The sequence below is a fragment of the Agathobaculum sp. genome, assembly GCF_034098985.1.
Lineage (GTDB): Bacteria > Bacillota > Clostridia > Oscillospirales > Butyricicoccaceae > Agathobaculum.
Genome location: NZ_JAXEOA010000011.1, coordinates 1 through 115,343, shown reverse-complemented (window position 1 = coordinate 115,343; position 115,343 = coordinate 1). Strand labels below are relative to the sequence as shown.

Annotated in this window: 105 protein-coding genes, 5 tRNA genes, 1 other RNA gene and 2 pseudogenes (1 of these 113 running past the window's edge); 35 read left to right on the top strand and 78 right to left on the bottom strand. The window is 56.7% G+C overall.

The annotated features are described in order from the left end of the window. The 31 genes from SO058_RS02710 to SO058_RS02560 all read right to left on the bottom strand — a co-directional run. A protein-coding gene (locus tag SO058_RS02710; protein WP_320841457.1) for an amidohydrolase crosses the window boundary here: on the bottom strand, positions 1–636 show its 5' portion. It extends 540 nt beyond the left edge of the window; 636 of the gene's 1,176 nt are visible here — the first part of the coding sequence; it begins with the start codon at positions 634–636; the stop codon falls past the left edge of the window. A 201-nt stretch (positions 637–837) separates the two neighbouring features. Then, a complete protein-coding gene (locus SO058_RS02705) occupies positions 838–1,281 on the bottom strand; it encodes a S1 RNA-binding domain-containing protein (protein ID WP_320841456.1) in 444 nt (147 codons plus the stop codon). A 32-nt stretch (positions 1,282–1,313) separates the two neighbouring features. Further along, complete coding sequence (locus SO058_RS02700; RefSeq protein ID WP_320841455.1) at positions 1,314–1,595, bottom strand: FtsB family cell division protein; 282 nt, start codon at positions 1,593–1,595, stop codon at positions 1,314–1,316. Positions 1,596–1,642: 47 nt separating this feature from the next. After that, positions 1,643–2,098: a spore cortex biosynthesis protein YabQ gene (gene yabQ, locus SO058_RS02695; RefSeq protein WP_320841454.1), complete on the bottom strand. Its 456-nt coding sequence runs from the start codon at positions 2,096–2,098 to the stop codon at positions 1,643–1,645. 7 nt (positions 2,099–2,105) lie between these two features. Then, complete coding sequence (gene yabP, locus SO058_RS02690) at positions 2,106–2,390, bottom strand: sporulation protein YabP (protein WP_320841453.1); 285 nt, start codon at positions 2,388–2,390, stop codon at positions 2,106–2,108. Between the two features lie 64 nt (positions 2,391–2,454). Further along, on the bottom strand, positions 2,455–2,700 hold the full coding sequence (locus SO058_RS02685; RefSeq protein ID WP_320841452.1) for an RNA-binding S4 domain-containing protein: 246 nt from the start codon (positions 2,698–2,700) through the stop codon (positions 2,455–2,457). Next, a complete protein-coding gene (locus tag SO058_RS02680) occupies positions 2,697–2,975 on the bottom strand; it encodes an HU family DNA-binding protein (protein WP_320841451.1) in 279 nt (92 codons plus the stop codon). The genes SO058_RS02685 and SO058_RS02680 overlap by 4 nt, the downstream gene beginning before the upstream one ends. A gap of 15 nt (positions 2,976–2,990) precedes the next feature. Continuing rightward, positions 2,991–3,779, bottom strand: coding sequence for a nucleoside triphosphate pyrophosphohydrolase (mazG, locus tag SO058_RS02675; RefSeq protein WP_320841450.1), 789 nt, complete (start codon positions 3,777–3,779; stop codon positions 2,991–2,993). A gap of 15 nt (positions 3,780–3,794) precedes the next feature. Continuing rightward, positions 3,795–5,381, bottom strand: coding sequence for a putative polysaccharide biosynthesis protein (locus SO058_RS02670; protein WP_320841449.1), 1,587 nt, complete (start codon positions 5,379–5,381; stop codon positions 3,795–3,797). 65 nt (positions 5,382–5,446) lie between these two features. Next, positions 5,447–5,839, bottom strand: a complete 393-nt coding sequence (locus tag SO058_RS02665; protein ID WP_320841448.1) for a zinc ribbon domain-containing protein — start codon at positions 5,837–5,839, stop codon at positions 5,447–5,449. Positions 5,840–5,938: 99 nt separating this feature from the next. Then, positions 5,939–6,862 (bottom strand): uridine kinase family protein, encoded by a 924-nt coding sequence (locus SO058_RS02660; RefSeq protein ID WP_320841447.1) that lies wholly within the window; start codon positions 6,860–6,862, stop codon positions 5,939–5,941. Between the two features lie 16 nt (positions 6,863–6,878). Then, entirely contained in the window at positions 6,879–8,345 is a 1,467-nt protein-coding gene (gene hemZ / locus SO058_RS02655) for a coproporphyrinogen dehydrogenase HemZ (RefSeq protein ID WP_320841446.1), read from the bottom strand. Beyond that, positions 8,342–8,974, bottom strand: a complete 633-nt coding sequence (locus SO058_RS02650; RefSeq protein ID WP_320841445.1) for an MBL fold metallo-hydrolase — start codon at positions 8,972–8,974, stop codon at positions 8,342–8,344. Before SO058_RS02650 ends, hemZ begins: the two co-directional genes overlap by 4 nt. Before the next feature lie 11 nt (positions 8,975–8,985). Then, positions 8,986–9,438 carry a D-aminoacyl-tRNA deacylase gene (gene dtd / locus SO058_RS02645; protein WP_320841444.1) on the bottom strand — a complete coding sequence of 151 codons (453 nt, stop codon included), beginning with the start codon at positions 9,436–9,438 and terminating at the stop codon, positions 8,986–8,988. A 12-nt stretch (positions 9,439–9,450) separates the two neighbouring features. After that, the gene (locus tag SO058_RS02640) at positions 9,451–11,631 is read right to left on the bottom strand and encodes a RelA/SpoT family protein (RefSeq protein WP_320841443.1); all 2,181 of its coding nucleotides are present in this window, start codon (positions 11,629–11,631) and stop codon (positions 9,451–9,453) included. 21 nt (positions 11,632–11,652) lie between these two features. Next, a complete protein-coding gene (gene recJ, locus SO058_RS02635) occupies positions 11,653–13,725 on the bottom strand; it encodes a single-stranded-DNA-specific exonuclease RecJ (protein WP_320841442.1) in 2,073 nt (690 codons plus the stop codon). A gap of 706 nt (positions 13,726–14,431) precedes the next feature. Further along, positions 14,432–15,466 carry a Gfo/Idh/MocA family protein gene (locus SO058_RS02630; RefSeq protein WP_320841441.1) on the bottom strand — a complete coding sequence of 345 codons (1,035 nt, stop codon included), beginning with the start codon at positions 15,464–15,466 and terminating at the stop codon, positions 14,432–14,434. Next, the gene (locus SO058_RS02625; RefSeq protein ID WP_320841440.1) at positions 15,459–16,481 is read right to left on the bottom strand and encodes a uroporphyrinogen decarboxylase family protein; all 1,023 of its coding nucleotides are present in this window, start codon (positions 16,479–16,481) and stop codon (positions 15,459–15,461) included. Before SO058_RS02625 ends, SO058_RS02630 begins: the two co-directional genes overlap by 8 nt. Positions 16,482–16,551: 70 nt before the next feature. Continuing rightward, on the bottom strand, positions 16,552–17,841 hold the full coding sequence (locus tag SO058_RS02620; RefSeq protein WP_320841439.1) for an L-cysteine desulfidase family protein: 1,290 nt from the start codon (positions 17,839–17,841) through the stop codon (positions 16,552–16,554). A 3-nt stretch (positions 17,842–17,844) separates the two neighbouring features. After that, a complete protein-coding gene (locus SO058_RS02615) occupies positions 17,845–18,552 on the bottom strand; it encodes an ABC transporter ATP-binding protein (RefSeq protein WP_320841438.1) in 708 nt (235 codons plus the stop codon). A 2-nt stretch (positions 18,553–18,554) separates the two neighbouring features. Next, positions 18,555–19,322 (bottom strand): ABC transporter ATP-binding protein, encoded by a 768-nt coding sequence (locus SO058_RS02610; protein ID WP_320841437.1) that lies wholly within the window; start codon positions 19,320–19,322, stop codon positions 18,555–18,557. Then, positions 19,319–20,332: a branched-chain amino acid ABC transporter permease gene (locus SO058_RS02605; protein WP_320841436.1), complete on the bottom strand. Its 1,014-nt coding sequence runs from the start codon at positions 20,330–20,332 to the stop codon at positions 19,319–19,321. Before SO058_RS02605 ends, SO058_RS02610 begins: the two co-directional genes overlap by 4 nt. A 14-nt stretch (positions 20,333–20,346) precedes the next feature. After that, on the bottom strand, positions 20,347–21,225 hold the full coding sequence (locus tag SO058_RS02600) for a branched-chain amino acid ABC transporter permease (RefSeq protein ID WP_320841435.1): 879 nt from the start codon (positions 21,223–21,225) through the stop codon (positions 20,347–20,349). 54 nt (positions 21,226–21,279) lie between these two features. Continuing rightward, entirely contained in the window at positions 21,280–22,470 is a 1,191-nt protein-coding gene (locus SO058_RS02595; protein WP_320841434.1) for an ABC transporter substrate-binding protein, read from the bottom strand. A 44-nt stretch (positions 22,471–22,514) separates the two neighbouring features. Next, positions 22,515–23,147, bottom strand: coding sequence for a helix-turn-helix transcriptional regulator (locus tag SO058_RS02590; protein WP_320841433.1), 633 nt, complete (start codon positions 23,145–23,147; stop codon positions 22,515–22,517). Positions 23,148–23,508: 361 nt separating this feature from the next. Next, positions 23,509–24,510 (bottom strand): LacI family DNA-binding transcriptional regulator, encoded by a 1,002-nt coding sequence (locus tag SO058_RS02585; RefSeq protein WP_320841432.1) that lies wholly within the window; start codon positions 24,508–24,510, stop codon positions 23,509–23,511. A gap of 649 nt (positions 24,511–25,159) precedes the next feature. Beyond that, positions 25,160–27,997: an excinuclease ABC subunit UvrA gene (gene uvrA, locus SO058_RS02580; RefSeq protein WP_320841431.1), complete on the bottom strand. Its 2,838-nt coding sequence runs from the start codon at positions 27,995–27,997 to the stop codon at positions 25,160–25,162. A 33-nt stretch (positions 27,998–28,030) separates the two neighbouring features. After that, positions 28,031–28,327, bottom strand: coding sequence for a DUF1330 domain-containing protein (locus SO058_RS02575; protein WP_320841430.1), 297 nt, complete (start codon positions 28,325–28,327; stop codon positions 28,031–28,033). Beyond that, the gene (gene uvrB / locus SO058_RS02570; protein ID WP_320841429.1) at positions 28,324–30,273 is read right to left on the bottom strand and encodes an excinuclease ABC subunit UvrB; all 1,950 of its coding nucleotides are present in this window, start codon (positions 30,271–30,273) and stop codon (positions 28,324–28,326) included. Before uvrB ends, SO058_RS02575 begins: the two co-directional genes overlap by 4 nt. A gap of 3 nt (positions 30,274–30,276) precedes the next feature. Next, positions 30,277–30,972 (bottom strand): JAB domain-containing protein, encoded by a 696-nt coding sequence (locus tag SO058_RS02565; protein ID WP_320841428.1) that lies wholly within the window; start codon positions 30,970–30,972, stop codon positions 30,277–30,279. A gap of 23 nt (positions 30,973–30,995) precedes the next feature. Then, positions 30,996–31,595 (bottom strand): GNAT family N-acetyltransferase, encoded by a 600-nt coding sequence (locus SO058_RS02560; RefSeq protein ID WP_320841427.1) that lies wholly within the window; start codon positions 31,593–31,595, stop codon positions 30,996–30,998. A 163-nt stretch (positions 31,596–31,758) separates the two neighbouring features. Between SO058_RS02560 and SO058_RS02555 the strand changes: the two genes are divergently transcribed. Genes SO058_RS02555 through SO058_RS02545 form a run of 3 tightly spaced genes read left to right on the top strand, consistent with a single transcriptional unit; the run spans position 31,759 to position 33,366 of the window. After that, positions 31,759–32,307, top strand: a complete 549-nt coding sequence (locus SO058_RS02555; RefSeq protein WP_320841426.1) for a DUF4364 family protein — start codon at positions 31,759–31,761, stop codon at positions 32,305–32,307. After that, positions 32,304–32,681 carry a CidA/LrgA family protein gene (locus SO058_RS02550; RefSeq protein ID WP_320841425.1) on the top strand — a complete coding sequence of 126 codons (378 nt, stop codon included), beginning with the start codon at positions 32,304–32,306 and terminating at the stop codon, positions 32,679–32,681. The genes SO058_RS02555 and SO058_RS02550 overlap by 4 nt, the downstream gene beginning before the upstream one ends. Continuing rightward, positions 32,674–33,366 carry an LrgB family protein gene (locus SO058_RS02545; RefSeq protein ID WP_320841424.1) on the top strand — a complete coding sequence of 231 codons (693 nt, stop codon included), beginning with the start codon at positions 32,674–32,676 and terminating at the stop codon, positions 33,364–33,366. The genes SO058_RS02550 and SO058_RS02545 overlap by 8 nt, the downstream gene beginning before the upstream one ends. A gap of 296 nt (positions 33,367–33,662) precedes the next feature. Here the strand turns inward: SO058_RS02545 and SO058_RS02540 are convergent, their stop codons facing one another. Next, positions 33,663–34,211 carry an NADH peroxidase gene (locus SO058_RS02540; protein ID WP_320841423.1) on the bottom strand — a complete coding sequence of 183 codons (549 nt, stop codon included), beginning with the start codon at positions 34,209–34,211 and terminating at the stop codon, positions 33,663–33,665. A gap of 32 nt (positions 34,212–34,243) precedes the next feature. Beyond that, positions 34,244–34,651: an RrF2 family transcriptional regulator gene (locus SO058_RS02535; protein ID WP_320841422.1), complete on the bottom strand. Its 408-nt coding sequence runs from the start codon at positions 34,649–34,651 to the stop codon at positions 34,244–34,246. A gap of 329 nt (positions 34,652–34,980) precedes the next feature. Between SO058_RS02535 and rd the strand changes: the two genes are divergently transcribed. Further along, on the top strand, positions 34,981–35,139 hold the full coding sequence (gene rd / locus SO058_RS02530) for a rubredoxin (RefSeq protein WP_320841421.1): 159 nt from the start codon (positions 34,981–34,983) through the stop codon (positions 35,137–35,139). 80 nt (positions 35,140–35,219) lie between these two features. Here rd and uppS read toward each other — a convergent pair whose 3' ends face one another. Further along, complete coding sequence (uppS, locus tag SO058_RS02525) at positions 35,220–35,861, bottom strand: polyprenyl diphosphate synthase (protein WP_320841491.1); 642 nt, start codon at positions 35,859–35,861, stop codon at positions 35,220–35,222. Between the two features lie 197 nt (positions 35,862–36,058). Between uppS and SO058_RS02520 the strand changes: the two genes are divergently transcribed. Next, the gene (locus tag SO058_RS02520) at positions 36,059–37,852 is read left to right on the top strand and encodes a glycerophosphodiester phosphodiesterase family protein (protein ID WP_320841420.1); all 1,794 of its coding nucleotides are present in this window, start codon (positions 36,059–36,061) and stop codon (positions 37,850–37,852) included. A 500-nt stretch (positions 37,853–38,352) separates the two neighbouring features. On the opposite strand, the gene SO058_RS02515 is transcribed toward SO058_RS02520, so the two are convergent. The 3 genes from SO058_RS02515 to SO058_RS02505 all read right to left on the bottom strand — a co-directional run bounded on the left by SO058_RS02515 (position 38,353) and on the right by SO058_RS02505 (position 38,984). Next, on the bottom strand, positions 38,353–38,511 hold the full coding sequence (locus SO058_RS02515) for a M23 family metallopeptidase (protein WP_320841490.1): 159 nt from the start codon (positions 38,509–38,511) through the stop codon (positions 38,353–38,355). Between the two features lie 276 nt (positions 38,512–38,787). Continuing rightward, positions 38,788–38,873, bottom strand: a tRNA-Leu gene (locus tag SO058_RS02510). Between the two features lie 26 nt (positions 38,874–38,899). Then, positions 38,900–38,984, bottom strand: a tRNA-Leu gene (locus SO058_RS02505). Positions 38,985–39,172: 188 nt separating this feature from the next. On the opposite strand from SO058_RS02505, the gene SO058_RS02500 reads away from it, so the two are divergent. Further along, complete coding sequence (locus SO058_RS02500) at positions 39,173–39,745, top strand: TetR/AcrR family transcriptional regulator (protein ID WP_320841419.1); 573 nt, start codon at positions 39,173–39,175, stop codon at positions 39,743–39,745. Between the two features lie 106 nt (positions 39,746–39,851). Then, the gene (locus tag SO058_RS02495; protein ID WP_320841418.1) at positions 39,852–41,162 is read left to right on the top strand and encodes an MATE family efflux transporter; all 1,311 of its coding nucleotides are present in this window, start codon (positions 39,852–39,854) and stop codon (positions 41,160–41,162) included. Positions 41,163–41,165: 3 nt separating this feature from the next. On the opposite strand, the gene SO058_RS02490 is transcribed toward SO058_RS02495, so the two are convergent. Together SO058_RS02490 and SO058_RS02485 are read right to left on the bottom strand one after the other, a co-directional pair. Further along, positions 41,166–43,256 carry an S-layer homology domain-containing protein gene (locus SO058_RS02490; protein WP_320841417.1) on the bottom strand — a complete coding sequence of 697 codons (2,091 nt, stop codon included), beginning with the start codon at positions 43,254–43,256 and terminating at the stop codon, positions 41,166–41,168. Between the two features lie 74 nt (positions 43,257–43,330). Next, entirely contained in the window at positions 43,331–44,128 is a 798-nt protein-coding gene (locus tag SO058_RS02485; RefSeq protein WP_320841416.1) for a YlmH family RNA-binding protein, read from the bottom strand. Positions 44,129–44,211: 83 nt separating this feature from the next. Between SO058_RS02485 and SO058_RS02480 the strand changes: the two genes are divergently transcribed. Continuing rightward, on the top strand, positions 44,212–45,186 hold the full coding sequence (locus SO058_RS02480; protein ID WP_320841415.1) for a biotin--[acetyl-CoA-carboxylase] ligase: 975 nt from the start codon (positions 44,212–44,214) through the stop codon (positions 45,184–45,186). A gap of 23 nt (positions 45,187–45,209) precedes the next feature. Next, a complete protein-coding gene (locus SO058_RS02475; RefSeq protein ID WP_320841414.1) occupies positions 45,210–45,752 on the top strand; it encodes a hypothetical protein in 543 nt (180 codons plus the stop codon). A gap of 37 nt (positions 45,753–45,789) precedes the next feature. Here the strand turns inward: SO058_RS02475 and SO058_RS02470 are convergent, their stop codons facing one another. Together SO058_RS02470 and SO058_RS02465 are read right to left on the bottom strand one after the other, a co-directional pair. Next, positions 45,790–46,605 carry a 4Fe-4S binding protein gene (locus tag SO058_RS02470; protein ID WP_320841413.1) on the bottom strand — a complete coding sequence of 272 codons (816 nt, stop codon included), beginning with the start codon at positions 46,603–46,605 and terminating at the stop codon, positions 45,790–45,792. An 81-nt stretch (positions 46,606–46,686) separates the two neighbouring features. Beyond that, entirely contained in the window at positions 46,687–48,345 is a 1,659-nt protein-coding gene (locus SO058_RS02465) for a ribonuclease J (RefSeq protein ID WP_320841412.1), read from the bottom strand. 623 nt (positions 48,346–48,968) lie between these two features. On the opposite strand from SO058_RS02465, the gene SO058_RS02460 reads away from it, so the two are divergent. Beyond that, positions 48,969–49,637 carry a 3D domain-containing protein gene (locus SO058_RS02460; protein WP_320841411.1) on the top strand — a complete coding sequence of 223 codons (669 nt, stop codon included), beginning with the start codon at positions 48,969–48,971 and terminating at the stop codon, positions 49,635–49,637. 78 nt (positions 49,638–49,715) lie between these two features. Further along, positions 49,716–50,252: a transcription repressor NadR gene (locus tag SO058_RS02455; protein WP_320841410.1), complete on the top strand. Its 537-nt coding sequence runs from the start codon at positions 49,716–49,718 to the stop codon at positions 50,250–50,252. 25 nt (positions 50,253–50,277) lie between these two features. Here SO058_RS02455 and SO058_RS02450 read toward each other — a convergent pair whose 3' ends face one another. After that, entirely contained in the window at positions 50,278–50,649 is a 372-nt protein-coding gene (locus SO058_RS02450) for a metallopeptidase family protein (RefSeq protein ID WP_320841409.1), read from the bottom strand. A gap of 148 nt (positions 50,650–50,797) precedes the next feature. Here SO058_RS02450 and SO058_RS02445 point away from each other — a divergent pair, with 148 nt between their 5' ends. Continuing rightward, the gene (locus SO058_RS02445) at positions 50,798–51,361 is read left to right on the top strand and encodes a hypothetical protein (protein WP_320841408.1); all 564 of its coding nucleotides are present in this window, start codon (positions 50,798–50,800) and stop codon (positions 51,359–51,361) included. A 99-nt stretch (positions 51,362–51,460) separates the two neighbouring features. On the opposite strand, the gene SO058_RS02440 is transcribed toward SO058_RS02445, so the two are convergent. The 3 genes from SO058_RS02440 to murC all read right to left on the bottom strand — a co-directional run bounded on the left by SO058_RS02440 (position 51,461) and on the right by murC (position 53,942). After that, positions 51,461–52,072, bottom strand: a complete 612-nt coding sequence (locus tag SO058_RS02440) for a cytidylate kinase-like family protein (protein WP_320841407.1) — start codon at positions 52,070–52,072, stop codon at positions 51,461–51,463. 103 nt (positions 52,073–52,175) lie between these two features. Further along, entirely contained in the window at positions 52,176–52,517 is a 342-nt protein-coding gene (locus tag SO058_RS02435) for a hypothetical protein (protein WP_320841406.1), read from the bottom strand. 51 nt (positions 52,518–52,568) lie between these two features. After that, on the bottom strand, positions 52,569–53,942 hold the full coding sequence (gene murC, locus SO058_RS02430) for a UDP-N-acetylmuramate--L-alanine ligase (protein WP_320841405.1): 1,374 nt from the start codon (positions 53,940–53,942) through the stop codon (positions 52,569–52,571). Positions 53,943–54,068: 126 nt separating this feature from the next. Between murC and spoVG the strand changes: the two genes are divergently transcribed. Both spoVG and SO058_RS02420 read left to right on the top strand, forming a co-directional pair. After that, positions 54,069–54,329, top strand: a complete 261-nt coding sequence (gene spoVG, locus SO058_RS02425; protein ID WP_320841404.1) for a septation regulator SpoVG — start codon at positions 54,069–54,071, stop codon at positions 54,327–54,329. A gap of 57 nt (positions 54,330–54,386) precedes the next feature. Continuing rightward, a complete protein-coding gene (locus SO058_RS02420) occupies positions 54,387–55,517 on the top strand; it encodes an MGDG synthase family glycosyltransferase (RefSeq protein ID WP_320841403.1) in 1,131 nt (376 codons plus the stop codon). 36 nt (positions 55,518–55,553) lie between these two features. Here SO058_RS02420 and SO058_RS02415 read toward each other — a convergent pair whose 3' ends face one another. Next, complete coding sequence (locus tag SO058_RS02415) at positions 55,554–56,114, bottom strand: TetR/AcrR family transcriptional regulator (protein ID WP_320841402.1); 561 nt, start codon at positions 56,112–56,114, stop codon at positions 55,554–55,556. 187 nt (positions 56,115–56,301) lie between these two features. Between SO058_RS02415 and SO058_RS02410 the strand changes: the two genes are divergently transcribed. Beyond that, positions 56,302–58,674 (top strand): efflux RND transporter permease subunit, encoded by a 2,373-nt coding sequence (locus SO058_RS02410; protein WP_320841401.1) that lies wholly within the window; start codon positions 56,302–56,304, stop codon positions 58,672–58,674. Next, a complete protein-coding gene (locus SO058_RS02405) occupies positions 58,661–60,766 on the top strand; it encodes a hypothetical protein (protein WP_320841400.1) in 2,106 nt (701 codons plus the stop codon). The genes SO058_RS02410 and SO058_RS02405 overlap by 14 nt, the downstream gene beginning before the upstream one ends. A 37-nt stretch (positions 60,767–60,803) precedes the next feature. Here SO058_RS02405 and SO058_RS02400 read toward each other — a convergent pair whose 3' ends face one another. Continuing rightward, the gene (locus tag SO058_RS02400; RefSeq protein WP_320841399.1) at positions 60,804–62,594 is read right to left on the bottom strand and encodes a Na/Pi cotransporter family protein; all 1,791 of its coding nucleotides are present in this window, start codon (positions 62,592–62,594) and stop codon (positions 60,804–60,806) included. A gap of 113 nt (positions 62,595–62,707) precedes the next feature. On the opposite strand from SO058_RS02400, the gene SO058_RS02395 reads away from it, so the two are divergent. Next, complete coding sequence (locus SO058_RS02395; RefSeq protein ID WP_320841398.1) at positions 62,708–63,373, top strand: gamma-glutamyl-gamma-aminobutyrate hydrolase family protein; 666 nt, start codon at positions 62,708–62,710, stop codon at positions 63,371–63,373. Positions 63,374–63,410: 37 nt separating this feature from the next. Here the strand turns inward: SO058_RS02395 and rpoD are convergent, their stop codons facing one another. The 3 genes from rpoD to SO058_RS02380 are packed head-to-tail and all read right to left on the bottom strand — an operon-like array spanning position 63,411 to position 67,358. Continuing rightward, positions 63,411–64,559: an RNA polymerase sigma factor RpoD gene (rpoD, locus tag SO058_RS02390; RefSeq protein WP_320841397.1), complete on the bottom strand. Its 1,149-nt coding sequence runs from the start codon at positions 64,557–64,559 to the stop codon at positions 63,411–63,413. Beyond that, positions 64,556–66,322 (bottom strand): DNA primase, encoded by a 1,767-nt coding sequence (gene dnaG / locus SO058_RS02385; protein WP_320841396.1) that lies wholly within the window; start codon positions 66,320–66,322, stop codon positions 64,556–64,558. The genes rpoD and dnaG overlap by 4 nt, the downstream gene beginning before the upstream one ends. A gap of 34 nt (positions 66,323–66,356) precedes the next feature. Beyond that, entirely contained in the window at positions 66,357–67,358 is a 1,002-nt protein-coding gene (locus SO058_RS02380) for a deoxyguanosinetriphosphate triphosphohydrolase (protein WP_320841395.1), read from the bottom strand. 192 nt (positions 67,359–67,550) lie between these two features. On the opposite strand from SO058_RS02380, the gene SO058_RS02375 reads away from it, so the two are divergent. Next, positions 67,551–68,201, top strand: a complete 651-nt coding sequence (locus SO058_RS02375) for a copper amine oxidase N-terminal domain-containing protein (protein WP_320841394.1) — start codon at positions 67,551–67,553, stop codon at positions 68,199–68,201. 44 nt (positions 68,202–68,245) lie between these two features. Here the strand turns inward: SO058_RS02375 and SO058_RS02370 are convergent, their stop codons facing one another. From SO058_RS02370 to SO058_RS02325, 10 genes are all read right to left on the bottom strand, one after another. Next, positions 68,246–68,881: an IMPACT family protein gene (locus SO058_RS02370; protein ID WP_320841393.1), complete on the bottom strand. Its 636-nt coding sequence runs from the start codon at positions 68,879–68,881 to the stop codon at positions 68,246–68,248. Between the two features lie 4 nt (positions 68,882–68,885). Beyond that, complete coding sequence (gene hflX, locus SO058_RS02365) at positions 68,886–70,160, bottom strand: GTPase HflX (RefSeq protein ID WP_320841392.1); 1,275 nt, start codon at positions 70,158–70,160, stop codon at positions 68,886–68,888. A gap of 68 nt (positions 70,161–70,228) precedes the next feature. Further along, positions 70,229–70,432 carry a 50S ribosomal protein L31 gene (gene rpmE, locus SO058_RS02360; protein WP_031475830.1) on the bottom strand — a complete coding sequence of 68 codons (204 nt, stop codon included), beginning with the start codon at positions 70,430–70,432 and terminating at the stop codon, positions 70,229–70,231. A gap of 78 nt (positions 70,433–70,510) precedes the next feature. Further along, positions 70,511–70,969 (bottom strand): S-ribosylhomocysteine lyase, encoded by a 459-nt coding sequence (locus SO058_RS02355; protein WP_320841391.1) that lies wholly within the window; start codon positions 70,967–70,969, stop codon positions 70,511–70,513. After that, positions 70,966–72,348, bottom strand: a complete 1,383-nt coding sequence (locus SO058_RS02350; protein ID WP_320841390.1) for an MATE family efflux transporter — start codon at positions 72,346–72,348, stop codon at positions 70,966–70,968. Before SO058_RS02350 ends, SO058_RS02355 begins: the two co-directional genes overlap by 4 nt. Before the next feature lie 141 nt (positions 72,349–72,489). Continuing rightward, positions 72,490–73,149: an HAD family hydrolase gene (locus SO058_RS02345; protein WP_320841389.1), complete on the bottom strand. Its 660-nt coding sequence runs from the start codon at positions 73,147–73,149 to the stop codon at positions 72,490–72,492. 13 nt (positions 73,150–73,162) lie between these two features. After that, positions 73,163–74,413 (bottom strand): chloride channel protein, encoded by a 1,251-nt coding sequence (locus tag SO058_RS02340; RefSeq protein WP_320841388.1) that lies wholly within the window; start codon positions 74,411–74,413, stop codon positions 73,163–73,165. 64 nt (positions 74,414–74,477) lie between these two features. Next, complete coding sequence (locus SO058_RS02335) at positions 74,478–75,983, bottom strand: IMP dehydrogenase (RefSeq protein ID WP_320841387.1); 1,506 nt, start codon at positions 75,981–75,983, stop codon at positions 74,478–74,480. Positions 75,984–76,398: 415 nt separating this feature from the next. Then, positions 76,399–79,959, bottom strand: a complete 3,561-nt coding sequence (addA, locus tag SO058_RS02330; protein WP_320841386.1) for a helicase-exonuclease AddAB subunit AddA — start codon at positions 79,957–79,959, stop codon at positions 76,399–76,401. Further along, positions 79,940–83,329 carry a PD-(D/E)XK nuclease family protein gene (locus SO058_RS02325; protein ID WP_320841385.1) on the bottom strand — a complete coding sequence of 1,130 codons (3,390 nt, stop codon included), beginning with the start codon at positions 83,327–83,329 and terminating at the stop codon, positions 79,940–79,942. Before SO058_RS02325 ends, addA begins: the two co-directional genes overlap by 20 nt. A 144-nt stretch (positions 83,330–83,473) precedes the next feature. On the opposite strand from SO058_RS02325, the gene SO058_RS02320 reads away from it, so the two are divergent. The 4 genes and pseudogenes from SO058_RS02320 to SO058_RS02305 all read left to right on the top strand — a co-directional run. After that, positions 83,474–83,550, top strand: a tRNA-Asp gene (locus SO058_RS02320). Between the two features lie 31 nt (positions 83,551–83,581). Beyond that, a tRNA-Phe gene (locus SO058_RS02315) sits at positions 83,582–83,657 on the top strand. A 158-nt stretch (positions 83,658–83,815) separates the two neighbouring features. Beyond that, positions 83,816–83,891, top strand: a tRNA-Gly gene (locus tag SO058_RS02310). A gap of 240 nt (positions 83,892–84,131) precedes the next feature. Next, positions 84,132–84,815 (top strand): annotated as a pseudogene (locus SO058_RS02305) (collagen-like protein); the annotation flags it as partial. Between the two features lie 39 nt (positions 84,816–84,854). Here the strand turns inward: SO058_RS02305 and SO058_RS02300 are convergent. Then, the gene (locus SO058_RS02300; protein WP_320841383.1) at positions 84,855–89,393 is read right to left on the bottom strand and encodes a SpaA isopeptide-forming pilin-related protein; all 4,539 of its coding nucleotides are present in this window, start codon (positions 89,391–89,393) and stop codon (positions 84,855–84,857) included. Positions 89,394–89,494: 101 nt separating this feature from the next. On the opposite strand from SO058_RS02300, the gene SO058_RS02295 reads away from it, so the two are divergent. Beyond that, a complete protein-coding gene (locus SO058_RS02295) occupies positions 89,495–90,142 on the top strand; it encodes a sortase (RefSeq protein WP_320841382.1) in 648 nt (215 codons plus the stop codon). Here SO058_RS02295 and SO058_RS02290 read toward each other — a convergent pair. From SO058_RS02290 to SO058_RS02250, 9 genes are all read right to left on the bottom strand, one after another. Continuing rightward, positions 90,122–90,589 carry a hypothetical protein gene (locus tag SO058_RS02290; protein WP_320841381.1) on the bottom strand — a complete coding sequence of 156 codons (468 nt, stop codon included), beginning with the start codon at positions 90,587–90,589 and terminating at the stop codon, positions 90,122–90,124. The genes SO058_RS02295 and SO058_RS02290 overlap by 21 nt on opposite strands. Before the next feature lie 273 nt (positions 90,590–90,862). Beyond that, positions 90,863–92,098, bottom strand: a complete 1,236-nt coding sequence (locus tag SO058_RS02285) for a BTAD domain-containing putative transcriptional regulator (RefSeq protein WP_320841380.1) — start codon at positions 92,096–92,098, stop codon at positions 90,863–90,865. Positions 92,099–92,160: 62 nt separating this feature from the next. Further along, complete coding sequence (locus SO058_RS02280) at positions 92,161–93,237, bottom strand: type IV pilus twitching motility protein PilT (RefSeq protein WP_320841379.1); 1,077 nt, start codon at positions 93,235–93,237, stop codon at positions 92,161–92,163. 18 nt (positions 93,238–93,255) lie between these two features. Further along, a complete protein-coding gene (locus tag SO058_RS02275) occupies positions 93,256–93,720 on the bottom strand; it encodes a hypothetical protein (protein WP_320841378.1) in 465 nt (154 codons plus the stop codon). Next, a complete protein-coding gene (locus tag SO058_RS02270; protein WP_320841377.1) occupies positions 93,717–94,118 on the bottom strand; it encodes a hypothetical protein in 402 nt (133 codons plus the stop codon). Before SO058_RS02270 ends, SO058_RS02275 begins: the two co-directional genes overlap by 4 nt. Next, positions 94,115–94,588: a DUF4860 domain-containing protein gene (locus tag SO058_RS02265; protein WP_320841376.1), complete on the bottom strand. Its 474-nt coding sequence runs from the start codon at positions 94,586–94,588 to the stop codon at positions 94,115–94,117. Before SO058_RS02265 ends, SO058_RS02270 begins: the two co-directional genes overlap by 4 nt. Further along, the gene (locus tag SO058_RS02260; RefSeq protein WP_320841375.1) at positions 94,585–94,896 is read right to left on the bottom strand and encodes a hypothetical protein; all 312 of its coding nucleotides are present in this window, start codon (positions 94,894–94,896) and stop codon (positions 94,585–94,587) included. The genes SO058_RS02265 and SO058_RS02260 overlap by 4 nt, the downstream gene beginning before the upstream one ends. A 12-nt stretch (positions 94,897–94,908) precedes the next feature. Then, positions 94,909–95,922, bottom strand: a complete 1,014-nt coding sequence (locus SO058_RS02255; protein WP_320841374.1) for a type II secretion system F family protein — start codon at positions 95,920–95,922, stop codon at positions 94,909–94,911. 91 nt (positions 95,923–96,013) lie between these two features. Next, the gene (locus SO058_RS02250; protein WP_320841373.1) at positions 96,014–97,048 is read right to left on the bottom strand and encodes a transglutaminase-like domain-containing protein; all 1,035 of its coding nucleotides are present in this window, start codon (positions 97,046–97,048) and stop codon (positions 96,014–96,016) included. Positions 97,049–97,207: 159 nt separating this feature from the next. Between SO058_RS02250 and SO058_RS02245 the strand changes: the two genes are divergently transcribed. Beyond that, positions 97,208–97,918 (top strand): tRNA threonylcarbamoyladenosine dehydratase, encoded by a 711-nt coding sequence (locus tag SO058_RS02245; protein WP_320841372.1) that lies wholly within the window; start codon positions 97,208–97,210, stop codon positions 97,916–97,918. 67 nt (positions 97,919–97,985) lie between these two features. On the opposite strand, the gene nifJ is transcribed toward SO058_RS02245, so the two are convergent. After that, complete coding sequence (gene nifJ / locus SO058_RS02240) at positions 97,986–101,669, bottom strand: pyruvate:ferredoxin (flavodoxin) oxidoreductase (protein ID WP_320841371.1); 3,684 nt, start codon at positions 101,667–101,669, stop codon at positions 97,986–97,988. A 309-nt stretch (positions 101,670–101,978) separates the two neighbouring features. Between nifJ and SO058_RS02235 the strand changes: the two genes are divergently transcribed. Continuing rightward, positions 101,979–103,502, top strand: a complete 1,524-nt coding sequence (locus SO058_RS02235; RefSeq protein WP_320841370.1) for a YifB family Mg chelatase-like AAA ATPase — start codon at positions 101,979–101,981, stop codon at positions 103,500–103,502. Between the two features lie 145 nt (positions 103,503–103,647). Then, a complete protein-coding gene (locus SO058_RS02230; RefSeq protein ID WP_320841369.1) occupies positions 103,648–104,877 on the top strand; it encodes a M15 family metallopeptidase in 1,230 nt (409 codons plus the stop codon). Here the strand turns inward: SO058_RS02230 and SO058_RS02225 are convergent. Further along, entirely contained in the window at positions 104,862–105,098 is a 237-nt protein-coding gene (locus SO058_RS02225) for a DUF6809 family protein (RefSeq protein WP_320841368.1), read from the bottom strand. The genes SO058_RS02230 and SO058_RS02225 overlap by 16 nt on opposite strands. Positions 105,099–105,227: 129 nt before the next feature. Here SO058_RS02225 and SO058_RS02220 point away from each other — a divergent pair, with 129 nt between their 5' ends. Next, positions 105,228–105,428 (top strand): helix-turn-helix domain-containing protein, encoded by a 201-nt coding sequence (locus SO058_RS02220; protein ID WP_320841367.1) that lies wholly within the window; start codon positions 105,228–105,230, stop codon positions 105,426–105,428. A 124-nt stretch (positions 105,429–105,552) separates the two neighbouring features. Next, on the top strand, positions 105,553–106,650 hold the full coding sequence (locus SO058_RS02215; protein ID WP_320841366.1) for a helix-turn-helix domain-containing protein: 1,098 nt from the start codon (positions 105,553–105,555) through the stop codon (positions 106,648–106,650). Between the two features lie 393 nt (positions 106,651–107,043). On the opposite strand, the gene ssrS is transcribed toward SO058_RS02215, so the two are convergent. Beyond that, positions 107,044–107,238, bottom strand: a non-coding RNA gene (gene ssrS / locus SO058_RS02210) — 6S RNA. Between the two features lie 5 nt (positions 107,239–107,243). Then, a complete protein-coding gene (locus tag SO058_RS02205) occupies positions 107,244–107,516 on the bottom strand; it encodes a DUF1292 domain-containing protein (protein WP_320841365.1) in 273 nt (90 codons plus the stop codon). 384 nt (positions 107,517–107,900) lie between these two features. Here SO058_RS02205 and infC point away from each other — a divergent pair, with 384 nt between their 5' ends. The 4 genes from infC to SO058_RS02185 all read left to right on the top strand — a co-directional run bounded on the left by infC (position 107,901) and on the right by SO058_RS02185 (position 109,838). Beyond that, the gene (infC, locus tag SO058_RS02200; protein WP_320841364.1) at positions 107,901–108,422 is read left to right on the top strand and encodes a translation initiation factor IF-3; all 522 of its coding nucleotides are present in this window, start codon (positions 107,901–107,903) and stop codon (positions 108,420–108,422) included. Between the two features lie 44 nt (positions 108,423–108,466). After that, the gene (rpmI, locus tag SO058_RS02195) at positions 108,467–108,670 is read left to right on the top strand and encodes a 50S ribosomal protein L35 (protein ID WP_320841363.1); all 204 of its coding nucleotides are present in this window, start codon (positions 108,467–108,469) and stop codon (positions 108,668–108,670) included. Positions 108,671–108,706: 36 nt separating this feature from the next. Beyond that, positions 108,707–109,060 carry a 50S ribosomal protein L20 gene (rplT, locus tag SO058_RS02190; protein ID WP_320841362.1) on the top strand — a complete coding sequence of 118 codons (354 nt, stop codon included), beginning with the start codon at positions 108,707–108,709 and terminating at the stop codon, positions 109,058–109,060. Positions 109,061–109,199: 139 nt separating this feature from the next. Continuing rightward, the gene (locus SO058_RS02185; RefSeq protein ID WP_320841361.1) at positions 109,200–109,838 is read left to right on the top strand and encodes an orotate phosphoribosyltransferase; all 639 of its coding nucleotides are present in this window, start codon (positions 109,200–109,202) and stop codon (positions 109,836–109,838) included. A 46-nt stretch (positions 109,839–109,884) separates the two neighbouring features. On the opposite strand, the gene SO058_RS02180 is transcribed toward SO058_RS02185, so the two are convergent. The 4 genes from SO058_RS02180 to trmB form a co-directional block, all read right to left on the bottom strand. Then, complete coding sequence (locus SO058_RS02180) at positions 109,885–110,232, bottom strand: DUF134 domain-containing protein (RefSeq protein ID WP_320841360.1); 348 nt, start codon at positions 110,230–110,232, stop codon at positions 109,885–109,887. A gap of 3 nt (positions 110,233–110,235) precedes the next feature. Continuing rightward, positions 110,236–110,637, bottom strand: coding sequence for a NifB/NifX family molybdenum-iron cluster-binding protein (locus SO058_RS02175; protein WP_442872232.1), 402 nt, complete (start codon positions 110,635–110,637; stop codon positions 110,236–110,238). A gap of 84 nt (positions 110,638–110,721) precedes the next feature. Further along, positions 110,722–111,225, bottom strand: coding sequence for a GNAT family N-acetyltransferase (locus SO058_RS02170; protein WP_320841359.1), 504 nt, complete (start codon positions 111,223–111,225; stop codon positions 110,722–110,724). 81 nt (positions 111,226–111,306) lie between these two features. Further along, positions 111,307–111,960, bottom strand: coding sequence for a tRNA (guanosine(46)-N7)-methyltransferase TrmB (gene trmB / locus SO058_RS02165; protein ID WP_320841489.1), 654 nt, complete (start codon positions 111,958–111,960; stop codon positions 111,307–111,309). Positions 111,961–112,136: 176 nt separating this feature from the next. Here trmB and malQ point away from each other — a divergent pair, with 176 nt between their 5' ends. From malQ to SO058_RS02150, 3 genes and pseudogenes are all read left to right on the top strand, one after another. Further along, positions 112,137–113,630: a 4-alpha-glucanotransferase gene (gene malQ, locus SO058_RS02160; protein ID WP_320841358.1), complete on the top strand. Its 1,494-nt coding sequence runs from the start codon at positions 112,137–112,139 to the stop codon at positions 113,628–113,630. A 19-nt stretch (positions 113,631–113,649) separates the two neighbouring features. Continuing rightward, entirely contained in the window at positions 113,650–114,885 is a 1,236-nt protein-coding gene (locus SO058_RS02155; protein ID WP_320841357.1) for an HAD-IA family hydrolase, read from the top strand. Between the two features lie 138 nt (positions 114,886–115,023). Next, a pseudogene (locus tag SO058_RS02150) lies at positions 115,024–115,146 on the top strand (helix-turn-helix transcriptional regulator); the annotation flags it as partial. Positions 115,147–115,343: the final 197 nt, after the last annotated feature.

Genomic DNA, 115,343 nt, shown 5'->3' with positions numbered 1-115,343 from the left:
CAGCTTCATGTCGTAATCAGGCTCGTCCTCATCGGGGTCAGCCTGTGCGCGCTCCTTTCGCCAGAGATATTCCTTAGCCTTATAGAGCTGCTCACGGATAAGCGCCGCCGTGGCCATCCGTGTCACAGGCGTCTCATCCTTATCATGATAGACCGACTTAGGGTTTTCGCCAAAAGCAAATTTCACCGCGAGCGGCGCTTTCAGCACCATGTCGTCGATCCGCCGGCCCGCCGTTTTGACCAGCGCGACCTGCCCGCCAATAGGATTTGCGCTGCCCGGGCTGACCGCCACCGTGGTCACGCCCGCATCGAGCGCCTCCCGGAAAGCCTGATCCATCGGGTTCACACCGTCAATCGCGCGCAGCTGCGGTGTAATCGGATCCGTGTCCTCATTGCCGTCCGCTCCCTCGAAGCCGAGGCCGTCCTCATATAGGCCGAGGTGGGAGTGCACATCGATCAAGCCGGGCAGCAGATACCCGCCCTGCCCATCCACGGTTTCATCAAACGCGTCCGCCGGGGGCAGCCCCGCGCCGAGCGCGCCAAACTTTCCACCCTCCAACACGATCCAACCGGGAAACCGCTCGTCTTTTTCATTCATGGTGACCACCGTCACGTTTTTTATCAGTGTACGCTTCATCCGATTCCTCTTTTTTAAAAAAGTAATTGACATTATTTGTAATTTATGGTATATTAACCATGGTAGCAGAAATGCTGCCATGCACCGTTCATATCTTTATCCCCACAATCCTATTTTTGGCGTCCGGCCGCGGCAAGCGGCAGGACGCCCTCTTTTTTCTATGGGATAAAAGGAAAACCGAGGCAAGCCTCGGTTTTTATCCTATTTACGGCGGCGTGAGCCGTTCTTGCGGTCAGTCGCATGGCGCACGTCAGCCTGCCGGGTCTCGCTGTCCGACATGAATGCCTTGAGCTTATCCTCAAACGTCATGCTCGCAGGATCCTTGGGCGGCTGCGCCGCGCGTCCCCGCGGCGCGGATGGACGCGAAAAACGCGGCTGGCGCGGGACAAAGTTCCCCGGCCCCTGCTGGGGCGCCTGCGCTTTTTTGATGGACAGGTTAATGCGTCCGGCCTGATCAATCCCAATGATCTTGACCTTCACTTCCTGGCCTTCCTGCAAAAAATCCTTGATGTCATTGACGAAACTCGACGCGACCTCCGAAATGTGCACCATACCCGATTTGCCCTCGGGCAATGCCACAAACGCGCCGAATTTGGTGATACCGGTCACCTTGCCGTCCACGATCGATCCCACTGCCAAATCCATATAAATTGTTTTGCCTCCGTTATTTGGTTTACCTATCTGCTCGACGTGTCGACAAAGACACGCTCGCCTGGCTCCGCATAGCCGAGCTCCGTGCGGGCAATCTCGCTGATATCCTCATCCGAAACGCCGCCTTTCAGCTCCTCGCGCACCGCGTCATTCGACGCCTGGTATTCCTCAACCCGCCTGTCCAGCGTGCCAAGCTGCGCTTTCTTTTCCGCAATCTGCGCGTGCAAGTTGACAATCGTGACAACTGCGTAAAGCAGAAACGCCAGCATGGCTATCTTGACCAGCCAAGGCATTTGCCTTTTCGTCATGCTGCGCTCACCTCGCTCCAGTCCACACTTTTCAACTGATACGGCTATTATTTTATACCCTTTTTGCGAAAAATGGAAGAGCTTTTTTCAAACTTTTTTACAAATCCCCGAATTTTTTTGCGTATCTCAAGCCGTACTGCCAGCGCGCGCACCCAGCGTGCAGCCTGCACGATCTTTTTACGGACAAACGACAGCGCGTCCAGAACGAGGCTGAGCAGGCCGAGCACCAACTCGCTTGGCAGGGCAAAATACAAAAGCCCGCCGACAGCCGCGCCCGCGAGCACATAATACCGGTTCTGCCCGGGCGCGAACACCAGGCTGAACTCAAACAGAGCGGCGAGCAGGCCGAGCCAGAACAGTGCGTCGCACAGCGCGGTCAGTGCCGCGCCCGCGCGCACATGCCGCCGGAATGCCCGTAGCACATCATAGTAAAATCCGATCCCCACACCTAGCAACACGCTTTGCAGCACTGTGAGCGCCTGCTCCTGAAGCGGCAAAAACATAGGCCGCTCACCTGCCGAACAGCCGCGACAGCCAGCCGCCCCTTGGCTGCACGCTGTCGTCATATTCTAAGCAGCCGACCTCCCCCTCTACGATCAGCTCGCCCGCTTCGAGCTGCAGCCGCTCGACATGCAGCCCTTGTCCCCGCACGACGAGCATACCGCGCACGGTTTCGAGCAGCACCTGCTCTTCATCAAAGCTCTGCACATCGATCACGCCGGAGACAGACAGCTTTTCCCGTCCCTCCAGAATGATCGTATGCGGCATATCTTTCATGCGTTCTTCGCCTGCCATGCACCATGACCTCCCTTAAAATAAAACGTCCCGCTCCATTCATCATACGATGGAGCGGGATATTTTATGACTGAAGCTCTCGGTACATAGCCGCCGCGTCCGCTTTGAGCGCGTGCTCGGATAGTCCGAGCACCTCCACCTTGACGGTGCGCTGGCCGAACGCGATCTCGATTACGTCGCCGACCTTGACCTGATAGGAGGCCTTGGCCGGCTTATCGTTCACCGTGATGCGCGCAGCGTCGCACGCGTCGTTCGCAACCGTGCGACGTTTGATAAGCCGGGATACCTTTAGGTATTTATCCAGTCTCACTTGGCGTTGACTCTGTCCTTCAGCGCCTTACCAGGCTTGAATGTCGGGATGGTGGCAGCAGCGATCTCGATAGATTCGCCAGTGCGCGGATTGTGACCGGTGCGGGCAGCGCGGGTTTTGGTCTCAAAAGTGCCGAAGCCGCTCATCTGCAGCTTGTCGCCCTCGGCCAGAACGTCGCTCATCGCCGCGAAAACAGCGTCGATCGTCTTCTCAGTGTCCTTCTTCGACATGCCTGTCTTCTCGGCTACCAGGGTCACAAAATCGCTCTTTTTCATGTTTTTTACCTCCGTTTATATCTTTTTCGATATATTCCAAAGCGAGTCCATCTCTGAAAGGCTCAGATCAGACAGCACCTTGCCTTGTTCGGCCGCCAGCTTTTCCATTTGCGCAAACCGGCGGATAAATTTATCGCTGGACTTTTCCAGCGCCCGTTCCGGGTCGACTTTCGCGAACCGCGCCACGTTAACGGCTGAAAACAGCAGATCGCCGAGTTCTTCCTCAACGTCCCCCTGTCCCGCCATTGCTTGGCGCACCTCGTCCAGTTCCTCAGTGACTTTATCCAAAGCGCCTTCGACGCCGTTCCAGTCGAAGCCGACCTTGGCGGCTTTCTTCTGAAGCTTTTCGGCGCGTATCAGGCCGGGCAGCGACCGCGCCACGCTTTGCAGCGCATCGGTATCCGTCTCCTGATGCTTTTCGCGGCGCTTGAGCTTGTCCCAGTTGCTGAGGATCTCGTCAGACGACGAAACCTCAGTATTTGCAAAAATATGCGGGTGGCGATAGATCAGCTTTTTGCAGATGCCGTCCGCCACGTCGCCAATGTCAAAAACGCCCTTTTCCCGCTCCATCTCCGTGTGAAACACGACTTGGAGTAGCACGTCGCCCAATTCCTCTTTGAGGTGCTCGGCGTCCTCTTCGTCAATCGCCTCGCAGACTTCGTAAGTCTCCTCAATAAAATTGCGGCGAATCGTGTGGTGATCCTGCTCGCGATCCCACATGCAGCCATCCGGCGCACGCAGGATCTCCATGATGCGGAGCAGGTCGTTAAAATCATATTTATCTTTCTGCTGAAAATCAACCATTTATATACTTCCCTGTCAACGCAGACGCAAAACGTCCGCAATTTTTTGGCCATATGGCAAAAGCAGCACATCGTCCCGGTCAACCGCGCGCAGCAACAGCAGCAACACCAGATAAACGGCAGCCGCGATGCAGATCGCGCCGATCGTAGCGAGTGTATCGCCGGCGACGCCCGCCAGCACTGTGTGCAGGATATAGGCGCACGCCCCCATACCGGCCGCAGCGGCCAGCGGACGCAGCACCGTGCCGGACAACGGCGGCAGCGCGCCGGACAGCCTGCCGATATTCACGATATTGACGATGACAACGGCAAAATAGCACAGCACCGTGCTAACCGGCGCGCCGAGGATCTGCACATCCGGGTTGCCCAGCAGCTGATATTCAGAAATCAGCTTGAGCATCGCGCCGACAAACATGCTGATAAGCGATAGATCGGCCCGTCCCAGCCCTTGTAGGATCGAATTGGTCAGCGCAACGACTGCGACAAACGGGACCGCGACGCTGAGAATCTGAAGCATGGGCGTGGCGGCGACCGTATCCTTTGAATACAGCAGGCGCAGGATCGGCCCGGCAAGGACGCCAAGCCCAACGCCGGCCGGCAGCGAGATCAGCATGCCCAGCCGAAGCGAAGTGCCGATGGTCTTGCTGGCTTTGGTGAAATTCTGTGCGGCGACCGCACCTGCTACCGCAGGCAGGATGCTGACAGAAAGCGCAGTGATAAGCGTCTGCGGCAAGCCGAACAGAGCGACCGGCATCGTGTTATAGATGCCATACAGTTCGGTGGCTGCCACCTGACTGAGTCCCACGTCCTGCAGCCGGTTCATGACGAGCGCGGTATCGATCAGGTTGGTCAGGCTCATGACCGAATTACTCACCGTTACCGGAATGGCCAGCATGAGCAGCGTTTTCACAAGCTCTTTCCACGAGCGCATGCTGTCGTTCAGGACGGGTGCGCGTTCTTTCGTCCGGGCGAACAGAGAACGGACGATCAGGTAAAGCGCGGAAAACGCTTCGCCGAGCGTAACGCCCAGAATCGCCATCGCGGCGACGACCGGCATAGCCATGCCCCGCCGGAGCGCCATCGAGGCTAATACCAGACCGATGCACAGCTTGCACAGCGCTTCAATGACCTGCGAAACCGCGGTCGGCACCATGTTGGAAAGGCCTTGGTAATACCCGCGAAATACCGAAATGACCGCGACCAGCAGCACGCTCGGCGCAATCGCGACCACGGCGAGCGCTGCATCCCCGTTGCCGAATGCAACAGCGAGCGGCTCCGCAAACGCGAACAGCAACACCGAGCAAACCACGCCGATCGGCACAAAGACCGCGGCGCCAACCTTGACGATGCGGCGCACCTCGCGCATCTTGCCCAGCGTGACCGCCTCGGCGACCATTTTGGACAGCGCAACGGGCAGCCCAACCGTTGCGACCACCAGCATCACATTGTATAACTGGTAAGCAACAGAAAACAGGCCCATACCCTCGCTGCCAACAATATTTTTAAGCGGGATCTTATAAAACGCGCCGATAATTTTAACAAGTGCGCTTGCAATCACCAAAATCATCGCGCCTTGGATAAAGTTCTGTTTTTTACGCTGCAAGCTATGCACGCCCTTCGTCTAATCTGTTACTAACCGTATGGCCGGGCGATGCAAAATATGCGCTTTTACAGCGCGCCGCCGCAGCTGGAGCAGAAAGAATCATCCTTGCTGCATTGCCTGCCGCAGCTCGGGCAGGTGACAAACGACTTCATGCCGGACAGCTCCTCGCGGAGAGAAGCAATCTTTGCCTGCTTTTCATCGACCTGCCCGATGCGGCCGTCGATCTCATCGTTTGCGATCTCAGCGCCTTGGTGCACCTCGTACACCATCCTGCCGATCTCCTTATAGAGCACCTCGCATTCGGTATTTAAATCAAAAATTTGCAGGTTGATGCGGGTCGCGCTTGCCAGCTCGGTGGCTTTTTTGCCTGCGGCGTCCGCCGCGCGGCCTGCCGCTTTGCTGGTTTTGTCCGCGACGACTCTGATCTTGTCCAGCAAGGTCTGTACGGTTGCGTCCATCGCGTGTCGCTCCTTTCGGCGTTCCTATCGCCTGACATTGGCCTTATTATAAATCAACACTTGCCAAAAAGCAAGCTATAATGCGGCTTTGCGGCCTTTTTAGCCGATGAACTCATGCAGAACCGAGTCTTCCGGGATGATGTTTTTGTACTCAATGGGCTCGATATTACCCAGAACCGCATAAACAGGGGCCAAATCGGCCTTTTGCAGTGCTTCCTGCTGGTTTTGAAGATCATCCGATAATTTCTGCATCAAAATACAGATTTCATAGGGCAAAAAGGTATCTACCGTCAGATTTGCCTGGCCGCGGAAAGGCCGGATATAGAGCCGTTCGCCCCGACGCACCGACTTCCATTGCCCCAGCGTCTCCGCAACCGGAGAGTTGCGGAACAGCCGGTCCCGCAGTGCGCGGCGCAGGAAGCGCAGCATATAAGGCTCTAGCCTTGCCCCCTCCTGCGGCACCACCGTGCTTGCGACCGACAGGTAAACGCTGGTCGCCGCGTGCGCGAGATCGCCCATGATGACCGGGTTAAACGCATGGATGCCTTCGATGAGCACGACCTCATCCGGGTCGAGGCGCAGCGCCCGCGTGTCCGGGATAAAGGTGCGCGTTTCAAAGTCAAACCGCGGCACCTCGATCTCCTCTCCCGCCGCCAGCCGCGCCAGATGCTGGCTCAGCAGCGGCAGATTCATGCACTCGGGGCTTTCCAGATCTGGCACGTCGTTTTCGGTATCGCGCGGCACCTCATAGGTGCCGACTGTACGGTAGTAATCATCCATCGAGATGGTCTCCGCGTGAATGCCGCGGCGTTCGAGCGCGCGGCATAGGCGGTCGTTGGTCGTTGTCTTACCGCTCGAAGATGGCCCGTTAAGCAGCACGATTGGCTTTTGGCTGCTGTTCGCAGCGATCTCATCCGCCACCATGGAAACCTGTTTCCGGTAATGGGTTTCGCAGTCCATGATAAACGCAGCCGCTTCATAGTGCGCGCGGTGGTTGATATATTTGAGCGTAAATTCTGCCATAATACTCCCTCCTTCTCTATGGTGCGGGCAACAGCAGCTTTCGTTTCCCCGCCGTCAGGCGGTCCCCCGCCCGGATATATTCCAGCGGGTACTTGGGATTGTTGAAACGTTCGATCCATCCGGTGCCCCGGTCGACGCGCTTGGATACGCCGCCCGCGCCGAGCGACAGGATGGTTTGCAGTTCTTCCATCATCGCGACATTGTAAAAGCACGCGGTATCCGCCTTGCACCAGCCGACATTCTCAAAGCCTCCGGCCGTGAATTTCTGCCGATACAAGTAGTATGGCCCATATCCAGCCATTTGAAGCGCGTTGTTAGCACTGTCCAGCATAGCGGATACCGTCTGCCGCTGCGCGGAGGCGGCGGCTTTGTCGGTCAGATCAGCGCCGCGCTTGATGGCAAGCGTGTGCACGGTGATATTTTCCGGCGAAAGCTCGATTAGCCGTTCGACCGTCCGGGCGAAGCTGTCCGCCGAATCGCCCGAAAGGCCGGCGATCACATCCATATTCACGATGCCAAATCCAGCCTCCCTCGCCTGCGCGAACGCGCGCAGCACATCGTCCGCCGAGTGTTTCCGCCCGATCTGTGCGAGCACCTGATCATCCATCGACTGCGGGTTGATGCTGACGCGGCCGACGCCTGCCGTTCGAAGCGTCCGCAGCTTACCGCGGGTGATCGTATCCGGCCGGCCCGCTTCCACAGTATATTCACAAAGCGCGGAAAAATCAAACGCGCGAGAAAGCACATCCAGCAGCCGCGCAAGCTGTGTCTCGGACAGCGTGGTGGGCGTACCGCCGCCGATATACACGCTCTGCACCCGTTTGCCCGCCTCGCGGAGAAGCGCGGCAGTCTCTTCAATCTCTTGGCACAGCGCGTCCAGATAAGGCTCGATCAAATGCCCCGACTGCGCTGTCGTCGATGAGACGAACGAACAGTAATAGCAGCGAGACGGGCAAAATGGGATACCCACATACAGCGAGACGTCCTGCGGCCCGATGCGCCGGTCCAGCTCAATGGCAGTCGTGGCGGCGCGAATGGCCAGCGCGGCGCGGGCGGGAGAAACGAAAAAATGCCCGCGCAGATGCTGGGCTGTCTCGCCACGGCTCATACCGCGTTCGATCAGCCCCCGCGCGAGCTTGGCCGGACGCACGCCGGTCAAAGCCCCCCAAACAGGCGCTTGCCGCAGTGCCGGAACCACAGATTCATAAATCGTCAGCTTTACCAGTTCGGTATCAGCGCGCTTCCGCGAAAGCGCATCGAGACCGTCAACCGGTGCCTGCTGTACGGAATAGCGCGTAACGCCGTCTAATCTCGTTTCCGCGCGAACGGTTACGGCGCCGTCCCGTTCGATGAGCGAAGAAAGGCAGTAATCCCCGTCTTCCGGAACCGACGGGCCGCGTGAAAGCGTCTGCGTGGGCAGCAGATGGAACAGCATTTCCTCGGCCGCGTGCTTAAGCTCGTGCCCTTGCAGAATATAGATCATCGTCCGGTCGCCTGCAGCATATACGGGTTGTGTGCACGCTCGTCGGCCAGCGTCGAAATGCCCTCATGCCCAGGCAGAACCTTATAATCGCCCTCAAGGTCGTGCAGGCGCTTAAGCGAGGCCAGCATTTGCCCAAAATCGCCGCCCTCAAGGTCGCAGCGCCCACATTCATGACGGAACAGTGTGTCGCCCGTAAACAGGCAATCCCCGATTCGGATGACCGACGAGCCGGGCGTGTGTCCCGGGGTATTCATATATTCGGCGATCAGACCGCCAAAGGATACCTTGGTACCCTCGCCTGCCAAAATATCTGGCGCGTCCTCGGTATAGCCATTTGCAAACGCGCGGAACTCGCCCATGTTTTCACGCTTCAGCAGCCACGTGTCGCCCTCGGGCACGACGTATTTTGCCCCCGTGGTCTCCAGCACCGCGTGCGCGGCAAGGATATGGTCAAAATGGGCGTGTGTCAAAAGCACATAGCGCACTTTGAGGTTTTCCTCCTCCACCGCTTTTAAAATAGAGGGGGCGTTGTCTCCCGGATCGATGACCGCGGCGTCGCGGCTCGCCTCATCGTAAACAATATAGCAATTGGTGCCGACCATGCCGACACGAAGCTGAATGATCTTCATGGGTCTTCTCCTTATCCTCTCATATCGGCCGTGTCCATCCAAAGGGTCACCGGGCCGTCGTTGAGCAGCTCGACCTGCATATCCGCTCCAAACTCGCCGGTCTCGACGTTGAGCCCGCTCTCCCGGCAGCGCGCGATATACGCCTCATACAGCGGGACCGCGGTCTCCGGCCGAGCCGCGCGGATAAAGCTCGGCCGGTTGCCCTTTTTGCAGTCGCCGTACAGCGTGAACTGCGATACGACCAGCATCGCGCCGTCCACATCGGCAAGCGCGCGGTTCATTTTATCGTTTTCATCGGTAAACACGCGCAGCTTGACGGCTTTATCCGCCAGATACTGTGCATCCTCCACGGTGTCGCCGTCCGTGATACCGAGCAGCACCAAAAAGCCCCGCCCGATCTGTCCGCGCACCACGCCGCCGATCGTGACCGACGCGCGCGACACACGCTGAATCAGTGCTCTCATTGCCTGTTCCCCTTAATTCGTATCCACTGTGCGCGTCACATCGAGCACACCCTTGATCGAGCGCAGGCGGCTGATGAGATTGTCTAGCTGGTGCACGCCCGCCACGTCGACCATCGCGTTGATCACGCCAAAGCCATCATTCAGGTCGCGCGCCGAAATCTCGTGCACATTGATCTTGCAGGCGGCGAGCACCGCCGTCACGTCGCTCAGTACGCCGATGCGGCTGCGGGTCGAGATCTGCAAGCCGGTAGAGAACCGGCTGCTGCGGTCACTGATCGCCAGCCCCTCGTCCCACCAGGCGTTGACCCAACGATCCGGGTCCTCCTCGATATGGACGTTGACGCAGTCGCGCCTGTGGATGGATACGCCGTATCCACGTGTGACAAAGCCGACGATCTCATCGCCCGGGATCGGCGTACAGCACCGCGCGAACTTGACTAAGCAGTTATCGATGCCCTCGACGATGACGCCCGAATGGCTTTTGGACGGGCGGCGCGGCTCGCTCTGCGGCGGCTGGTTGACCCGGTCGGTCAGCTCATGCTGGCGGCGGATGCGGCCCACATCGTCCTTGATCTTGTTAATGACCTTGGTCAGCGTGATGCCGCCGTAGCCGATCGCGGCGTAAAGCTCGTCGAGCGTGTTGAAAGAAAACTTGTTGAGCGCGTTTTTGCGCACGTCCTCGTTTTCATAAAAACCGTTATAAAGCAGATTGGCGCGCAGCTCGCGATCTAGGTCGTCGCGGCCGTTGACGATGTTCTCCTCGCGGCATTCCTTTTTGAACCACTGCTTGATCTTATTGCGCGCCTCGGTCGTCTTGACGATCTTGACCCAATCGCGCGACGGGCCGCGCGCTTCCTTGGAGGTCAAAATCTCGACGATGTCGCCGTTTTTGAGCTGGCTGTCGATCGGCGCGATGCGGCCGTTTACCTTGCAGCCGGTCATACGGTTGCCGACCGCCGAGTGGATCGCATACGCAAGGTCGATCGGCGTCGCTCCGGCCGGCATGTTGACCACGTCCCCTTTGGGCGTGAAGACGAACACCTCGTCGGCAAACAGGTCGACCTTGATGTTTTTAATGAAATCCTCTGCCTCGGTGTCCTGCTGCGCTTCGAGAAGCTGGCGAATCCACGCGAAAGCCTGCTCGTTGCCCGCCTTATCCAGCCCCTGCTTGTATTTCCAGTGCGCCGCGACGCCGTATTCCGCTGTTTTGTGCATTTCCGCCGTGCGGATCTGGATTTCAAACGGAATGCCCGCGCGGCCGATAACCGTCGTGTGCAGTGACTGGTAGCCATTGGGCTTGGGCGTTGAAATATAGTCCTTAAAGCGTCCGGGAATGGGCTTATACAGATCGTGCACATAGCCGAGCACGTTATAGCAGTCTGCCACAGTGTCTACGATCACGCGCACTGCGCAGATATCGTAAATCTCATTGATGGTCTTATGCTGGGCGTACATTTTGCGGTAGATCGAATAAATGTGCTTGACGCGCGCTGAAATATGGTTTTCGATGCCCGCTTCCCTAAGCTTGCCGCTGATGCGCGCGGTAATACCCTGTAAAAACTCTTCATGCTGGTCGCTCTGCGCGCGCAGACCCTCGACGATCTCGTTGTAGCCGATAGGATCCAGACATTTCAGGGACAGGTCCTCCAGCTCCCACTTGACGCGCTGCATACCGAGACGGTGCGCGATCGGTGCGTAAATTTCCATGGTTTCGAGCGCTTTGTCGCGCTGCTTACGCTCGGGAAGGTATTGGATGGTGCGCATGTTGTGCAGACGGTCGGCCAGCTTGATGAGGATGACGCGGATATCCTTTGCCATCGCCAAAAACATCTTGCGCAGATCCTCAAACTGCTCCTGCTCCTTGGAATAGCGCAGCATACCCAGGCGGGTCACGCCGTCGACCAACTCCGCCACCGGGGTGCCGAATTTATTCTCGATCTCTCGGTAGCCAAACTGGGTATCCTCAATGCAGTCGTGCAGCAGGCCGGCGCAGATGGAATCCGTGTCCAGCCCCATTTCGATAATGATTTCAGCCACCGAGACCGGATGGATGATATACGGCTCGCCGTTTTTCCGTTTCTGACCCTCGTGCGCGGCGGTCGCGCACTCATAGGCGGCGCGTATCTTCTTGATATTGGCCTGCGGGTTTTGTTTCTTTACGCGCTCCAGCAAAAAATCCAATTTATCTTGCATACTGTTCTCCCCCGTCCCCGGTCAGCCCGCCATGCTTTGCAGTGTGGCCAGCACGACCGAGCCCGATATATCGGCCTTGCCCTCATAGTGCTTGAGAATGATGTTGAGCATGCCTTCTTTGAAATGGTAGCTGATGAGCTGCGACTCAGAAAATACATCCAGGCAGACAAACAGCTTGCCAATGTTGATGCTTCTCCGGCTCTCCCACGCGATGCGGCGCGAAAGCGCGTTTGACGGCACGGTCAGCCGCCCGTCCTCCGCGCGGCACACGACATGCCGCCACACCGCGACCAGATCGGCCCGGTCGGGCAGCAACACGCGCGCCTCTGGCGCGGTCAGCGGGCCGTCGGCCATGTAAGTATTGTATAGGTTCAAAAGCTTCTGATCGGCCAGGTTTTCACATTCGCTCAGCCGAACATCACACAGCGTGAGCTGCACCGTGCGCCTGCTTCGAAACTCGTTGATCTCCAAATGAAACGCCGCGTCTACCGTGTTGCCCTCCACAAAGCCGCATCCGCCCACACCAGTGCCGAACAGCATCGCCGTCCATCTAGAGCCGCCCTTGGACAGCGTTAGCCGCACGTGGCGGTCGCTCGAGATGGGCGTGATCTCCTCGACTGTCATATCTTTCATACAGAAGACCGGCTCGGCGTTCTGCATGCCGTAGGGTTCGAGCACGCTGAGGCTCTCAATATTCTGCTCGGTGATCCACGCAGGCTCGATTGCGCAGTCGATATGCAGCTGCGGCTGGATGTCCGCCGCGTCCACCCGGTCTTCCGCATAGGCTTTGAGCCGTGCGCGCAGCGTTTCGACCTGCCCGCGCGAGACCGTCAGTCCGGCGGCAAGCTCATGCCCACCGTATTTTTCCAGCAGATCTTCACACGAAGCGAGCGCCTCAAACAGGTTAAAGCCCTTGACCGACCGTCCCGATCCCTTGCCCGTATGCTCGTCGAGCGCGATCAGCACGACCGGACAACCGTACCGGTCGCACAGGCGCGAACACACGATGCCGATCACGCCATGGTGCCAGTTTTCGCCCGCGAGCACGATGATGCGGTCCTCCATGGGATTATATTCGGCGCGCAGGCGCAAAAGCGCCTGCTCTAAAATCTGGTTTTCCTCGTTCTGCCGCAGCTTGTTCTGCTCGCAGAGCTCGGCGGCAAGCTCCTGCGCGCGCACGGCGGCGTCCGTCAGGAACAATTCGGCGGCGAGCTCGGCCTTGCCCATACGCCCGGCGGCGTTGATGCGCGGGGCGAGCACGAAGCTGATTGTCGAGCTGGTAAGCCGCCTGTTTTTCATACCGGCTTCCCGCAACAGCATTTCCAGGCCGAGGTTGCTCGTTTCCGCCATCCTGCGCAGGCCCGCGGCCACAATGACGCGGTTTTCGCCCACAATGGGCATCACGTCGGCCACCGTGCCGAGGGCAATCAGGTCGGCATATTGTTTCAGCATGCCCTCTGCGTCGCCCGACAGCGCGCACACCAGCTTGAATGCAACGCCCACGCCTGCCAGATGGCAGAACGGGTACGAACAGCCCGGCCTCTTATAGTCGACCACCGCGTCCGCGGCGGGCAGCGTATCGTGGCACTCGTGGTGATCGGTAACCACCACACGCATGCCAAGCGCCCGCGCTATGTCGATCTCCTCATTAGCTGTAATGCCCGAATCAACAGTGATCAGCAGGCGCGTACCCTTTTCATACAGCTCGGTCATGGATTCGCGTGTCAGGCCGTAGCCCTCGCTCAAACGGTTTGGAATATAATAATCGCACACGGCGCCCACCGAGCGCAGATAGCGCACCAAGATGCAGGTCGCCGTGATACCGTCCACATCGTAGTCGCCATACACGACGATCCGTTCTTCCCGCTGCAGCGCCCCCCGGATGACGGCGACCGCCCGGTCCATATCGGCGAGCAGCATCGGGTCGTGCAGACCAGACGTTTCACAGCTCAGATAGTCCGCGGCGGCCTCCGGCGTGTCGATGCCGCGGGCGGCAAGCACCGCCGCAGTCAGCGGTGCAAACCCGCCCTGTTGGGTCAACGCGCGCACGCGTTCCCGATCCGGAGCGGCGACTACCCATCGTTTTGTTTTCATGGATACTCCCTCATTTTTATTTTCAACTGCTATTATTATACCATAGCGCGAATAGATTCGCAATAAGTTTGAAATTTGAGGGTTTTAGAAACAAAACATCATGATAAACTCCAAAATTATTAAGTCATTATGTTTTTGACCAATATTTGACCACTATTGGATTGACGAGAGCGCAATCATATTTTCGAACTTTCTTACCGATTCTTCCTTCATGCTCGAGGTTGATTTTGCATATACATCCAGCGTAAGTTTAAAACAATTATCTTCCTTTCTTATGACGGCGATCGATGAAACGGCATGAAAATATGGCTGCCAAGATGGCAGCCATATTTTAAACGCATATATGATAAATATGAAAAGAGATGGGGAGGAATGGTAGATCAATGTCGAAGAATGTAGATCACTTAAAACATGTAAAATTTATTTAGGAGTGTACTTATTATGAAATCCACTGAAAACGTCGTCTTAAAAAATATATGCCGAATTGCATATTCTGCGGATGTCCGATGACCTTGTGAACTACAAGAGGAAGATCGTGTGCAAAAACTGCATTATAGAAATGCGCCATATTTAAGAAAAGAGTGAAAAGCACCGAAGCCAAAGACTTCGATGCTTTCCCTGTAACAGGATGCAGCCGTCCCGCATGGGATTTATACCGGCCGACGATGCAGAAGGAGATATATAGGGGATTGTCTGTCATCTTGCCTTACCCTATTTTCACAAACGACCCGCTGCGCGCGGCTTCATCAATCGCAAAAACGGTTTTCATTGCCTGAAAGGCCTGCGCGGCCGCTATCGGCGACGCTTTTTCTGTCACAATCGCTTCGGCAAAAGCATCTACGACGCCTGAACGTGGATTCGGAACGTCATAATAGCGGGTCGTTTGTCCCCCGTCCATGACGACCTCCAGCGCACAGTCCGGATGGTATTGTACGCGAAGCACGCCTTTTTCGCAGTAATATACGGTCGTATTCTCCATTCCACCGTAATTGGTATAGGACAGACTGAGTGTTCCCATGATACCCGAAGCCGTTTCCAGCACACATACCGCGTTATCATAAATTGCGGCGAGCTTTCCGCTTTCGTCCCGTTTATCGCGCGTGCCGGCAATCGCGCCAACCGATGTGATCGGCTCGCCAAGGATATGCATTAAAACATCGCATTTATGAATGCCCAGATCGGACACGCAGCCCAAACCGGAGGCCGCTTTGTTAAAATACCAAGTCGCATTTGAACGGTTTACGCTAAACCGCTCTGGACCCGGATGCGCCAAGGTGCAGCGAAAGGACAGCACCTTTCCCATTTCTCCGCTCGCCAGCAGCGCTTTGGCCGTTTTGTGTGCCAGCGTAAACCGCTGATTGTGCGCCGCCATAAAAAAGCCGGCGCTCTCTTTTTCCACCCGCAAAATCCGTTCGGCGTCCTCCCGCGTCGTAGCCATGGGTTTCTCGCACAATACATATTTCCCGGCTTGCAGCGCTTCAATGGACATGGCGGCATGCGCATTGTTTGCCGTGCAGACGACCACGCCGTCAACAGTGGGGTCGGCGAGCATATCATGATAATCCGCATATGCCCTGCCGCCATATTGGGCGGCGTATTCTTCCGCGCGTTCAGGATAAAAATCATAGAAACCCGCGGGCTCCGCCCACCGGCACGCGGCCAGCTCGGGCGCATGCCGGATCTTGACGATCTGCCCGCAGCCCAGAATGCCGATCCGCGCCTTTTTCGCCGTATCAGCCATTTGCACCCATCTCCTCAACGACTTCCTTCAGCACGGTAAGGCGGTATTCCGGCACATCCGTCGGCACAACGCAGCCCGGCCCGATCACCAGCTTTTCCTTGCCGGCGGCTGCGATCGCCGTTTGGACGCGCGCGCGCAGCTTTTCCTTTAATACCGCGCGATCGGGTTCGTAAAAGTCATGTACATGCTCAATGCCCGCGCAAAGAATCTTATCCGTATGCGCACGCGCGTACGCAAGCGAAATATTGCTATTGATATCCTCCCAGTTAAAGGCCTGCACCGGATAATCCTCGATTTCCGTGAAGAACAGCTGCTCCGCGCCATGGATATGCACCATATTCAGCCAAGTTTTATCCTGAATCGCGTCGAGCAGCTTAAGATCGTACTTGCGGCCGAATTCGTCATACTGCTCCTTCGTCGCGCGGTTATAGCACGCAAGCTGCGTGGCGAAAAACACACCGTCGACGCCGACCTTGACCAGTTCCTCCATAAACCGCGCCGTCGTCTCCGCAATGATTTCCAAGCCCTGATGCAGTTCGCTCGGGCTGTATTGCATATCGGCCATCAGCGGCCAAGGGTTCAGCCAGCCGCACGACATTTCCTGCGCTGCGGTTAACGGGCTGAAAATCGTCGGCAGAATCGGAACCTCTCCCTTAAAATGCTCAACCATGCGCGCCGTTGCGTCGATTTCACGCCGCAGCGCACCCTCGGTAACGCTGGCCGGTTTGAGCTCCGCCCACTCCGCCGGATGATTGACGTTATGTTTTAGCATCGTTGGAAACGTATTGGAATCCGGACTCCATGCGATATCAGCGCCGAATGCTTCGGGCATCAAATATCCGTTGTAGCTTACTTTGACGAAATCCCAATCATTATCCTGCTGGAAGGAGCAGGTACGCTTTACAAAATCAACCGGATGCCGGTCCTCCAAATAAATATGCTTCCACGCCGACACACCGACACGGTCGACCGGCTGTCCGTTTACCATGGCTTTCATCCGCTGAGTTGCTGTCATTTCATACTTCCTTTCCGTTTATAATGCGATTGCGGCGGCGTTCTTCAACGGGCGCCCGCCGCCTTCGTTCTTATTCCTTGCTGATGATTATATCCAAAAGCGTTTTATCAAGTTCCGGTACGCCTTCCGACAAAATGCGGCAGTAATTTGCCACGGTTTCATCCGCCGTATTGCCGACAATGCCGTCGGTTCCCTTGATATAATGCGTGTTCATCGCTAGAATCGCCGCCTGCACCGCCGCGTTGGCGCAGGTGGATACCTTCAGCGCGCAGCTTGCCTTCGCGCCGTCGCAAAACATTCCCGCCACGTTTCCCAGCATGTTTTTGACCGCGCTGACCGTTTCCGGCAATTTTCCGCCCATCAAATAGACGATTCCGCAGGCGGCTCCTGTCGCCGCGACAATCGCGCCGCATACCGAGGAAAGCTTTCCCAGCTTATGCTTAATGAAAATAGCCGTCAAATTGCTGATCGCGCAGGCGCGGACGGTCTGCTCTTCCGTGGCGTTCAGCTTCTCCGCCGCGGCGGCGACGGGCATGGTCGCCGTGATTCCTTGATTGCCGGAACCCGAGTTGGAATAGGCCGGCAGCGAGCTTCCCGCCATTCTGGCGTCCGACCCTGCGGACGCCAGCATCATCGCATAGGTCGCCAAATCGTTCGACAGCATCAGCTTGTCCACCGATTCGGAAAGCGTTTTCCCAACCTGCAAGCCATACTCCCGCGCAAGGCCATCCTTTGCAATTGCCGTATTCGTTTTGATGGCGTTTTGCACAATGGACAAATCTTTCATGGGAACCGTATTGGAAAAATCCAAAATTGTCTTTAAATTCAGCGCCTGATAGAGCTCGTCCGTCTGCTCCGTCCGCTCCCCCTCGTTTAACGTATGCTCAAGTTTTCCGTCTACTTCAAGCAGCGTGGTGTTTACATGCGCATACTGCGTGATCGTCCTGACCTTGTGCAGCTCCGTCTCGATCTCGACTTCAATGTAGAGCGCGCACTTCACGTCAGCCATTTCCACCTCGACCAGCCCCTCCTCCACCAGAGAAACAGCCGTTTGAAGCTGTTCCTCCGTCAAGCCGTCGAGGATTTCCAGCTTGCGATCCACATCGGGCTTTGCAACGCCAAGCGCGCAGGCCAGTTTCATGCCGTTTCTGCCGTGCGTTCCGGGAATCGTGACCGAAGCCACGTTTTTAATAATATTGACGCTGGCGCGGCAGCGCACCTTTTTCACCTTGTCGGGCGCATGCTTCCGCGCGACAGCCGCCGTATAGCAAACGGCTATCGGTTCCGTGCAGCCAACCGCGGGAACCATTTCTTTTTCCATGATTTTGAGGAAACGCTCTTGATTCGTCAATGTTTCCACCGTTTAACCTCCCAAATACGCGGCGCGAACCTTTTCGCTTGTCAGCAAAGCATCCGCCCGATCGCTGAGCACGATTTTACCGGTTTCCAGTACGTACCCGCGGCTCGATATGCGCAGCGCCATTTTTGCGTTCTGTTCGACAAGTAAAATGGTGGTTCCCAATTTATTGATCCGCACGATCAGGTTGAAAATCTCCTGAATGATGATCGGCGCCAGACCGAGCGATGGCTCGTCCAGCATCAGCAGCTTGGGCTTGCCCATCAGCGCGCGGCCAACCGCAAGCATTTGCTGCTCCCCGCCCGACAGCGTGCCCGCCGCCTGATGCATGCGCTCCTTAATGCGCGGAAACAGCTCGTATACCACCTCCAGCGTTTCGTCCCGCTCGCGGGAGGTGCGTAAAAACGCGCCCAAATCCAAATTTTCCTTAACGGTGAGCTCAGGAAACACCTGTCTGCCCTCCGGAGACAGGCAAATTCCACGCTGGACAATATGCGGCGCGTCCAGCTTTGTGATATCTTCGTCCTCGAAAATGATTTTACCGGCGGACGGCTTGAGTATACCCGCAGCCGTGTACATCGTCGTCGTTTTACCCGCGCCGTTAGAGCCGATCAGCGTGACGATTTCACCCTGATTGACTTCCAAGCTGATTCCTTTCAGTGCGTGGATCGCGCCATAATGGACGTGCAGGTTTTCAATTTTGAGAAACGCCATGCTCAAGCCTCCTTTCCAAGATATGCTTCGATGACGCGCGCGTCGTTCTTGATTTGCTCGGGTTCGCCCTGCGCGATCAGCTCTCCGTGGTCGAGCACGTAAATATTTTCGCAAACGCTCATCACCAATTTCATATCGTGCTCGATCAGCAGGATCGTGTATCCCATGTCCCGAATTTGGCAGATGAACGAAAGAAGCTCCGCCGTCTCCTGCTCGTTCATACCGGCCGCCGGTTCGTCGAGCAGCAGCAATACCGGATCGCTGGCCAGTGCGCGGGCAATTTCCAAACGCCGCTGGTGTCCGTACGGCAGGCTGGTCGCCAAATCAAAGCGGTATTCATACAGACCGACCAGCCGCAGCAGCTCATCCGCCCGCGCCTCGCACTCCCTCGTCTCTTTTCTGTGGCGCGGGGTTCGAAAAATGCAGTCAAGCAGCGTTGATTTCGTTCTGGAATGCATGCCCGCGATGACGTTTTCCTGTGCGGTCATATTCTTAAACAGACGGATGTTTTGAAAGGTGCGCGCAATCCCATGCTCCACAATTTGATGGGCCGGAAGTCCCGTTATCATCCGCCCCTTAAACGCAACGCTTCCTTCCGTCGGCGTGTTGACGCCCGTGATCACGTTGAAAAAAGTCGTTTTCCCGGCGCCGTTGGGGCCGATCAAGCCGACGATCTGGTTTTTCTCGATCTTCATGCTAACCCGGTTGACTGCGGTCAGACCGCCGAAGCGCTGCACCACATCCTGTGTTTGCAATATCGTCTCGCTCATGCGGCATCCCCGTCCTTCCCAAGTTTTGCGGCGCCCAGCCGTCCGACCGAGGCCTGCTGCCGTATATGCTTAAAGTTTATCTTTCCCAGCAGACCTTCAGGCCGTACCAGCATCATAAATACCAGCACCACGCCGTAAATCAGCATGCGGTATTCCATCAGATCGCGCAACAGCTCGGGCACCAGCGTCAGCACGACCGCGCCAATGATGCTGCCGGGCAGCGAGCCGATGCCGCCGAAGATTATCATAATCAAAATCAGCGTCGATTGATCGGACGCAAAGCTGGTCGGGTCGATAAAGGTAACGTACTGTGCAAAGAACGCGCCCGCCAAACCGGCGAACGCAGCCGAAATGACAAAGGCCAAAATTTTATATCGAAATACATTAACCCCCATAAATTTCGCCGCGTTATCGTCCCCGCGGACGGTGCCCAGCGCATAGCCGATTCTGGAGTTGAGGATATTGCGGATAACCACCAACGTCAGCACCACCAAAAGCAGGCAAATAAAGTAATAGGCGGACGGCGAGGATAATTTCAGTCCAAACAGCGCCGGCTTCGGAATGCCGTTGATACCCAACGGCCCATTTGTCAATTCCATCCAGTTGATTTCCACCAAACGGACAATTTCCGAAAAACCGAGCGTGACAATGGCCAAATAGTAACCCCCCAGCTTCAAGGTAGGCAGACCCAGCAGAAAACCGAACAGCCCTGCGGTCACCATGGCCGCCAGCATGCACAGAATAAAATTCACGCCGAAATTTTTGGAAAGGATCGCAGCGGTGTACGCGCCAATCCCGTAGAATGCGATATGTCCCAGCGAAATTTGACCCGCGAAGCCGGTGAGCAGATTGAGGCTCAGGGACAGAATCACGAAGATACCCGACAAAATAGCCAAGCGGATTGCATATGGGTTTTTAACCGCCAGCGGAAACACGATTGCGGCGGCCAAAAGCACCAGCTGAATCAGCTTTTGCTTTTTCGCCATGAGCGCATAAATGGTATTCATCATATTCTCTCCCCTCCTTAAATCTTATCGGCAACTTTTTTGCCAAGGATGCCCTGCGGGCGAAGCACGAGCACCAAAATCAGAATTGCAAACGCAATCGCGTCCCGGTATCCCGAGCTGATGTAGCTCGCACCAACCGCTTCGACCACGCCGATCAGCAGCCCGCCCAGCATAGCGCCCGGCAGCACGCCGACGCCGCCCAGCACCACGCAGGCGAAGGTTTTCATGCTGATGACCGAGCCCATCAGCGGGTCGATCGCCTCGTAATACATGCCGTACATCGTGCCGGCGACCGAGGCCAGCAGCGAGCCCACAAAAAACGTGAACGCCACGACATAATTTACATTGATGCCCATTAGCTTCGCGGCGTCCGCATTCTGCGAGGTGGCGCGCATGGCGCGTCCCATTTTGGTGCGGTAAACGACAATGCTCATCGCTCCCATCAGCACCAGCGCCAAAAGCAGAATAATGATCTGCACCCAACTGACGACGGTGCCGCCGATCGTAAATTTACCCAGCTGCAGCACATTCGGAAACGCCTTAGTCTCCGAGCCGAACGCGATCATCACGCCATTGTCCAAAATTGTGGCGACGCCCAGCGTGGAAATCAGCGCGGTAATGCGATCCGCTTTCTTTTCGCGCAGACGGCGCAGCGCGCAGCGGTCAATCGCCACGCCAAGCACGCCGGTCAGCAGCAGGCTGAGCGCCGCCGCCAAAAAGAAGTGTCCGCCGAGCGCGATACTGAGCTGTAGGGTCAAGTATGCGCCCACCATAAACACGGAGCCATGTGAGAAATTGACCAGCTTTAAAACGCCGAATACCATTGTATAGCCAATCGCAACCAACGCATACATGCTGCCTATGGTCAAACCGTTGACGACCTGTTGAAAAAACATATTTTCCCTCCCTTACGGATTCACCGCGCATGACATTGGTATGCGCAGACCTGCTTATGAAGCAGGAACGACCTCGTCGATCACATATTTCCCGTCCTGAATGGTGTAGACCATCAGGTCGCGCTTTACTTCCTTTGTCTCCGGATCAATCGTGATGTTGCCGGAAACGCCCTCATACCGGCCAAGCTGGCGGAACTGCTCGGCCAGCGCATCCGTATCGTAGCCAACCTCCGCGATCATGTTGGTGAGCAGCGTAATGCAGTCATAGGCGTTTGCCGGGAAACCGTCCGGAATTACACCGTACTTGTCCTGATACTCGGAAACAAAGGCAGCTTTATTGGAGTCCTTGTTTTCGCGGTCGTCCTCGGAATAGATCGGCAGCGTTGAAAGCATCAGCAGCCCCTCCGCCGCGTCGCCGACAACGTCGATAAACTCATCCTTGATCAGCATGCCGGGGCCGATCAGATCGCATTTCAAATCCAGCTTCTGCGCCTGCTTGAAAATATTCGCACCGTCCGAGTAATCCGCAATGACAAAAAGCGAGCCGGGGTTGCTCTGCTTCACCTTGGTGATGAGCGGCGTAAAATCCTTGGTCTGGCCGGGAATGAATTCCTCATATGCTACGACCTTGCCGCCGTTCGCCTCGTACTGTTCCTTGAGCACGCTCGCATGGGACACGCCGTAATCGCTGTTTAAGTAAATGATGGCCATATCCTTGCCGCCGGTTTTCTGATAGGCATAATTCGCGTCCGCCGCCGCTTCAAATTTCATGGTCATAGCGATGGTAAAGGCCTTATCCCCCATGGTTACGAAATCCGGATGGGAGGCAGTCGGCCCCAAATGCAGGATACCGGCCTGTTCAAACACCGGCGCCGCCGCCATGGAACACGACGAGGAAAACGAACCGATCGCCACCTTGATATCCGGATCGGACGTAATTTTATTTGCAATGTTAACTGCTTCCTTGGGATCTCCCTTATCGTCAAACGGCACAATTTCAATCTTCCGGCCGTCAATACCGCCCTGTGCGTTGATGTCCTCCACCTTCATATCAATCGCATTTTGGAATGATACGCCGTACTGCATCATATTGCCTGTCAGCGGCGCGAAAAAGCCGATTTTTATATTGCCCTCCGCCGAACCGCCGGCGCCGCTTTCTCCCGCACCGCCGCCGCAACCGGATACCAGCGCCGTCATCAGGACTAAAACCGTCAATAACGCACCAATTCTTGTCTTTCTTTTCATTTTTTCATCCTCCTAGAAATTATTATGATGATCCGTTTTTCGGACTATCTCACTTTATTCAAATAGCGGTACACGGTTGGCTCCGACACGCCGAGCGCGTTGCTGATTTCCCCAGTAGCACCGCGTAACTGAAAGGCGCCGCGCTCGGATAATTCCTTCACCACCGCCATTTTTTCCTGCACGGACATACGCTCGCGCGGCACCCGCAGCTGGCCCGCCACTTGCTCGACCATCGCTTGTACGATTTCCTTCGTGTCTCCCAAAAGCTGCTCCACCGGTTCGTTTCTGCCGCTGCTCTGCTTCGGCAAAAACTGATTCAGCAGCTCAACGGCATTTTGAAACGGCATGCTGTCGATATTCACACATAAGGTTCCGACAATTTCGCCTTTGTCATCCTTAATGAAGTAACTGGACGATAAAAAGGTCTTATTGTAGGTTTTTGCGATGTAGCGGCTTTCAAAATCACGATTTTTGTAGCTTTCCGTATGCACGGTTTGCAGGATAAAATCCGTTGCCGCGCCGCCGACGGAACGGCCGCTTAAATAGCCGTTTTCAATCGCCAAAATTGAACTGTCTTTATTTTGCAGATCGTGCAGTACGATCTCGCAATGCTCTCCCAGAATATGTGCCAGAAACTTGACCATCGGAATATATTCGAGCACCTTTTTATGAGGCATGCCTTCACCCCTTTATATAATTCCGTTTTTTATTTTATGATTATTACTCTTTAATTGTATACAGTCTACCACACCAGTCTTATAAGTCAATAATTTTTATCGCAATAAAAAATTTTTTATTATTTGACCAAATATGAAGCGAAAATTTGTATGTTTTCGTCAGCTATCTCCGTCCTTTTTAAAGTTACGCGCGTATTTTATCAATTTTAATCCGTATTTATTTTCTATATTTTTCCTTTTCCTGTGCCGGGCCTGTTTTTACCGGACCGCAATCGCTATCCCTTGTTTCACAAATTGGCGCAAAAAAGCGGCTCAGCCCCTCCGGACTGAACCGCTTTCTTCTTGCCGCGCACAATTCCGCTTACCCCGCATTGGCGGACGCCACCGTCTGCCTTCTCACATAGCCGGACGGCATGCAGACTTTTTCACACGAGCCTCCGTTCAGCTGGCAATTCAGCATGCGTACGGCTCTTCTGCCCATCTCTGCCTTGGGCACATGGATAGTGGACAGCTTTGGTTCCGTATATTGTGAAAAAGCGATATCGTCGCATCCCACCACGGAGATATCCTGTGGGATGCGAAGCCCCGCTTCCCGAATGGCACGGCATGCTCCAATCGCCGCCAAATCGTTCACCGCAAATACCGCCGTCAGTTCTATGCCGCGCGCAAGCAATTCGCGCGTCGCGGCATATCCGGTTTCCAAATCCGCATGATACGGCGGGCAGCCATCAACAACCAGAGACGGATTTATCGGCAGGCCGCATGATTGCAGCGCGCGGCAATAGCATTTGTATTTGTCATGCTGTGTTTCGTGTATGGAGTAGCAGCTGATAAAACCAATGCTTCTATGCCCAAGCCCCGCCAAATCCGCAATCATCTCGTCGATTGCCGCTTGATAATCAATCTTCAGCACCGCTCCTAAATCGCTCGTCCCTGAAACCACACAGATGCCGCTTTGCATCGCCCGCTCAATATCCGCTCGCATTTCATCAATATAGGTGGCCACAAAAATGCCGTCTACGTTTCGTGCAATTAAATCAAAAACCTGCCCGTTTCCGATCCCAAAACGCGTGATATCGACGATAGAAACAATGTACCCGTGGGAAGCCGCCTCCTTTTGCATCGCTTCCGTCACCTCGGCATAGCGGGGATTGCAAATATCATTTACGATAATCGCTAAATGCCGGCTCTGTTTTGTCGCAAGGCAGCGCGCAGCCTGATTGGGATGATATTCGAGCGCTTCGATTGCATCATGCACGCGTTTTTGCAGCGGTGCGCTCACATATTTCTTCCCGCTTAAGACGTTTGATACGGTCGCCACTGAAACATGCGCCAGTTTTGCAACATCCTGTCTCGTATACATCTGCTCTCCCCCCAATTCCCGCTCAAGGCTTTTTGATTATATCTTTTATATTGTATACAATATATGATTTTATGCCAATAGTCAATGCCTGTTTTGCGAAACGTCTTTCTTGTCATGCCGTGCGGATGCCAGACAATCGCCGCTTTAGAGTGACCTTTTATCTTCTTTTTCTTATAATGACGATAAATCCCTATATGCAAAAAGCTCTGGCTGCTTAAATAGCAGCCAGAGCTTTTTCTGGAGTTATTAATGAATCTAGAATTTATCTGTTAGTGTCCCTTAGCGACGTTCTAAGCGATTCTAAGGCTATCTTGATAGTACCATACGCAGCTTCTATAGGCCTTTATCGCCATTACTGATTCAAGATGCATGTGTGTTTATAGTGCAATTTATCGTACTATTTTTGACCAACATTTTGACCACAATTACAACAACATTCAGTGTACTCAGTGGAAAATACGGATTTTAAAAGTTGTTAAACTGCTTTAATTTTAACACAAAAGACGTTATAAACACTATAAATGTTTATGGATGGCTCGTGTCTTTCAACTGCCACTATTATTCCAAAACAGAGGCAATACCTCAACAACTTTTATGAACTATGCAAAAAACGGGCATTTCCGGCGGAAATACCCGTTTTCTGTCTATTTTATTCTGTCTGTTTGCCACGTTCCAGATAAGGCTTCAGATACTGCCCGGTGTAAGAACCCTCATGCGCCGCGACTTCCTCCGGCGTGCCCGCGATCACCAGCCGGCCGCCAGCGTCGCCGCCCTCCGGGCCGAGATCGAGGATATAGTCCGCCGTCTTGATAACATCCAAATTGTGCTCAATGACGACCACGGTGTTCCCCGCCTCCACCAGCTGCTGCAAGACATTTACCAGCTTATGCACATCCGCAACGTGCAGACCCGTAGTCGGCTCGTCTAGGATATAGATGGTTTTACCTGTCGGCCGCTTGGACAGTTCGGTCGCCAGCTTGGCGCGCTGTGCCTCGCCGCCGGACAGTGTCGTCGACGACTGGCCGAGCTTAACGTAACCGAGGCCGACTTCGCGCATCGTTTCCATCCGCCGCGAAATCTTGGGAACATTTTCAAAGAACTCACACGCCTCGTCGACCGTCATATCGAGCACTTCGTAAATGTTTTTGCCCTTATAGCGAACCTCCAAAGTCTCCTTGTTATAGCGCCTGCCCTTGCACACGTCACAGGGCACATAAATATCCGGCAGAAAATGCATTTCGATCTTGAGCAAGCCGTCCCCCATGCAGGCCTCGCAGCGTCCGCCCTTGACATTGAACGAAAAGCGTCCCGGCCCGTAGCCGCGCGTTTTGGCGTCTGCCGTCTGCGCGAAAAGGTCGCGGATATCATTGAACACGCCGGTATAGGTCGCCGGGTTGGAGCGTGGTGTACGCCCGATCGGGGACTGGTTGATATTGATGACCTTATCCAGATACGACAGGCCGGTCATTTTCTCATACGCGCCCGCGCGGGTCTTGGCGCCGTTCAGCTCGGCCGCGAGCTTTTTGTACAAAATCTCGTTAACAAATGAGGATTTGCCCGAGCCGGATACGCCGGTCACGCAGGTCAGCGTGCCGAGCGGAATAGTGAAATCCGTATGCTTCAGATTATTGACCGCGCAGCCCTTGACTGTCAGCTTCTTGCCGTTACCCTTACGGCGCACGGCGGGAACCGGAATAAATTTGCGTCCGGAAAGGTATTGCCCGGTGATAGACCGCTCATCTTTCACGATCTCTTCCACCGTGCCTTCAAACACGACCTCGCCGCCGTTTCGCCCCGCGCCGGGGCCGATGTCGATGATATGGTCGGCCGCGTACATGGTATCCTCGTCATGCTCAACGACAATCAGCGTATTGCCCAAATCGCGAAGGCGTCCCAGCGTCGCGAGCAGCTTGTCGTTGTCGCGCTGGTGCAGACCGATAGAAGGTTCGTCCAAGATATACAAAACGCCCATCAGCGAAGACCCAATCTGCGTAGCCAGCCGGATGCGCTGGCTTTCGCCGCCTGACAGTGTGCCGGAAGCGCGCGACAGCGTCAGGTATTCCAGGCCGACGGACTGCAAGAAACCCAGACGATCCATGATTTCCTTGATGACCCGGTCGCCGATTTTATGCTGCATCTCGGTCAGCTCAAGCGTATGCAGAAACTCCATCGCCTTGACCACCGATTTTTCAGCAAATTCCGCGATATTTAGCCCGCCAATGGTAACGGCGAGCACCTCGGGCTTGAGTCGGCGGCCGCCGCAGTCCGGACAAGGGATCTCGCTCATGCAGTCCTCGATCTCCTGCCGCGAATAATCGCTCGAGGTCTCCTTATATCGCCGCTCCAGATTGTTGACTAAACCCTCGAACGGCTGTTTCATCACGCCGCCCGATACCCGGCTGACCGACAGCTCGAGCACGTCCTTCCCCGTTCCGTACAGCAGTTCGCGCACCGCATCTTCGCTCATCTCTTCGACTGGCGTGTCCAGCGTAAAACCATGACGCTTTGCAAGCGCGGTGTAATACATATATGCGATCGTGCCCGGTTCACAGCCCGCCCAGCCCGAGGCACGAACCGCGCCGCCCTTGAGCGACAGCTTGCGGTTCGGCAGGATACGATCCGGGTCGACGCGCATCTTCATGCCGAGGCCGGTGCAGGTCGGACATGCGCCGTAGGGATTATTAAAGGAAAAGCTGCGCGGCGTCAGTTCTTCGATCGAGATGCCGCAGTCCTCGCACGCATAGTTCTGAGAAAACAAAATGGGTTCGCCGCCGATAACGTCTGCGATCACCAGTCCGCCAGACAGCGCGGCCGCGGTCTCCACTGAATCGTTCAGGCGCGCACGCACATCAGGCTTTATCGAAATGCGGTCTACCACGATCTCGATATTGTGTTTATGCGTTTTAGCCAGCTTGATCTCCTCAGAAAGGTCGCGCGTCTCCCCGTCCACGCGAACGCGGACGTAGCCCGCCTTGCGCGCGTCCTCAAGCACCTTGGAATGCTCGCCCTTTTTGCCGCGGATCACCGGCGCGAGCACTTGTACGCGCGTCTTTTCAGGCAGCGTCATCAAACGGTCAATAATCTGGTCGATCGTCTGCTGGTGGATCTCCTTGCCGCACTTCGGGCAATGCGGCGTGCCGATGCGCGCCCACAACAGGCGCATATAATCGTAGATTTCCGTAACCGTTCCGACGGTCGATCGCGGGTTTTTCGAGGTCGTCTTCTGGTCAATCGAAATGGCCGGGGACAGCCCGTCGATATAATCGACGTCGGGCTTTTCCATCTGCCCCAGAAACATCCGCGCGTAGCTGGAAAGCGATTCGACATACCGCCTCTGCCCCTCGGCGTAGATCGTGTCGAACGCCAGCGACGATTTGCCCGAACCGGACAAGCCGGTCAGCACGGTCAGCTTATCGCGCGGGATCTTGATATCGATATTTTTCAGGTTGTGCTCGCGCGCACCTTTGACGTGTATAAATTCGTGCATGTTGATATCCTTATCTTTCCTTTGCTTGATTTTCTATTCGCCTTCCACAATGACCGCGCTGGCCTCAACCGACTGGATGCGCAGCCCGGCCACCGCCCGGTATTCCTCCGAAGCAAAGCAACGATCCAGTGAGGCTCTGTCAGGGAATTCGATCACGATCAGGCGGTCCGGCCTCCATGCGCCCGGGCTGTATTCCATGTTTTCCGTGCGCACCAGATAAACGCCGCCGTGGGACTCGACAATCGGCCGCACAAGCTGGATATATTCCTCGTACAGCGGCCGTTTATCCTGCTCGGAAATTTGAACCGACACAATAAAATAGGCCTTCATCCGCCTGCCTCCAGCGCCTTGATGCGGTCGCGTAGCTCGGCGGCGATCTCAAATTCGAGCATTTTGGCCGCCTCGCGCATCTGCTTGGACAGGCGCGCGATCTCTTCCTGTTTCTCCGCCTTATTTCTGCGCTTGTTGCTGCTCGGCACCGAAGAGATCTCCAGCACCTCGCTCACCTTTTTGTGCACCGAGCGCGGCGTGATGCCATGCGCCTGATTAAATGCGTCCTGCAGCGTGCGGCGGCGGGCGGTCTCGTCCATCGCGCGGCGCATTGAGGGCGTGACTTTATCGGCATACAAGATGACCAAACCCTTTTCATTTCGCGCGGCGCGGCCAATGGTCTGTACGAGCGACGTTTCGCTGCGCAAAAAGCCCTCCTTGTCCGCGTCCAAGATCGCGACGAGCGAAACCTCAGGCAGATCGAGCCCCTCGCGCAGCAGGTTGATGCCGACCAGCACGTCAAACACGCCGAGGCGCAGATCGCGCACCAGCTCCATACGCTCGATGGTCTTAACATCGTGATGCATATAGCGCACCTTGATGCCCACATTTTCCAGATAAGAGGTCAGGTCTTCCGCCATTTTTTTGGTCAGCGTGGTTACCAGCACGCGCTCACCTCTGCCCGCGCGCGTGTTGATCTCACCGATCAGGTCATCGATCTGACCGTCGACCGGGCGGATGACGACCTCGGGATCGAGCAGCCCGGTCGGCCGAATGACTTGCTCGACCACTTGTCCGGACCGCGACAGCTCATATTCTCCGGGCGTGGCCGACACATAGACGATCTGGTTAAGCCGTCCGTTGAACTCATCGAAATTCAGTGGGCGGTTGTCATAGGCGGACGGCAGGCGGAAGCCGTTTTCCACAAGGCTCTCCTTTCGCGCGCGGTCGCCATGGTACATGGCGCGCACCTGCGGCAGCGTGACGTGGCTCTCGTCCACGATCAGCAGGAAATCCTTAGGGAAATAGTCGATCAGCGTATAGGGAGCGCTTCCCGCTTCGCGGCCGGACAGCACGCGTGAATAGTTTTCAATGCCGCTGCAAAAGCCGATCTCCTGCAGCATCTCCAGATCATACCGCGTGCGCTGGCCGATGCGCTGTGCCTCGACCAGCTTGCCCTGCGATTCAAAATATTTGACACGCTCGTCCAGCTCCCGCTCGAGATCCTTGATTGCCACTTGCAGCTTGTCCTTGGGGGTGACATAATGGCTGGCCGGGAAGATCGCAGTGTGCCCCAGCTCTGCCAGCGCAGCGCCGGTCAGCGGGTTGATGCGGCTGATACGGTCGATCTCGTCCCCGAAAAACTCGATGCGCACAACGTCCTCGTCCGAGTAAACCGGCCAAATCTCAACCGTGTCCCCGCGCACGCGGAAACGGTTGCGCTCGAACGCGATATCGTTCCGCTCGTACTGGATGTCGATCAAGCGGCGCAGCAGATGATCCCGGCTCATTTCCATGCCCGGACGCAGCGAAATGACCATGCTTTTATAGTCGATCGGGTCGCCCAGCGAATAAATGCACGACACCGAGGACACGATGATGACATCCCGCCGCTCGGACAATGCCGAAGTCGCGGAGTGGCGCAGGCGGTCGATCTCGTCGTTGATGGACGAGTCCTTCTCTATATAAGTGTCCGTCGAGGCAATGTAGGCCTCGGGCTGGTAATAGTCATAATAGGAGACAAAATACTCGACTGCGTTATTCGGAAAAAACTCCCGCAACTCGGTACAGAGCTGGGCGGCAAGCGTTTTATTATGCGCGAGCACCAGCGTCGGCCGCTGGGTCTGCTCGATGATGTTGGCCATGGTAAAAGTCTTGCCCGAACCAGTCACGCCCAGCAGCGTCTGCTCGGTCAGCCCGTTTTCGATGCCCTGCACTAGTTTTTTTACCGCTTCAGGCTGATCTCCCGCCATTTTATATTCACTGACAATCTGAAATTCCGGCATCCGTTAGTAGTTCCTCCTTCCGCAACACAGCTTCCCGATTGGGTTAAACCGGTCTCCCGCGACGATCACATGCTCGACCAGCTGGATATCCGCCAGCCGAAGCCCATCAGCTACCCGCTTGGTCAATTCGATATCCTCGGCGGACGGCGAAACGTCGCCGCCCGGATGGTTATGCGCAAGCGCGACGCCCGCCGCCTTGAGCAGGCACGCGGATTCCAAAATGCCGCGCATGTTGAGCGAGACCCGGTTGACATTGCCCACGCCCACAGTTGTGCAGCGAAGCACACGTCCCGCATTGTCAAGATAAGCCGCGAGCAGGCGTTCTTCGGCCGCGCCCGTGAACTGCGGCACAAAATAGGCGCCGATTAGTTCAGGCGTGGTCAGCCGAATGCTGTTCTGCTGCACGCGCGCCCGGTCTTTTTCAACGCGCGCCGCAAGCTCCCTAAGCAGGCAGACCAGCGCCGCGGTGCGGCCGCCCACGCCTTCCACCTGCAAAAGCGCCTCGTAGGACGCATCAAACACGCCGGATAGCGAGCCGAACGTGTTTTTCAGCCGGTGCGCGGTCTCGTTGGTATCCTTGCGGGGGATTGAATAAAACAGCAGCAGCTCCAGCGCTTGGTAATCCTCAAACGCATCCAGCCCATACTCCTCGAATTTCTTGAACACACGTTCCCGATGGTTGTCATGCAGTCCTGCCATCTGCGGCCTCCTCTCCGTTCCAGTCAGCCGCGGATGTGTTGCCCAGCCTGCCGCAGCACCCGCGATACCACAGGGCTTTCCCGCAGCGCGGGGAACGGCACGGTCGGCTGCGGCTCGCCCTCGTGCGGACGCAGGCTTTTGGCCATCCAGAGCACATCGCGCCACTTGCCGAATTTATACATACTGTCCTGATAGGCGCCCGAGATGACAAAGCCCATTGCCTTGTGAAATTTCATCGAGGTTTCATTCGGCGAGGTGATGCCGACAAAGATATTATAGTATCCCTGCATCGCAAGCAATTCAAACAGCGCGTTATACAGCGCGCCCGCGATGCCGCGGCGGTGGAAATCCCGCGCGACATAGATCGACGTTTCGCACGACCACTGGTAGGCTGCGCGCCTCCGGTGCGGCGAGGCGTAGCCGTAGCCGACCACCTCGTCCCCATAGGTGCACACCAGCCACGGCAGCTTTTCGCCGTAGGTGCGCATCCGTCCGACAAACTCCGAAAGCGACGGCGGCTCGTATTCCGACGACACAGTGGTATCCGTCACATAAGGCGCATACAGCGCGAGCATCGCGGGCGCGTCGGCCTCTTCCGCGGTGCGCAGCGTGAAATCGGGCATAAAATACTCCTCTTTTAGATAAAATACGACTTCTTCATTATACTGCACCGGTATCATTTCTTCAAGGGCATTTGCAACAAAAATCGCACAAATGTTCGTCTTGTATTTTATGCTGAATTAAGATATACTGACTAGTGCAAAATGATGAAAAGGAGGCGTTAATATGGTGCGCTACGGCTTTATCCGTTCCAAAGAGGATATCAAGTTCCTGGTGCTGTTCGCAATGGATCTGCTTCCCTTCCCGGTCGATTTTTCGGCCATCGTCGATCTCATCACCTGGTGCGACGAGGGCTTCGGCTATTTCGAGCTGAGCGAGGCGTTTTACGAGATGGTGCCGACCGGGCACATCGAGGAGCACCAGGACGGCGAAGAACCCACTTACAGCATCACCGAAAAGGGCCGCGAGACCGTGCGCGTGTTTGAAAAGCAGATCCCGTTCCCGGTGCGCGAGGCCGCGCAGCGCTCAGCGATCCGCGTCGTCCGGCAGATCCGGCGGGATGCCGCGATCCACACCAGCGTCGAGCAGCGCGCCGAAAACGACCTGACCGTACGTATGGACATGGATCAGGTGTTCGCCATTGAAATGAACGTCGTCAGCCGCGCGCAGGCCTCCATGCTCGAACGCACCTTCAAATCGGGTGCCGAGCAGATCTATCAAACACTGCTTTCTGCGCTGACCGCGGATTATACAAAGGAAGAAGAATCACATTGAACTACCTAAAGCAACTCGGCGTTTTGCTCGCCTGCTGTATTGCGGGCGAGGCGCTGTCTATCCTGCTACAGCGCCGCCTGCCCGGCAATGTGCTGGGGATGGCGCTGCTTCTGCTCTGTCTGGTATGCGGCGTAATCCGCCTATCGCACGTCGAGCGCACGGCCGACTTCCTGCTGCAAAACATGGCGTTCTTATTTCTGCCCGCTTGTCTGGGCGTGCTTGAGATTTTTGCGGATATCCAAAGCGAAATCGCGGCGATCATTGCTGTTTGCGTGCTTACCACGCTGTGCACCGCCGCCGCGACCGCGCTGACCGTGCATGTGATTTTCAAACGCCAGCGCCGCGGCGGTAAGGAGGCGTCCAATCATGACTGAACTGCTCTCCATGCCCGCTCTCTGGCTGGGCGTTTCCATCGCGGCTTACGCCTTCGGCCAGTGGTGTCAGCAGAAAACCAATTCCCCGCTCCTAAATCCCCTGCTTATCGCTTCATTGATCGTAGGCGTGTTGCTGGTTGCAAGCGGGACCTCTTTCGAGACCTACGACCGGGCTGGTTCGCTTCTCTCGTTCTTCCTGACACCCGCTACCGTCGCGCTCGCCGTGCCGATCTACCGCAAGTTGGATGTGTTGAAAGCCAATTGGATCCCCATATTGGCCGGTGCGTTTGTCGGATCAGCGGTATCGATCGCCAGCGTCATCGGTTTTTCCCGCCTGTTTGGGCTTTCTGATATTACCATGCGTTCGCTTGTCCCCAAATCGGTGACCACGCCGATCGGGGTTGCGCTTAGTGAAATGTTGGGAGGCCTCGCGCCGGTCACCGCTATCGCCATCGTATTCACCGGCATCGTCGGCGCGATCCTGTTGCCGCCGTTCCTCAAGCTGATCGGAGTGCGCGACCCAGTGCAGATGGGTCTTTCCATCGGCACAGCGGCGCACGCGGTCGGCACCTCACGCGCAATTGAGCTGGGCGAGACCGAAGGCGCGATGAGCGGCCTTGCTATCGGGGTTTCAGGCCTGCTGACCGCGCTGCTTGTGTCAATAGGGTCGGTCATATTCTCATAAAACAAAAAACGCTCTCATATGGGAGCGTTTTTTTTGCTGTACCGCGTCTTTGTTCTGCTTCGCGCCAATCGTCTGATGATCAGACTAATCACGCCGCCGATGACGTACAAAATGCCGGTTGCTTTGAGTTTGGTTTTTGGGGTACTTCGTTTTCCATTTTGAGTTCCCTCTTTTTCTTCTCCCATCGCTTTTCATGGCTTATCTCTGCGAATAAAGTATAATCTACTCAAGGGAATCTGTCACCAAAACCAAAACCGGGAAGCTGTATCCAGCTTCCCGGCTGCAACCGATGGTCCTTACTTGTTGCCGAAATAACGAGCCAGCAGGCCCTCGAAGGCCTTGCCATGGCGGGCCTCATCGCGTGCCATCTCATGGACGGTATCGTGAATGGCGTCCAGATTAAGCGCCTTAGCGCGCTTAGCCAGATCAAACTTGCCCGCGGTCGCGCCGTTTTCCGCGTCAACGCGCATTTCGAGATTCTTTTTGGTGGAGTCGGTCACCACCTCGCCCAGCAGTTCGGCGAACTTGGCGGCGTGCTCGGCTTCCTCATAAGCGGCCTTCTCCCAGTATAGGCCGATTTCCGGATAGCCCTCGCGGTGCGCCACGCGGCTCATCGCCAGATACATGCCGACCTCGGAGCACTCGCCCTCAAAGTTCATGCGAAGATCCTTAATAATATCTTCAGGAGCGCCCTGCGCAACGCCAACTACGTGCTCGGCAGCCCAAGTCTTCTCGCCGGACTGCTCGGTGAACTTCGCGGCAGGCGCATGGCAGATGGGGCACTCAGCCGGGGCAGCTTCGCCCTCGTGGACATAACCGCAAACAGAACAAACAAACTTTTTCATGATTTTTTCCTCCTGATGTAAAATAGAATTTATTATGTTTTGGGAAGAAAGCGCTCCATGGTGATGGAGAACAGTTCATCCCGCAGGGACTTGTTGATTTCTCCAAAAACGCGGTGGAAGTCACATTCATTCCGATCGCCTACGCGGGTACATTGAAACTCATTGGATAAGCAATGGTTAATTGCAATCGGCCCGTCAATGCATTCAATGAGCTCGCCTAAGCTGATTTCGGAAGGAGCCCGGTTGAGCTCATAGCCTCCTGCCACGCCTTTATAGGATTTTGTAATGCCCGACTGGGTCAGCTTGCGCAGAATCTTAAGCGCAAAGCGAAGCGTCACGCCGGTCATCTCTGAAATATCCTTGGCACATTGCTTACCACCGGCAAGGCCGAGGCAATAGGCCACACGAATCGCATAATCCGCTTCATGTGTGATTCTCACGTTGTTCCTTCCTTTCTCTAATTGGAACATGTTTAGTATAGTATTAAACATGTTTAATGTCAAGTAGTTTTGAAAAAATAAATAATTATTTTTAATTAATATCGATTTCTATTAAAGCCCATTCATATTTACACCAAATAGACAAACAACCTTATTTCAGTGTATTTTTTACTCAATATCGAAAGTATAACACAATATCACACAAAAGTCTATTTTTTTCGCAGAAAACCGCATGATTGCGACACATACTTTTATCAATTGTAACATTGTTTCCAAGGATGCAATTTTCTTTTATGTTTATACTAAATATATCAGTGGAGGTGAATACGTTGAAAAAATATGTTTGTATCATATGCGGTTATATTTATGATGAGGAAGCAGGCGATCCGGATAATGGTGTGGCCCCTGGCACCAAATGGGAAAACGTTCCGGATGAATGGGTCTGCCCGCTTTGCTTTGTCGGAAAGGATCAGTTTGAGGAGGCTTAACGCGAAGGCAGCGCCGGATCCTGGCGGATCCGGCGCTGCCTTCCAAATGAGCCATCGGCCTGCTGTACAGCATGCAACTTTTAGCCACCCAAAGTCACGTCTTGCTTTTGGTACCAGCGTAACGCGTCATAAAAGTCGTTTGCCTGAAAGTCCGGCCATAAGTTATCTACTACAAAAAAATCTGCATAAACTGCCTGAACTGGCAAAAATCCCGATAACCGGCGCATTCCGCCCCAGCGTATTACCATATCGACCCGTGAAATATCATGCGAGCGAAGCTCTGCACAAATTTCGTTTCGGTTAGTGCCCGGCGTTTTTAGATCAGCAAGATCCCATTCCCAGCCGTAGTTCACCAGAAAATTAACCCGCATACCGCCGCCATGAAGGTCGCTTCGCGTTGTATATGGGCGCAGCGCATCCGGAAAGGCAGACGCCTTTGTGTTGCCGACTACCAGCAGCGAAACCGGTTCGGCCGCTATCATCTCTACCGCGTCGGCGCAGGCCTTAGAAAACGCGTCCACCTGTTCTTTCGGGCGGCCGCAGTTGTCGGTTGTAAAGCCGTAGTATGTGATCTCCCGGACGCCAGCCTCCCGAGCTAGCCGCAGCACTTCCAGCCCCGGTGCCAGCCCATGCCGATATCCATCCTTTTTCTCGAGGCCTGCATTCTGCGCCCAACGCCTGTTTCCATCCGGGATAATGCCAATGTGTTTGGGTACTCGGATACCATCACCTTCTTTTCCAATCAGTATTCCAAAAAAGCATTTGGTTATTCAAGGAATCCATCTTATCCATATCCCCCCACATCGCTAGCACTGTGTATAGTAGCTCTGTTGATATATTTCGGTTAAGAGGTTATAATTATGCAAGAGATAGTAAACAGCTCGACAAAACTGTGCGGAAGGATAAGAAGTGAACGCATATGATATCTGCTATAAAAACCGGGTTACGCATTACACTAAAGAACTGGATAACCCTGCTGTTTTTCGTAATTACTTATAAGTTAATTGGATTTGTTCTTGTTGTAGAGTTTATCGATCAGATCAAATCGTCTATTTTCCATATGCTTGGCGTTTCTTTCCTGGGGCAGCAAAACGTTGGACTGGTATTTCAAAATCCACTTGCGATCCTTTTGCTTATTTGCATTGTCTTAATCATTGTCTACTATGTTTATCTGGAGATCGTTGCGCTCATTTTATATTGCGAGGCCGGATGGCAAGGTAATATGATCTCTATATGGCAACTCTGGAAAAACGCTTTTTTACGCTCCATCTCTTTTTTTCGTATAAAAAATCTCTCCGTTATCTTAGCGCTTATTCCGTTGGTCGGCCTTTCCGTCTTGCCTTTGACCTACGGCTTTATGAACAAACTTAAAATACCTGAATTTATACTGGATTATATCAGCGGTTCACCCAAACTACACATCGTATTCGCAGGGTGTATCCTTGTTTTAAATGTTCTTGCATTTTTCTATTTGTTCTGTCTGCCAGATGTGATCGTACAGAAAAAAACTTATTACGGAACCCCTCGTTCAAGCGCAAAGCTGATGAAAGGAAAAATCATAAAAACAGCAGTAACTTTGCTGGGCAGCGTGCTTGCTTTTATCATACTTGCAATTATCATTACTATTGCATGCGTTCTGCTGCTATGGATGTGCAGTAAAGTATCAGCCCCAGCAGATGGTGGAAGAAGCTTTTTCCAGTTTTATTTTACCAGATGGAGCAGCACCGGCGGGATTTTTTTCAGCGCATTGTTTCCAGTTTCTTTGTATGCGTCAGTGATAGTCTTATACCACCAATATCGCGGAGATGAAATCCCCCCAATACAGAAACCCGCGCATACGCTACGGTATTTGCTGGCTCGTTCTGCTGCTGTCGTGGCGGCCATTGTTTTCTTGGTTTTCTTTAGTGAAACGGAATTGGGCGGGAATCTTTACTCCGTATATCGACCCAGCACAGAAGTGATCGCACACCGTGCAGGAGCCATATTCGCGCCTGAAAATACACTCGCCGCCTTAGAGAATTCCATTCAGGCAGGCGCTGATATGGCAGAAATCGATGTGCAGCAGACGCGGGATGGTATACTGATCATCATGCACGATTCTAATTTCCTGCGTACCACTAGCTTCGATCAAGAGGTATGGGAAACCGACTTTGCTACGGTTCAGACCTTGGATGCCGGCTCATCTTATTCCCGCGCTTTTGCTGGGGAACGCATTCCAACGCTGGAAGAAATGCTAGCTGCGGCAAAAGGGCGCATTCGGCTTATGATAGAGCTTAAAGCCTCCGGTCATGAGCATAACCTAGTTGAAGAAACTGTACGGCAAATCAATGCGGCTGGAATGGAACAAAAATGTATGATCGCCTCCATGAATCTTGAGCTTTTGCAACGCAGTAAGGCGCTCGCTCCCGCCATTGAGACTGTATATATTACCTCGCTCGCATTCTCTGAAAATTTTAACCTTGACTATGTAGACGGATATAGCGTAGAAACAAGTTTTTTAACTCTGGAAATGGTAACTGCAATTCAAAGTAATCAAAAGAAAATATATGCATGGACAGCCAATACCGACTCCAATATACAAAAAATCATTCGGTTAGGGACAGACGGACTTGTAACAGACAACCCAAGCCTAGCAAATTATTATTTAATGTTCTTCGATCAAAATCATCTTGTGGATGACCTATCTGCTCTGCTATATGGTTCAGATGAATAATGCGAAACTCACTCGGAGAAAATTTTTTATATACAATTTTACAGCCCATTGCACCGCCTCCCTGCACTTGCAGCAGAACATTAAACCGTTTTTATCAGGCGGTATGTTTAGAACCCTGCAAAGCGAAAGCCGCCCCTTTCAGGACGGCCCTCGCAATGAAGAATGAATCTACCTAGACTATATGCCTTTGAACGTGTTTACTTTGTCGAACCCTGTCGGTGGGTGCAAAATTTTAGCGGATTATAAACATTTGTCTGCCAGCTATGGATTCTTTTGCGAGGCATGAGGCAACCTATCCCCGGCGAGTGGAAAAAAATAATAAAAACGGAAGAGCTAGTAACCGGGTGACAACGCGGCTTTCGCCTGTTGCCCCAAACCCGTCCGCTGGAGCATCTTCCGCATTTTTATTATAACATCTTCAGGCTGAAAAACAATCTTGATGAAAGCACATACACCCCTCCAGCCGTCCGGCCAGAGGGGTGTTTCTATTCATCCAAGGCTTAAAATCCCGGAATCATCGTCGCCGGGTCAATCGGCTCCCCGTTTTTCCACGCGCTCAAATGCAGGTGCGGAGCCTCCACGTTTCCCGTGCCGCCGATCACGCCGATCTGTTGACCCGCTTTCACCACCGCCCCCTGCTGTACCGTCGCCTTTCGCAGATGACCGGCTGCACTTTATAATGTCGCTCGGCCGCACCAACCACAGAATTTTCAGTTCAGGCGCGAACCCGATCTTTGACAGCGCGTTCTTCATCAGCGCGAATCGGAAGTTGTCCAGCGCGATCTTGACGATATAATACGTTTGCGCCATCTTTTTCTAATCCCAAATGCGCTGTGAAGTAAATGTGCATTTGTCGTCAAATTGTCATCAGTTAAAATAGGGGAAATCTAAACATAAGAAAAAGTACCGATTTTTATCAAAATCGGTACTTCTCTTGGTGCGGATGGGGGGACTTGAACCCCCACGTCCTTGCGAACACTAGCACCTGAAGCTAGCGCGTCTGCCATTCCGCCACATCCGCATATGAAATTTTCGCACCCGAGAGAGTGGTGCGAGTGACGGGACTTGAACCCGTACGTCGATTGACACACGCCCCTCAAACGTGCCTGTCTACCAGTTCCAGCACACTCGCATTTGCTTTCTCATCGAGTCGCTTCACTGTCAGCGACAATATGTATTATATCGAAATCCGCTCTTGTTGTCAATAATATTTTTCATAAAACCCCCGATTTTTTTACAGCCCACGCCCCGCATCCAATTGACTTCCTGCGGCCGATAAGGTATAATTCCGTTATCGCTTCAGAGGGAGGGTTTCTCACCATGCCCAGGCAAAATCCCCGCGTACAGTATACGCGCGACGCGCTGCGCTGCGCGCTTCTGGAACTGCTGCTGGAAAAACCGGTCAAGCATATCACTGTGACCGATGTCTGCGCGCGCGCCGGCATCAACCGCAGTACGTTTTATCTGCATTACAAGGATGTCTACGATCTGCTCGAACAGATGGAAAACGACCTGATCGATGAGATGGGCCGTACGTTCAGCACACAGCCCAGCGCTTCTCTGCAGGGGCATATCGAGGCCATGCTTTGCGTAGTTCAGGCGCGCCGCCCGCTGTGCTTGGCCATTTTGAGCGAACACGGCAATCCGCAATTCGTCAAACAGCTGGGGCGGCTCACGCGCGAAGGCTTTCTTCAGCACTGGCGAAGCCTGTTCCCGCAGGCGCCAGAACGCCTGCTCGAGCTGGTCTACGCGTTCTCAACCAGCGGCGCGTCTGCCGTGATTGAGCAATGGTTGCTTGCTGATTGCAACGAACCGCCCGAGCAAATTGCTCATCTGCTCTCCTTGTTCGCGGCCAGCTGCCTGAACAGCTGCAAAACCATGTTGGATTCATAATAAAACGCCGCTTTGCCGCCGGGTAAAGTCATATCAGCGTTCGGACACAACACCGTCAGGCCATTGCAGGTGTTGCGCTGCCGGACGCTTTTTCTTGGAGGAAACCATGCAGACGACCACGCTGAAACAAGAATTTTCCAAATATGCAATGCTGAATATCTTGGGCATGCTCGGCGTGTCCTGTTATATTCTTGCGGATACGTTCTTCATTGCTCAAGGGACGGGCGCCGCCGGGTTGACCGCTCTCAACCTCGCGATCCCGGCTTACAGCCTGATGCACGGTGTCGGCCTGATGGCCGGAATCGGCGGTGCGACGCGCTATGCGGTCTGCCGCGCACAAAACGATCCCGAAGGCGTGCAACACGCATTCTTTCACGCGATGCTGCTTGCGCTTTGTGTCAGTGCAGTATGCATAGCGACCGGTGTGTTCGGCGTGACGCCACTCGCACGGCTGCTCGGCGCGGACACGGATATGCTGCCGATGACGGTCACCTATCTTCGCGTGCTGCTTTGCTTTGCGCCCGCGTTCCTGCTGAATGACGTATTGACCGCGTTCGTTCGAAACGATGGAGCGCCGCGCACCGCTATGCTCGGTATGTTACTCGGCAGTCTGACCAACATCATTTTGGACTACGTGCTGGTTTTCCCTTGCGGCCTTGGAATCTTTGGCGCCGCGCTCGCGACTGGGCTTTCCCCGCTCATCGGCATTGCGGTCCTCTCCCGCCATTTGCGCAGCGGCGCATGCGGCTTCCGGTTGCGCAAAACGCGCGTTCAACCGCGCCTCATCAGTGCGGTGTGCGCACCCGGGCTGTCCGCTTTAATCGGTGAACTGGCCACGGGTTTTGTACTGCTGCTGTATAATCTGGTTATCCTGCGCATTACCGGCAATACCGGCGTTGCCGCTTACGGCGTGGTCGCCAATTTGGCAATCGTCGGCGCGTCAATCTTCACTGGCGCGGCGCAAGGCGCACAGCCGCTGGTCAGCCGCTGCTTCGGACATAGCGATACAAACGCGCTGCGGCGCCTGTTCCGATACGCCATCGTGCTCGCGCTCAGCATCGCGGCGGCACTGTACGCAGCCGTACTGCTGTTCGCGCAGCCGCTTGCCGCCGCCTTTAACAGTCAGCACGACCCCGTTCTTGGCGCGCTCGCAGTGCGCGGCTTGCACATCTATTTCACCGGCTTTTTCTGCGCCGGCGTCAATGTGGTAGCCGCAGGCTTTTTCAGCGCGGCCGGGCAGGCGCGGCAAGGTTTCACTATTTCCATCCTGCGCGGATTGGTCGCTGTTATTCCGCTGCTACTCGTGCTTTCGTCGCTTTTCGGGATGGACGGCGTATGGGCGACGTTTCCGGTTGTAGAAGCGGCCACGCTCTGCGTGACGCTCGTATACGCCGCGCGGCATTTCCGTTCGCTATAAGGTTTATGAAATGTAATCGACCAGCAGCGTTATTGTCGAATTATCCGACAGCGTTACTGTAAATTCAACAATCCCCTTTGCCGCGCGGTACTTTTCCAGCGCGGCCTTTTTAAGCGTCAGCGTCCGCGTGCCTACGGTATAATCGGTATTTGCAGCCAGCGTTTGCACCGAACCGCTTTTGACCGTGGTCACACTGCGCACGGACAGGCGGCTGAGTTCATCCACCGTGAAGCCCGGCTCGACCGGATTATAGGTGTCATACTCGCCGACCAGCGTCGTAACGTCCGCGGGCGTAGAATCTGTGACGGTCAGGCTGAGCATCTGGGAATTGCCGTCCGCCAGGTCAACTGTGACCGTGTAGCTGCCCTCGCGAAGCTGCGCGAGTACGCCGCGGCGCAGGACAAGGTTGCGGGTCGAACTGTTAAAGCCAAAATCCAGATTGCTGAGGCCAAGCACCACGCGGCGGATGTCGCTTTCCGCGCTTACTCCGCTTACGCGCACGTTCAGATCTTTAAAGCCGCTCGATTTATAGTACCGGTCGAACGACAGGTCGATCGCGTCCGCGCTCGCGCTGGAATTGGCCACGCTGACAGCCACGCTCGCTTTTTTGCCATCCGACATGGTGATGACCAGCGTATGATTGCCCTTGGATAGCGTTGCCAGATACGAGGTCAGCACACGCAGCCCACTCGAAGTCTTTGTATAGCCTACGGAGGGCGAAAGGATAATGCCGTCGCCGGTGACTGAGGATGCGGTCACACCGGTAGGCAGCGAAATATCTACGCCTGTCCCCAGTTTGGTCAGGTCATTCAGATCGACCTCAATCTTAGTCGGCGAAACGCCCGCCGAGCTTGAAGTTGTTACCGTGCCGCCGTTGATCACAGCGGAAACGCCCTTTGCCAGCGTATAGCCCGCCACCGTGATATCCTTGGCGATCGAAATACCGCTCTTTTTAACGTCGGCCTGGTAAACCGTGCCGTAGCCGGTCAGTGTGGCCGCCTCGTTAAAAGTCAAATGGTAGACCGAAGCATTCGCGGTCATACTGACCGCGGCCTTGCTGTCGATCTGCATATTGGCGACCGCGGCGTCCAGCGTTAGCGATACGCTCGCATCCCCATCGACAATGACATCAGAAAAGCCCTCATACCCCGCCGTTGTGAGGCCGCGCTCGTACAGCGTCGCCGCGGACTGGATCTCAGTGGTCTTTATGTGGCTGGCGCCCGTTGCAGTTACCTGCAGCAGGCGCCCCATCGGAGACGAAACCAGAATATGGTCGCTCGTCGTATTCATCATAGTCACTGTGCCGCCGGACACGATGATCGAGCCCTCGACCGTAACGTTGGTCAGCGTGACCGCGTCCGAAGCCAAGCCCTCGGAAATGTACAAGTCGCCTGTGATCGTCGCGTCGGACAGCGTACAGTTTTCAGAAATCGTCACGTTGGCCGTATCGCTTTTGAGATCGCCGCCTGTGTATGCCTTGCCGGCGGTGGACAAAGAAGTGCCCAAATAAAAATACAAAATTTTAGCGACTTCCGCGCGGGTAACAACCTTTTGCGGCTTGAACGAACCATCCGAATAGCCCGCGAGGAAGCCCTTGTCCGCCGCAGCCTTGATATAGCCCGCGCTCCATTTGGAGACCTGCTCCTTATCGGTGAAGCTCAGCGAAGCGGGCGAAACATTGCCCGGGTCGGCTTTATACAAGCGGCCGATAATGGTGGCCGCCTGTTCGCGCGTGACCTTGCCGTCCGGGTCCATTTTGTTGTTGCCCACACCGTTGATGTAGCCGTACTTTTCCGCGATCTGCACGGTCTCATAATACCAAGCGTTTGTTTTGACGTCAGTATACGAAATCGGCGCGGTCTGCGTGAAATGGAACGCGCGGTTGACATAGCGCATAAACTCGGCGCGCGTCATTTCGCGGTCGGGTTCGTATTTCCCCGTGGTCGCGCTGGCTTTATAGATGCCTTCGTCGTTCAAGTATGAAATAAACTTATTTGCCCAGTGTCCGTCAATATCGGACGCGGCAAACGCGCCGGGTACAAGCCCCGCGAGCAGCGTTGCCGAGAGCAGTAAAGACAGGAATCGCTTTTTCATAAGATTCTCCACCCCTTATTGTTCCTGCGTTTAGTATACCATAGCCGAGCAAAAGAGACAATCCCCAATCTTCCTCAGCAGCTTTTGACAAATTTGATAAAAATACGCCCTTTCCTGCTCACCCCGCCGAACGACAGGATCCGCACGCGCCCCATACCGCGCAGAGTCAGGCGGTCACCCTCGGCCACCGTGCGTTCCCCTTTCAGGCACTGCGCATGGTTTAAAAACACTGCGCCCCGCGCAATCTGTTCCTGCGCCTCGCCGCGGGACAGGCGGAACACCAACGCGAGCACCGCGTCCAGCCGCGGCGACGCGACCGAGCCTTCGCCTTCCGTTTCCCCGGCCTGCGCCTGCCGAAGCGATGCGAGCGGCTCGCGGGACAGCGTCAGCCGTTTCCGGCCGGCCTTATCGAAATGCAGCAGAATAAACTCTGCCATATCCTCAAGCACCAGCACGTCGGCGCCCCCGTCGTGCACCAGGATGTCCCCAATCACCGCGCGGTCGATCTGCAGCCCCATCAGCGCGCCCAGATAATCCCGGTGGGAAAGCGTGTCTCCCGGATGCTTATGCGCGCGCAGCAGCGCAAGCGGCGTTTGCTCACGCGCGCTCGGCTCCTCCAGATACTCGGGGTAAAACACCGCGAGCACCCGCTCAGCGTCGTCATACCCGCCCCAGAACACCGTATGCCCCGCCGATCCCATCAGCCGCACGGCTTCGGCCGCGAGCGCGCGTTCGCGCAGATCGAGAAAGCGGCTATGGGTCAGGTATCCGCGCGATACGCACGTCTGTTCCTTGTCCATCAATCCGGCCAGCAGCACCCTATCGTCTTCCGTTTGTGCGAGCGCGGACAGAATTTCCTGTTTGGATTTCAAAGCATTCTCCCCTTTCCCCCATTGTACTATCCGCGCGCATGGTTTACAATAGACATATCGTTTACAAGGAGGCAACAAACGCCATGGCAGTGAAAGACGCGGTTTTGCAGGCGCTCGAAAACGCACGGGGCGCACGGATATCAGGCGGGGCACTTGCCGCTTCGCTCGGTGTATCGCGCGCCGCTGTTTGGAAAGCGATCGACGCGCTGCGCGCGGAGGGGCTTTCTATCGACGCGGTACCAGGAGAGGGCTACCGTCTGGCATCCGACGACGACAGCCTGACCGCTGCCGGTATCAGCGCGCTGCTGACGACCCGCGCGTTTGGACGCGAGCTGCTTGTCGTCCCCTCGCTCAGCTCGACCAATACCGTGCTCAAGCAGGACTATCTGGACAAGCCGCACGGCTTCGCGCTTCTCGCCGAGGCGCAGACCGGCGGGCGCGGCCGTCTCGGGCGCTCGTTCGCTTCGCCCGCGGGGACCGGCTTGTACATTAGCCTGCTACTGCATCCCTCGTTTGCACTTTCCCAGCTCCAATTCGTCACTATCGCGGCGGCAGTCGCGGTGTGCGAAGCGATCGAGCAAACCGCCGGCTTTTCCCCGCAAATCAAATGGGTCAACGACGTGCTGCGGGACGGCAAAAAGCTCTGCGGCATTCTGACTGAAGCTATCATCGAGGGAGAAACCGGCGCGGTCGGCGCGGCCGTTGTCGGTATCGGCATCAACCTGCGCGGAAATCCTGAATGGCCGGACGAAGTGCGGAAAGTCGCAGGCGCTTTGAGCGACTTCGGCACGCCGCCGCGCCGCGCCGCGCTCGCGGCGGCGCTGCTCAAAACGTTTGAGGACGCCTATGCCCTGCTAGAACAGGGGCGCGCTGACATGCTGCTCGAAGCCTACCGTTCCCGCCTATGCTGCATCGGCCGTCCGGTTACGGTCACCGGCCCCACCGGAAGCTATCAGGCGCAATGCACCGGGCTGGATAAGAGCGGTCACCTGCTTGTCCAAACAGGAGATGGACAAACGCGAACACTGTCCTCCGGAGAGATCAGCATCCGATTTTAATGTATGCAAAGGAGATTTTAAATATGTTCCAAACCGCCGCCGGCGTGACCATTCCATTTCCCGAGCAGATCGAGGAGGGCTATCAGATTCTTGACGACACGCTGACCGTCAACCTCAGCTATGAAAAGCTCGCCGCCTTTGTGGAAGCGTTTTACAGTCTGTTGCCCGAGCCGCTGTTCCTCGCTGTCCACCCTGACGCAGAGGACGAGGAGACCGTTTACTATCTGGACGGTATGACCCGCCGCCAGCTCTCCATGATTTTGGACGGCTACGGCGAATTGCTCTATCAGGACGGGCTTTCCTCGTTTGCGATCGCTTCGCACGAGAGCGAGGAAGAGCTATTTGTGCAGAAATACAAGGTGCTTTCGCTGTATTCCCCCGATCTGCCGCGTTTTTTCCCCTTGCTCAAGCAGTTTGACGTGCCGCGCGTGGAGCAGCTTCAAACAGTATGGGATACGTTTTCCGAGGAACATCCGGGCGAGGCGCGCCGGCTAGAGATCGCCGGACAGACCGTGCCCGACATGATAGGCGAACTGAAAAAAATTGGCATGTATCAGGCACAGTAAAAGAAAAGAACCGGACTGGATAACAGTCCGGTTTTTTTTATAAAAACAGCGAAGGCTCGGCTCGGCGCTTGTACATCTCCTCGAGTTCGGTCTTATGATATAAGTAGCCCGGATCGTCAAAATATTTCGCCCCGCGCGGGCATTTTTTCACGCACGCGCCGCACTTGATGCAAATCCCGCGGATTTCCTTTACGTCGTCCGGATTGATCGCGGCCATCGGGCAGACGCGGGCGCATTTTCCGCCGCCGTCGCAAAAATCATGTGTTTTAGGCTTGACCTTTCGGATATCGATCGGGTTTCCCGCCCTGTCGCGCGGCTGGTAGTAGCCGCGGTAGGGCTTGGGCGTGCCCGCGACCTCGATCAACTCAAAACGCCCCGCGCGCGCCTTGTCTGCCGCCGCGGCAGCGAACCGCTCCATGCATGCAAGATCGTCTGCATCCGGCCGCCCGGCGCCCAGCACCTCGGAAAACGAGTGCTGGCAGGCGAATGCGGCCGCCGCGAACGGCCCGAACCCATGTCCGCTAAGGATATCGCGCAGCTCGATGAGCGAATCGTCAAAATCGCGGTTGCCAAAGGTGACGACCGGCACCGCCGCCGCGCCGCCGCCCTGCAGCGTGTCCAGATATTTCAGCAGGACGTTGGGCACGCGCCCCGCGTAAGTCGGCGTGCCGAATACCACAAGATCGCTCCCGCAAAACGCCGGCGAGGACTGCCGGGCGGCGGGCAGTGTGAAATCATACGTCTCGCAAGGCAGTTTCAGCTCCTGCGCCAGCACACGCGCCACAGTCAGGACTGTTTTTTCCGTCGTCCCTGTCGCGCTCCAATACATCGCAAATACGCGTGCAAACTCCATGCTTCAACCTTCTCTCCATAGGATAAGGTCAGTATAGCAGCAAAAAAGGCGGCTGTCCATCGGACAGCCGCCTGTTCGCGTTTAAATTTCCATGATGATCGGCAGCACCATTGGGCTGCGCTTGGTCTTTTTGAACAGGTAATCGCTCAAATCGCCCTTGATGGCCGATTTCAGCGTGTTCCAATCGCGCGCGCCCTCTGCCGAGCAGCGGTCGAGCGCGGCCTGCGACAGTTTGCGCAGTTCCTCCATCAAATCTTCGGCTTCCTTAACATAGACAAAGCCGCGCGACACAATGTCCGGGCCCGCGATGACCACGCCGGTTGTCGCGTCCACCGTCACTACGACGACCAGCAAGCCGTCTTCAGACAGGTGCTTACGGTCGCGCAGGACCGCGGTGCCAACGTCGCCGATACCGAAGCCGTCAACCAGCAGGCGGCCGGCCGGCACGGGATTTGCCAGACGCGCCGAGCTTTCGCCGATCTCGATGGGACGGCCGATCTCGCTGACGATAATATTCTTGGGGTTGACACCCATTTCTTTTGCAATGTTCGCATGCATTTTCAGCATGCGGTATTCGCCGTGTACCGGAATGAAGTACTTGGGCTTGCAAAGTGCGAGCATCATTTTCAGGTCTTCCTGGCAGGCGTGGCCGGAAACATGGATGGCGGCCGAGCGGTCGTAAATGACCTCAGCGCCCTGCTTATACAGTTCGTTTACCATATTGTTGACCGACTTTTCATTGCCCGGAATCGCGGAAGCCGCGATCAGGATGCGGTCGCCTGTGGTGACCTCGACCTGCTTATGGCTGCCGTAAGCCATGCGGTACAGCGCCGACATAGTCTCGCCCTGCGAGCCTGTCGATACGATAATAAGCTGGTCACGGCGGTAGCGTTTGATGTCGCCGATATCGATCATCGTCTTGCTGGTATCCTTTAAATAGCCCAGCTCACCGGCAACAGTCGAGATCTTTTCCATGCTGCGTCCGCACACCGCGACCTTACGGCCCGTGCGTGCGGCGATGTCCAAGATCTGCTGCAAGCGCGATACATTGGACGCAAACGTCGCAATGATGATGCGCTGGTCGCTCTCCTTAATGAACCGCTCAAGCGACTTGCCAACGATCTTCTCACTCGGCGTGTAGCCGGGGCGCTCCACATTGGTGGAGTCGCTCATCAGCGCGAGGATGCCCTTTTTGCCGAGCTCGCCAATGCGCACCAGATCGATCATCTCACCCAGATCGGGCGTCAGGTCGATCTTGAAGTCGCCTGTATGCAGCAGTACGCCGAGCGGCGTCGTGATCGCGAGCGCGACCGAATCGGCGATCGAATGGTTCGTGTGGATGAACTCGATCTTGAAGCAGCCCAGACGGATTGTATCGCCCGCTTTGACACGGTTGAGCTTGACCTTCTGCGGCATTTTATGCTCCGACAGCTTGGCTTCAATGATACCGCAGGTCAGCTTGGTGCCATACACCGGGGCGTTGGACTCGCGCAGCACGTACGGGATCGCGCCGATATGGTCCTCATGGCCGTGGGTGATGACATAGCCGCGCAGCTTGTTCGCGTTGCGCTTGAGATACGTCGTGTCCGGGATGACCAGATCGACGCCGAGCATATCGTCGTCGGGAAAGGCCAAGCCGCAGTCGATCACCATGATGTCGTTTCCGTACTCGATCACAGTCATGTTCTTGCCGATCTCATTGAGGCCGCCAAGCGGTATGATTTTCAGTTTTTCTTTCATAATACGTTTATCACTTTCCTTTTAATCAATCAACAGATTTAAGTATGCACGCAGGACTTTCACCCGCTTATTTCAAAAAAGACGAAGCGCAAATCCCGTTCCTCCGTCTTAATTTCACAGTGACAGCGCAGAGCCGGTTTTACCGGAAACTTCCGGCACATTCCACACGCGGCCTGCAAACACTATATATTAGAATAACACAGTCCCTGCTGTGTGTAAAGATGTTTTTCCGCTTCTGCACTTCTACAGTATGACCGCGTCCAGCACCTCTTATACCGCGTTTCCGCCTAACGCTTTGCGCAGCGTAGATAGTCTCGGCGGCATTTTATGCCCAATATCTTGATTTGTAACTTTTGGGATATACAACAGCTATTGTTTTTCTTGTCAAATTTGCTGAATTCTTTAGAGAGGTTGACAGAGAATCGTCCACCACACAAAAACTCTTAGGCAGTTTGCACTAAATTACTCAAAACCGTTTGACAAACCGGCCGTGGTATCGTATCATAGGTTACAGATCGGAAACAGACCGACAACAAATCAGTAACAACCTGAAAACAAACCGGTAACACCGGCTGCCGCGCCTTTCGCGGGTTTTCACGACCATTGTAGGAGTGTTCATTCAAATGTCTATGAAAAAGCATGCGTCCAAGCTGCTTGCCGCTGCAATCGCGATCAGTTCGATTGCGACGATCGGCGCTGGCGCCATCAGCACGGAGAATGCGCCCGTCGCGGTTCTCACGTCCAATCTGAATTCCACGGTCGGCACGGTTCTCACCTCGGGCGAGATCCAGTCTGCCGAGCAGGCGCTTTCCAAGGCTAAGGCTGAGGCGGAAGCCAAGGCAAAGGCGGAAGCGGAAGCCAAGGCGAAAGCAGAAGCCGCTGCAAAGGCTAAGGCAGACGCCAAGGCAAAATACGACAGCCTGCTCTCTGAGCCGGTTGCCACCAAGACAGTTGCTTACTCGTCCAATCTGGTCGCCGACAGCATGGTAAAGGACAACGCGAAGTCGCTCGGCAACTATAAGCTCACGTTTTACTGCCCCTGCGCGATCTGCAACGGCCGATCGGACGCCAAGACCGCTTCAGGAACGACCGCAGCGGAGGGCCGCACGATTGCGGTAGATTCTTCGATCATCCCGCTGGGCAGCCGCGTTTATATTGACGGCTACGGCGTTTTCATTGCTGAGGATACTGGCGGAGCGATCAAGAGCAACAAGATCGACGTTTTCGTGGGTTCGCACGACCGTGCTTACGATCTGGGTGTCAAGTACGCCGACGTTTATCTGCTCGCTTAATCAAACCTGCGAAAGGGCTATGCACTTGCATAGTCCTTTTTTATTTGTTATGATAAAAAGAAAGAGGAGGGGTTTTTCATGAATGCAGACGAACGGCGCACCGCGATCCAGCAGTTGCTCGCCCAGACCGATGGCCCGGTCTCCGCGACCGCGCTCGCCGCACGTTGCGGAGTGAGCCGACAGATCATCGTGGGAGATGTCGCCCTCCTGCGGGCGGGCGGGCTGAGCGTGCTTGCCACGCCGCGCGGCTATATGCTGGAAGCCTCTACCGCCGCACCTGCCTTTGCGGAGCGCAGCGTTGCATGCCGGCACGAGAACGACCGCATGATGGAAGAACTCTATACCGTTGTGGATCTGGGCGGTTCGGTCATCGACGTGACAGTCGAGCACGCGGTCTATGGCCAGCTCTGTGGCCAGCTTCATATCTGCTCCCGCTTTGACGCCGATGCATTTGGAAAAAAACTGGAGGCCTCGGATGTCAAACCGCTCTGCAATTTGACCGGCGGTATTCATCTTCACCGTATCCGCGCGGCCAATGATGCGACGCTTGCACGAGTGATCCAGGGGCTGCGCGAACGCGGTTTTCTGTTTTCAGAGGAAATTCAAACAGGCTGACGCTTACCAGCGCCAGCCTGTTTTTTTATTCGTGCCCTGCGCGGTAAGCTGCGATCTGCTCCTCATCCCACACTTCGAGGTCGCGCATACCCGCGCGCCCCTCAACATGATGGCGGAATTCGTGCCGCAGCACGCGCCGCATTTCTTCGCGCAGTGCTTCCTCCGGCAAGCCACCGAACACACGGTGGAACGAGCCGTAAAACATGACGATATATTTCCCCATTGCCGGGTCTGTGCGGTATTCGCCCATAATATACAAATCGCCGTTCACGCTTTCCGGATGCAGCGGACATCCCGGATCGACCAATATCCCGCCGTTCAGCTCTTCATAAAACGCTGCGGGCAGTTCGTCCGCCAGTTCATCCAGCACGGCCTCAAATTCATCAATGGAAATCATTAGAATGCTCCTTTCGCCCTTACTATACCACACTACACTTTTCCGAGCAAGTTCACAGTTTTTCTTAACAGGTGTCTTGACACTTCGTTCGCATTACTGTATACTTGGCTTCGACAAGTAAAAAAGACCGGAAAGGACTGTCTCTATCATGACAAAAAGCAAAGGCCTATATCATCTCGCGCTTGCTGGCGTACTATGCGCGGTCGGTATCATCATCCCAATGTTTATGCCGATTAAACTCGTGCTCGACCCCATGAGTTTCACATTGGCAAGCCACGTTGCTATTTTTCTCGCGCTGTTCATTTCCCCTTCTGTCGGCATCGCCGTTTCACTCGGCACAACGCTTGGCTTTCTCATTGGCGGATTCCCGCTTCCTGTTGTTTTGCGCGCGTTCACTCATGTCATCTGGGCCGCGATCGGCGCGTTTTACCTGCAAAAGCATCCCGAACTGCTTGATTTCAAGCAGTCTGTTCCCGGACGCAGCCTCAAGCTGTTTGGTCTGGGTGCCGTTCTGGGGCTAATCCATGCGGTAGCAGAAACTTGCGTGTGTATCCCGATCTACTTTGGGCAGGGCATGTCCGGCTCTGAGTTGGTCCGCATTCTGTTGCTATTGGTCTTCGTCGGTTCGTTCGTTCACTCCATGGTCGACTATGTGCTTTCCCTACTTATCTGGAAGCCCGTCAGCGGCACTATGCGCAAAGCCGCTGTATAAAAAATTTAGGCGCCGGATTACTCCGGCGCTTTTCTATGCAAAGGGCCGCGTCAGTCGACGCGGCCCTTTGTCCTCTTCTCTTCTCTCCCCAAATTGGGCTTACTTTTTCAGCTTGTTGACGTATTCCAAAATAATATCCACGGAATTCTCAACACCCAGACGGCCTGCGTTGACGCATAGGTCGTAATGGTCGCATTTTCCCCATACCTTGCCGGTATAATAGTTGTAATAAGTAGAACGCTGCTTATCCATCTTTTCGAGCGCCGCCTCTGGGGTCTTGCCTTCGATCTCATAATCCCCGCATGTCTGAATGCGGCGGACACGGTCCTCGATCGAGCCGTGGATAAAGAAATCAAAGCGGTTTCCAAAATCACGCAGCACATGGTCGGCGCACCGACCGACGATAATGCACGGGCCGTCCTCCGCGATCTCGCGGATAGTGTTGGCCTGCGCCAGATAGAGTTGGTCGGTCAGGCTCATACCGTTGAGGCCGACCGAACCGAACATGGTCAGCGAATACAAGAAGCTGTTGGTTGCGCGCTTATCGAGCTGCTCAAACAGCTTTTCATCGAACCCGGTCTTCTTGGCCGCGCGCGTAATCAACTCGCGGTCATAAAACGCGATGCCCAGGCGGAGCGCTAATTTTTGGCCGATCTCGCGGCCTCCAGTGCCATATTCACGGCCGATGGTGATGATTAAATTGTTATTCATAACGCACCCTCCTTACCAGTCACCCATTATACAATATGTACAATGTTTGTATGATCAGTATGAACCATTTCATGTAAAATGTCAAGTGGATGCGCAATTTTTTTCACAGCACGAGAATGGTCACGCCGTTGTTATGGCGTTCCAGATCCCGGTCGGCGCGCAGCGCGGGCGCAAGGTCCAGCGCGCGGCGGGTATCTGCATCGAAGATGGACAGCTTCTCCCCCGGCACATAAAACGCGATCTGTCCCGCCGCTTTGAGCCGTTCCAGCTTGCGCCGCACCTCCACGCGGATCACACCGCCAGTCCCCGAAGAACCATAACCATGGATCAGCTTGATAACCTGCCCTTTTCTGCCGTTTTCCAACGCGTGCAGCAGCCGGCCAATCGCCTGCCGCGCGGTGGGCATGCCGTCTTCCAGATTTAAAACGCGGTAATTGTCCGCCATAACGCTTCTCCTTTACTGAAAAAGGCGCGCCACAGCGCGCCTTTTGGCTTTTTATTCGTCCAGCAGCATCGGGCCGACTTCGTTGATGTTGCCTGCGCCCATCGTCAGAATCAGGTCCCCCGCGCGGGCTTCTTTGCGGAGATATGCTGCGATCTCTTCAAAGCTGTCGAACGCGACCGCGCCGGCCACCTTTTCTGCCAGATCGTGCGAGGAAACGCCGATCGTATTCTGCTCGCGCGCCGCGTAGATCGGCGCCAGCACCGCTTGATCGCAGCGCTCAAGCGCGCAAACGAACTCGTTGAACAGCGCTTTGGTACGCGTATAGGTATGCGGCTGGAACGCGCACAGAATGCGTGAAAAATCCATTTCCCGCGCGGCGGCCAGCGTAGCGCACATTTCGCTTGGATGGTGGGCATAGTCGTCTACCACGGTCGCGCCGCACGCCATCTTGCCGACCAACTGGAACCGGCGGGACGAGCCGGTAAACGCTTCGAGCCCCTGTTCGGCAGCTTCACCCGGCACGCCGAGGAATTCCGCCGCTGCACAGCAGGCGAGCGCGTTCATCATGTTGTGCCTGCCCGGCACCGAAAGCCTTACCCGCGCATACGGCTTGCCTCCCACCAGTACAGTGAAACGGTAATAGCCGTTTTCGTCGGTGATCTCGTCGGCGCGCACATCGGCGCCTGCAGAAAGGCCGAAAGTGCGCACGGTACGATCGAGCCCGCGCACACAGCGCAGCACGTTTTCATCGTCCGCATTGGCGACGACCATGCCGCCCATCGGCGTCAGCTCGCAGAAAGCGCGGAACGAATGGATAATATCGTCAATATCCTTGAAGAAATCGAGATGATCCTCCTCAATATTCAGCACGACCGCGACCGTCGGCGCGAATTTCAAAAACGAATTGGTGTATTCGCAGCTTTCGGCCACAAAATAGCCCTTTCCACCGATGCGCAGCGTACCGTCGATCGCGGGCAGGTGGCTTCCCACCATGACCGTCGGATCGAGTTTGGCCGCCATCATAATCAATGTCATCATTGAGGTCGAGGTCGTTTTTCCATGCGTGCCAGACAGGCACACCACGTTCCGGTAATCGCGCATCAGGTGCCCCCACGCCTCGGCGCGCTCCATGACAGGCACGCCCAGCGCACGCGCGCGGATGATTTCGGGGTTATCGTCGTGCACCGCAGCGGTGCGCACGATGAGCGCCGCACCCTCGACGTTTTCGGGCAGGTGCGCATACGTGATTTTTGCGCCAAGCCGCTCGAGTCGCTCGGTGACAGGCGACGACGCGCGGTCTGATCCTGTGACCGGAACGCCCATCGAAAGCAGCAGCTCGGCAAGCGAATTCATGGAAACGCCGCCGATGCCAATGAGGTGGATGGTTTCTTTATTTTCAATATAGGGTTTAATCGAAAGGGCCATGGGTCAGCCTCCCTGGTTTTTTCATTCTTTTTAGAGGTCTACGGTATATTATAAGTCAGCTTGCCCAAAATATATATAGGCAAACAGACGAAATTGACAGAACTTTTACAGGAAAAGGAGTACACTATGGAAATCACAGACATCAAATTCCGTCATTTGGAGGAATACGGGCGCTTAAAAGCGCTGGTCTCGGTCACGTTCGACGGCGTTTTCGCCGTGCATGACATTAAAATCATTGACGGCCACGACCGCCTGTTTCTCGCTATGCCGTCCCGCCGTATGCCGGACGGTAAATTTCGCGACATTGCACACCCTGTCGGAAGCGTTTTGCGTGACGAGCTTGAACACAAGGTGCTCGACGCCTACCGCTCCTCTATTTTGCAGTGATTTGCTTTTTGCTTCGCTTTCGTGTAGAATAACTGGTATACGAGGTGGAGAAAGAGTATGAGAGTATTGATTCTATCAGTGACGGCTGGCTTCGGCCACCACGCCACTGCCAAGGCGATCGGCGATATGCTCACGGCCAAGGGCGCCGAGGTGCACACGCTTGACGTTTATGCCTATATCAGCCATCTGGTCAAAACCACGATCGACAAGGGCTACCTGTTTTCCTCCAAGCATATGCAGACGCTTTACCGGCTGGTCTACCAGCTTGCGGAAAACAACGGCCAGAGCTATCTTTCGGCTGGACCCAACGTTATTAATATCGTTAACGCGCTGGGCGCGTCCAAATTCGCCAAGGTGCTCGCCGGATACGCACCGGACGTTATTCTTTGCACGCACGTTTTTGCCGCGCAGATGGTGGACGAGCTGAAAAAGCGCAGGAAACTGGACGACATCAAGACCATCGGCATCGTGACCGATTACACGCTGCACCCCTATTGGGAGGACGTGCCGCGTGTGCAGTATATTGTAACCGCAAGCGAGCTATTGACCTATCGCTGTGTGCAGCGCGGCATCCCGGAAAGCCGCATCCTGCCGTTTGGTATCCCGGTGCACCCCAAGTTCAACCAGCCGCTTTCCCGCGAGGACGCGGCTTCCCAGCTCGGCATCGACCCCAAACGGCCGACGCTTTTGTTAATGGGCGGCTCGATGGGATATGCCGACAATGTGAAAAATATAGAAAAACTGACGCAAATCGGCCTGCCGCTGCAGTTCCTTGTCGTTTGCGGCAACAATAAAAAGCAGTTCCTGCGAACCGAGCATTTCGCCTCGCGCTATGAAGGCGCATGTACAGTCAAGCCTTATGGGTTTGTCAACAACGTCGAAGTGATGATGAGCGCGGCGGACTGCATCGTTTCCAAGCCCGGCGGTTTAACGGTCAGCGAAGCGCTGGCGAAGAACCTGCCGATGCTGCTCGTCGACCCCATCCCGGGGCACGAGGAACGCAACGTTGATTTTCTGGTCAACAACGGCATGGGCGCGCTGATCACCAAGCATTTCCCGATTGACGAAGCGGTCTACCAGCTTTTCCGCAACCCTGCCAGGCTGGAAACCGTGCGCCGCACCATGAAAGCCATCGCCCATCCGGACGCCACCGAGCGGCTCGCGGATTTTGTGCTGGGCTGGCAATAAAGAAGAGCGTGTCCGCGTTTCGGACACGCTCTTTTTCTATCCGTGCTCACCTGGCAGGAGCGGTCCGAGCACATTTGCCATCCATTCGATCATCTCTCCCTTGGAGACAGGCTTGTCCTCGCTGATCCACTTTTGCAGCATACCGACTAGCCCCGTCGCGATAAACCGCGCGATATATGCATCCTTTACCGTGTGGTTGGGCACTACCTCTAGCCGGCATTCCTCGATCACCTCGATCAGCCGGCGGCCAAAGCCCTCGGGGCCGCTCGCGCGCAGCAGCGCGGTCACCATATCGCGGTTTTCCTCCAGATAGTCAGCCGCGCGCACCAGCACGGGGCGCAGCGAGGTGTCCCCTGCGCTCGGCCGGAAATCGTCGATCATCGCGCGGAAATCCGCGATCATTTCTGCCTCGATCTGGTCGCGCAGATCATAAACATCGCGGTAGTGCGCATAAAACGTACCGCGGTTGATATCCGCTTCGCGCACCACGTCCGTTACCGTGATGCCTTGGAAATCCTTTTGCTGCACCAGCGCCGTCAGCGCCTGGCGCAGCAGCTTTTTTGTGCGCCTGATGCGCTTATCCTCCTGTTCGTTCATCCTGCGGCCTCCTCCCCGTCCTGCCTATAAATTTTTTGCCAAATAATGCACATAAAATTATTTTTTGTTCTTTATCGTACATTATACTCAAATCTGTTTCTTGTGTGTGTTATCCTTATGCTTTATACTATAACACGAAAAGAAATCGTACGCAATGTATATTTCCCGGAAAGTTGGTGTTTTTCTTGTGATAAAAAAAGGACACAGTCCTGTCGATCTGATCATTATCCATCGCAAACTGATCGAAAAGGTTTTTTTCATACTTATTTTGTTCAGCCTGATCTGCATCCCCATGGTCGGCGTCAACTATGACCTGACCAAATATCTGCCGGATTCTACGCCGACCGCACAAGCGATTGATATTATGGAGGACGAATTCACCTATCCGGGCATGGGACGTGTCATGTTGGAGGATGTGACGCTGTACGAAGCCCGTAGCATCAAGGATCGCATCGCGGACGTCGACGGCGTGGACATGGTGATGTGGTGCGACATGACCACCAATATCTACGGATCCAGCGAGTTTATCGACTATTCCGATATCGACGACTATTATAAAGACGGCGACGCTTACATGGACATCATCTTTTTGGAAAAGGATTCGTCCACGCGCACGCACAAGGCCGTTAAGGAGATTGAGCAAATCGTCGGCGAGCGCGGCCTTGTAGCCGGTTCGGCTGTGTCGGACACCAACCTCGGTCCGACTATCAATTCCGAGGTCGCCCGCGTAATGGTGCTCGCGGTCATCATCATCTTTCTAATTCTGACGCTTACCACCACTTCCTGGTTCGAGCCGGTGCTGTTTCTCTCCATTCTGGGTATCGCGATTTTGCTCAATATGGGTTCCAACATTATTTTCGGCGAAATATCGTTCCTATCCAACGCGGTCGGCGCGGTTTTACAGCTCGCCTGCTCGATGGACTACTCCATTTTCCTGCTGCACGCGTTCACAGAGGAAAAAGCGAACGGGGTCGAACCGGAACAGGCCATGGCAAATGCGCTACGCACCGCGTTCACCTCGATCGGCGCTTCGGGCGCGACAACAATCGTCGGCTTCCTCGCCATGGCGCTTATGCAGTTTGGTATTGGCCCGGATATGGGCTTTGTGCTGGCTAAAGGCATTGCGCTCAGCCTTGTAACCGTGCTATTGCTGATGCCCGCGCTCATCCTGCGCTTTCAAAACGTTATCAGCAAAACCCAGCACCGCTCGTTTATTCCCAAACAATCCCGTGGACTCGGCGTGCTTGCTTATAAGATCCGAAAGCCGGTTTTGGCCATTGTGCTCGCGCTCATTCTCCCCTGTTTTATCGCGCAGGGTATGGCAAACTTTACATATGGCAACGAGGCGGTGGCCAACTCCGCAGGCACGCCGGTCTATGCAGCGGAACAGCAGATGAACGCTAAATTTGGGCGAAGCAATATGATGCTCGCGCTGGTGCCGCTCGACAGCAATGTGACTGAAAAGGCCATGACCGACGAGCTTAGCGACCTGCCCTATGTCAAATACTCTCTGGGGCTATCTGCGGCGCTCCCAGAAGGGGTTCCGGAGGCGTTCCTCCCGCACAGCATTACCAGCCTCCTGCATTCGGACAACTGGGCGCGCGTGATTGTCAACGTCCGCTCGGCGGGCGAAAGCGATGCGGCATTTCGCTACGCGGACGAAATACGCGCAGTCATTGGAAAATACTATCCGGGAGAACAGACCTATCTGGTCGGCGTCACCCCCGCTACGCAGGACATCAAGAATATCATTGTGCCTGATAATCAACGCGTAAACGTCGTATCGCTGCTCGGCGTCGCGCTGGTCGTGGCAATCACCTACAAATCGCTGCTGCTGCCGTTGGTCGTGCTCATCCCCATCGAATGCGCGATCTATATCAACACGGCGCTGCCGTATATATATGGGCAGCGCACCATGTTCCTTGGATTTATCATTGTCGGCTGTATCCAGCTCGGCGCGACGATCGACTATTCTATCCTACTTACCGGCAACTATTTGGACGCCCGCGCGCAGGGCGACAAGAAGGAAGCTGCCATCCGTGCGGTCACGGTCAGCGCCGAATCCATTCTCACCTCGGGCATGATCCTGATGACCGTGGCCTACGGACTATATTTCCTGACCTCGGTCGAGGCGATCTCCGGCCTTGGCCAGCTCATCGGGCGCGGCGCGCTGATCTCGATGATTCTCGTACTGTTTTTGCTGCCCATGTGCCTGATGATCTTTGATAAATGGATCGTTAAGCCCGACCACGCAGAGAAAAAACACGCACGCATGAACCGCATCCACGCCCAAAAACTGGTGCTTCCCGTCCTCAGCGAGCTGCACCAGCAGCGCGTTCGCCTGCAATGCCAACTCCGCGCAAACCGCAAGGCGCGCCATCAGGCCATCCGCGGCAAGCTGCTACGGATGAAAAAGGCCGCGCCGCCCGTGGAAACGCCTGATTCGCGGCCAGATGGCTCTGTGCCGCCCGCCCAGCCGCCGGTCTCCGGCGGGCAAGCCGCTTCCACATCCCCCGCCGAACCTACGCAAAAGGAGGACCCAGACGATGAAACAAAGTAAAACCCGCCGCTTGCTGGCCGGCGTGCTCATCGGGGCGCTACTGCTGCCCCAGGCGGCGGTGGCCGCGCCGCCGACCGTCCAGACCGACGAGGCCGTCTATATCAACCTCGACTATTACGGCGTGCCCAAGGCGACCCGCATTGTCAAGGGCGTCAGCCTGAACGGCCTGACCGAATTCACTGATTACGGCAACTATTCCGACGTGTACAACATGTCGACCTACGATAAGCCTACGCTCGAGGACGGACAGGTCACCTGGAGCCTCCCGGGTGACGACCGGCAGCGCTTTTATTATGAGTGCATCCCGTCCGACACTGAAACCATGCAGATGCCGTGGAATTTCGATGTATCCTACAAGCTCGACGGTGTGCCCGCAACCGCGGAAAAGTGCGCGGGCGCGGACGGTCTGGTCGAGATCTCCGTTCATGCCACGCCCAACGAGGCCGCGAGCGACTACTACAAGAACAACATGATGCTGATCTGTGCGACCGGCATCGACATGAGCAAAATGCTTTCGATCGACGCGCCGGGCGCGCAAGTCCAGTCGCTCGGCACCTATAAGCTCGTGATGTTTATGGGGCTGCCGGGCGAGGAAAATACGTTCGTTACCCGTATCGGCTCGGACAATTTTGAGAGCATGGGACTCATCCTCTTTATGGCTCCCGCCACGCTGTCCTCGCTCGACCTGCTGGCCGACATGCGCGATATCAAAGACCGCATCGGCGATTCGGGCGACAGTCTGTACCGCGGCCTGTCCGACATGCTTACGACCATGCAAAGCATGCAGGGCGGCTTGCAAACGATGTCGAACGGTATCGCGGGCATCAACGAGGTGCGCAAACAGCTCATCGCCTCACGCGGCACGCTCGATCCCGAGGCTGACGAAACGCTCAGTGCGCTAAACGCGCTCGCCGGGCAATCGGATTCTCTAATTCCTGAACTGAATTCCACCAAGACCACGCTGACCACGCTCAACGCGACCGTCAACAGCATGCTCGGCACACTGAGTGACACAAGCTCCAACCTCACCGATTACCAAAAGCTGCTGCGCGACGTCAATACGACGCTGGGCAACCTGGACGACCTGATGGACGATATCAATGATTCGACCAGCGATGCCTGGATCCATTTGAGCGACCTGCGACGCGAGGTAGCCGATCTGAAAAACAACCTGCGCTCGCTCAAAAGCAATCTTGAAAGCTTGCAGACGCGCATGACGGAAATGGAGCGCGAAATCGCTGTTCTGCAAAGTGTCGTTTCAGGAAGCGACCTAATGGACGACAATACCAAAGCGCTGGTCGGCCTTGTGCTCACAAATGCTGACAGCTTGATAAAAACGCTCAAAGCAACCACATCCACCCTGCAAGACTCGGTCGCCCGCTTGGACAGCCTGCTTTCCACCTCGGATTCTATTCTGGATTCCTTGGAGGATCTGGACGAAATTATTGACGATTACGACGGCCTGCCGAGCGATGCCATTGCGGAAGGACAGCGTTTCGCGGTGCTGATGCAGCAAACGCTCGGTTCCATGCAAAAGCTGCTCGCGGATATCCCGGCGCTGTCCACTTCGCTCAACCAGCTCACATCGAACGCAACCACGATGATAGACAAAGGCACCAGCCTGATGAGTGCGCTGACAAAGGCCTTGTCTTCTTCCACCGCGCTTTTACAGTCTGCGCAGGACACGCTGCGCTCGGTACGCGATAAGTCGGATAAGAGCATGCAAGTCTCGATCGACGGCCTGCTCGACGTATTGCAGCGCGCTTCTAACTCCAACAGCTCTTCCAGCCTGCAAGGTGCGACTGACTCTATCCACAGTGCGATAGACGACGGTAAGAAAGACCTTGAGGAGGACACCAATGTGCTGAACATTGACAGTGAGGCCGCGCTGCAGTCGGTCACCTCGCCCGATAATCCCTCGCCCGCCAGCCTGCAGTTCATCCTGCGCACGGACGAGATCTCGGTCGATGAGATCTCGCAGCCGGATGACGACGAGCCCGCCGCTGCCGATGAGGGCGTGCTCGCCCGCATTGGGAATATTTTTAAAAAGCTGTTTTCCGCCATCGTCGGCGTATTTACTTCCGAAGAATAAAAAAGACCCGCTTCCCTGATTGGGAAGCGGGTCTTTTTTATTGAGCCGCAGCCTCGAGCGCGTCGACGCGAGCCAGGTATTTCTGCTGGTAATAGCCGAGCTTTTCCGCAAACTGTGCGGTCTTTTTATATTCCTCTTTGGCGTACTGGTGCGTATCGAACACCGTGGCGCCCTCTCCAAGCTGGATAGTGTAGATCGCGATGTTAGAGCAATGGTCGCTGATCTTTTCTAGATCATGCACAATGTCCAAAAAGTGGATACCGGTCTGCATCGTGCAGTCGCCTTTCGACAAACGGTCGATGTGGCGGCTCTTCAGCCGCTCCTTCAGGGTATCCACGACCTCTTCTGCCGGCTCGACCGTGCGCGCGACCGAAACCGACCGTGTGACATATCCCTCGACCGTAAGTTCAAGCACCTCACCAACCGTCGCACACATGATCTGCAGTTCCTGTGAGGCGATGTCGGAAAATTTCAGGTTGGACGCGCGGAATTCCTCCATACGGTCAAAAATATTCTGTGCATAATCGCCAATCTTCTCAAAGTCGGATAGCGAATGCATCATCTCCGCGGTCTGCCTGCGTTGGTCAATCGAGCGAATGTTGTGGATATTGGTCAAATACCGTGCGATCTCAACTTCCGCACGATCCAGAAAACTCTCGTGCTCCCGGAATGCCTCTTCATTGGGGGCGGAACCGTCAAACAGAGGCGCGGTCGCCAGGCTGAAATTCAGCTTGGCTGCCTCTCCCATGTCCGCGATGCAGCGCTGCGCCTGCTCCAAAGCAAGCGACGGCGTCGTCAGGAAGCGTGGCTCGAGCTTGGTGAGAGGATCCTCCTGCTGCTCGCCCGCGGGTACGCTCCATTCCGCCAGCCGCACAAGCAACTTGGTGAACGGCAGGAACAGCAGCGTCGTCGTCACGTTAAAGAGCGTATGGAAATTCGCAATGCCGCCCTTATCGATGGCGGAATCCCAGAACGTAAAGCCGATCAGGCTGTTGAGCCCGTAAATCGCGCATAAAAACACGATCGAGCCGATCAGGTTGAAATAAAAATGAACCATAGCCGTGCGGCGCGCGTTTTTCGAGCCGCCGACCGACGACAGGAACGCCGTGATGCACGTGCCGATATTCTGACCGAGAATAATCGGCACCGCCGACGCATATGTGATAACACCGGTGGTTGACAGCGCCTGCAAAATACCGACCGAAGCCGAGGACGACTGAATGATCGCCGTGACGAGCGCACCGACGATTACACCGACAACCGGGTTTGCGACCGCCGCGAATAACTGCGAAAACTGCGGCAGTTCGGCCAGCGGTGCGACCGCCTTTTCCATGATCGACATACCAATGAACAGCACGCCGAAACCGGTGAAAATATCTGCAACGTCACGCGTGCGGCGCTTCTTGGCAAGCATCATGATGATAACGCCCGCCAGCACAATCAAATAGGCCAGATTTGCCGGCTTGAGCATCTGTAAAAACAGGTTGTCCCCCATTGCGCCGCCCGAATCGAGACGCAGGATCTGAGCAGTGATTGTGGTGCCGATGTTAGCGCCCAGAATTACGCCGACCGACTGCCCCAACGTCATGATCCCAGCGTTTACAAAACCGACCACCATGACCGTCGTCGCCGAGGACGACTGAATGACCATGGTCACCGCCATACCCATCAGCAGCGCCTTAAAGACATTGCCGGTCATTTTTTCCAGTGTCTTTTCCAGCTTCGCGCCCGCTGCGCGTTCAAGCCCCTTCCCCATCGTCGTCATGCCGTAAATGAACAGCGCTAAACCGCCGACCATCTGCACGAGCGACAGCACATTAAACCCCATGCGCTTCCTCCGTTTCACACAATCCTAACACAATCTTCATAATTTTCCATACGTTATTAGTATACCCGTATCTATATGGTTCTGTCAACGAAAAACGCTAAGGAGGGCGAAACATGGTGCATTCTCCCCTGATATTGATTTCCAGTGGCCGGATAATGGGCGATTTGTCCATGCAGCGGCGGCAATCCGAGCTGTATGGAGCGTGCCTATCCCTTGCTGGCGGCATGGGCGCGCTGTATACGCAGGGCGGCACAGCGGAACTTTCCCAACGCTTCGACGGCTTGCTGTTGGCAGGCGGCGGCGATCCGCATCCCGCCCTATATGGTCAAAAGCGCGGATCCGTGCCGCTTTCCATCGACCCGGTGCGCGATGCGGAGGAACAGGCGCTGTTTGCCGCGTTTGAAGCGCGTCACAAACCCATCCTGGGTATCTGCCGCGGCGTGCAGATGCTGAACGTCTGCTGCGGCGGCACGCTGTATCAGCACATTGAGGAACACATGGACGGTTGTCACAGCGTTACCTGCACCGCTGACCTTGCCGCACTCATCGGCGGGTCGCCCATGGTCAACAGCTATCACCATCAGGCAGTCGACCGCGCGGCTCCGGGCTTCCGCGTGGCCGCGCGCGCGGCGGATAACACAATCGAAGCCCTATGGCACCGAACAAAACCGATCTTAGGTGTGCAGTGGCACCCAGAGCGCATGGTGCCGCCACTCTGCGAGGATGCGCACGGTGAAAACCATCTGGCCTTATTCGGCTGGCTGATCCAGCACTGTTAAAAAAACGCCCGCCGGCTAACCGGCGGGCGTTCCCTGTTTAGTTTAAAAAATCCTTGAGCTTTTTCGAGCGCGACGGATGGCGCAGCTTGCGCAGCGCCTTGGCCTCGATCTGGCGGATACGCTCACGGGTGACGTTAAACTCCTTGCCCACCTCTTCAAGCGTGCGGGTATGGCCATCCTCAATGCCGAAACGCAGGCGGAGCACCTTTTCCTCACGCGGCGTCAGCGTTTTAAGCACCTCGACCAGCTGCTCCTTGAGCAGCATGAACGAAGCCGCCTCCGCGGGCTCCGGCGCGTCGTCGTCCGGGATAAAGTCACCCAAATGAGAGTCTTCTTCCTCACCGATCGGCGTTTCGAGCGACACCGGCTCCTGCGCGATCTTCAGGATGTCGCGCACGCGGTCGACCGGCATGCTCATTTCCTTGGCAATCTCCTCGGGGCTGGGGTCGTGCCCCAGTTCCTGCAGGAGCTGGCGGGACACGCGGATGACCTTGTTGATAGTCTCTACCATATGCACTGGAATACGGATGGTGCGCGCCTGATCGGCAATCGCGCGGGTAATCGCCTGACGGATCCACCAGGTGGCATAAGTCGAAAATTTAAAGCCCTTGGTGCTGTCGAACTTCTCAACCGCCTTGATCAGCCCCAGGTTGCCCTCTTGGATCAGATCGAGGAACAGCATCCCGCGGCCGACATAACGCTTGGCGATCGAAACCACCAGACGGAGGTTTGCTTCCGCCAGACGTTTTTTCGCGTTTTCCCCTTCCGCGCCGCCGGCTGCCATCTTCTGCGCGAGCGCCACCTCTTCCTCGGGGCTGAGCAGATCGACCTTGCCGATCTCTTTCAGGTACATGCGGACCGGATCGTCGATCGCGAAGTTTTCCGCCATTGCCGAGGTGTCGACCAGTTCTTCCTCCGGCACTTCCTCGACTTCTTCGGGCTCGAACACTTCGTCGTCGTCATCGCCAAGCGCCTTCTCAAGCACGCCCTCGCCCTCGATCTCGATGTTCATATTTTCCATCGTTTCATAGAGCTTATCGATGTCCTCGGTCTCCAGCTCGAGCTGCGCGAGCGCGTCGGCAATCTCCTTGAGTGTCAGCTTGCCATTTTTCTTGCCCAGCGCAAGCAAGTCTTCCAGCACCTTGCGCTGGTCGACCGTCTGTTCGGCGTTGTTCTCCATCGTCATATCGTTTGTCCTCCCGCGTTTTGTTTTTTAATGCGTCCAAAAGTCAGCAGCGGGTCTTCCCCGTCCTCGGCGGCCGAGCCGTCCCGAACGCGCTGCATCCGTATGGTATTTATGTAGTCGGCAAGCGCCTGCCGCTGTTCGCCCACCGGGATCCCCTCACCCAGCACCTGTGTCAGATGGCTCATCTCGTTTACTTCGAGGTAGCCCTCGAACGCGATGATATCCACGATCTGCCCGGCACTGTCCAGCTCAAGCGCATGCTCATATATCTTACGCAGCACGGGCGCGGAGAACCACGCCGGCGGCAATTCTTTTTGCAGGCCCGCCATCAGCTTCTGGTCGCTGAAAATCAGGCGCAGCACGCCCTCCTCAGCCTTTGCGGATTTCATATCGGTATAGGCGAGCGTTTTGTCCTTGGGCTGGTTGAGGCCGACAGGCGAACGGATCTCGCGCCGCTCGGCCGCTTTCCGCTTTTTCAGCCGGATGCCAAGCTCGCGTTTGACCTCGACCGCCATGGCTTCGGGCGTCACGCCTGCCATTTTGGCGGCGCGGCCTGAATAGACCTCACGTTCGACCGACGATTCGATGCCCGCCAGCATACGCGCCGCATCCTTGAGGAAAAGCACGCGCGCTTCGTCGTCCTCCAGATCGTATTTGGCCGCGATCTGCTCCAAGCGGTATGCGTTGTGGTTTTCACTGCGCTCAATCAGGCTGCGGAACGCATCCGCGCCCTTTTCGCGCAAGAACTCGTCCGGGTCCTTTGCTCCCGGGATTTTGAGCACCTTGACCTGCAAATCGCATTTTTTCAGAATATCGATCGCGCGCTGGGCGGCTGCCTGTCCCGCGCCGTCCGCGTCATAGGAAATCACGATCTGGCTGGTATGACGCGCGATCATGCGCGCCTGTTCCTCTGTCAGCGAAGTACCGAGCGAAGCGACCGCGGAATCAAACCCGGCCTGATGCAGCGCGATCACATCCATATAACCCTCGGCGAGGATAAAATAAGGGTTGTGCGTTGTCTTGGCCAGATTGAGCGCGAACAGGTTGCGGCTCTTGTGAAAAATCGGCGTTTCGGGGGAATTTAAATATTTGGGCTTGGAATCGTCCATCACACGGCCACCGAACGCGATCACGTTGCCGCGAACGTCAATAATCGGAAACATGACGCGGTTTCGGAACCGGTCGTACATGCTGCCGCGCTCGTTTTTGGATACGAGCCCCGCCTCCAGTAGCTCCTCGCGCGTATAGCCCTTGGCAAGCATCGCATCCATCAGGCCGCTCCAGCCTGCGGGCGCGTAGCCCAGGCCGAACTGGTTCATTACGCGCCGATGCAGGCCGCGCCGCAGAAAATAGTCCTGCACCGGCCTGTTTTCCGGCAGCCAGAGCGTGTTGTAGAAAAACCTAGCCGCATCCTTGCACAACGCGAGCAGCCGTTCCCGCTGCCGCGCCGCGCGCTGGTCCGCCACGCCCTGCTCAGGCACCTGCATGCCGGCTTTATCCGCCAGATAGCGGACAGCATCCGGAAACTCCAGCCCCTCCGCTTTCATGACAAAGCTGATAACGCCGCCGCCCGCACCGCAGCCAAAGCAATGGAAGATCTGCTTGTCCGGCGACACGGAAAAAGAGGGGGTCTTCTCATTATGGAACGGGCACAGCCCAAAATAGTTGGCGCCGCTTTTTTTCAGCGCCACATACTGCGATACGATGTCCACGATATCGCTGCGCGCCGACAACTCGTCCAGAAAGATGCGGTCAAACGGCATGAAAACTCCCTCCTCTCCTAGCATACCCAAAGTTTCAGGTTTCTATCTTATTCCAGCTTTTCGGAATGAATAAGCGTTTATAGGTTGAAATGGAATACCGGTCGGTCATGCACGCGATATAATCGCACACTACGCGTTCGAGCGGGTCGCCCGCCTCGGACAGACGGCGGTAATCGTCCGGCAACTCACCAGGGTGCGCGACAAAGTATTCATACAAGCTGCGCAGCATGTTCTTCGCGCGCTGCTCCTCGCTCTGCGCGTCCGTTCCCTGATAGACGTTATGAAACATAAAGGTGCGCAGCTCGAGCATATCGTCCAGCACCTGCTTGTCCATGCCGATCTCCCGGTGCTCGAACCCGTAAGTGATCACGGCGGTCACCATGGTATCAATGCGCTTTCCATGGGTGTTTCCCAGCCGGTCGAGCAAATGGCACGGGATATCTTCGGCGCGGATCAGCCCGCCGCGCACCGCGTCGTCAATATCATGGTTGATATAGGCGATACGGTCGGCATAATGGATGATGCGCCCCTCGGGCGTGTCCGCTTTTTTGGAGCCTGTGTGACAAACGATGCCGTCGCGCACCTCATACGTTAGGTTTAAATCCTCTATGCGGTCTACCATGCGCAGGCTTTGCTCATTGTGGCGAAAGCCAAGCGGACAGACCTCGTCCAGCGCCCGTTCACCCGCATGGCCGAACGGCGTGTGGCCCAAATCGTGTCCGAGCGCGATTGCCTCGGTCAAATCTTCATTTAAAGAGAGCGCACGCGCGATCGTCCGCGCAATTTGCGCAACCTCGAGCGTATGTGTCAGCCGCGCGCGGTAATGATCGCCCTCGGGCGATATGAACACCTGCGTTTTGTTGGACAAGCGGCGAAACGCTTTGGAATGGATAATACGGTCGCGGTCACGCTGGAAGCAGGTGCGGTATGGGCACTCCTCCATCGGCCGCTGCCGCCCGCGCGACGCGGTGGACGGCGTTGCCCAATCGGACAGGGTTTGCGCTTCCCGTTCCTGTTGTCGTTCCCTGACTGTCATGCGCGCGCTCCTCCCTTGATGGCGAAAGTCTTGTATAGAATAAATACGTAAAAGAATTCAAAAATCCTCTTTTTTTCAGAAAAAACTTTTTTGTATTTTTTGGTTACTTTACCTGATGCGATTCCTTACGCTCTGCTTGTATTTCTATCAGGCAAATGCTATGATTAAAACAATAGAAAAGGAGGTCTCTTTATGAAAAAGTTGCTCTCCCGCGTACTCTGCGCGGCATTTGCGCTCAGCGCGGCCGTTTTGCCCGCCTTTGCCGCCGATGAGATCCATGTCACGGTCGACGGCGAGCCAGTCGCCTTCACAGATGCCAAGCCCTTTGTCAATGCGAACGACCGCACGATGGTGCCGCTTCGCGCGGTCGCCACCGCGCTCGGCTGCGAGGTCGGCTGGAACAGCGAAGCGCAGGTCGCCTGCACCGATTGGCATGTCGTCGTCCCCGGCAAGCTGGAGGACGAAGAACTCTTTGGCGTGCCCGGCGTACAGACCTTTTCGGATGATTTCCGCCTGCGCCTGTTTTTGAAAGAAGGGCAAAACGTCATCGCGTTCGACCATGAAGAAACCTGGTCGGGCGGTAGCCTGTCCGAACCGATGGACCAGTCAATCGGGGCGGGAGCGTTTACCATCGACACCGCGCCCGTCATCCAAAACGGCCGCACGTATCTGCCTATTCGCGCTGTTGCGGAAATGTATGGCTACAGCGTTTCGTGGGACGGCAAGACCAATACCGTTATCATCAACAACGATGACAACGGCTCTTATTTCGGCGCGTATAACGATAGCAACGCCGTCGAAGTCCCAAATTGGGTCGTATACGACGGGTTTAAAATGAACTGACGCGACTCACCGCAGAAGAGGACAGCCCATGGCTGTCCTCTTTTTTACTGCACGCGCCGCCCCATGAACTTCGTTTCCATACGCTCTGCATACACCGTGCCCGCCGTTGCTTCCGCAAGCGCGGTGTTCAGTTCGTCTTCCCGGCCTGCCGGAATGGTCACGGTCAGCGTGACATCCGCGCCATAGTCGGTCTCCTCGACCGCACAATCATACTCCGGCAGCAGATGGATTACGGTCTCATAAAGCGGATATGGGCACGCGATCAGCAGCACCGCATACAAGCTCATTTTCTGCACGCCCGCCGCCGCGACCGCAAGCTGTGCCCCTTTTGTATAAGCGCGCACAAGCCCGCCGGTACCCAGCAGCACGCCGCCGAAATAGCGCGTCACCACGCAGACGCAGTTTTGCAGTTCTCCATGCCGCAGCACATCCAATATCGGCATGCCCGCCGTGCCCTGCGGCTCTCCGTCGTCCGAATAGCGCATGAAGTTGCCCTCCCGGATAATGTATGCCCAGCAATGGTGCGTAGCGTCCCGGTAGGCTTCGCGCATTTCTTTGATTTTGCCGACCGCTTCGTCAGGCGTTTCCACCCGCCAGAGCCGTCCGATAAATTTGGACCGCTTTTCTTCAAAGCGGTCTTCGCCGTACGCCTCGAACGGCACTAGATAGTCCTTTTCCATGTTGTCAGTCTCCGGTTTGGTAAGGCCGCACTTGCCCGTACAGCTTATCATCTACCACAGCGTCAACCGCCGTGCCTGTTTCGGCGTATTCCACAGATTCCACCTGCGCCTCACGGTGCAGCAGGTCGAGCAGCGCGCCCTCGCTGTACGGCAGCAGCAGCTTAACGCGGTGCTTACCCTTGCCCAGCGCCTTTTCGACCGCTGCCAGCAGGGCTTCCAGTCCCACGCCCGTCTTTGCCGAAATTTTCACGCCCTCGTCCGGACGGAAAAACGGGATCACATCGGGATCACATTTATCAGCCTTATTATAGACCATGATGCATGGCGTATCTTTCGCGCCAAGCTGCGCGATCACCTTCTGCACGGTCTCCGCCTGCGCGCGCCAATCTTCATCGGACACGTCGACGACATGCAGCAGCAGGTCGGCATACGCCAGCTCCTCCAGCGTCGCTTTGAACGCCGAGACCAGATGATGCGGCAGCTTGCGGATAAAGCCGACCGTGTCCGACAGCAGGATCTCCTGCATGTCCGAAATGCGCTTTTTACGCGTGGTCGGGTCGAGCGTGTCAAACAGGCGGTCGTTGGCTTCGATGCCCGCGCCTGTCAATGCGTTGAGCAGCGTGGATTTACCCGCATTGGTATAGCCCACGATCGCGACCATGGGCAACTCGGTCTTTTTCCGCTGCCGGCGCTGTACCGCGCGCACCTGACGCACCTGCTCCAGATCGCGTTTCAGCTTGTCGATCCGGCTGCGGATATGGCGGCGGTCGCTTTCGAGCTTTGATTCGCCTGGGCCGCGCGTGCCTATGCCGCCGCCAAGGCGGCTCATGGACTTGCCAAGGCCGGACAGCCGCGGCAGGATATATTGATATTGTGCAAGCTCTACCTGCAGCTTACCTTCACCCGTGCGTGCGCGCTGGGCGAATATATCGAGGATCAAGCCCGAACGGTCCAGCACGGTTTTTCCCGTCAGCTCTTCGAGCACGCGCATCTGTGAGGGCGACAGTTCGTTGTCAAACACGATCAGGCCTGCATCGTTTTGCTGCGCAAGCAGCTTCACTTCCTCGGCCTTGCCCTCGCCGATAAACGTGCGCGCGTCGGGCGCGGGACGGCGCTGCAGCGTCATTGCCACAGCCTCCGCCCCAGCGGTCTCGACCAGTGCGCGCAGCTCGTCCATCGTGCGTTCGTCGGCATCCTGGTCGGCGGGAAAGCCGGGGCATGACAGGCCTGCCAGCACCGCCCGTTCTATTGCCTGCTCAGAAAGATCTCGTTCACTCAAGTCTATCCCTCCTTATTTTCGGGATAAGAAAAACCATCGAAAGCAACGTTTCGATGGTTTTCCAGAAATTACTTATCCAAATTGAAACGCTTCTTGAAGCGATCAACACGTCCGCCGGTGTCTACCAGCTTCTGCTTGCCCGTGAAGAACGGGTGGCACTTGGAGCAAACGTCAACGACGATATTCTCCTTGGTGGAGCCGGTCTCAATGACATTGCCGCAGGCACAGCGGATGGTCGTCTGCTTGTACTCTGGATGGATGCCCTGTTTCATGTTGTTTCACCTCTTTCCGCGATAAGTCTCTTGCAGTCGTACATTTAGGATACCACAGGCGCGGACAAAATGCAAGAACTATTTTTCATATTCGAGCTTGTCCGTCGTCCAGTCCCGCAGCACCGGGATCATAGACGCGGCAAGGCATTTTGCGCCCGTAAGATCATGCAGCAGATAGTTGCCGCATTCCACGCGGCTCGCGCCGGGGATCTCCCCCTCATATCCGGCTATGAAAGCCATCGTTTCGTATACGAGCCTGATCGCGTCTTCCTGCGCAAGATCCCGCACCAAAAAATAGAAGCCCGTCTGGCAGCCCATCGGCCCGCAGTAAATGATGTGCTGTTCAAAACGCGAATTGCGCGCATAAGTCGCGAACAGATGCTCGAATGTATGGCCGGCCGCAGGCTCAATATAAGCCCCCGCGTTGGGATAGACCATTCGGATGTCATAAGTCGTGATGTCGCCGTCGATACGCGACGTATACATGCCCGGCTTCAGCTTGTCGTGGTTCACTGCAAAGCTCGCGATACGTTTCATGCTTCTGCCTCCTCTGTCTGCAGTTCCGGCGATTCCATATAGCGCAGCTCTGTACGATAAGTGTAAATCACCAGTCCATAGGAAATGAAGAACGCTGCGATCTCCGCAATCGGAAACGCATACCAGATCGCATTGAGGCCAATAAAGTGGCCGAGCAGCCAGGCGACCGGCAGAATGACGACGAGCTGGCGGCAGACCGAAACGATCAGGCTGGCCATGCCGCGGCCGATTGCCTGAAACAGGGTCGAATTGATGATGCCAAACGCCGCGCCTAGGAACGATAGGCTGATGGTTTTAAGCGCCGGCACACCGACCGCGAGCATTTCAGGATCGTCGTTAAACAGCCGGATCATCTGTTCCGGGATCACCTGGAACAGCACGAGGCCGATCAGCATAATGACGACCGCCGCGCCAAGCGTGATCTTATAGGCGCTTTCCAGCCGCTTCTTATTGCGTGCACCATAGTTATAGCCCATGACCGGAAGCGCACCCTGATTAAGTCCGAACACGGGCATGAAAATAAAGGTCTGCAGCTTGAAATACACACCCAGCACCGAAACCGCGACTTCGGAAAACTTGATTAAAATAACATTCATGCCAGCCGTCATGACCGAGACCACGCTCTGCATGATGATGCCGGGCAGGCCGACGCGGAAAATATCGCCCACCGTGCGCCCGCGCCAGCGGAACTTATGCATTTCGATCTTGAGCGTTTTCTGATGAAGGAACGTGCCCCACAGGCCGATCAGCATACCTAGAATCTGCCCGACGACGGTCGCGATCGCGGCGCCGCGGATGCCAAGCTCGGGAAATGGGCCAATGCCGAAGATCAGCAGTGGATCCAGAATAATGTTGCAGATCGCGCCGCCGAGCCCTTGGCACATCGGCACGATCATGTCGCCAGTCGACTGCTGAATTTTTTCGCACATGACCGAAACCATCAGAAAGATGCTCAATCCGATCGCGATGCTTGAATAGTTGACTGCCTGTTCTAACACCGCAGGCTTATTGGTGAACGCTTGTAAAAACGGGCGGCTCAGAAAGAAGCCGATGACGATGAAAACCACGCCGCTGATCAGCGACAGTACGATGCCGTGCTCAGCCGCCGAATCCGCATGGCGCTTTCTCCCCTCGCCCAAGCGGCGCGCAATCAAAGAGTTTACGCCGACACCCGTGCCGACCGCGATCGCGATGACGAGCTGCTGCAGCGGGAACACGAGGGAAACCGCGGTCAGCGCGTCCGTCGAGTAGCGTGCGACGAAAATACTGTCCACAATGTTGTACAGCGCGTTGATCAGCATAGAGATCATTGCCGGCAGCGCCATGGAAAAGATCAGCGGGCCCATCCGATGGGTGCCCATTTTATTGGACTGATCCAATGGTAAATACCTCCTTTTTTCCTGAGAACGAAAAAGCGCGCCGCGCGAAGCTCTCTTCGCTGCAGCCGCTTTCCGTTCCCGTGATTCTTTCCGTATTTTAGTGTATAGCAATATAAATTTCAAATCAAGTGGTTTTGTAAATTAAAATAAAATGCCGTCGAGCTCTGCAAAGGAGCGCTCGATAAAAAAATCGCTCGCCGCGCGAAGCTCGGCCTCCCCCGCCGCATAGGCAGGTTCCGCCATGCCGCACACGCGAAAGCCGGCCTGCTTTGCCGTAACGCCCGCATAGGGCGCGTCCTCGAACACGATGCATTCGGCTGGTGAAAGCCCCAGATCCTGCGCCGCGCGCAGGTAGATATCCGGGCGGCGCTTGGATACGCCCACATCCTCTATCGTCAGCATAAACTCAAAAAATTCCAGCATGCCGCGGTCTCGCAGCGCTTTTTCCGCGTGGCCGCGCGCGGTCAGCGTCGCGATCGCCATTTTGACGTTCCGCACCCGCAGTTCCCGCAAAAAATCCAGCACGCCCGCCTTGGGCTTTGCAATCTTCGCATAGCGCGCTTCGATCAGACTATCCAGCCCACGAACCAGCCCGCGTGCGTCAAACGGCAGGAACGGATAGGTGTCAATAAAATACTGCGCGCCCTGTATTTGCGTCGTCCCCTCAATCGCCTCATAGTCCGCGTCGGTCACCGTAACGCCGTACTGCCCCAAAAACCGCTGGCTCAGCTGGTCCCACACGGGCATCGAATCGAGCAGCGTGCCATCCATATCAAAGATCGCGCCTTTAAAATTCTGCATGTTTGCTTCTTCCTTACTTGGTCTTGCGGTCGATAAACTCGGGCCGCATTTTGGAATATAGAATTTTTTGCTCGCTGTACAAGCCATAATAGCCCGACATCATATAGGATACCGCGAGAACGATCGCAAACAGCGGCAGTCCCTGTCCGCCAAACAGCTCGAACGCCAGCAGCATCGAGGCGACCGGCGAATTGGTCACACCGCAGAACACCGCGCACATACCAAGCCCGGCCGCAAACGATGGGGATAGGCCGAAAAAGCCGCCGTAGGCCGCGCCGAACGTCGATCCGATAAATAAAACAGGCACGATCTCGCCGCCCTTATAACCCACGCCGATCGTAATGGCAGTGAAGAGCAGCTTGATGAAAAACGCGCTGTAAGCCGCGTCGCCCGCGAGCGCGCGCTCGATGACCGCCATACCCGCGCCGTTATAATCGCGCGTACCGAGCAGCAGCGAAAGCCCGATGACCACCGCGCCGCCCGCCGCGATGCGCAGGTATTGGTTTGATATGTATGTGCCGAACAGCTTGCCGATGCGGTGGAACACCATGCACACCACAGCCGACAGCACTGCGCACACTGCGCCAAACAACACGAGCTTTAAAAGCAGCAGCGCGTCGACCGCCGCCGGATAGCCGCTGATGACGAACGCGGTCGTTTCCCCGCCGAGCGCGAGCGCCAGATGATGCGCGATGACCGACGCCAGAATACAAGGGAACAAGGCCGCGTAGTACATCACGCCCACGCTGATGACCTCCATGGAGAATACGGTCGCCGTGATCGGTGTGCCGAATAGCGCGGAAAAGCCCGCCGCCATACCGCACATGGTGATGACACGGCTGTCCTTATCATCGAGCCGGAGCCAATGCCCGATATTGCCCGAGATCGCGCCGCCAAGCTGCAGCGCCGCGCCTTCGCGCCCCGCCGAACCACCGCACAGGTGGGTCAGCACCGAGGTCAGGAAAATGCTCGGCGCAAGGCGCAGCCGCACCGGATGGTTTTCCCGCACCGAGGTCAGGATAAAATTGGTGCCGCGTTCGAGCGGCATGTCGGCCTTGCGGTACCAAAACGCGATGAACACGCCGGCGGCCGGCAGCAGATACAGCAGCCATCCGTGCTTTTCGCGCATTCCGCCTGCCCATTCCAGCGCGTGGTGAAACGCTGCGCCGACTGCGCCAACCACCATGCCGATGATGACGGCAAACAGGCACCACCGCGCAAAAATCCAGACGTTGCGCGCCTGTTTCTTCCAGTATTCCCGCAATACCGCTCCCCCCTTGACAATAAATTGCCCCGCAGCAAACACCACGGGGCAATAAAGCCGATTTTTACTTCGACGTTGCAGCCGTTTCCTTGGGCACGACATCGTGCGCGCCGCCCTCGACGATCGAGGTGGCGGAAACCAGCGTGATCTTTGCCTTTTTCTGCAGTTCCGGAATGGTCAGCGCGCCGCAGTTGCACATGGTCGAGCGAACCTTAGAAAGTGTCAGCGTAACATTGTCCTTAAGCGAGCCGGCATACGGCACATAGGAGTCAACGCCCTCCTCGAACGACAGCTTCTTGTCGCCGCCGAGGTCGTAGCGCTGCCAGTTGCGCGCGCGCGCCGAGCCCTCGCCCCAGTATTCTTTCATATAGGAGCCGCCGATGTTGACCTTATTGGTCGGAGACTCGTCAAAGCGGGAGAAGTAACGGCCCAGCATGAGGAAATCCGCACCCATCGCGAGCGCGAGCGTGCAGTGGTAATCATGCACGATACCGCCGTCCGAGCAGATCGGCACGTAGATGCCGGTCTCCATAAAATATTCGTCCCGTGCTGCGGTGACCTCGATCAGCGCGGTCGCCTGACCGCGGCCGATGCCCTTTTGCTCGCGGGTGATGCAGATGGAACCGCCGCCGATGCCGACCTTGACGAAATCCGCGCCTGCCTCCGCGAGAAAGCGGAAGCCCTCGCGGTCAACCACGTTGCCCGCGCCGACCTTAACGTCCTCGCCGTAGTGCTCGCGCACCCAAGCCAGCGTGCGGGCCTGCCATTCCGAGAAGCCCTCGGACGAGTCGATACACAGCACATCCGCCCCGGCTTCGACCAGCGCGGGAACACGCTCTGCATAGTCCCGGGTATTGATACCCGCGCCGACGACATAACGCTTGTGCGCATCGAGCAACTCGAGTGAATTCGCTTTATGGCTGTCATAGTCCTTACGGAACACCATGTAGACCAGATGCTGGTTCTCATCGACCAGCGGCAGCGCATTGAGCTTATTGTCCCAAATGATATCGTTCGCGGCCTTGAGGCTGGTGTCCGCAGGCGCGGTGATCAGCTTGTCGAACGGAGTCATGAATGCGGAAACCTTGGTGTCTGTTTCCATGCGGGACACACGGTAATCGCGGCTCGTCACGATGCCGAGCAGCTTGCCGGTGGCCGTGCCGTCATCCGTGACCGCCATGGTCGAATGGCCCGAGCGCTCCTTAAGCGCCAGCACGTCGCTCAGCGTTTGCTCAGGGCGCAGGTTGGAATCGGAAACGATAAACCCCGCTTTGTACGATTTGACACGGGACACCATCGCGGCTTCGCTCTCGACCGACTGTGAGCCATAAATAAACGAAATGCCGCCCTCCTGTGCAAGGGCAATGGCCATGCGGTCGTCCGACACGGCCTGCATGATCGCCGAAACCATCGGGATATTGGCATACAGCGCGGACTGCTCGCCTTTTTTAAACTTCACGATCGGCGTGCGGAGGCTGACGTTGGCCGGCACACAGTCGGTTGCCGAATAGCCGGGCACAAGCAGGTATTCGCTGAACGTGCGCGAGGGTTCGCTAAAATAATACGCCATCTTTTCTGCTCCTTTTCATTCCTGTCATTTCAATTCTATATTGTTTTTTATTATAGCCTGATTTCCCGCCAAAGTAAAGCGTGCTTGTGACGGTTTTTGCAGTTTTTTGGCAGGCTGCCCTATGCAAAGCGCATGATAAAAAACCAAAAAAATGAGAAAGGCCGCGGCACCAAAGGCCACGGCTCTTTCCCGATGGAAATGAGGAATGAATGTTGTGAGCAATGCTCATGCCGCAGCAGGTGTGAGGTTCACCCGTTGCCCTGCGGCAAGGAAAAGCGCTTCAACGCTTTGCCTCGTTGATATTCTACCCGTCCATTTTTCAATTGTCAATCGTCTTTTTGACGAAACGTATCGCAGGACATTCCGGGTTCTGTCTCTTTTCCACACTAATTCAACTATTTTGCTCTGTTTTGGTCTAAATCTCGCACCAAACACCACACGAAAGAAAAAATAAAACTTTTTTCTGCACAGGTTTTCCAAATACCGCGCCCACTGCGAACGCATAAGCATCCATTTGCGCGCGGTACCGTTCGGCGCGCTGCCGGACCTCCTCAGCGCGCACCCGGTCGGTTTTGAAATCCAGAATTATGAAGCCCTGCCCTGTCTCCGCCAGCAAATCGATGACGCCTTGCAGCAGCACGCGCTCCTCAGGGGCGGACGCCGCCTCAGGATAGTACTGCGCAGCCGGCGCTAGCACCGAAAATTTGAATTCCCGCCGCAGCTGTCCCTGTGCCAGCAGGGTCAGATATAGGTCAGATGCAAAGAATGCACAAATTTTGTTTTCGTCTACCGCGTCTGCCTGCTCGTCCGACAGGATCTTTGCCTGCCTTAGCCGCGCAAGCTCCTGTGCAACGCCATTTGGAGCAGCGACAGCCTTATAATCGCAGAATTGCAGAAACAGGTGGTGCGCGGTCCCGATCTCAGCCGGTGTCAGCCTTTTGGCGCGTTTCTCAAAGAACGGCGCACGCAAGGGGACTTCCTTTCGAGGCGGCGGTGTCATTTCCGCGGCCTCATCCGCCCGGTAGCCCCGCCCGATGCCGGTCGCGGTCAGCTTGGAGGGTAGGTCGGCCAGGAACGCATTTGGATAGTCCAGATCCGGCCGCACGACCAGCTTTCCTGTTTTCAGTTCCTCAAAATGCCCGGGCATAGGCTCCGCATCGGGCGATAGGTCGGCCGCCGGCCACACATGCACCTCGAACGACTCCGGAATATCCAGCCGTTCGGGAACGTCAAGTTCATACTGCTCGCGCAGCTCCCGCGTGCACTGCTGCCGTAGCAGCGGCGCGACGATCCAGCCGAGCGGCGCGCGCACCGCTCCCATCGCATATTGCGGCAATTCAGGCAGCGAAGCGAGCAGCGCCCACTTTTGCAGCGAGGACGCGAGCGAACCGCTCACGCCGGTCAGGATCAGCTTTTCTTTGGCACGTGTCATCGCGACGTATAGCACGCGCAGCTCTTCCGAGACCATTTCGCGCCGCTGCTGTACGGTCACGGCCGTGCGCTCGACCGTGTCATATTGAATGCCGCGCGTCCGGTCCCGGCATTTGCTGCCGAAGCCCAGTTCACTGTGCACAAGCACCGGCTCGCGCAGGTCGGCTTCATTAAAGCGCTTGGCGCAGTCCGCGACGATCACCACCGGAAATTCCAGTCCCTTGGATTTATGGATGCTCATAATACGCACCGCGCCGCCGGACAGCGCGGCGTCTACCCGCTGAAAGTCCTCACCGGTTTCCTGCATACCGCGCAGCAGGCGCACGAACGCGAACAGGCCGCGGTAGCCCTGCGTCTCAAACGCGCGCGCCCGCTCGAAAAACGCGAGCAGGTTCTGCTGCCGCTGCGCACCGTTTGGCAGCGCGCCGTACAGCCCGAGCGCGCCCGTCCGTTCATAGATCTCCCACAACACGCGGTAGACCGGCTGGTCGGCGGCAAAATCGCGCAGAGAAGCAAGCGTTTCCACAAACGCCGCCGCTTTCTCGTCATCCTGCGCCGCGGCCAGAAGTGCATCATAATAGCTCGCCTGCCGGTCGGCAAGACGAATGTCGGCCAGCTCCTGTTCGGAAAAACTGAACAAAGGCGAGCGCATCACGCCGATCAGGTCGATGTCCTGCCGTGGGTTGTCAATCACCGTCAAAAGCGATACGACCGCTCCGACTTCACTTGTGCCAAGCAGTCCGCCGCGCTCCTCCGCGCTCGCAGACAGCCCGACGGCCTCGAGCGCCGCGGTAAACGCACGCGCCTTGATGCGCGGCGAGCGCAGCAGGATAACGATATCGCCCGGCGTGACCGGACGGAGCACGCCCGTTTCCTTATCAAGTATCGGCAGGCCCTCATCGAGCAGCCGCCGGATACGCCCCGCACACATCCTGGCTTCAAGCGTAGTCTTATCCTCGCCATCGTCATCGCCGCCCATATCCGCCGCATCGGCCAGCAGCACCTCCGCGCGGTAGCGCGGATCGTCCGCCGCCGGATAAGCCGCGCCCAGGTGCAGCGCTTCCCGATCGGTATACGCCATATCGCCGACCGTGTCTCCCATGACCGCTTTGAAAACTGTATTACACGCATCGAGCACCTGCGCGCGCGAACGGAAATTTTGGCCCAGCACAACGCGCGCCGGCCGGCCGTTCTCCGCGTGCTCCACATCGGAAAACTTGCGGTATTTAGCAAGGAAAATCGAGGGGTCGGCCAGCCGGAAACCGTAAATACTCTGTTTCACGTCTCCCACTAGGAACAAATTGCTCTCGTCCCGCGAGAGCGCGCGGAAAATCGCGTCCTGCACCGCGTTGGTATCCTGATATTCGTCGACCAGGATCTCCGCGTAGTTTTCAGACAATGCGCGGGCCAGCGTGGAAGGCTTCCCGTCCTCAATCAGCAGCCTGACCGCGAAATGCTCCAAATCATGAAAATCCGCCGCGTTCCGCTCGCGCTTGGCTTTGGAAAACGCGTCGTCAAATGCGTTCACCGTATCGATCAGCGCGTTCAGCGCAGGCGCGACCAGCGCACGGTCGTAAACGGCCTCATCAGTCTTAACAGTCAGCCACTTCTCCCGGATCGCCTTAGACGCGGTCTTCCACTCTTCGCGCAGCGTTTTGATAGCCTCCAGCAATGCTTTATCCTCAAAGCCGCGCACCGCCTTGAGCCTATCGGGCGCGACCGCGCGCGCCGCGTCCACGCACGTATCCCAATCGCCCGTTTCGAGCGCGGCGAGCAAGGCGCGCGCCTGCCGCAGATCGTTTGTCAGCGCTGGGAGATAAGCGTCGCGCAATTCCTCCACGCTTTCGCATTCGGCGGCTGCCCGCTCCAGAAACATCGCGCCGTGTTCCGCCGCCGCACGCGCCTGCCGGAGCAGCACGCGGCCGTGCGCGGTATCCATACCGCCCGCATACAGCCCGCGCCGCACGCTCTCCAGAAACGCGCGCGGGTCAGGGTGCGACTGGATCTTTTCGTAGGTGCGCAGGACCGTGTCCTCCAGACGCTTGTCATCCCGCCCGCTTGAAAGCAGGTCGGACAGCGCGAAAAACGCCTCATCTTCAGACGCATAGGCCGCTTCGAGCACGTCCTCCAAAACCCCGGTGCGGAGCAGCAGGCTTTCCTGTTCGTCCAAAATGCGAAAATCCGGCGCAATGCCCAGCTCGACCGCCTGCTCGCGTGCAAGCTGCTGGCAGAACGCGTGCACCGTGGTGATCTGCGCGCGGTGCACCAGAAAAAGCTGGCGCCGCAGACGCTTATCATCCGGCCGCAAGGCCAGTGCGGCGGAGATGGCCGAGGCGATGCGCTCACGCATTTCCGCCGCCGCCGCTTTGGTAAACGTCACGAGTAGCAGCCGGTCGATATCGGCCGGTTCGTGCTCATCGGTCAGGCGGCGCAGCACGCGCTCGGTCAGCACCGCCGTCTTGCCCGAGCCGGCGGCTGCCGAGACCAGAAGCGCGCTTCCCCTGCTGTCGATCGCAAGCTGTTGGTCATGCGTCCACTGCGGCATCGTCATCCCCTCCGATCTGCTGCCAGAATTCGTCGTCGTTCAAATGGCGCAGCAGCCGCGCCTTGTCTCCCGTTGTTTCATCGAACTGGCAGGCTGCGCGGAAATCGCACCAGTCGCAGTAAGAGGATACCTTGTCTTTTTTGCAAGGATCGGCCATCACGCTGCCCGCGCGCAGTTCACGCCCCATCTCGAGCAGCTTACCGTGCGTATAGCGCGCAAGTTTTCCAAACTTTGCAAGCCCCGCGACCGCCGATTTCGCGGCTATTTGCGGCTCGTCCTCCCCCTTCGGCACCTTGATGGAGACCGGGATAAAGCGTCCGTCCCCCGAAAGGCCGCGCTCCATCGCCTCCAAAAGCTCCATATCGTCCGACAGCAGCCCCGAGCGGCGCAGCGCCTTGTCCCGCAGCGCCCGGAGCATATCATTGTCCGCCGCGCGCGGCGCTTCGGGCAGCTCGTCGCGCACCGGTACGTACAGCACGCCCGCGGGCACGATCTCCCGCAGGTCCTTGCCAAGCTTTTCCCGATAACGGGAAAGCCCTTGCTGTTCGAGCGCATATAGATAAATAATCATCTGCATGTTGAGCCCGTGCCACACGTCGGACAGCGAGAACGACTTCTTGCCGCTCTTATAGTCCATGATGCGCAGATACAAGCGGCCGTTTTTGATATAGCCGTCCACCCGGTCCACCTTGCCCGACAGGCTGACTGCGGTCTCCCCATCTGCGCATTCGACGGGCGGCAGATCGCCGCCGCGCGAAAAATCAACCTCAAAATCGATGGGCGCGAATTCTGAGGCGCGCAGTTCGTCCAGTACGTTTTCGAGAATCTGTTCTGTGGTTTTTGCCAGACGGCGGAACAGGTAGCGAAAGCGCGCGGTCTGCTGCGACAGGTCGCCCAGCTCCTCGCTTACATATTGTCTGACCGCCTCGCGGCAGGCCTTTTTCGCCTGTTCGCCGGTCGCCGCGGCTGCGCCGCCCGGCAGTTCCCCGAGCGCCAGCAGCGCATGCTCCAGCACATAATGCACGAATGTGCCCGTTTGCAGCGCGTCAAAGCGCGCCTGCTGGCGTTTTTTGGCTTTAAGGCCATACTGCATGAAAAACGCGAACCGGCAGGAATAAAACGTATCGACCCGTGACGCGGTCAGGTTTAGCGATTTACCGTATAGGCCGTCGATCGTGTGCGGGCTTGACAATGGCCCGCGCGAAACGCGCTGCTTGGCCGCACGCTCTACGCGCGGGTCGTTCCGGTAATGTGCGTAAGCCGCGCAAACGGCGGGCGTCCGGTCGCCTGCAAGGTATGCGCACGCCGCTTCGAGTGCGGGGCGGTCGGCCTCCAAGCGGTCCGCCCCCGCGAGCCCCTGATAATTCTGCATAGGCACGCCGCGCAGCATCTGCCGGATCACGCCAATCAGATAGGACGGCCTTGCCTCCTTGCCCGCAGTGTCAGACAGATGGAAGCTGAGCAGCAGGCCTTCCGTCGGGCAGGACAGCGCGCGGTATAAGGTCTCCTGCTCCATCAGCAGTCGCGTTTCTCCAAATGCCTTGAGTTCTACGCCCAATGCGTCCATTTTTTCGCGGTCAAAGTCCGAAAGCAGCGACATTCCCGACGGCGCTTGTGGGATCAGGCCATCGTTCACGCCGAGCAGGATCACATATTTTGCGTTCTCTCCACAGGCGCGGTCAATGCTGCCGCAGGTCACGCGGTCAAGCGACACCGGGATGGAACCCACGTCGTATTCGCCCAGAACCAGCCGGAACAGCGTCGAAAACCGTGCGGCATTCAGCGGCAGGTCGCCGCACACCCAGGCAAACTGCTCCAATGCCGAAACAAGGATCTCCCAAAGCTGGCGGTATTCGTCGGCAAGCTGCAACTGGCCTAATGCTTCATACCGTTCCGCACGCTCGGCCATGCGCGCGGGCGTATCGACAGCCACTAGAAACGCATACAGCGCCCGGACGCATTCCTCCGCCGGACGCTCCCCGGATAACTGTGCACGCAGTTCGAAAAACGGAGCGATGGCCTTTTTCCGCAGCGCGTTTAGTTCATCGAGCGCGGCGTGCGCCCGGTCGTCCATGGGAAGGCCGTAGCCCCCCGGATGCATCACCCATTCGCGTTCCCACGCGCTGCCGCTGATCCGCCAGGTCAAAACATAGTTTTCCAGCTTGTCCGTTTCCTCGCGGGAAAGTGCGGTAAGCCCGGTCTTGAAACAGGTGAACAGCTCCTCATAGCGGAAATACGTCTGCACCGCCTCGAGCGCGGACGTGACCAGCGCCATTGGCGGACGTGAGAGCAGATCGGGCTTTTCCGCCAGAAACACCGGGATGTCAAACCGCGCCATCGCCATGGCGAGAAACGCCGTATACGGCTCAATATCGCGCGCGGTTACAATAAAGTCGCGAAACCGGAGCCCCTCGTCGCGAACCTTGCGCCGGATAAACGCCGCCGCGTGCTCACACTCGTCAAACGGCGAGGAAGCGGCATAAAGCTGTACGCCCTCGCCCTGCGCCTCCCGAGACTCCCGCACAGGCAGCAGGCTTTCAGCCTCAACTACCGCAAGGTCGGATGGCCGGGCGATCTTGCTCGCACCGAGGTCGATCCGCTCGGCCTTGCGCCCATGCTTCGCCGCCATACGGCTCAGCGTGCGCACCGTCTGGCAGCCGGTGACGAAAACATCCGGATAGGCCGGGTCGCAGGCTACCGCCGCCGCCATGGGCACACCCATTTGAAGCATCGTTTCCACTATCGCCAGCTCCTGCGGCGTAAAGCCTAAAAAACCGTCCAGATAAACCGTTGCGCCCTCCAGCACCGTGCTCCCCGGCAGGCGATCCCGCAGGCTAGTCAGCCGGTCGCGCGGATCGGGCAGCGACTGTTCGCATAGCCGTTCATAAGCGGTCAAAAGCTGCGCCAGATCGGACAGCTTTGCGGCAAGCGTTTCCTCCCCGCTCTGCTGCGACGCTTCAAACAGCATTTCGGGCGGCACGCCGCAGGTCTTGCATTCATCAATCAGGCGCAGGGCTTCGCGCAGAAGCTCAGGCTTGTCCGCCAGACCCGGCCAGATGCGCAGGCCGCTCTGCACCTGCCGCGCGGCGCGCTGCAGCGTTAACAGCTGACCTGCCGGCGTCAGCATCTGCTGCGCCAAACCGCCGACCTCGGAAAACACGCGGTCTGATAAGCGGGAAAAAGTCAGCACTTCGGCGGTCCGTGCGCCCCGGTTTTCCGTAAAAGCGGCAAGGCGGCGCTCGTATACATGCGATCCAAGCTCAGGCACCAGCAGAATTTGTCTGCCCCGTCCCTCGCCGCACAACCGCGCAATCTCGGTCAAAATAAAAGTGGTTTTGCCGCTGCCCGCGCGGCCGGTCACAATGCGCATCCGCTCGCCTCCCCGTTTTGATAGGTGAAATCTTATTCTTATCGTACCATGAACACTACCCTCGCGCAAGGCGCTCGAAAAAACGAATTTTTTGGTTGACAGCCGCCCCGAAATATACTATACTATACAAGCATATTGCGATTCGGCCCGGTAGCTCAGTTGGTTAGAGCGCTAGCCTGTCACGCTAGAGGCCGTGGGTTCAAGTCCCATCCGGGTCGCCATTTCTTCAGCCGGAAAGGCTGAAGAAAATTTGCCTCTGTAGCTCAGTCGGTAGAGCAGGGGACTGAAAATCCCCGTGTCGGTGGTTCGATTCCGCCCGGAGGCACCATTTTTTCGAATTGCACCATTCGGTGCGATTCGAAAAATTATACCGCCAAGCAAGGAATCGAAAGGCGGCTCTTAGAAACATGCCGGTAGCATGTTTCAACCGCCGTGGCTTTTGCAGCAGCAAAAGCGATTCCGCCCGGATTTTCCAAACTTAAAAATGCGGCTGTAGCTCATCTGGTAGAGCGCCACCTTGCCAAGGTGGAGGTAGCGAGTTCGAGCCTCGTCAGCCGCTCCATTAAAAAGAACCTGTCCGCTGGACAGGTTCTTTTTAATGGAGCAACAGGCCTGCGTTCTGAATAAAATGAATCGCCGGACGGCTGATGCTGTGCCGGCGTTCAGAGAAAGGATGAATGGCATGCTTGACCCTAAGAATTCTAGCTGCTGCGGCGACCCGCTGGAAAGTTTTATAGAACATTTACAAGACGGCTGCGGCTATCCAATGCCGCCTTGTCCGCCCCCCTGTCCACATTCCTGTCCCACAGGCCCAACCGGTGCGACTGGCCCGACAGGTGCAACCGGAGCGACTGGCTCAAGTGGTCCGACCGGACCTACCGGTGCCACCGGGATGCGCGGTGCCACGGGCATGCCCGGCCCAACTGGACTCAGGGGCGCCACCGGTCCAACAGGATCAACAGGCAGCACCGGTGCCACGGGCGCACGCGGAACAACCGGCGCCACAGGCCCTACTGGTCCCACCGGGATGACTGGTTCTACCGGCCCCACCGGAATGACCGGTGCAACAGGCCCTGCCGGTGCCGCTCCAGAGGATGTTTTTGCATCTTTTGCCACATTCGCCATAGCGTTCACGAACGGGTCACAGATCCCACTGGGTACGATCACCGCTGATCCCACGGGACAGATCGTCTTGACCGATACCACACGCATCACCCTTGCACCAGGCTATTATCTGCTTTCATACCATGTATCCGCCATTTTGCGGGAAGCAGGTTATATGCAGATCACTCCGTTTTACAACGGCAGTTCGCATATTGAATATGGCATTTATTTTAAAACCGGATCTCCAGTGACCAGCGCCTATGGTTCAAACGCGATTATTATTTATGTGCCGGAGCAAACGCGCTTTTCCCTCACCTACAACAGCAACACCGTCGGTACAGACGGTACCGCAACAGTATCTGTTGTCAAGCTGAACAGATAATAATGAAAGGACCTCGCCGATAAGGCAGGTCCTTTCAACTTATTCTTCGTCTTCCTTGCGGCGGCCGAGCAAAAGGCCCAGTCCCGAAGTCAGCAAGCCGCCCGGAATCAGGATACCTGCGGTCAGCCCGCCTGTCTGCGGCAGACGCTTCGCACTTGTTGTCTCTGTCCCAGCAGAGGCTTTGGGAACATCTTCATCCGGGATCTCCACTGTGTTTTTCACCGGATCTTCACCCGAGGCCTGCGGCCGGTCTTCGTCTGGAATGTCGACGATATTTCCTTCTTCCCCCGGGGACAGCGGACGTTCCTCATCCGGGATATCCACTTCCCCGTCCGGCTTTTCCGGATCGGGTTTGTTTGGTCTTCCGCCTCCGCCATTGTGATTGTCCGACGGTTTCAGCTGGTTTGATATCTGCAGTTCCGCGGCCGACGTATCCTCCGGGAACACAAATATGGTTTCCGCATTGGCGGGCAGCACATAGCCCTCCGGCGCCTTTGTCTCGATCAGCTTGATTTTCTGGGTATCGGCAGGCAGTCCCGCGATTTTGAGTATCCCATCCGACTTTGTCGTCCCATGGCCGTAACGGATGTATTCGGTGCCGTTTACCGAATAATAAATATCGAATTCCGCGCCCTCGAGTTTAAGATCCTGCTGTGCGGCTGAAACCTTGGTCAGCGTCAGCCGCTTGGCGCCTTTCGGCGGATCGTTCCAATTGCCGTTCACGCCCGCGCCATAATAACGCACTTTCACGTCGCCCGCGCTTTCGCCGATCTGCTCTTCTTTCGCCTCACAGCGCACCTTGTTTGTAACCACAGTACCTGCAAAATTTGGGTCAATTTCAGCGGTCAGGCAAATCCTATACGCACTGTACAACGGCTGTTCGTTTCCGTCCGCTTCATTCGGAAGCGTAAAGCGAAATACCCCGTCTACATACGTCCAGCCGTTCGGCATGCCATCTTCACCATATGCAAGATCATCACCGACGATGTTCTTTCGCGCGGCGTCCAGCTTATGAATGGAAATCTGATACCGTCCGCCCTCTTGTTTGAGCGTCATGCCCTCCGGGAATTCATCGATCACCGTCGGTTCGGTATAGCCGTTGGCCTTTCCATCGAGATTGACGTCGATCGTCCAATCGGCTTCGTAGATCGCCTTGCCATTTTCAAACCGCTGCGCGCCGCTTTTGGTTATGTGGTTGCGGCTGATCTCGGCGGTTTTTTTCGCGGTAGCCGTGAGAGCGTGCCCCATGTCCGTACCGTTGATCGTCACCGTATTCGGGAACTTGACCTTTTGCGCGGCGATGCCCGACAGCTTTTCCGAGGCGACCTTGGTCTTGACAAACAAGATATATCGCCCGGTCTTGGTGTCCGCGCGGTTCTTTGCCGCCTCGATCGGATCGTTAAACTGGAATGTCACGGTATTTCCGCTCGCCATCACCGCTAAATAGGAGCCGCCTGTCACACTTGTCTCTAGCGGCTTCTTCGGCGTAAGCAGACCCATATAGCCATTGGTGTTGTCATAATTCGTCACGCTCGCGGCGTACAGCTCATACCCGGCATAGGTCAAGCCCTCGGGTAAGGTATCCACAAATGAAGGGCCCTTGTTCGTGTCCACCGGATCTGCCATTGCACGGCCATCTGCGTTAATTTGTATCTTCCACCAAAGTGTATTGTCTGCGGGTTCATAAGGGGTGCCGTTTCCATTCGCCGTATGGTTATTGCTAAACGACTCTTTGATCAAGAACGCGGATGTTACCGGCACCTGCGCGCTATGCGATACGGTCCTGCCATCCCAAACCAGCGATGCCGTGTTGGACAACTTGGTCTGCATCTGGTTTTTAAAAATATTTTGGCCAATGACTTCGGTCTGAAATTTGAACTGGTAGGATTGCTGATTCATTTCCCTGACATAGACAGTCAGCTTTCCGTCAATCATCGTGTACGCGGGAATCTCCGGATATTCCGCTGCGGGCGCCTGATTGTTTGCACACTGCTGCAGTACCTGCCATTCTCCGTTTTCCACCGACCAGTAAAGAGAACCATCCACAAAGCGGTTTTTCCATCCATTTGCCTTATATAGGTTGTTCAGATCATCTTCTATGCGCACGCCGCCGGTTAATGCCTGCCGGTTGCTGTTCGCGCTGATCTTCCAAGTCACCAGCCGGTTGGAACGGTCATACGAACCGGTCTTCGCGATCGCTGCTTGTACATAAGAGACCTCAGGACTTGTCGCTCCCGGCATCTCGCCCGCTGCGCCGCCCTGGCCACTGCCGCCGGGGAGCGTAAACGTCATATAGGCTTTATTGACCGTTTTTTGATTCTCCGAACCGAATACCGGACCGACCTGAGTATAGAACGTAATATTCTGCTGCTTTGCTGCGAGAGACGGAATATGCACAATCAACAGCTGTGCTGATCCGGCCAGCGCGGCAATCTCAGCCTGAAGCGCGGCAGGGGCGCCTGCCAGTATGGTCTGCCTGGTGATTGTTTCAACCGAATACCATGGTTTTACGTCACTTTGCGCATTCAAAACCGATTTGCCATCCAATCGGACATCCGCGTTTTCGCCGAATATCATCTCCGACGGCAGCAGGTCATACACTAAAACGTTTTCCAGCTTGACCGGAGTTCCACCGTTCAGCTTGATGGTCCATTTGATCTCGCTCGCATGGTTTCCATCCACAGCTTGATACTCGCCGTCTTTGCCGAGCCATCGGGTATCAAAGACCTTATTAGCCGAAGCTTCAGCCGTTATCGTCCCCTGCTCCGCATCCTGCTTGATGACGGATGCCTGATTGGTAATGATGGCACGCTGCTCATTGAGATGGCTCATAAAAAACGAATCGTTGACCACAGTCTTGACCAACAGTTCGACCGCCTCATTTTTCCCAAGCGTAATCGTATTCTGTCCGTCAGTCACGCCGCCGTCCGCCGGGAACGTATAGGTCGGCTCTGTGCTTTCCGGATTGGATACCGCGCTTGTCACATCGATAGCGGTATTGCCGCGTACCGCCGACATGCTGCGAAAAGATAACGCATCGCCAAGCCGCTCGGCCACCACGGCGCCGGCAAGCGACGCGCCGTTTTCAGGCGTCAGCGTGATCGACCACGTGATGGTACGGGTATCTTTATCAAAGGCTTTTTCCTTTTTATTCATCTGGATGTGCGGGGTCTGTGCGTCGATATTGCTCCAATCAAGCTCGATAGTCGTGCCGCCCAGTGTCACCGTGTCCATATCCGGGTGGCCGCCGGAACCCTTTTCATAGCGGCAGGACATCCAAAACCACGGACGCAGGCCGGTGATCTGAGCGATGGATGCGCCGGACTGTCCGGGATTTGCCGCTTCAAAGCTTGCCCGCAGCGCTGCTTCATCCGCAATTTCAATATAGGCCGTGCTCGTGGGTTTATCCACCCTGATCGTACCAATGGCAAAGCCCTGATACTTGCCTGTCGAAGCGATCGTCAATTCCCGGTTGTCTCCGCCGCCGCCCAGCTCGCCTAAGCTGAACACCTGCCCAAAGGATTCCATATCCACTTGCAGGACGCTGCCCGCCGCATCGCGCAGCGAAAGCTGGGGATCGAGCGCGCAGTCGTACCGCACGCCAAACACTGTCTGCGGGTCGACCGGGGGCGTGAGCGGCTGTGCGGCCGGGTCGTTCGGATCTGCGTTTTCCCCATACAGCTTGATGGTTTCCGAAAGCGCACTGCCAGTGACGGTAAATGTGTATCCGCTCGCCAGGCCGGGGGCGATCGTCCAGCCGGAGGCGGCGCTACCGCTATCCGGGCCGCTGCTTAAGACGGCTCGCGGGCCGATCACACGTGTTCCAAACAGCGCGGCCATAGGCTCTGCAGCACTACTGTCTTGTTGTTCCTGCTGGTTATCTGCGGTAGACGCCTCCGTCTTCGCCTCTGTTTCAGGCTTTGATTCTATTGGCTGTACCTGCTGCGGCTCCGTGGGCGCGTCAGGCGGCTTCTCTTCGCCCTTTTGCTCCTCGCGATCCTGCTGATCATTCGCTTCCGGCTCAGATTCTGAGGGAACGGGCACTTGCCCTCCCTGCTCAGGCTGCAAGGTATTGTCTTCGGGCTGCGCAGCAGGCTTCTCCCCGTCTTGCGGAGCCGCTTCAGGCTGCTTTGCTTCATCAGCTTGTATCATATCAGGCTGCACTGCCGTACCACCGAGCATAACAACGCTGCTTTGGTCGATTGCCGCCCCATTGACCCGATCGACCGATACCGCCTCGCCGCTCTGGTTATAGACCACGGTCAGGAACTTATGCTGTGGCTGCTGGATACTGCCATCAAAGCGGTATGCGGCTACATACACCACATTGTCCCGCTGTGTCGCGTCGGCTATCGTGTAGCCGTCCAGCATGGCGAGCGCCTCTTGGGGCAGCTCCCAGTCGCTGAGATCGATACTCGATGTCACCAATCGTGCAGCAGCCGTATCGACAGACAGGTTTTGCCCATCAAATCCAATGATGCCGGCCGCAGCCGCGCCGGTTACTGGCAGCACGCCTGCGAGCAGGCAGGCCGCGAGCGCCGCCGCGCTTATGCGGCGAAACAATGAATGTAGACGCATGGAGCATTCTCCTCTTCTAAAATGCCGGATCTCCCCGGCAGAAAATTTGATGGTTGACAGAGCCCCTCCTGTCGGGGTACTCTTATAGTCAGGTGATAAAAATGGCTAAAAACTCTAGAAAAAAATTAGAACGCGGCCTGCTTATAACGGGTCTTGCACTGGCGGTCATCGGACTCGTCTATGAGGGCGCCAATTATCCGTGGGGCGTGCTGTTCGGCCAGCAAAGCGTGCCGGACGATCCCGCGCCGGTTTCCGCCGAATGGGTCGAAACCTCGAACGCGGAGGAATCGGTCGTCTATCTGCCCGGTGAAGAGGGATACGACGAAGCCGAACCTGCGGAAGCGCCGCTTCAGGCAGGTGTGATTAAAATCCCGCGCCTCGAGCTGGCGGACAATATCGTCGAGGGCGTCGATCAGCCATCGCTCAAGCTGGGCGTCGGCCATATGCCGGGAACCGCCCTGCCTGGTCAGAGCGGCAACTGCGTACTCGCCGGCCACCGGCCCCGCGCGCTTCTGCGCCATTTGGACATGATCGGCGAAAACGACCAGATCCTACTGAGCGACCAAGACAATGTCTATACCTATGAAGTATTCCGCACCCTGACCGTTGAGCCGACCGAAGTGTGGGTCACCGAGCCGGTCGACGGCCGGGAGTCTGTGATGACGCTTTTCACTTGCACGCCATATATGGTTTCCACGCACCGGCTGGTTGTGCAGGCCGAGCTGGTCTCATCCGAGCCACGCGTTTGACTGCTCCCGCTCTTGCTCACTGGTGAGCAGTGCGTCGTCTATCATGCGCAACAGCTCAAGTGCGCTGCGAAAAAACACTTTCCGCTCCCGCTCCAACCATACCGCTTCGCCCTGCCAGCTTGAATTCTGCCGGAACCGCACCCGGATGATGAACGTTGCGACGTGCCCGGGGCGCTCGGCGGCAGTTTCCAGCCGGCAGAACCTCCCGTGTTCGGGCGGCGCGCCGGGCAGCAGCCCGCGCCGCTGTTCCGGCCGTTCGGTCACCGGGTTTTCATCCAGCCAGCCGTCGATCAGCCGTAGTAGCGGCAGCATTGCGCTGAAGCTCACCGCTCTTCGCGGATTACCGCCATATGCCCTGCCGGTCAGTTCCCCGCGTCTGCTTGTGTCGATGCAGAGCAAGATATGCCGTTCCTGCCGGACCGCTCCGCCTGATTCAATATGCAGCATTGTGGTTTGCCTCCTCAGCAGGTTTTATATTCTACATATCCAGTATGACATCCCGCGGTGATATCCCGGTTACATTTCAGGCAACGCAGGAAGATTTTCTCCTGTCTGATAAAACCAAAAGCCGTGTCCGTATGATTCAATCACACGGACACGGCTTTTTTACGCATAATTATTATATTAAGCAATTTTTTCATCCATCTGTTCAATTTTTTCTGTTTCCCTGCATTTTTATGATTCTACACAAAAAAAGCGCGACCAATTATTTGGCCGCGCTTACTCTTCGAGTTCATTTTCCGTTTGTTCTTCACAGGGCCGCAGCGGCCGCAGTTTTCCAGATATCACCACAGGGGCCTTAGGATACAGCCGTCGAAACGCTCTCCTAATACGCTCCAGCACCATTTGCCCCGTCTCATAAGTAACCGTTGGCAGCAAGAGCACATATTGCGACGGGCTGTACCGGGCAATGACGTCACACCGGCGCAGGCTTGCGCAAGAGGCCTCCAGCAGGCGTTCCATCGCTTTGCCCAGCACGCGCTGTTCGGGCATCTGGCAATAAGCGTCGGTGACCGTCAGCAGCGCCAAAAACATCCGTCCGCCGTACCGCGCGAGGCATCGCGCCTCGATGCGGTAAATATCCTCAAAAATACCATATTCACAGACGTACGCGCCACCCTGCGCCTCGCGTTCCTCCAGCTTGCCGCGCACGCCGTCGATATCGAGTTCAGTGGCCTGTTCGACCTCGGCGATCTTCCGGTACAAGGCGCGCAGTTCGTCGGATACCTGCACACCCATGTCGTCATAATACAGATCAGTGATCCGGCTATACTGTGCCATTGCCTCTTGTGTGCGGCCGCAGGCAGTCAGCGCCAGGATAAGCGCATAGTTCGCCGCTTCATCCAATTCGTCGATCTGCAACGCTTCGCGGCAGACCGCGATGATCTCGTCATACTGCTCGTCTTCCTGCAGCAAGCCGCACAGTTCTCCTACCACGGACAGATACTGCCCATGCAGGTGCGCCGCCGGCGGCAGCATCCAGATCTCCGAACTGTCCAAAAAACGGCCCCGGTAAAGACTGGCAGCTGTGCGCAGCAGCTCCAGCCGCTCTTCCCGCGCAAGCCCGCCGCCGTGCAGCCTTTGGCATGCCGCTTCAAACGTCTCGATGTCCATTTGGGCTTTAAGCCCCAAGTTCCATTGATAGCTCCCCTGCTGCACCAAAAAGAACGGCAGATCATCCGGAGCGCCGCCCTGCACCAGCGCGGCGCGTAACCGGTGCATCAGCGTTTTGAGCGCCGCACGCGGATTTTGGCTGCTCTCGCCCGGCCAAAACGTCTCATAGAGCTCGGTGTGCGGAACCGGGCGGTCGGCGTTCAGCAGCAGGTACTGCACCACGCCGCGCAGCTTTTTTGACCGCCGCAGCTGCTCGCTGACCGTTTTCCCATCTACCGCGATCGAAAATTCACCCAGCATGCGGACCGAGACCCGTCCCCTATACTTCTCCAGTTCATCCATGCGCACACCTCCTCCCACTATTTATCCAGTATACCATTTTCATTCGCCAAGAACAACTGCCGTCATCCATCTTTTTCCGATAGACGTAACCGCCGCTGCATTTGTTCCCGGTCCAGGCTGCAGCGCAGTGCGTTCTCAGCAGAAATCAGCCCTTCGCCGTATAGGCGGAGCAGATCGCCATCCATCGTCTGCATCCCTTCGCCGGACGACGCTTGTAGCACGCCGCCCAGTTGATGCAGTTTTGCGTCCCGGATCAGATTCGCAACCGCGGTATTGACCCGCATGATCTCAAACGCAGGGCGCGCGCCGTCCGTCGACGGCACAAGCTGCTGCGACACGACCGCGCGCAGAACCATGGAAAGCTGAATACGTATCTGCCCCTGCTGGGAGGGCGAAAACGCGTCGATAATCCGGTCCACCGAGTTGACCGCGCCCGTGGTATGCAGCGTCGAAATGACTAAATGTCCGGTCTCAGCCGCCGTCATCGCGGTTCTGATGGTTTCATAATCGCGCATCTCGCCCAGAAGAATCACATCGGGCGCCTGCCGCAGCGCGGCGCGGAGCGCAGGCACATACCCCTCGGTATCCGCGCCGATCTCGCGCTGGCTGACGATCGAGCGCGCGTGCCGGTGCAGATATTCGATGGGATCCTCGAGCGTGACAATATGCCCCTCCCGCGTGCGGTTGATACGGTCGATCAGGCACGCGAGCGTGGTCGTCTTGCCGCTGCCCGCAGGCCCAGTGACCAGCAGCAAACCGCGCCGCAGTTCACTCAGCTCCATCACTGTATCCGGGATATGCAGCGCGTACGGGTCTGGCAGTTCAAATGTGATGATCCGGATAACAGCGGCAAGCGAGCCGCGCTGCCGGTATACATTGGCGCGAAAACGCGACAGCCCGGGCACAGAAAAGGCAAAATCGTCCTCGCCGGTTCTTTTTAGCCGCTCGTCCGGGCGGCCATTCGCAAGCTGATACAGCTTTTCAACCAATTCGGCAGTCTGCTCCGGCTTGAGCGGCGGCGTGTCCTCGCGGTGCAGCACGCCGTCCACCTTATAGGCGGGCGGCATCCCCGCGATAAAAAACACGTCGGACGCGCTTCGGTCGACCGCCTGCCGAAAAAATCCTTGTAAATCTAGCATAGTCGTTTCCATTCCTTTTCATTGATGGACGGGCAGCGCGGCCTCGCTGTCCGGCTGGTCTTCCGGCTCTACACGGCTGCTGCGCACCCGCCAGGCGGTGCCGTCCGCCTCGGCGGTCAGCACGATACGGGTCACCAGGTCGCCCTGCGCGCCCGCGGAGAACGCAAAGCAAAGCTCGGCGGCCTGCGCGTCATATTCCGCCTGCGCGCCGTTTTGTGTGGTGCGCTCCGCCATAGCAGGCCCAGCTTCATCCGGTGGTGCGCCGCACATATCGTCAAGCAGGCTGAGCACTAGCTCGGTCTGCGATTCGGCGGCATAATAGTCGGACACGGTCTGCGCGCCGCGTTCAGTCAGCCGCCAATTGTCGGCTGCACGGGAAAGGGCAAGCAGTGAAAAGCACGTCAGGCACAGGATAAGCAGCACGGTCAGCACCGTCGGCCCGCCAAACGCCACGCCGCGCGTAGCGGCGGTCTTCCGCGTCATTCCACCACCTCCCGGACATAGCGGCGCACAGTCAATGAATAAGCAGGTTCCCGCCGCCCCGCCTGCGTGACCTTGATCTCCGCCGTATGCAGGCCGTCCCGCGGCTGTTCCGGAGTCAGCGTCAGCGTGCATGCATCGGGCAGCGTTAGCACCGCCTGCGCACCGTCCCACGATGCGCCCAAAAGCGCCGCCGTTCGCGCCGGGTCCCCACCGGCGGACTGAAACGCCTCTGCAGCATTGACCGCCGCATCGGCCGCCCGCCCGAGCACAGCGCTTTGCTGTCCCAAGGTGTTTGCACGCCCCAGAAGCGCCAGACATACCGCCGCGCAAACACAGAAAAACAGCAGATCGACTGTCAGCTCGAGCAGAAACAGGCGGGAGCGGGTCATCCGTTTCATGAGCCGTCCCCCTCTCCCCGGCGCGGCGACAGCAGGAGCTCGGTCCGCTGTCCCGCTTCCGTTGTCCCTATCACGCGGAGCATGCCGTCTTCTTCTGCAAATTCCAGCGCCGCCAGGCCGACCAGCCGCGCGCCGTCCGTCGTCAGCAGCGTCACATCATCCGGGCTGAACAGCTCATAAAGTGCGCCGTCAAGGCAATACAGCCGCGTTTGATAACGCTTTCCCTCCCAATCACTGTCGAGCACAAGCGCCTGCACGCCGCTTTCCATCTGCTCCAGATGGATCGCATCGCTCTGCCGCGCTTTGCCCGCAATATAGGCGATCGGCGTGCGGCTGTCATAATTCTCCTCCATCCGCGCCTGCGCCGTGTGCCAAACACGCACCCCCAGCACGATTGCACACGATCCGGTCATCAAGTAGACAAACATCAGGGCGACCGCCGCCAAGGAATCAAAAGAATACCGTTTCATGCTGCCGCCTCCTCCGCCTCGACCACGGTGATATCAGGCATCAGATTTGCCGCAAAGGGCTGGTAAAACACATAAAACCGATGGGTATCATACCGCACACCGTATTGCGCTGTCAAATACGCCAGATCAGGCGGATACCGCCCCTCAACCGCATAGCAGTACACCGCCGCGCGGCGCACATCATCCAGCACATCGTCGGCCGTCCGGTCTGCCCTCACGCCAACCCAGCCCGCGCCGAACGCGAGCAGCCCCGCAAAAACGATCAAAGCAAGCAGGGACAGCAGGATCCCCCGCACTTTTAAACGCATGGCCGCGCCCCCTTATCCGAACGCGGTCATGGCGCCGAGCAGCGGCAGCATGACCGACAGCAGCACCAGCCCAGCCGCCAGCGCGAGCACGGTGACAATAGTTGGCTCGATTCGGGCGATCAGCTCATCCGCGTGTGCGGACGCGGACGCACTCATGCGCGACGCGACCTCTTCCATCATCTGTTCCGCGCGGCCCGCGTGTTCCCCGACCCGCAGCATACGCAGGTAAAACCCAGAAAACAATCCGGTGCCCGCCAGCGCTTCGCTCAGCGATGCACCGTCCATCACCCGTTCCGCCGCACGTACAGCGGAAGCGGTATGCGAGAGCTCTCCCGCGCGGCGAAGCGACTCGTCAAGCGGCAAGCCGCTGTGCAGCATAAGCGCCATCGCGGACGCAAAACGTCCGGCCGATGTTTCCCGCGACAGCTTTGTGCGACGCAGCAGGCCGAGCTTGCCCGTGCGCTTATCAAACCACAGCAACGCTCCAATAAGGAGCAAGCATGCAAGCAGCACGGCCGCGCCCAGCGCCACGCCCTGCCCTGCGACAGCCAGCCATGCGGCAGACGGCGATAGTGCAAGCCCGATTGACGCAAACACACTTGAGAACACAGGCAGTACAAACGCCAGCAAAACGCCGAGCAGAACAGCCATCAAACCGCCCATAAGCAACGGAAAAACAACCGCTCCCCGCACACTGTCCCGCAGCGCGGCTTCCCGGCTGAAATATTCCGCCAGCGCGCTGAGCACGTCCTCCATTGCGCCTGTGCGCTCACCGATGCGCACCATACCGGTCATATACGCGGGGAATACTTCCGCCTGTTCAAGCGCGCCGGACAGCGCACTCCCCTCGCGCAGCGCCCCTGCAATGCCGTCATACAGCGCGCTTTCGCGCTGATCCCGCGCATCCTCACCAAGGATCGCAAACGCTTCCTCAGCTGGCACGCCCGCGCCGATCAATTCTTTGAGTTGCAAACAAATTGCGCCCGCAGCCTCAGGCGGCAATATGCGCCGGTGTGATCTGCTCATTGTGTCCTCCCAACATTTAATTGCTGCTTCCAGTATAGCATAAAGAAACAAAAAAGGCGACCGCTTTCGCGGCCGCCCGTGGTTTTTCCCATCAATAACAATACTTCTCGGTATAGTTGGCGGGATTGTTGATATAATCCATGATCTGCTGGCTCTGTTTGCCCGTTGAAGCAAAGGTGGGATCCATCAGTTTCCAGCTCTTTCCATCAAACGAGATGACGTTATTGATCCAGCCGACCTGCGACACATGGGTGGAAATCCACGCATGGTACTCACCGCGGCTCGTATAGCCGATCACCAGCTTGGTCGGGATGCCCTTTGCACGCAGCATCGCCGTCATCACGGAAGCATAGTCAAAGCAGATGCCGGTCTGGTTGCTCAATACCGCGTCAAGATCGGGCAGATACGTGGATGGTACGTTTTTCGCAAGGTCGTAATCGTACCGGATGTTCTGTACAACATACTCAAATACAGCTGCGACCGTGTCCAACTCGTCGGACGCGGAGGCTGTGATATCGCCCGCTACCGCTACTACCCTGCTTGAAGCGTCAAAATCGACATACTGGTTCGGGTACAAGAACGGCAACAGCTCGTTTGCAAGCGAAACCTGCACGCTTTGGCCAAAAACCTGCGCATACTTCGTGCCGCTGATATTGCGGAACACGTTGACCTGATACGCACCGTCACCCTGCGGCAGCGGGAATACGTCGTAGGTGCCGTCTGGTTCGAGGTCGTACGTATAGGTAGTGCCGCCCGAGCGGGTAATCTGCACCTTGATGCGCGCGGTCTCTCCCGGCGCGTATTTGACCATCACATATCCTTGATCCGCGTTGGACGCATCCAGCGTGGCATACTCGTTTTCATAGACCACCGCGCCCGAAGCCACCGGCTCCAGAACGCCGTCTACCACTGGATTGGCTATGGCGAGCGGTACATCCTCCGGCACGATCTCTACAACATTGTGCAAATCGACCGTATCGAATATCTGCACTTCCTGAGCAAAACCGTCGGAAAGCGGCGCGGAGACATCCCGGATTTCAGCGGACGCATCGCCGCACGCGGATAGCGAGACGGCCAGCAATGCAGCCGCGCTTAGTCCCGCGCAAGCCCGTTTCCAACTCAACATGCCGTTTCGCCTCCTTTACACAAATATAACATTCTTATCTAACAGTATAGCGTATTTTTCGAAAATTGCAAGTAAGTTTTTACCAGTTCATCAGCATCCGCTTGCTGGAACGCCCGCTGCCGTGTTATACTGGGCTCAATAAATTTTTCGAGGTGTGCCATGCTCCATGAATTTTCCCGTGCCGAACTGCTGCTCGGCGCAGATGCACTGCAAACACTCCGCCGGTCACATGTCGCTGTTTTCGGCGTCGGCGGGGTCGGGTCGTTTGCCTGTGAAGCGCTCGCGCGGGCAGGTGTCGGCACGCTCACGCTCATTGACAACGACACCGTTTCGCTCACCAACCGGAACCGCCAGCTGATCGCGCTTCAGTCGACCATCGGACAGCCTAAGGTTGAGGTCATGCGGGAGCGGATTCTCGATATTAATCCAAAAGCCAATGTTTACGCGCTCCAAACGTTCTATACGCCGGACAGCGCCCTCGACCTGACGCAGTTTGGCTACATCATAGATGCCATCGACACGGTGACCGCCAAGCTGCACCTGATCACTGAATGCGACCGCCTCCAGGTTCCGCTTATCTGCTCGATGGGTACGGGCAACAAGCTCGACCCGGCGCGTTTTGAGGTCTCTGACATTTATAAAACCTCGGTCTGTCCGCTCGCGCGCGTCATCCGTCTGGAATGTAAAAAGCGGCGCATCAAGCATCTTAAGGTCGTCTACTCCAAAGAAGAGCCGCGCACGCCCCTACCCTCAGATGAGCAAAAAGGTACGGCGGGACGTGCTGTACCGGGCAGCGTGTCTTTCGTGCCGCCGGTTGCCGGCATGATTTTGGCCGGCGAAGTGATCAAAGCTTTGACCTGCATATCCTAAATGCCGCCGAAAAAGCCCCGCGCCAACAGGCGCGGGGCTTTTTTATGCCGTTATTAAAAATTACTGCTTACTGCTGGCCGTACAGCGCCTCGAGCTTCTTGAGGTGTGCGTAACGGTCGACGGACGCCTTTTCGGCTTCCTCGAACAGCTTCTCCGCGCGCTCGGGGAACGAACGAGTCAGTGCAGAATAACGCGCCTCGTTCATGATGAAGCCGCGGTAATCCTCGCTCTTGGGATCCTTGGAATCCATGATAAACGGATTCTTGCCCTCGGCCTTGAGCGCCGGATTATATCGGAACATGTTCCAGTAGCCGCAGTCGACAGCCTTCTTCATCTCGGCCTGGCAGTTGGTCATACCGCCCTTGATGGAGTGCATCTCGCAGGGCGCATAGCCGATGATAAGCGACGGACCCGGATACGCTTCCGCCTCGGCGATCGCCTTGAGCGTCTGGTTCATGTTGGCGCCCATCGCGACCTGCGCGACGTACACATAGCCATAGCTCATCGCGATCTCCGCGAGGGACTTCTTTCCAATGGCCTTGCCGGCCGCCGCGAACTGCGCTACCGCGCCGATCGGGGTCGACTTGGAAGCCTGGCCGCCGGTGTTGGAGTATACCTCGGTATCAAAGACCATGACGTTGACGTCCTGACCGGAAGCCAGCACATGGTCGAGGCCGCCGAAGCCAATGTCATACGCCCAGCCGTCGCCGCCGAAGATCCAGACGGACTTCTTGGACAGGTATTCCTTATGCGCGAGGATGTCCTTGACAAGCGTGCACGCGTCGCAGTCGCAGTAGGTCTCGCCCGCTGCCTTAAGCGCCTCAACGTGCTCCTTCATCTTGCCGTGCATCTCTCCGAAAACTTCCTTGCTTGCAGGGCTGTTGATGAACGCCTCGCAGCCCTCGACAGTCATCAGACCGTCCTTCAGCGCAGCGATATACTTCTCGGTCGCTTCGCCGTTTGTCTTGCCGTCGTCCACAGTATCCAGCCAAGCCTGCGCAGCTTCCTTGAGCGGCGCGTAGGTGTGCTCGATCGCGATCAATGCCTTGGTCTTTTCGATCAGGCGATCGCGGATGGCTTTCTGGCCATAGTACATGCCAAGGCCGTGCTCCGCATTGTCTTCAAACAGGCTGTTCGCCCAAGCCGGGCCATGGCCGTTTGCATCGACAGTGTACGGGCTGGTGGCAGCCGGGCCACCCCAGATGGACGAGCATCCCGTCGCGTTGGAGATATACATACGGTCGCCGCAGACCTGCGTGATCAGGCGGGCGTAAGAGGTCTCGGCACAGCCCGCGCACGAGCCGGAGAACTCCAGCAGCGGCTTCTTGAACTGGCTGTCCTTGACCGAAGCGGTCGAGATCATGTCCGGCTTCTCGGCGACCTCGGCGACACAGTAATCGAAAGCGTCCTGCTGGGCGGCTTCCTGCTCCTGCGGAACCATGGTCAGCGACTTGGTCGGGCACACGCCGATACATACGCCGCAGCCCATGCAGTCGAGCGGGGAAACGGCCATCGTGTACTTATAAACGCCCTTGCCCTTGCCGGCCTTGATATCGACGATCTTGGCAGAAGCAGGCGCCTTTGCGGCTTCGTCCTCAGTCAGCGCGAACGGACGGATAGTGGCGTGCGGGCAGACATACGCACACTGATTGCACTGTACGCAGGTCTCACTGTTCCAAGTCGGAACAGTAACGGCAACGCCGCGCTTCTCATAAGCGGCTGCGCCGTGCGCGAACGTGCCGTCGACATACTCGCCGGCAAACGCCGATACGGGCAGGCTGTCGCCGTCCATGCGGCCGATCGGGTCCATAAGCTCCTTGACCATCTTGACGGTCTCGGGACGGCCCTGCAGCTCCTCGCCGCTGCCGTTATCCTTGGCGTCGGCCCACGAAGCCGGGATCTCGACCTTATGGAACGCGGTAGCGCCCGCGTCGATCGCCTTGTGGTTCATATCGACCACGTCCTGACCTTTCTTGAGGTAGGACTTGGTCGCGGCGTCCTTCATGTAGCCGATGGCTTCCTCCTGCGGCATGACCTTGGCCAGCGTAAAGAAAGCGGACTGCAGGATGGTGTTGGTGCGCTTACCCATGCCGATCTCAATTGCCAGATCGATCGCGTTGATCGTGTAAACCTGGATATTGTTCGCCGCGATATAGCGCTTGGCAACGGCGGGCATGTGATGGTTAAGCTCCTCGTCAGACCACTGGCAGTTGATCATGAAGATACCGCCGGGCTTGACGTCGCGAACCATCGGATAGCCCTTGACGATATAGGACGGGTTGTGGCAGGCGACAAAGTCGGCCTTGTTGATATAATAGGGCGACTTGATCGGCTTATCACCGAAACGCAGGTGCGAAACGGTCACGCCGCCGGTCTTCTTGGAGTCGTACTGGAAGTACGCCTGAACATACTTATCGGTATGGTCGCCGATGATCTTGATGGAGTTCTTGTTCGCGCCGACCGTGCCGTCGCCGCCAAGACCCCAGAACTTGCACTCGATGGTGCCTTCGGCCGCGGTGTTCGGCGAGGGCTTCTCCTCAAGCGAAAGGTGCGTGACATCGTCGTTGATGCCGAGCGTGAACAGGTGCTTGGGCGCATTCTTGGACAGCTCCTCGTAGACCGCGAAGACGGACGCCGGAGGCGTGTCCTTAGAGCCGAGGCCGTAACGGCCGCCGGTGACAACCTTGTCCGTAACGCCTGCGTTGGCAAGCGCGGTGACAACATCCAGATAGAGCGGCTCGCCCTGGCTGCCGGGCTCCTTGGTGCGGTCAAGCACCGCGATCTTCTTGGCCGTAGCCGGGATGGCAGCAACCAGCTTGTCGGCCGCGAACGGGCGGTACAAGCGGACCTTAATCAGGCCGACCTTTTCGCCGTGCGCATTGAGGTAGTCAATGACTTCCTCGGCCACGTCGCAGATCGAACCCATTGCGATGATGACGCGATCAGCGTCCGCAGCGCCGTAATAGTTAAAGAGTTTATAATCGGTGCCCAGCTTGGCGTTAACCTTGTCCATGTACTTCTCAACGATGCCCGGAACAGCTTCGTAGTACGTGTTGCAGGCCTCGCGGTGCTGGAAGAACACGTCGCCGTTTTCGTGCGAGCCGCGCATCATTGCGTGCTCCGGATTCAAAGCGCGCGCGCGGAACGCCTCGACAGCGTCCATGTCGCACATTTCCTTGAGGTCCTCGTAGTCCCATACTTCGATCTTCTGGATCTCGTGCGAAGTGCGGAAGCCGTCGAAGAAGTTAATGAACGGCACGCGGCTCTCAATGGTGGCCAGATGCGCAACTGCGGAGAGATCCATGACCTCCTGCGGGTTGGTCTCGGCCAGCATGGCAAAACCGGTCTGGCGGCAGGCCATTACGTCTGAGTGGTCGCCGAAGATGTTAAGCGCGTGGGACGCGACCGTACGCGCCGAAACATGGAACACGCAGGGCAGAAGTTCGCCCGCGATCTTATACATATTCGGGATCATGAGGAGCAGGCCCTGAGAAGCGGTATATGTAGTGGTCAGTGCACCGGCGGCGAGCGAGCCGTGCACCGTGCCCGCGGCGCCTGCCTCGGACTGCATCTCGATCACCTTGACCTCAGTGCCAAAAATGTTCTTCTGACCCGCGGCTGCCCACTGGTCAACGCTGTCTGCCATGGGGCTGGACGGGGTGATCGGATAGATACCCGCGACCTCGGTAAACGCATACGACACGTGCGCCGCAGCAGTGTTACCGTCCATGGACTTCATCTTTCTTGCCATGTTTTATATCCTCCTATTCAGTTGATAACATGCTAAAGGCCTGAAAACGTTCTCTGACGCGCGTTTCACGCAACAAAGGACGCTTTGAGCGACCCTTTTTATTCTAGCACTCCGCCCCCAAATTGTAAACACCAAATCTGACAAATTTATAACATTCTTCCCCATCCTGAGAAAGTTTTTCGGTAGTATTCCACAATCCGAAACGACACAATGTTACAGTTTTCTTGCATGCGGAAAATGCCGTTGCGGGGCTGGATTTTATAATGTATAATTATAACATTGAAAGTTTTGTCGTTTAGGGGGCTTTTTATGGTTTCGCGCGTTTGTTCGGCCGGCCTTCGCGGGATCGACGGGTATATCGTCGAAGTCGAGTGCTTCCTGTCAAGCGGCCTGCCCCGGCTGGACATCGTCGGCCTGCCTACCGGCGCGGTCGCAGAGGCCGGGGAGCGCGTGCGCGCCGCTTTGAAGCACAGCGGGTTTGATTGGCCGGTCTCTCGGCTGACCGTCAACCTCGCCCCCGCCGACCTGAAAAAGGCCGGCACGGCTTACGACCTGCCTATCGCGCTCTCCATTCTGGCGGCGCAGGGCGCGATCGCCAAGCTGCCCGAACGCGCGGTATTTCTCGGTGAATTATCGCTCACCGGCGGTGTGCGTCCGGTCTGCGGCGCGCTTTCCATGGCGCTCGCCGCGCGGGACGCAGGCTTTGAAACCGTGTTCGTCCCCGCGGCCAACGCCGCAGAAGCCGCCTACGCCTCCGGCGTGGCCGTACTGCCTGTGCGCAGCCTGAATGAGCTGGCCGCCCATTTGGACGGCCGCGCGCTCCTGTCCCCCTGTCCGCCGCCACCCGCGCCCGAACCGCACGAAAACAAGCTTGATTTCGCTCATGTGATGGGACAGCGCGATGTCAAGCGCGCGCTGGAGATCGCGGCCGCGGGCGGACATAACGTGCTTCTCTCCGGTCCTCCGGGCTCAGGCAAAAGCATGATGGCCAAACGCTTTTCCTCCATCCTGCCACCGCTCACCGAGGCCGAACGCCTCGAAGTTATCCGGGTGTGGTCGGCGGTCGGACGCGGCGACGAAGCCGCGCGCCGCGCCGAGCGGCCTTTTCGCGCGCCGCACCATAATTCGTCCGCCAACGCGATCGCGGGCGGTTCAGGCGGCAGCGGCCGCCTGCCCGCGCCGGGCGAAATCACGCTCGCGCACCGCGGCGTGCTCTTTCTGGACGAACTGCCCGAATTCCAGCGAGACGTGCTGGAAACACTGCGGCAGCCGCTTGAGGATGGACAGGTTACGATTTCGCGCGTTGCCGGGCAGATCACCTACCCTGCCGATTTTCAGCTCATCGCGGCGATGAACCCCTGCAAATGCGGCTGGTACGGTACGCCGCGCTGCACCTGCTCGGAAACCTCGGTGCGGCAATACCTCAAACGCCTGTCCGGGCCGCTGCTCGACCGTATCGATCTTCAGGTCGCGGTGCAGCCGGTCGAATATGCCGCGCTTGCCGCGCGGCGCGAGGCTTCCGAGGAATGTTCGGCCGATATCCGCCGGCGTGTCCTGCGGGCGCGGGAAACGCAGTATGCACGGCAGGGGCAAGGTGTTTGCAACGCCAATATCCCACCTGCGCGTCTTGCCGAACTATGCCCATTGTCGGACAGCGCTTCGCGCATGTTCAAGGCCGCCTTCGAGCGGTTGGGGCTGACCGCCCGCGCGCACGACCGCGTACTGCGCACCGCGCGGACGATCGCCGACCTTGCGGGCAGCGAAGTATTGCAGGCCGAGCATCTTGCGGAAGCCCTGCAATACCGAACCTTGGACCGCATATCCGCCGAATGATTTTGTCAAAATTCGCCTTTTTCTGTGGATAACCCTGTGGATATTGTGAATAAGTTGCGTTTCCAAGTGATTTCGACAGATTATATTGTTTAACAGAAAAGAAAAATTCCACACCTGCTCCGTGTGATTCAAGGAGGTTTTTTCCATGCCCCGTTTTCCGTTTCGCCGCGCGGGGGCGCTTGCACTTTTGCTGACGCTTTTCATCCCCGAAGCCGGCGCGCTGTCCGGCGTTTCCAATTGGGCGCAGGCCGGTGTAAACGCGGCCAAGAGCGCCGGGCTGGAGCCCGCCGCTTTCGCCTCCCTGCCCGCCAAATCGCCCGTCACGCGCGCGGAGTTCTGCTCGGTTGCGCTCAATGCTTATAAGGCCGTGACCGGCTGGGAGGTAAAGCCCTCTTCCAGCAAGCCGTTTAACGACTGTGACAGCGCCGATGTGGTGACCGCCTATGAGTTGGGGTTGGTCAACGGGCGCGGAAACGGCGTTTTTGACCCCAAGGCGACCATTCAACGGCAGGATCTGTGCGTCATGCTCTATAATGTACTCGATGCGGCGGGCATCCGTGCCAAGGCCATCGCGGGCGACGCGGCGGTCGAGGATTACCCCGACGCCTCCACTATCCGCGGCTATGCGGTCGACGCGATGGTGACTATGGTCGACCATAAGATCGTCAACGGCGTGGCGGCGGCGGGCAAACCGACCCAGCTCTCCCCCTCCGGCACGGCGACGCGCGAGCAGGCGCTCATCATGGCCAGCCGCTTTACCGATACGTTTGAGGGACAGGCTGATCCGGAGTACGACCCCAACAAGGCCGAGATCCCCGACGAACCGGAGCCTGAACCGGACGATCCCGGAAATGTTCTGGACAACCTGCCCAAAACCAAGGAAGAGAAAATGGAACTGGTTTATGGCAAGGGCGGTGAAAAATACCAGTCCGCCGAGGAAGCCAAGGCCAATATGACCGAGATCTCCGTCAAGGTCTGGCGGCTCCAGCCGGACGGCAGTAAGCTTACCGGAACGGCTTATCTAATCGTCAATAAGAACCTTGCGCCGATCTACGAAGCGGTTTTCGACGAGATCTACCGCGGCAAGGAGCAGTTCCCCATCAAGGATGCCGGATGCTATGCGTGGCGCACGGGCGAACACAGCCAAGGCACGGCAATCGACCTTAACTGGGAAGAAAACATGGAGGCCACCATCAACGCGGATGGCACGCTCACGCCGACCACGGGCACGCATTGGACGCCCGGCGAGGATCCTTATTCCATCCCCGAGGGCGGCGACGTGTACAACGCGTTTACAAAATATGGGTTCCTATGGGGCGGCAACGCGTGGCGTTCCAAGCGTGATTACATGCATTTCAGTTATTTTGGAACATAACAGTAGCGTTCCGCAAATGATAAGCCCATGCAGATACCGCGCACGTAATTATCCTGCGCGGTCAAATCAATGAGGTCTGTCATTTCGTCGTAAAACCGGATGAACAGACGGCGTTGCTTCTTGTTCAGCATTTTCAACATGCGGCGGTAGGTCTTTTCCGATTCCGCGCTCTCTGTTATGGATTGGAAACATTCTGCGGCTATGTTGTCTGTCATATACATGAAGCAACCTCATTTCTATATTTTATATCCTTTTATGAGGTTATTATATTCCTTTACAAGGTTTATGTCAACTTATTTCTTGATATTTCTCCCCTATATGCTAGACTAAAATTATGGAGGGTTCTCCCTATGTTCACCTATAAACCGCTTTGGAAGCTTCTAATTGACAATGACATGAACAAAACCACATTAAAAGAAAGGCTAAACCTTTCTTCTAATACTATGTCCCGTCTATCGCATAACGAGTATGTTTCAATGGCTACCTTGGACGCCCTCTGCACCGAGTTTAACTGCACCCCAAACGACATCATCGAGCACATCAAAGAATAATCAACCGCCGGTTGGATTTTTCCTACCGGCGGTTAACTTTGCCTCCATTGTGCCGCGGCGCGGCGTATGCTAAGATAAACATAACAAAAGGCCTTTTGAATTCCCTATTATAAGGATGAAATTTATGGAACTGCAAATCGGAACCATTATTTCCCGCGCGCGCCATGCCAAAGGCATGACCCAGGAAATGCTCGCGGAGGCCGTCGGCGTGTCCGCTGCCGCCGTCAGCAAATGGGAGACCGGCGCGAGCTACCCCGACATCACCCTGCTGCCACCCCTCGCCCGCGCACTCGGCCTGACAGTCGACCGACTGCTGGATTTCCGCGAGCACCCCACCGACGACGAGATCCACACGCTCACCGAGCAGCTCAGCAAGGTATTTGACGAGCAAGGCTACGCCGCCGGTCAGGCCGCGTGTGCGCAGGTGCTCCAGCAATACCCCGCGAGCGGTTCGCTCAAGCTGGTGATCGGCTCGCTGTATTACCGTTATCTGTCCTTTGCCTTAAACGGCAAGGCAGACCCCGGCGAAGTTATGTCCGAGCTGTCCGAGCAGACCCTTTCCCTGTTCGAGCAGGGTGAAACGGAGTGCGTGAAACCGGATGATGCACAGCTCGCAAAGGCTCTGCGCGTCTCCGCGCTCATTATGCTTTCACGTTTCGACGAGGCCGAAGCCCTGCTGGACAGCTTGCCCAAACGCCCGTTTATCAGCCGCCCCGAACAGCTTTACCAGACCTTGTATCTAGCGCGCGGCGATCTGGACAAAGCCGAGGAGATAAACCAGCGCGCGCTGTTTGAGCAGGTGTGTGAGGCCGGTACGACGCTAATGAATCTGGCCGCCGTTGCCCGCCGCCAAGAGAACTGCGCCGCCGCCAGCCGCTTTACCGACGCTTACAGCGCCCTGAACGAGTTGTTTGAGCTTGATCCGCTCGCGGGTATCCAGATGCGGCTGATGCTGGCCGCGGAAGGCGACCGCGATACCGCTCTCAGCCTGTTTGAGCAATATGTGGACGCGGCGATTTCCCGCACGATGGACTACACAAAAAACCCGTTTTTCAAGCGCGTGCAGACCCGCGTGCCCACCCGGAACGAGCTGGACTCGATGAACCGCCTGCTGCTGCGCGCCGCCGAGGAGGACGACGAGCAAGTGTTCTCCCGCCTGCGCGGCGACCCGCGGTACGAGGCCGCGCTCGACCGCTTGCGCGCTTCCCTGCCCCCGGAATAAAATGAAAAACGCCCGCCACGGCTTTCCTGCCGCTGCGGACGTTTTCATTTTGTCGATAATAAACGCATTTTTACATTTAGAATGGAATTCTCCCGATTTCCGGGAAATAAATATAAAAAAACCACGCCGCAGTTTTTCCTGCGTCACGTGGATCGATCCGAATTATTTTTCGCTCTGTGTCTGATGCTCGTCGCTAAAGATCATATCGTCGATATCAGGCGTATCCGGATGCTGCGGTCTGCGAATGATACGCATGGCGTTTATCCACCTCCTCTTCTTCTATTGATAATGTCAGTATACCCTATCCTATGCACGGAATGCAAGTAAAATGCGTGTAAAGTCACAGAAATGTAACAAATAAGAAAAAATCCGCCCTACGGGCGGAAAAAAGTAAAAACCCCCGCCCTGCCGATGCGACCCGATTAGTAACCTGCACGACTCATGCAGGTGGGTTTTCTGTTTGGCATGTCTGCGCTTCCAACGTCCGTGTATACCCGGGAGGCCTGCTGCTCGATGCCAAAACCGTCCGAAATCCCGTACTAAAAATGTGGGTTAAAAAGGGGCCGCTGTCGCACAGGGCAGGGATCTGCTTCTTACTCTTCTTCTGCTTCGGCGCGCTCGATCACCAAATCGAACACTGCGTCCGCGATCGTGTCGTCCTCAACGGACGCGAGGATCTCCTCACCGTTTTCTTCCACGACCTGCAGGATGACCACTTCGGCCTCTTCCTCCAGCGAAAGCTCCGCCGGAATAAAGGCCAGATAAGTTTCGCCCTTGTATTCCACAGTGTCGATATGCTCGAATTCGACCTCGTTGCCGTCCTCATCGGTCAGCGTTACTAAATCGTTGCCAAACTCTTCACTCATGGTCCGGCTCCTCCTTACATTTTATGAAAATCCGGGAACTTGCCGTCCCCTGTTTTTAGCATAGCAAACGCGCCCGTTTTTGTAAAGCAAAATATCTTCGGTGCGCACTGTCATAGTATGCCGCGTGTAAGGTCAATCATACCAGCCCTTTGGCAAGAAAAAAAGCCTTGACTTTGCGTTTTTGTTCTGGTATAGTTATTCAGGTAACAAGGAAGAAGGTACGTCCTCACCCGCAGCTTTTGGCGAACGGGTTAATAAAGCAGTCCGGCATGCGGTTTTTCGCGCGCCTTTTGGACCTTTATGTGGAGGACGGTCACACCCTGTGAGCGTCCTTTTTCTGTTTTTCAAACCCGTTTTGTTTGGAGGTGCTTATCCATTAGCAGCATGGAACATCAGATCAACGAAGAGATCCGCGACAAGGAAGTCCGCCTGATCGGCGACGACGGCGAACAGCTCGGCATTGTTTTGAACGCTGAAGCGCAGAATCTTGCCATGGAAAAAGGCATGGATTTGGTCAAGATCGCCCCGCAGGCCAAGCCGCCTGTCTGCAAGATCATGGACTACGGCAAGTTTCGTTTTGAACAGGCCAAGCGCGAAAAAGAAGCGCGAAAAAACCAGAAGATCGTGGAACTTAAAGAAATCCGCCTGACCCCCAACACCGATGTGGGCGACCTGAACACCAAGGTTAAAAACGCCTGCAAATTCCTCAAGGACGGCGATAAGGTCAAGGTCGCGGTCCGCTTCCGCGGACGCCAGGTGACGCACGCGTCGCTCGGACAGGATCTGCTCCATCGCTTTGCTGAGATGTGCTCCGAGGTGAGCACGGTGGAGAAGATGCCCAAGCTTGAAGGCCGCCAGATGATGATGTTCCTGGCGCCCATCAAGGACAAAGAAAAGGAAAAGTAATCAAAACGCGCCCCGCGCGCAAATTCAGAGAGGAGCAAACCCTTATGCCTAAGATTAAAACGCACAGCGGTGCCAAAAAGAGATTCACCGTCACCAAGACCGGTAAAATCAAGCGCGGCCACGTCGGCAAGCGCCACCTGCTCAACGGCCATGGCAAAACTGCCAAGCGCCTGCGCCACCTGCGTAAGGAAGCGTTTGCGGACGCGACCAACGTAGCGCAGATCAAGCGCCTGATCCCCTACAAATAAGTTTAAAAACATCTTTTCATATAGGAGGCATTACAAATGGCTAGAGTTAAGGGCGCGATGATGACGCGCAAAAGAAGAAAGAAGATCCTGAAGCGTGCCAAGGGTTACTGGGGCTCCAAATCCACCCACTTCAAGGTAGCCAACCAGGCTGTTATGAAGAGCCTGAAGTACGCATATATCGGCCGCAAGCAGAAGAAGCGCGACTTCCGCCGCCTGTGGATCACCCGTATTTCGGCTGCCGCCAAGACCTGCGACATGAATTACAGCCGCTTCATGAACGGCCTGAAGAAAGCCGGCATCGACCTCAACCGCAAGATGCTCGCCGAGCTCGCCGTAAATGACAAGGCCGCTTTCGCCGCGCTGGCTGAAAAGGCCAAGGCTGCGCTCTAATCACAACATAGCAAAGGACGAAACGCCAAGCGTTTCGTCCTTTTTCTATACGCATCCATTTTTTGTTGTGCCCGGCAGCAAAATGCTGTATAATAAAATTAATCTTTAACCATCCCCGGCTAAGAAAGGTGGTTCTTTTATGCAGCAGCCGATCCGTGTCGTTTCCAAGGTAAATCCCAAGCTTTATGCCGACGCTATCCCCGGGCATTTCGCCACCAACCATTCGCATATCAATTATTACATCGATATGTCGGCGATCAAGCACAGCCAGTCGATGGCGACCGAGGCCGCGGCCAGCATTGCTTATCATTTCTCCTCCGTCAATATTGATACCATCCTGTGTCTGGAGGGTACCGAATACATCGGCGCGTTCCTCGCGCGAGAGCTCTCCCGCGATGGATTCCGCAGCATGAACGGCGGCAGCGACCTGTTTCTGGTCGAGCCGGATTCCAATGTCAACGGCCAGTTCATCTTTTCGGACAACCTCACCCCCATGATTTTCTCCAAAAATGTGCTGGTGCTCGTCACCTCGGCTTCGACCGGTCAGACGCTCAGTCAGGCGCGCGAGTGCGTCGAATACTACGGCGGGCGGATCGCGGGGTATTCCGCGCTGTTCTCCAATATCAAGGATTTGAACGGTAAACAGGTGGTCAGCCTGTTCTCGGGTTTGGACTTCCCGCACTACCATAACTGCTCACACGGCAAAAATTGCCCCGACTGTGCGGCAGGCGTTCCGCTTGACGCAATCGTTACCCCGCGCGGCTACACCAAGTTGTAACAACCAAAGAACGTCCCGGTGCTTTACTACAAGCGCCGGGACGTTTTTATTCGTTTTTACAGTGCCGGTGCGGGCAACAGCCACGCGGGCAGACGGCGCGGTGTTCGCACACCTCCACGTCGCCGCCCGCGATGCGCAGCACTTTGCCGCCCACCACGCAGTCGGCCAGCTTCCGGCGCGCGGCGTTATAGATCGCCTGCGCGGTCGTCCGCGCCACGCCCATCTGCTCGGCGGCCTGTTCCTGCTGCATGCCCTCCAGATCGATTAGACGGATCGCCTCATATTCGTCCAGTCCCATCACGACAAGTTCCGCGCCGCACCCCGCGCCGCGCGGCGCAAACTCGGTATACCCCGGCAGGCCGCACACACGGCGGCATTTTTTCGGCCTAGGCACCGGTCAACCGTGGCAGTGGCCGCCGCAGGTGTGATCGTGCGACGAGCACGCGTGCCCTTCGCCGTGCTGCTCGTGGTGGCTGCACCGGACGTCGGGATCAAACTGGAGCGTGCCCGCGAGTAGCGCCTCGATCGCGCTGTCTGCCCCGCCCTGCACGCCGCCGAACAGACGGATGCCCGCTTCCGCCAGCGCCGCCTGCGCGCCGCCGCCGATTCCACCGCAGACCAGGGTATCCACGCCCTGCTCACGCAAAAAGCCGGCCAGCGCGCCGTGACCACTGCCGTTCGTATCCACGATTTTAGAAGAAATCACGCGTTTTTCTGCCACTTCGTATAGTTTGAACTGCTGCGTATGGCCAAAATGCTGGAATACCTGCCCATTTTCATAGGTAACTGCAATTTTCATTTGGATTGCGCCTCCGTTTAATTTTTGGCATATGCCGTTTATATACCCTATCATACCACGTTTTCGGCATATGTCAAGAATCAATCAGCGAAGCAGCGCATAGATGCAGCTATCCTGAAGCTCGCCATTTTTCCACACGCTTTGCCGTTTGACACCCTCGAGCGCAAAGCCCGCCTTTTCCAGCACGCGGCGCGAGCCTGCATTCCCTGCGAACGGCTCGGCGTGGATGCGCACGATGTCAAATTCATCAAACGCCTCAGCGCATATCAGGCGCACCGCCGCGGTCATCACGCCATGCCCCCAGTATTCCTCGGCAAGCCAGTAGCCCAGCTCGGCGCTCTTTCGGTACACGTCGCGCTCGACGAACACGCCCACGCTGCCAACCGCATGGCCGTTTATCACAACCGCGCGGCAAAGCTGCGCGACCTCGTCATCTGCCGCGCAGGCCAGTACATAGCCCTCAGCATCCGCGTGCGTATAGGGGTATGGGAACGCATCACGCAGCCAACAGGCAATTTTCTCATTATTGGCATAGTGCGCCACGTCGTCAACAAAGCGCTCGTCCCATTTTTCCAGCGAAAAATCCATATCTTCACTCCTTTTCGACCAGCATACCACACGGTTCCCTCCGGCACAAGAAAAAGCGGCCTACCGGCCGCTTTTTCCCAATTACTTTCGCAGAAACTCCGGCAGGCGGCGCCGGGCTTCCATGCGGTAGATCCGCGCGCCCTCGGCGGAGAATTTTTCCTCATATTCGGTCATGATATTGCCTTCAAAGTCCGAGTGGTGCAGATCGAGTGAAACATTTTGGAGCAGCCAGCCGAACTGGCAGACCTCCGCAAGCGTCCATTCAAAAAAGCGCTGGTTGTCGGTCTTAAAGCACAGATCCCCTTTCTGTGCTAAAATCTCATCATAGACCTCCAGATACGCGCGCCAGATCAGGCGGCGCTTGCGCTGCCGGTTGGGCGGCCATGGATCGGAGAAGTTGAGATAGATCCGGTCGGCCTCGCCCGGCGCAAATACCTCGCGCAGTTCTGCCGCGTCCACCGATACAAACCGCAGATTAGGCAGCGGCTGCAACGCCGCGCGCTCGGCCGCCATGATTAGCGCGCCCTCTTCTCGTTCAATCGCAATAAAATTGATATCCGGATGCTGTTCGGCCATGCCGAGCGCGAACCGCCCCTTGCCGCAGCCAATCTCAACATGCACCGGATGGCTGTTTCCAAACAGCGCGCGCCATTTGCCGCGCTGCTCCTTGGGCGCGAACTCCATCACTGCCGCACAGGCCGCGAAGCGCACGTCCAAATTCTTTTTTTTCCGCATTCTCACCGAGGCATTCCCCTTTTACTCATTTTTCAGCCTTTTTATTATATCGGCAGGCTGCACGCTTGGCAAGCAAAATCGTCAAATTTCCGCAGTCCGCGCCAGTCGGACGTATCTTTTTAGCCATACTTATGATATAATGAAACAGACCAAAAGAGATGGGAGAAAGAATGTATATGTTTAAGCGTTCCAGCGGTGTGCTCGCGCACGTGACCTCGCTGCCCTCGCCGCACGGCGTAGGCACCATGGGAAAAACCGCTTACGAATTCGTCGATTTTTTGGAAAAAGCCCGGCAGACCTATTGGCAGGTGCTGCCGCTCGGCCACACCGGCTTCGGCGATTCGCCATACCAGTGCTTTTCCGCGGCGGCGGGCAATCCCTACCTGATCGACCTTGACCTGTTGGCCGAGGACGGTCTGCTCACCCGTGAGGAGATCGCGCAGGGGGATTTTCAGGCATCGCCCGACGAGGTGGATTTTGAGCAGCTTGCCGACACGCGCTGGCCGCTGTTCCGCAAGGCTTACGCGCGCATCAACGCGGAAACGCGCGCGGCAGTCGAAGCATTTGCGCAGGAAAACGCCGAATGGCTGCCCGATTACGCCCTGTTCATGGCGCTCAAAGAGGAAAAATATCACGACATGCCGGTGTATATGTGGCCGGACAAGGACGTGATCGTGCGCAAACCCGAGGCTCTTGCCCGCGTGCGTGAAGATCTGCAGGATGAGGTCTTGTTCCGAGAATTCCTGCAATATGTATTTTTCCGCCAGTGGGATGCTCTGCGCTTCTATGCCAATGCGCACGGCATACAGATCATCGGCGACATCCCGATCTACGTGTCGGCCGACTCGGCAGACGTATGGACGCACCCCGAGCTGTTTCAGCTGAAAGCCGACCGCAGCCCCAAGCTGGTCGCGGGCGTGCCGCCCGACTATTACTCCGAGACCGGCCAGCTCTGGGGCAATCCGGTATACAACTGGCCGGTGCATAAAAAAGAGGGCTACGCTTGGTGGATTTGGCGCATGAAAACCAACATGCGGCTGTTTGACGTTGTCCGGCTTGACCACTTCCGCGGCTTTGAGAGCTTTTGGGAGGTCAAGGCCGGGAGCGAAAACGCGGTCAATGGCGTCTGGCGCAAAGGGCCCGGCATGGAGCTGCTGCGCGCGCTTGAACAAGCACTTGGCGAACTGCCCGTTATCGCGGAGGATCTCGGCGTGATGACCGACGAGGTGCGGCAATTGCTGTCCGATAGCGGGTTCCCGGGCATGCGGGTGCTCATTTTCGGCTTTTCGCCCGACGAGGACAATGAACACCTGCCGCACAACTTTGTGCAAAACAGTATCGTTTACACCTCGACACACGACTCGCAGACCGTCTGCGAGCAGATCATGGACTTGTGCAGCGAGCCTGAAAAGCAGTTTGCCTACCGCTATCTGCGCACCTCGCAAAGCGAGGCGATGGGCTGGAGCGCCATCAAAAGCGTATGGGCCTCGCCCGCCCGCATCTCGATGACCACCCTGCAGGACCTGCTCTCGCTCGGTGCGGATTCCCGCATGAACACGCCCGCCACCATCGGCGGAAAAAACTGGCGCTGGCGCGTGCGGCGCGAAGCGCTTAACCCCGAGGTAGCCTCCCTGCTCGGCGATATTACGACAACTTATAAACGCGCATAACAAAAAGGATTCGATACATATGAAGATCACCACGGCAATTTTTGATTTGGACGGTACCCTGCTCAACACCCTGGGGGATTTATCCGACAGCGTAAACACCGCCATCCTGCGGCGCGGCTTCCCTCCGGTCACAGAGGAACAGACGCGCGAGCGCGTCGGCAATGGCGTGCGCAAGCTCATCGAACGCAGCCTGCCTGACGGCTCACCCGAAACGCTGGTCGACGAATGTCTGGATGATTTCCGCACCGCTTATGAAAGCCGTATGATGAACCGTACCCAGCCATATGACGGCGTGCTGCCGCTGCTCAAGGCGCTGAAAAAGGCCGGCGTCGCGGTGGGCGTACTGTCCAATAAATACGACCTCGCGGCCAAGGGCCTGATCCGCCACTATTTCGGCGATCTGGTGCAGATCACGGTGGGCGAGCGGCCCGGCGTGCCGCGAAAGCCCGACCCGACCAGCGCGCTCGAACTGCTCCGGCAGCTCGGCGGAAACGCGGGCGAAACGCTGTATATCGGCGACAGCGCGGTAGATATGCAGACCGCAAAAAATGCGGGACTGACCGCAGTCGGCGTGACCTGGGGCTTCCGGGACGCGGACACGCTGCGAAAAGCAGGCGCGGACGCCCTTGTGAACGAGCCGATGGAACTGCTGCCGCTGTTTGAACGCGGCCTGTGCAACGTGGACGCGCTCTGCGCGGCATTTACGGCGCGCGGCTTTGGCTTTACGTATTTTCCGGCCAAAGAGGGGGCAGTCGCTTATCTTTCCGAGGTGTGCGCCGATCAATCGGTCACGCTCGGCGGATCGATGACGCTCAAAGAGCTGGGGCTCCCCGGAGCGTTTGCGGAAAGCACCGATGTGCACTCACACTCGATCACGCCCGGCGAATACGTGCAGGACCCTGACATTTACCTGTGCTCGGCCAACGCGCTGAGCGAAACCGGCGAGATCGTCAATATAGACGGGCGGTGCAACCGCGTCGCCGGCACACTGTTCGGTGCGAAACGCTGCATTTTTGTTTGCGGCGTCAACAAATTATGCCCGGATCTGGAAAGTGCGGTCGACCGGGCGCGCAATATCGCCGCCCCGCAAAACGCCAAACGGCTATTGCGCAAGACCCCCTGCGCGCTGGACGGTAAATGCCACGACTGCCGCAGCCCGGAGCGCATCTGCTCGGCACTCGTCATTCATATGGCGCCGCCGCTCAGCATGGAGAAGTGCGAGATCGTCCTGATAGGCGAAGCACTGGGATATTAAGTTTAACGGCGTGATTTTATAAAATCGCGCCGTTTTTATGGCAATGCAACTGTCAGTTGCGGAATTTCCAAGCTGGATTGGTGGCATGCTACCGCTGCTTTCGGTAAACTGGTCTCATAAGTCAAGGAGGTAGCACCAATGAAATTAAATGAAAAAATCCAATCCCTTCGCCGTGCGCGCGCCCTTTCCCAGGAAGATCTGGCGATCACGCTCGGCGTATCGCGTCAGGCGGTCAGCAAATGGGAGCTCGGGGGTTCACTTAGATAAAGATACCACATCAATCCCACGCTGACTTTTGCTCAACCGATACAACCGGAGGGCTGGATAACAAGAAAAGGCGGTATGCGCCCCGTGGAGGGGTAGCGTACCGCCTTTTCTTGTGGGGGTTTCCAAAGGGGGCAACGCCCCCATTTGGCACACGACTTTGCGAAGCAAAGTGTAGTGTGTTATACGCTCTG

Coding starts and splice junctions, on each gene's coding strand:
- SO058_RS02625 (WP_320841440.1), bottom strand. CDS start 16,481: ATGACAGCAACTCAGCGGATGAAAGCCATGGTAAACGGACAGCCGGTC.
- SO058_RS02460 (WP_320841411.1), top strand. CDS start 48,969: ATGTCTATGAAAAAGCATGCGTCCAAGCTGCTTGCCGCTGCAATCGCG.
- SO058_RS02405 (WP_320841400.1), top strand. CDS start 58,661: ATGAAACAAAGTAAAACCCGCCGCTTGCTGGCCGGCGTGCTCATCGGG.
- SO058_RS02295 (WP_320841382.1), top strand. CDS start 89,495: ATGGCTAAAAACTCTAGAAAAAAATTAGAACGCGGCCTGCTTATAACG.
- yabQ (WP_320841454.1), bottom strand. CDS start 2,098: ATGTTTTTGCCGCTTCAGGAGCAGGCGCTCACAGTGCTGCAAAGCGTG.
- SO058_RS02370 (WP_320841393.1), bottom strand. CDS start 68,881: ATGGAAAAGGACTATCTAGTGCCGTTCGAGGCGTACGGCGAAGACCGC.
- SO058_RS02255 (WP_320841374.1), bottom strand. CDS start 95,922: ATGAGCAGATCACACCGGCGCATATTGCCGCCTGAGGCTGCGGGCGCA.
- rpoD (WP_320841397.1), bottom strand. CDS start 64,559: ATGACGATGGAGAACAACGCCGAACAGACGGTCGACCAGCGCAAGGTG.
- SO058_RS02445 (WP_320841408.1), top strand. CDS start 50,798: ATGACAAAAAGCAAAGGCCTATATCATCTCGCGCTTGCTGGCGTACTA.
- SO058_RS02420 (WP_320841403.1), top strand. CDS start 54,387: ATGAGAGTATTGATTCTATCAGTGACGGCTGGCTTCGGCCACCACGCC.
- SO058_RS02260 (WP_320841375.1), bottom strand. CDS start 94,896: ATGCGTTTAAAAGTGCGGGGGATCCTGCTGTCCCTGCTTGCTTTGATC.
- SO058_RS02480 (WP_320841415.1), top strand. CDS start 44,212: ATGGCAGTGAAAGACGCGGTTTTGCAGGCGCTCGAAAACGCACGGGGC.
- mazG (WP_320841450.1), bottom strand. CDS start 3,779: ATGGTTGATTTTCAGCAGAAAGATAAATATGATTTTAACGACCTGCTC.
- uvrA (WP_320841431.1), bottom strand. CDS start 27,997: ATGCACGAATTTATACACGTCAAAGGTGCGCGCGAGCACAACCTGAAA.
- recJ (WP_320841442.1), bottom strand. CDS start 13,725: ATGAAAACAAAACGATGGGTAGTCGCCGCTCCGGATCGGGAACGCGTG.
- SO058_RS02610 (WP_320841437.1), bottom strand. CDS start 19,322: ATGAGCGAGACGATATTGCAAACACAGGATGTGGTGCAGCGCTTCGGC.
- SO058_RS02380 (WP_320841395.1), bottom strand. CDS start 67,358: ATGACAGTCAGGGAACGACAACAGGAACGGGAAGCGCAAACCCTGTCC.
- rpmI (WP_320841363.1), top strand. CDS start 108,467: ATGCCTAAGATTAAAACGCACAGCGGTGCCAAAAAGAGATTCACCGTC.
- addA (WP_320841386.1), bottom strand. CDS start 79,959: ATGCCGCAGTGGACGCATGACCAACAGCTTGCGATCGACAGCAGGGGA.
- SO058_RS02475 (WP_320841414.1), top strand. CDS start 45,210: ATGTTCCAAACCGCCGCCGGCGTGACCATTCCATTTCCCGAGCAGATC.
- SO058_RS02640 (WP_320841443.1), bottom strand. CDS start 11,631: ATGCAAGATAAATTGGATTTTTTGCTGGAGCGCGTAAAGAAACAAAAC.
- SO058_RS02230 (WP_320841369.1), top strand. CDS start 103,648: ATGCCCCGTTTTCCGTTTCGCCGCGCGGGGGCGCTTGCACTTTTGCTG.
- SO058_RS02155 (WP_320841357.1), top strand. CDS start 113,650: ATGAAGATCACCACGGCAATTTTTGATTTGGACGGTACCCTGCTCAAC.
- SO058_RS02470 (WP_320841413.1), bottom strand. CDS start 46,605: ATGGAGTTTGCACGCGTATTTGCGATGTATTGGAGCGCGACAGGGACG.
- hemZ (WP_320841446.1), bottom strand. CDS start 8,345: ATGATCTATATTCTGCAAGGGCACGAGCTTAAGCACGCGGCCGAGGAA.
- SO058_RS02355 (WP_320841391.1), bottom strand. CDS start 70,969: ATGAAACGTATCGCGAGCTTTGCAGTGAACCACGACAAGCTGAAGCCG.
- SO058_RS02545 (WP_320841424.1), top strand. CDS start 32,674: ATGACTGAACTGCTCTCCATGCCCGCTCTCTGGCTGGGCGTTTCCATC.
- SO058_RS02680 (WP_320841451.1), bottom strand. CDS start 2,975: ATGAAAAAGAGCGATTTTGTGACCCTGGTAGCCGAGAAGACAGGCATG.
- SO058_RS02650 (WP_320841445.1), bottom strand. CDS start 8,974: ATGAAGATCATTCAGCTTCGTGTCGGCATGGTCGGCACCAATTGCTAT.
- uvrB (WP_320841429.1), bottom strand. CDS start 30,273: ATGCCGGAATTTCAGATTGTCAGTGAATATAAAATGGCGGGAGATCAG.
- infC (WP_320841364.1), top strand. CDS start 107,901: ATGGAACATCAGATCAACGAAGAGATCCGCGACAAGGAAGTCCGCCTG.
- SO058_RS02500 (WP_320841419.1), top strand. CDS start 39,173: ATGCCCAGGCAAAATCCCCGCGTACAGTATACGCGCGACGCGCTGCGC.
- SO058_RS02205 (WP_320841365.1), bottom strand. CDS start 107,516: ATGAGTGAAGAGTTTGGCAACGATTTAGTAACGCTGACCGATGAGGAC.
- SO058_RS02375 (WP_320841394.1), top strand. CDS start 67,551: ATGAAAAAGTTGCTCTCCCGCGTACTCTGCGCGGCATTTGCGCTCAGC.
- trmB (WP_320841489.1), bottom strand. CDS start 111,960: ATGCGGAAAAAAAAGAATTTGGACGTGCGCTTCGCGGCCTGTGCGGCA.
- SO058_RS02440 (WP_320841407.1), bottom strand. CDS start 52,072: ATGAATAACAATTTAATCATCACCATCGGCCGTGAATATGGCACTGGA.
- SO058_RS02455 (WP_320841410.1), top strand. CDS start 49,716: ATGAATGCAGACGAACGGCGCACCGCGATCCAGCAGTTGCTCGCCCAG.
- rpmE (WP_031475830.1), bottom strand. CDS start 70,432: ATGAAACAGGGCATCCATCCAGAGTACAAGCAGACGACCATCCGCTGT.
- SO058_RS02395 (WP_320841398.1), top strand. CDS start 62,708: ATGGTGCATTCTCCCCTGATATTGATTTCCAGTGGCCGGATAATGGGC.
- rplT (WP_320841362.1), top strand. CDS start 108,707: ATGGCTAGAGTTAAGGGCGCGATGATGACGCGCAAAAGAAGAAAGAAG.
- SO058_RS02415 (WP_320841402.1), bottom strand. CDS start 56,114: ATGAACGAACAGGAGGATAAGCGCATCAGGCGCACAAAAAAGCTGCTG.
- SO058_RS02250 (WP_320841373.1), bottom strand. CDS start 97,048: ATGTTGAGTTGGAAACGGGCTTGCGCGGGACTAAGCGCGGCTGCATTG.
- SO058_RS02555 (WP_320841426.1), top strand. CDS start 31,759: ATGGTGCGCTACGGCTTTATCCGTTCCAAAGAGGATATCAAGTTCCTG.
- SO058_RS02615 (WP_320841438.1), bottom strand. CDS start 18,552: ATGGCGTTTCTCAAAATTGAAAACCTGCACGTCCATTATGGCGCGATC.
- SO058_RS02185 (WP_320841361.1), top strand. CDS start 109,200: ATGCAGCAGCCGATCCGTGTCGTTTCCAAGGTAAATCCCAAGCTTTAT.
- SO058_RS02280 (WP_320841379.1), bottom strand. CDS start 93,237: ATGCTAGATTTACAAGGATTTTTTCGGCAGGCGGTCGACCGAAGCGCG.
- SO058_RS02215 (WP_320841366.1), top strand. CDS start 105,553: ATGGAACTGCAAATCGGAACCATTATTTCCCGCGCGCGCCATGCCAAA.
- spoVG (WP_320841404.1), top strand. CDS start 54,069: ATGGAAATCACAGACATCAAATTCCGTCATTTGGAGGAATACGGGCGC.
- SO058_RS02700 (WP_320841455.1), bottom strand. CDS start 1,595: ATGACGAAAAGGCAAATGCCTTGGCTGGTCAAGATAGCCATGCTGGCG.
- SO058_RS02300 (WP_320841383.1), bottom strand. CDS start 89,393: ATGCGTCTACATTCATTGTTTCGCCGCATAAGCGCGGCGGCGCTCGCG.
- SO058_RS02540 (WP_320841423.1), bottom strand. CDS start 34,211: ATGAAAAAGTTTGTTTGTTCTGTTTGCGGTTATGTCCACGAGGGCGAA.
- malQ (WP_320841358.1), top strand. CDS start 112,137: ATGTTTAAGCGTTCCAGCGGTGTGCTCGCGCACGTGACCTCGCTGCCC.
- SO058_RS02400 (WP_320841399.1), bottom strand. CDS start 62,594: ATGGGGTTTAATGTGCTGTCGCTCGTGCAGATGGTCGGCGGTTTAGCG.
- SO058_RS02175 (WP_442872232.1), bottom strand. CDS start 110,637: ATGAAAATTGCAGTTACCTATGAAAATGGGCAGGTATTCCAGCATTTT.
- SO058_RS02595 (WP_320841434.1), bottom strand. CDS start 22,470: ATGAAAAGAAAGACAAGAATTGGTGCGTTATTGACGGTTTTAGTCCTG.
- yabP (WP_320841453.1), bottom strand. CDS start 2,390: ATGGCAGGCGAAGAACGCATGAAAGATATGCCGCATACGATCATTCTG.
- murC (WP_320841405.1), bottom strand. CDS start 53,942: ATGGCCCTTTCGATTAAACCCTATATTGAAAATAAAGAAACCATCCAC.
- SO058_RS02590 (WP_320841433.1), bottom strand. CDS start 23,147: ATGCCTCATAAAAAGGTGCTCGAATATATTCCGATGGTCAAGTTTCTG.
- SO058_RS02565 (WP_320841428.1), bottom strand. CDS start 30,972: ATGGCAGGACTGCATGACAACCATCGGGAACGTGTGTTCAAGAAATTC.
- SO058_RS02220 (WP_320841367.1), top strand. CDS start 105,228: ATGTTCACCTATAAACCGCTTTGGAAGCTTCTAATTGACAATGACATG.
- SO058_RS02290 (WP_320841381.1), bottom strand. CDS start 90,589: ATGCTGCATATTGAATCAGGCGGAGCGGTCCGGCAGGAACGGCATATC.
- SO058_RS02605 (WP_320841436.1), bottom strand. CDS start 20,332: ATGATGAATACCATTTATGCGCTCATGGCGAAAAAGCAAAAGCTGATT.
- SO058_RS02520 (WP_320841420.1), top strand. CDS start 36,059: ATGATATCTGCTATAAAAACCGGGTTACGCATTACACTAAAGAACTGG.
- SO058_RS02325 (WP_320841385.1), bottom strand. CDS start 83,329: ATGCGCATTGTGACCGGCCGCGCGGGCAGCGGCAAAACCACTTTTATT.
- SO058_RS02585 (WP_320841432.1), bottom strand. CDS start 24,510: ATGTATACGAGACAGGATGTTGCAAAACTGGCGCATGTTTCAGTGGCG.
- SO058_RS02235 (WP_320841370.1), top strand. CDS start 101,979: ATGGTTTCGCGCGTTTGTTCGGCCGGCCTTCGCGGGATCGACGGGTAT.
- SO058_RS02265 (WP_320841376.1), bottom strand. CDS start 94,588: ATGAAACGGTATTCTTTTGATTCCTTGGCGGCGGTCGCCCTGATGTTT.
- SO058_RS02170 (WP_320841359.1), bottom strand. CDS start 111,225: ATGGATTTTTCGCTGGAAAAATGGGACGAGCGCTTTGTTGACGACGTG.
- SO058_RS02450 (WP_320841409.1), bottom strand. CDS start 50,649: ATGATTTCCATTGATGAATTTGAGGCCGTGCTGGATGAACTGGCGGAC.
- dtd (WP_320841444.1), bottom strand. CDS start 9,438: ATGAGAGCACTGATTCAGCGTGTGTCGCGCGCGTCGGTCACGATCGGC.
- SO058_RS02275 (WP_320841378.1), bottom strand. CDS start 93,720: ATGACGCGGAAGACCGCCGCTACGCGCGGCGTGGCGTTTGGCGGGCCG.
- SO058_RS02630 (WP_320841441.1), bottom strand. CDS start 15,466: ATGGCTGATACGGCGAAAAAGGCGCGGATCGGCATTCTGGGCTGCGGG.
- SO058_RS02575 (WP_320841430.1), bottom strand. CDS start 28,327: ATGAAGGCCTATTTTATTGTGTCGGTTCAAATTTCCGAGCAGGATAAA.
- nifJ (WP_320841371.1), bottom strand. CDS start 101,669: ATGGCAAGAAAGATGAAGTCCATGGACGGTAACACTGCTGCGGCGCAC.
- SO058_RS02335 (WP_320841387.1), bottom strand. CDS start 75,983: ATGGCGTATTATTTTAGCGAACCCTCGCGCACGTTCAGCGAATACCTG.
- SO058_RS02660 (WP_320841447.1), bottom strand. CDS start 6,862: ATGGCAGAATTTACGCTCAAATATATCAACCACCGCGCGCACTATGAA.
- SO058_RS02600 (WP_320841435.1), bottom strand. CDS start 21,225: ATGTTTTTTCAACAGGTCGTCAACGGTTTGACCATAGGCAGCATGTAT.
- SO058_RS02245 (WP_320841372.1), top strand. CDS start 97,208: ATGCTCCATGAATTTTCCCGTGCCGAACTGCTGCTCGGCGCAGATGCA.
- SO058_RS02285 (WP_320841380.1), bottom strand. CDS start 92,098: ATGGATGAACTGGAGAAGTATAGGGGACGGGTCTCGGTCCGCATGCTG.
- SO058_RS02705 (WP_320841456.1), bottom strand. CDS start 1,281: ATGGATTTGGCAGTGGGATCGATCGTGGACGGCAAGGTGACCGGTATC.
- SO058_RS02270 (WP_320841377.1), bottom strand. CDS start 94,118: ATGAAACGGATGACCCGCTCCCGCCTGTTTCTGCTCGAGCTGACAGTC.
- SO058_RS02225 (WP_320841368.1), bottom strand. CDS start 105,098: ATGTATATGACAGACAACATAGCCGCAGAATGTTTCCAATCCATAACA.
- dnaG (WP_320841396.1), bottom strand. CDS start 66,322: ATGCCGTTTGACCGCATCTTTCTGGACGAGTTGTCGGCGCGCAGCGAT.
- SO058_RS02490 (WP_320841417.1), bottom strand. CDS start 43,256: ATGAAAAAGCGATTCCTGTCTTTACTGCTCTCGGCAACGCTGCTCGCG.
- SO058_RS02465 (WP_320841412.1), bottom strand. CDS start 48,345: ATGAAAGAAAAACTGAAAATCATACCGCTTGGCGGCCTCAATGAGATC.
- SO058_RS02495 (WP_320841418.1), top strand. CDS start 39,852: ATGCAGACGACCACGCTGAAACAAGAATTTTCCAAATATGCAATGCTG.
- SO058_RS02560 (WP_320841427.1), bottom strand. CDS start 31,595: ATGCCCGATTTCACGCTGCGCACCGCGGAAGAGGCCGACGCGCCCGCG.
- SO058_RS02665 (WP_320841448.1), bottom strand. CDS start 5,839: ATGGACGCAACCGTACAGACCTTGCTGGACAAGATCAGAGTCGTCGCG.
- SO058_RS02345 (WP_320841389.1), bottom strand. CDS start 73,149: ATGCAGAATTTTAAAGGCGCGATCTTTGATATGGATGGCACGCTGCTC.
- SO058_RS02435 (WP_320841406.1), bottom strand. CDS start 52,517: ATGGCGGACAATTACCGCGTTTTAAATCTGGAAGACGGCATGCCCACC.